This window comes from Actinocorallia sp. API 0066, assembly GCF_020991275.1.
Taxonomy (GTDB): domain Bacteria; phylum Actinomycetota; class Actinomycetes; order Streptosporangiales; family Streptosporangiaceae; genus Actinocorallia.
On the sequence record NZ_JAJLQY010000009.1, the window covers coordinates 170,357 to 284,355 of the forward strand.

The window sequence follows — 113,999 nt, forward strand, 5'->3', positions numbered from 1 at the left end:
GAGAGGAAGGGGGACGCCCTGGGCCTGGGCGGTGTAGGTCGTTCTCGCGTTCGTCGGCTGGGTGGTGTCGGTGGTCCAGGGGGCGGTGAAGCCCAAGTCCTCGATGGGGCGTTGGAGGACGTGGACCAAGAGGCGCTGGTGGTCGGCGCGGGGCCATGGGGGAGTGCTGGACTCCCAGCGGCGGACTTGGCGGGCGCTGATCTCCATGCGGCCTAGGCCGAGTTGGGGGGCGGCTCGGGTGAGCGCGTCGGCGAGTGCCTGTTGTGAGGCGAATCCGGCGTGCTGCCTGGCGGCCTTCAACTTCGTGTTGCCGACTGGACGTGACATGCGGTCCTTCCTCCGGACGTACGGGCCGTTGCTGTCTCGACTGTAGCTGTGCAACGGACTTTCAAAGGACTTACCGGACACAAGCTAGCTCTAAAGGCCGCTAAGTGTCCTCTTTATGGCCTCAAGAGGACCTTTGATGGGCCGTTTGAGTCGTCCACGCTTGGCGCAACGCAGTCGAGCGTGTGGAGGGCTTGATGGGTGAGAAGGACGGGTCCGGCTCCGGGCGCTGCATGGGGTGTGGTGGTCGGGGCTGGAAGTTCGTGTCTTCGCCTGTGGTGCTGATGGCGGTGGCGGTGAGCGGGGATGCCGGGTGGGTTCCCGAGCGTGAGCCGTGCTGCCGGTGTGCTGGGTCCGGCCGTGTGAAGAAGGCGGCTGCGTGATGGGTGCGGGGCCGGCGGCCCTCGGTCTGGTCGGTCGCCCGCGTGGGTGCGGTCGGTCGGGTCGGGTGCGGCCGGTTCCGCCTTCTTCTGCGAAGGAGTGAGCGTGGACCGTGAGGAGAAGACGGCCGTCCTGGCTCGGCTGTGCCGTGTTCTGGCGCGTCCTGGGGTGGAGGTGCAGTTGCGGGATGCGGTGCCGCGGCTCGTGGTGCGGTCCTCGGCTGCTGCCGTCGGGGTCTGGGTCACCGATGGCGGCCTGGTCGCGTGGGGGCCTGAGGGGGGCACCGCGAACCCGGACGAGTTCGAGCGGGTGGCGGACGAGGTGATGGCGCTGCTCGCCGTCGACCGGTCGGGGCAGTGATGGCCGGTCCGGTCGGCCTCGCGGATCTCGCGCGCCTGTCCTTGGCGTTGCGGGCGTCGGGGCTGAAAGCGCAGATCAAAGCGGATCGCGAGACGGCGTTCCTGAAGATCTGGCATCCGCTGCTCGTCGTGGCCGGGGTCTGTGTCGAAGTGCGCATGACGCCCGGACCGGACGGTGAGCCGGAGGCGTGGTTCGGCTTCGGGGATGAGCTGCTCGCCCCGTGCTCGGATCTGGATCGGGCGACGGACGAGATCCTGAGGGCGCTGCGTCCGATCCTGGCGATTGTCGAGGGGCGCACGTGAGCGGCCTGCTTCCCGAGGACGCGCGGTTCGTGTGGCACGCGTACCTGTGCGCGGTGCTGCGGCTCAATGAGCCCTGGGTGGATGCGCCTTTCCTGGCGCCGGCCGAGAGACAGCGTGCATGCGCCCAGGTGACGCAAGCGCGGTTCCAGCTCACGCAGTTGTCCATGGAGCGGGCGGGCGCGTACGCCTCGCCGGTTCCGGCCGGTGACATACGTCCGCTTGAGCGTTAGTGTGCTTGTGCGGACGAGTAGAGAGCGAACGAGAGTCGGTCATGGAGTTCGAGCCTCCGAAGTATGCGCGGGTCGTACGGGGTGTCCAGTCCTGGATCAAGGACGGGGCGTACCGGCCCGGTGACGTGTTGCCGTCGGAAACGCAACTGGTGAAGCAGTTCGCCGTGGGGCGGACGACGGTCGTGCGGGCCTTGCAGATCCTCCAGCAGGACGGGTGGATTCACCGCGAGCATGGGCGTGGGAGCTACGTGCGCGGTGTGCCCGTGGCGGTGGAGGAGGCCCGGCGGCCGGCGCTGACGCTCATCGATCGTCCGGAGTCGGCGAACGGGACGAGGGTGCTGTTCGTCGGCCGTGCCCGCGCCGGTGCGACGGTCGCGCGGCATCTGGACGTCACAGAGGGCGAAGAGGTCGTCTTGCGGCGGTGGGTGGCCGAGCGGGACGGCGTGCCCTCGGAGCTGGCGTCGGTGTGGGTGCCGCTGTCGGTGGCGGAGGGGACGAACCTGGAGGACCCCGGGCCGCTGATGGTCGGGCTCCGTCAGGATGTCTCGGCGTTCAAGTCGATGACGCTGTCCCTCGTCCGGGAGCGGACGAGTGCGCGGGCCGCGAGCTCGGAGGAGGCGGAACTTCTCGGGATCGAGGAGGGGGCGCCGCTGCTCGTCCTGCTGAACGCCTACCTGGCGGACGTCACGGTGGCGCCGTCGCTGCTGGTGGAGCTGGTGCTTCCCGGGGAGCTGCACGAACTGGAGTCGAGCTACGCGCTCCCCTGAACTTGATGTGACTCAGATCACTCAAGCTTAATCACTCGTCCGGACAAGTGCTGGGTATCATGCCGAAGTAAGTTGTCCGGACGAGTGGTCGAGTGATGGAGTGTGAGCATGGCGGTTCAGGGTCCGTTCAAGGTCGCTTTCGGGGACGTGTTCCCGCACGGCGCGTACGTGAAGGGGGGTGTGGAGCCCGTTCGGGACTTCGACAAGTCGACGAAGGAGCACTTCGTCCAGGCGCGGGACAAGGAGACGGGCGAACCGGTCTGGCAGATCGAGGTCATCGACGCGGACCCGGAGTCCAAGGGCTCGCTCAAGGTCAAGATCGTGGCGCCGGTCCAGCCGGTGGTCCCCGAGGCGCCGGCGGGCTTCCCGTTCATCCCGGTCCTGTTCGAGGGGCTGTCGGTGACGCCCTACGTCAACAGCGCGAACAACCGGCTGGCGTACTCGCTCAAGGCCAAGGCGATCAACTCGCCCGTCGTGCGGGCGCGCAAGGACGCGGCCTGATGCCGGGGATCGCGTCGATGGGTCTGCACCTGGGCGAGGACGCCTACGTGCTGTGCCACACCTACCCGGCGCGCGGCCCGATCCTCGCGATCTCGACCGGGGGAGCGGCGCTGACCCTGACGTGCGACGAACGCGACGCGATCGGCACGCGTGAGGTCGAGATCGCGCGGGCGCTGGTCGACGCGGCGCAGCGCTTCCTTTCCGAGGTCGAGCGGCTGGCCTCGGACGACACGGCGGCCGGTGCGGCTGCCTGAGCTGGTCGGGGCGGCTGGAGCTGGAACCTCCGGCCGCCCCTTCGCATGTCCTCCCGATGCAAGGAAAGACAGGTGAAGCGTATGTCGTGGTCCATCCGTAAGAGCCGGCTCGGCGAGAACGTGGCGGTCGAGACCTCCGAGGACCCGTTCCGGCGGCCCCGGTGGGAACCCCCGGTCCTGCACATGCCCATGGGCCTGCTGCTGCTCGTCCAGACCTTCCAGACTCTGTTCTTCGCCGTCCGGCACTGCGTTCCGCTGGGTGTCCTCGGCGGTGCGGCGTGGGTCGTGCATGTCCACGGGTGGCTGCCGGTCGTCCTCGTCGTCATGGCGCTCATTGTCGGCCTGACCGGGTGGGCGCTCGCGGACCGGGCGTCGTTCCTGCGGTGGGTCGGCTGGCCTGCGCTGGCGCGGTGTCGTCGGACGTTCGTCTACGCGCGGCACTGGGAGGCGGTCATGACGATGACCGGGCTGTCCCGCTCCCGCAAGGGCAGGGAGTACCTGCCCACCCTCGTCCGCGTGCGGTGCCGTGCGACCTCGGATCTCGTCCTGGTGAAGATGCTCAAGGGGCAGACCCCGGAGGCATGGGAGAAGTCCGCGGTCGGGCTCGCGCACGGCTTCGGCGCCGTCCTCGTCCGCGTGCGGGCGCACAAGAGGCCCGGCCGCGTCTGGCTGGAGTTCGTCCGCTCCGACGCGCTCAAGACGCCCATCCCGGCCCTCCCGCTCCTGGAGGACGCCACTGAGGTGGACTTGCGCGCGGTCCCGATCGGACGGCAGGAAGACGGCTCCCCGTGGCTCATCCGCCTCCTGGGGACGCACGTGCTCATGGTCGGCGCGACCGGTTCGGGCAAGGGCTCGATCCTGTGGAGCATCGTCCGCGGCGTCCTGGAGCCGATGCGGGCCGGCCTAGTGGAGGTCTGGGCCGTCGATCCCAAGCGGATGGAGCTGTCCTACGGGCGTCCGTTGTTCGAGCGGTACGGGCGGTACTCCAGCGACCCGTCCGGCGGCATGGTCCAGCTTCTGGAGGACGCGGCGGCGGACATGAACGCGCGGGCGGCCAGGTTCGCGGGCAAGACCCGGACGTTCACGCCCTCGGTCGAGCACCCGTTCCGGCTCGTCGTCGTAGACGAGATGGCGTTCCTGACCGCCTACTGTCCCGAACGCGACCTCCGCAAGCGCGCGGAATCTGCCCTCGCCGTCCTGACGACTCAGGGCCGCTCGGTCGGGTACTGCGTCGTCGGCGCCCAGCAGGACGCGCGCAAAGAGGTCAACACGCTCCGGAACCTGTTCCCCGACCGGATCGCGCTCCGCCTGGACGAGGACGAACAGGTGGACATGGTCCTGGGCGATGGCTCCCGCGACCGGGGCGCGTTCGCGGACCAGATCTCCAGCGATCCCGTCATCGGGGCCGGCGTCGCCTTCGTCCGGCTGGAGACCTCGCCCGATCCCGTCCGCGTCCGGGCGGCCTACGTCTCCGATGACGACATCTCCGAGATGGTGGCGCTGGCCGTCCCGCTGCGCCCGATCCCCTTCCGGGAGGCGGCGTGACAGACCCTGTGGCCGCGCCGGTGAAGGTGTATCCGCCTCTCGCGCGTCAGGTCGTCCGGGCCGCTGCGATCGACCACGGCGTCTGCGTCCGGCCCCTCCCGCTGCGCCGTACCGACCTGGAGACCGGCAAGACCGAGATCCGGTACATCCCGTGCGGAAACACCCTCGCCTCCGTCTGCCCGACCTGCGCGGAGCGCAAGCGCCAGTTGCGGGCCGTCCAGTGCCGCCAGGGCTGGCACCTGGAAGAGGAACCGACCATCACCCGCGCGGACCCGGACGAGAACCAGACCCTGTGGGTCCAGCTCCGCGCGGAGGCACAGGCCAAGCGCGACGCGGCCGAACGCGACGGCGGAGACCTCGCCCTGTGGGATGACGTCCTCCTGGCCCTGGACGAGGAACTGGAACGCCTCGGCGCTCGCGGCTCGCTCAAGACCGGAGATCAGGCCGAACGGCGGACCCGCTCGACCCGGCGCCGTCAGGACGCCCCCGACCTCCCGCGGCGACCCGTCTCCTCCCGAACGGTCGGCAAGGTCTACACAGCTCCGGACGGCAAGACGTTCCGGCCGTCGCTGTTCCTCACGCTCACCCTCGACTCCTACGGACGGGTCCACAAGGACGGAACGCCCGTCGACCCGGCCTCGTACGACTACCGGCGGGCCGCGCGGGACGCCCTGCACTTCTCCAAGCTGATCGACCGGTTCGTCCAGAACCTGCGCCGGTTCGTCGGCCATGACGTCCAGTACTTCGCGGCAGTCGAACCCCAACGCCGTCTCGCGCCGCACGTCCACATGGCCGTCCGCGGCACCATCTCCCGCGCCGAACTGCGCCAGGTGGCAGCCGCGACCTACCACCAGGTGTGGTGGCCGTCCGTCGATGAGATCCGCTACCCCGACCCCTCCGGCCTCGTCTGGGACGAGGAGACGGGCAACTACGTCGATGTCGGGACGGGTGAGATCCTGCCCACCTGGGACCAGGCCCTGGACGCCCTCGGTGAAGACGAGGACGCCGAACCCCTCCACGTCGTCACCTTCGGCCGTCAGTTCGACGCACAGGGCGTCATGGCGGGCTCCGCGGACTCCGCGCGCTGCATCGGCTACCTCACCAAGTACCTGACCAAGGGCGTGGCCGAATGCCACGAACCCGACTCCGAACGCGAACGCGCCCACGTCGACCGCCTCACGGACGCCCTCCGCTACGAACCCTGCGCCCCCACCTGCGCGAACTGGCTGCGCTACGGCGTCCAGCCCAAGAACCCCAAACGCGGCCTCACCCCCGGCTTCTGCCGCGGCAAGGCCCACCGCCGCGCCCACCTCGGCTACGGCGGCCGCCGCGTCCTGGTCTCCCGCAAGTGGTCCGGCAAGACCCTCGCCGACCACAAGCAGGACCGGCGCGACTGGGTCCTCGCCCGCCTCGCGGAGGCCGGCATCCCCACCCCCGCCCCCGACGAGACCGGCCGCTACATGTGGGCCTTCGCCCGCCCCGGAGACCCCGACGTGAAACCCCCAGACCACCGCCTTCTGCTCCTCATAGACGAACGCATCCGCCAACAGATCCAGATCCGGCGCGCACAAGAACTCTCGGCAACCGGCGCCGACGAAGGGACCGTCCTGAGCCTGAGAGGGGCCGCGTGAACCCGAGGGAAGACCGCTCCTGGACCGTGGACGAGGTGGCCGCCTTCCTCGGCGTCCCCAAGACGACCCTCTACCAATGGCGCTACCTCGGCATCGGGCCCAAGGCGGCCCGCGTCGGCCGGCACCTGCGCTACCTGCCCTCGGACGTCCTCGACTGGTTCCGCGCACAGCAGGAGGCGGCGTGAGCGTCTCGGACCGCTGGCACACGAGCAAGCCGCGTCGTGTCGACGGCGAACCCGTCGAGCGCTGCCGTGAGCACAAGCAGTACCCCTCGGCGACGCACGGGGAGGGCGACCGCTGGCAAGTCCGCTACCGGGACGAGCACGGCAAGCAGAAGGCGCGGAACTTCCCGCGCAAGGACGGCAAGGACCCTGAGACGTGCGCGGCGGCCTTCGACGCACAGCGCAAGACCGACACCGACCGCGGCGACTGGATCGACCCCCGACGCGGCCGGACCACCCTCGCGGAGTACGCGCCGCTGTGGATGAAGTCCCGGCTCCACAAGCCCAGCACCGCCGAGACGTACGGGCTGCACCTGAGGAACCACATCCTTCCCGGCCTCGGGAAGCTCGGCCTCGCGGCGATCCGTCCGACGACGGTCCAGCAGTGGGTGAAGGACCTGCACGAGGTGAAGAAGCTCGCGCCGCGCACGATCGAAACGATCTACGGGATCTTCGCGAGCGTCCTGCAAGGCGCCGTGCGGGACGAGTACATCCGCAAGTCGCCGTGCGTGGACATCCGGCTCCCCGAAGTCTCGGCAACCGTCGTGCGGCTCCTGACACCCGCACAGGTCGTGGCGCTGTCCGGCGCGCTTCCCAAGCGGTACCGGCTGCTGCCTCTCCTCGGCGCCGCGGCGGGCCTCCGGCAGGGAGAGGCGTTCGGCCTCGCGCGGGATCGGGTGCTGACCGATGAGCGCATGATCAAGATCGATCAGCAGGTCGTGATCACGAACCGCCGGCCCGTGCTCGCCTCGCCGAAGACCCCGACCTCCAAGCGGGAGGTGCCGGGGCCGGACTTCCTCCTGGCCGCCATCGCCCGGCACGTCGAGGACCTCACGCTGGGGGAGGGGGACGTCCTCTGTCTGACCGGCCGCGGGCACCTGCTCCGGCGCGACTACTTCAACGAACGCGTCTGGAAGCCGGCCATAGGCAAGGTCAAGCTCCACGCGGACACGACGTTCCACGACCTGCGGCACACCTTCGCGAGTACCGCGCTCGCGCAAGGCGTCCCGATCTCGGAGGTGTCGCGCTGGCTCGGGCACCGGTCGATCACGACCACCGTGGACCTGTACGGGCACCTCGTGCCGGAGGCCGGCGGGCGGGCGCGGACGGCACTGGACGAGGCGTTCCGGCCCGCGCTCGGGGGTCATGTGCACTGAATGTGCACTGGGGACGGAATCGACAAGATCACACAACGAAGCCCCAGGCTCTGACCTGGGGCTTTGGGCTTGGGGCGGCGGACGAGGCGGCCTGTAAGCCGGGTTCTGTTCTGGAGGGGCGTCGCCGCCTTCTCCTTGGCGGTCATCCATCTTGGGGCGTCGTTGCCGACGTCCTCTAGCGACCTACCCGCGAACATGGGGCGGGCAGCCCTCGTGGCGTTCGCTGTCTGGTCTTGCTCCGGGTGGGGTTTACCTAGCCGCCCGGGTCACCCCGGGCGCTGGTGAGCTCTTACCTCACCGTTTCACCCTTACCCCGTGCCCTGGACGGGCCGAGGCGGTCTGTTCTCTGTGGCACTTTCCCGCGGGTCACCCCGGGTCGGTGTTACCGACCACCCTGCCCTGTGGAGCCCGGACTTTCCTCGGCGAAGGATCCGAAGACCCCCCGACGCGACCGCCCGGCCGGCTCGTCCGCCGTACCCCCACCTTAACCCTTGAACGACCCGACGATCACGCCCCCCGAAACCCACGACAATCACGAGACCAACGACCTCGAAGCCTCCACCCCCATCGGACGGCGCCGCATCGCCCGGGGCTCGAGGTCTTTGGCGGGTGGGCATCGTGGAGAAAAGGGGAGGGCCCGGCCGTGGGGGCCGGGCCCGTTGCTGGGGGTGGAGCGGTCCTTACTTTGCGGCGCTCTTGACGACCGAGTCGGCGGTGGGGCGGTCGGTGGCGGCGGCGAGGGCGAACTCCTGGAAGGGCTGCTCGATGCTGCCCAGGGAGACGGTCTCGCGCTTGAAGAAGAGGGCCAGGGTCCAGTCGGCGATGACGCGGACCTTGCGGTTGAAGGTGGGGACGCGCGACAGGTGGTAGGTGCGGTGCATGAACCAGGCGGCGAAGCCGCGCTGCTTGATGCCGTAGACGTGCGCGACGCCCTTGTGCAGGCCGAGGCCCGCGACCGAGCCGACGTAGGCGTGGCGGTACGGCTTGAGGGCCTTGCCACGGTAGGCGGCGACGATGTTGTCGGCGAGGACCTTGGCCTGGCGGACGGCGTGCTGCGCGTTCGGCGCGCAGGTCTCGTCGCCCTCCTTGGTGAGGTCCGGGATCGCCGCGTTGTCACCCGCGGTGAACGCGCGGACCGTTCCCTCGATCTGGAGGAACTCGTTGCCCTTGACCCGGCCGCGCTCGTCGACGGGCAGGTCGGTCGACTTCGCGACCGGGTTGGCCTTCGCGCCCGCCGTCCACACGAGGGTGTTCGTCGGGAACTTCTCCCCGTCGGAAAGCTCGATGACGTTGTCGACCGCCGAGTTCAGGAAGGTCTTGAGCTTGACCTCGATGCCCCGGCCACGGAGCTGCTCGGCCGTCCACTTGCCGAGCTCGGGGCCGACCTCCGGCAGGATCCGGTCGGCCGCCTCGACCATGACCCAGCGCATGTCGTCGGCGCGCAGGTTCGGGTAGAACTTGATCGCGTCGCGCGCCATGTCCTCCATCTCCGCGAGCGCCTCGACGCCCGCGAAGCCGCCGCCGACGACGACGAAGGTGAGCGCGCGCCTGCGCAGCTCCAGGTCGTCGGTCGACGAGGCGATGTCGAGCTGGCCCAGGACGTGGTTGCGCAGGTGGATGGCCTCACCGATGGTCTTGAAGCCGATGCCGTTCTCGGCGAGGCCTGGGATGGGCAGGGTGCGCGAGACGGACCCGGCGGCCATGACGAGGTAGTCGTAGGTGAGCCGCTTCGGCGGGCCCTCGACGGGCTGGATGATGGCCCAGCGCTCGGCGTGGGAGAGCTCGGTGACGCGCGCGGTGACGATGTTGACCCGGGGCAGGACCCGGCGCAGCGGCACGACCACGTGCCGGGGCGAGAGGTTTCCGGCCGCCGCCTCGGGGAGGAAGGGCTGGTAGGTCATGTACGACTGCGGGTCGACGATCGTGATCTCCACCTCGCCGCGCTTCAGCTCGCTCTTCAGCTTCTTCTGAAGGCGGAGCGCGGTGTAGAGGCCGACGTAGCCACCGCCCACGATGAGAATGTGCGGGGCGTCGGGGTTCGCGTCGGGCCTTCTGGCCATCTCAGGCTCCTAAAGAGGGTGTCACCTTGTGAAGACATTCACAATGTAGCGGACATGTCTGGTCTAGTCCAAGCCCCAACTAAGGAAGATCCGTCAAAATTTCCAACCCGGCAAATGTGGATCGCTCTACAGCCGTGAACTACGCCACAAGTTTCGCAGTCACGAAAATCTGACCGTCCGTCATGACCAACGTCACACGTTCCGTACCCGAAGGTCCGGTGCGGCACTAGGGTTTTGCGGGGACCGCGCGTCGGCGCGCGTGCTCGCGTACGATCTCGACCCGGGAGTGCTGATCACCATGAACAAGACCTCGGGACGGGCCGCGCTGCTCGGCGTTGCCCTGACGTCCCTGATCTCGGGCTGCGGCGTTGTGGGCAGCGGGTCCGACGGCGTCGCGCTGGCGGAGTTCACCGTCAGCAGCCCCGCCTTCACCGACATGAAGGATATCCCCGCGCGCTACGGCTGCGCCGCGTACGGGGGCCAGGGCAAGATCCTGCCGCTGCACTGGTCGGGAGTGCCCGAGGCGAAGGCGTTCGCGGTCGTCGTGGACGACCCGGACGCTCATGGCGGGACGTATATTCACTGGGTACTCGCCAACCTGGACGGCAGGACCGCCGACCTCGTTGAGGGGGTCGTCCCGGACCGTGGCGTGCAGGGCCGCAACTCGGCGGGCGAGGCGTCCTACCTGGCGCCCTGTCCTCCGCAGGGAGAGCGGCACCGCTACCGCTTCACGGTCTACGCGCTCAGCTCGCCCCTTCCCGAGGGTGAGGTGAGCGGTCTGAAGGACTCGCTCCCGGCGATCGCCGAGCGGACTGTCGCGCGCGGCAGGATCACCGGATATTTCGGGCAACAGCCGGAGTCCTGAGAGTTCCGGTACCGGTGGCCAAAACAACGGAGATCGTGTGATGGTAGAGGTCCGCGAACGCGAGGGCCGGGCGACGATGGGGGCCGGGCACTCCGGGCCCTGCGGGCCGACGGAAGCGGGACCGGACCTGTGCGCCGGGCCATGGCACTGGGTGGAGCGATGATTTTCGTTATTGCGGGGCTCGTAGTTCTCGTCGGCCTCGTCGTGGTGCTCGTCGCGCTCGGCATGCGGGCGCAGCGCGAGCGCGATGACGACGACGACTGGATGACCGAGGACCCCAAGCCGCGTCAGGACGGCGAGGACGCCGGCGCGCCGGACCGCAGGGTCGCGGGCGCCCCGCTGTCCGCGCCGACCGCCGGCGCGCCCCGCCGGGGCCGGGCCAAGGCGGGCGAGCGCCTCGCCGACGACGACTACTGGGCGACGATCACCTTCGACAAGCCCAAGTTCCCGTGGCAGAACGGCGAGGGCGGCGGCGACGAGCGCGCGGTCAAGCCGGACCCGCTCGACGCGATGCCGGAGCCGGAGCCCGTACACGCCGCCGCGGCCGCCGACGACCAGTACGAGCAGCCCTACGCCGAGCAGCCCTACGCCGCTGACCAGCAGTACACCGCCGACCAGCAGTACGGCGAGCAGCAGTACCCGGACCAGTACGGCGAGCAGCCTTACGGGGACCAGCAGTACGCCGACCAGCAGTACGCGGCCGACGGTTACGCGGACGGGTACGGCGACGGCTACTACCAGGACCAGAACGACGGCCACGGGTACGACCCGGAGCCCGCGCAGCAGCAGCCCCTGGAGCCGTCGGCCGACTGGCAGAACGAGCCGCTGACCCGGTTCGACCAGCCCGCGGTGCGCGGTTTCGACCAGCCGTACGAGGTGCCGTCCTACGAGCAGCAGCCCGTCACGGCCGCCTACGAGACCCCGTCGTACGAGAAGCCGTCCTACGAGACTCCCTCGTACGAGACACCTTCGTATGAGACGCCGTCCTACGAGACGCCGTCCTATGAGACCCCGTCTTACGAGACTCCCTCGTACGAGACGCCTCGGGTGCCGCAGCCGGATCCGCTCGGCCTGCCCGACCCGTTCGCCAGGCCCGCCGCCGCGGCGCAGCCGCGCGACCCCGAGGCGACCCAGGCGTACCCGGCGGCCCCGCTCGGCGGCCTCGGCTCGTCCGGCACCGGCCCGCTCGGCACGTACGGCGCCCCCGGGACGCGCTCCACGGGCCCCCTGGCGGCCCAGGGCACCGGTCCGCTGTCTCCCGGCCCCGCGAGCCCCACGGGGCCCTCCTCGCGCGCCACGGGCCCGCTGAGCGCCGGGACGCCCCCGCTGGGCTCCGCGAGCCCGCTGAGCCCGCTGGGCGGCACCCCCGCCTACGACCCGCCGTCCTACGGCGCGGCGGCGGATTCCTCCCCGTACTCCGACGGCCCGTCCTACAGCACCCCCACCGAGCCGCCCGCCTACGGCGGCGCGCCTGACCCCGCGAAGAAGTCCTCGACCGACACCGACGGCACCCGCCTGCCGACCGTCGACGAGCTGCTCCAGCGGATCCAGGCCGACCGGCGCAAGTCCGACGCGCCCGCGACGTCCTACACGCCGCCCCCGGCGCTCGACCCCCTGAACGACCCGCTGTCGGCCGACCGTGACTACAGCTCGGGCTGGCCCTCGACGTCCTCCACAAGCCGCACCCCGGATCCGCTCGGCGGCTCCGGCTCGTCCTTCGGCGGCTCGTCCTACACCGGCTCCACCGACTACCCGACGGCCCCGGCCTACGGCGGCGAGCCCAGCGCCCCCCGCTACGACGACCCGCTCAGCGGCTACGGAAGCGGCACGACGGGCTCGGCGGGCGCCTCCGGCGCGGCGGCGGGCTCCGGCTACGGCGGCTCCTCCTACGGCCAGAACGGCACCTCGGACAACGCGGGCCGCTACGGCGACTTCACCGGGAGCAGCTACAGCGGTTCGGCGGGCGACCCCGTCAGCGGCGCCCCCGCCCCGGGCGGCTACTACCCGCAGGAGCAGCAGCCCCCGTTCAGCGCCCCGGTGGAGTACCCCTCGCAGCAGTACCCGACCGCGCAATACGCCGATCAGCCGCGTTCCGCCGAGGAATGGGACGAGTATCGCGACTATCGGCACTGAACCCTGACCGGTGAGTTACCGCCTGTGATTCGATACGTCATGTGACGTTCGAACCACAGAATGTAGTGACGCGATTCATCGCGCCAGGCAGGGACATCCCCGCGTCGTTCGTGGTGTTCCTCGTGGCCATCCCGCTGTCCCTCGGGATCGCGGTGGCCTCGGGGGCGCCCGTGGCGGCCGGACTGATCGCCGCGATCGTGGGCGGGATCGTGGTGGGTCTGCTCGGCGGAGCGCCGCTGCAGGTCAGCGGTCCCGCGGCGGGTCTGACGGTGATCGTCGCCTCGCTGGTGCAGACCTACGGCTGGCAGGCGACGTGCGCCATCACGCTCTGTGCCGGCATCCTCCAGATCGGCCTGGGTGCCAGCAGGGTCGCCAGGACGGCGCTGGCGGTGTCGCCCGCGGTGGTGCACGGGATGCTCGCGGGTATCGGCGTGGTGCTGGTGCTGTCCCAGCTGCACATCGTGCTCGGCGGCAGCCCGCAGCACTCGGCGCTGGCCAACCTGGTCGAGCTGCCACAGCAGATCATCTACAACCACTCGGCCGCGGTGATCATCGGCCTGCTGACGGTGGTCGTCCTCCTGGTCTGGGAGAAGCTCCCGTTCCGCAGGGTGCCCGCGCCGCTCGTCGCGATCGGCTCGGCGACCCTCATCGCCTGGATCGGCGGCCTCGACGTGCCTCGGGTGGACCTGCCCGAGACGCTGTTCGGCGGCTGGCGGCCGCCGTCGGTGCCGGACGCCCCGCTGCCCGACCTGGTCGGCGCGGTCGTCTCGGTGGCGCTGGTGGCCGGGGTGGAGTCGCTGCTGTGCGCGGTGGCGGTGGACCGGATGCGGCCCGTGGGGGTGCCGCGCAGCGACCTCGACCGCGAGCTGATGGGGCAGGGCGCGGGCAACCTCGTCTCGGGCGTGCTGGGCGGTCTGCCGGTCGCGGGCGTGATCGTGCGGTCCACCGCGAACGTGCACGCGGGCGCGCTGACGAAGGGCTCGACGGTCCTGCACGGCCTGTGGGTGCTGGTGCTCGCGCTGTCGTGCGCCGCTCTCATCGAGCAGATCCCGCTGGCCGCTCTCGCCGCGTTGCTTGTGGCGCTCGGCTTGCGGATGCTGGACAGGTCCCACATCCGCAGCCTGCGCAGGCACCGGGAGACGTGGATCTACTGGATCACGCTGGCGGGGGTCGTCGTGCTGGGCCTCGGCGAGGGTGTGCTGCTGGGCATGGCCCTGGGGGCGTGCCTGGCGCTGCGCCGCCTCACCCGGGTGCGGGTGCGCACCGAGCAGCGGGACGGGCGGTGGCACGTCGTCGTCGCCGGGTCCCTGACGTTCCTGGGGGTGCCCCGCCTGAACGCGGCGCTGGCCGACATCCCGCCGGGCGTCCCGGTGGACCTCGACCTCGACGTGGACTTCATGGACAACGCGGCGTTCGACACTATCCATACCTGGCGCCTGTCCCACGAAAGGCAGGGCGGTAAGGTCGATATCGATGAAATTCATGAGTCCTGGTACAAAGACGCCATGACCGGCGAAACGGCTCCCAAGGACAAGTCGTCCGGGAACGTCCGGTGGTGGGCACCCTGGTCGCGCCGCGAGCGCGGCCCGGTGCGCGATCTCGACGACGCCTCGCCCCGCGAGGTACTGCTGGCGGGGGTGCGGGAGTACCACGGGCGGACGGCCCGCCTGGTGCGCCCGATCATGGCCGAGCTGGCCATGGCCCAGACCCCCGACCACCTGTTCATCACCTGCGTCGACTCCAGGGTGGTGCCGAACCTCATCACCTCCAGCGGGCCCGGCGACATCTTCATCGTCCGTAACGTCGGCAACCTCGTGCCCCGCCACGGCGCCCGGGTGCCGGACGACTCGGTGATGGCGACGGTCGAGTACGGCACCTCGGTCCTCGACGTCAAGACGATCACCGTGTGCGGGCACTCCAACTGCGGCGCCATGGCCGGTGTGCTGGCCGGAGGCAGCGAGGTGGAGCACCTTCCGCAGCTCTCGAACTGGCTGCGGCACGCCAACTACAGCCTTGACAGGTTCCTGCACGAACCGGACCACGAGGGCGACGTCAGCCCGCTGGCCCGGCTCTGCCAGATGAACGTGGTCCAGCAGCTCGACAACCTCATGAGCTACCCGTGGCTGAAACGTCGGGTGGACCTCGGGGAGATCGAGCTCGTCGGGATGTACCTGGACCTGGAGACGGCGCAGGTGCACATCCTCGACTCCGAGCAGGGCAGGTTCCTGGCCGTCCCGGAGGAGGTCTCCGACGGCGGGAAGAAGGGCGCGCAGGCCACGGCCTAGCTACGCGGCGCCCCGAGCTTGTGCGGAGTCCCCGGACGGCCCGTCCGGGGACTTCTCCTTGTCCGGGTCCGGCTGCCGGGCGAGGAACGGCGTGATCCACGCGGGCGTGACGGATCCGGCGAAGGCGACGGCCCCGTCGCCGTCCAGGTCGATGATCGCGTAACCGCCCTCCCCGGCCCCGACGGCGACGGTCAGGGTGGCGAGGCCGCCGCGCCGCTGGAAGACGCTCTGGCGCAGTTTCCAGCCGACCACCGCCCGGTGCTCGATGATCTCCTGGTGCCGGATGAGCGAGCCGGAGCGGACCGACAGGAGCCGCCCGTCGGTGGCGTGGCCGAGCTGCCGGTACCTGTCGACGCCGAGCGGCACGCCCAGCGCGGCGGCGGCGAGCGCGAGCCCGGCGAGCCACGGGTGCCCGGTGCCCGCGGCGACCGCCGCGACGGCGAGGGCGGGCGCGACGGCGCGGGTGAGGCGCCGGGTCCGGGCGGCGGGCGGGTGGGGCGTCAGCGGCTCCTTGAACGGCCCCACGGCCTCCGCGACGACGTCGGTGGCGATGTCCCGGGGCGCGGTGGGCAGCAGCCTGCCGCGGTGTCTGGCGTCGCCCAGGCCGGTGATGAGCGCGGTGAGCCGGACGACGCCGAGCGTCCGCTCCAGCGGGTTGTCGCGCAGTTCGACGCCGCCGATCCGGCGCCGCTCCAGGGTGACGCTGCGCCGGGTGAACAGGCCGCGTTCGGCGAGCAGCGAGCCCTGCCCGGCCTCCCCGTTGGGCACGGACCGCAGTTGGAAGTCCCAGTTGAACCAGGCGAAGACCAGCACTGAAAGCAGCGGCAGCGCAAGCACGATCAGGGCGGCGGCCAGCACGCCGAGCAGAGGCGACAGGCCCAGGACGGTGTCGCCCAGGTGGCTGAGGGTGCCGTCGGAGATCAGGCCGACCTCGTTGCTCAGGTTGTAGGCGGTGCCCAGGACGCTTCCGGCGAGCGCGAACGGCGTCAGCAGGTAGGCGCCGCTGAGCGGGGCGTACCAGGACCAGCGGGGCTCGGCGCGCGCGATGATCTCCGGTCCCGCCTCCTCCGGCGCCGCGCCCTCGGCGGCGCCCGTCTCCGCGCGGCGCCGCAGCAGGGCCTCGCGCAGCCGCTCGGCCTCGGCCCGGGTGACGCCGTCCAGCACGCCCTCGTCGCCGCCGGACGCCGCGTCCACGCGCAGCACGGCCAGGCCGAGCAGCCGGTGGGGGAGGCTCGTGCTGATGTCCACGCCGCGCACGCGTTCCAGCGGGATCGACTTCACCGACCGTCCGACGAGCTGGTGGCGCAGTTCGAGCCGGTCCGGGTAGAGCGTGTAGGTGAACGACCACCAACGGACGGCCTGGTGCAGCAGCCCCATCGCCAGGCCCGCGAGGGTGAAGTAGACGGCGACGTTGAAGCCGCTGATGAGCAGCCCGCTGACGGCGACGACGAGCAGCGCGGCGAGCTCCCGCAGCGCCGTCGCCACACAGCTGACAGGGCTGAGCCTGCGCGTGTCCCCCTCCACGGCCGGGCCGTCGCTCATGTGGCGTCGTCCCGGAGGTCGTGGGCGCGGTGCGCGAGCTGGGCGGCGAGGCCCGTCGCGATGCCGACCGGCAGGCCGGTCAGCTCGGACGACCCCTCGTGCGAGGCCGTGCTGATCTTGAGGGTGGCGAGGTCGAGCAGCCGTTCCAGCCAGCTCTGCTCGGCGTCGACGGTCTGGATGCGGCTGACGGGGACGAGCAGCCACTCGCGGTTCAGCCACCCGACCGTCGTGTAGACGACGTCGGCGCTGACCTCCCAGCGGTGCACCCTGTACCGCCACAGGGGGATCACCAGGACGGCGAGGACGCTGAGCGCGCCGACGGCCCAGGGCAGCCAGACCGGCTGGAAGTCCCAGCGGGCGCCGACGGTCCAGCGGGCGAAGCCGTAGGAGACCCCGGTCAGCACGGCGCCGCCGACCAGGAGGTCGGCGGCCCACTTGATCACCGCCCGGCCCGAGACCCGGTGCGCGGGCGGGCGCAGCAGCGAAGTCACGATCTCACCCTATGCGCCCGGAAGACCGTTCCTCCGTCCAGGCCGTCCCCGATCGTGGGGTCAGTCGGGGCGGCGGGCGCCGAACATGATCTCGTCCCAGGACGGCACGCTGGCGCGCCGGTTGCGGGCGGGGCGCTTGCGCGGGCGCGGCTCGGGCTTGGGCGGGGCGGTGGCGGCGGGCACCGGGGCGGGCTGCGGCTTGGGCTTCACCGGCTCGGGCGGCAGGACGGGCTCGGGCTCCGGCGCGGGCGTCCGCACCGGCTCGGCGGCGGCCGGGGCGGGCTGGCGCGGCTCGGGCGCGGGCGGCGCGACGGGCTCGGCGGGCGGCGCGGCCTCGGCCACGGCGGCGGGCTCCCGTGGCGCGGGCGGCGTGACGACGACGGCGGCGGGCTCCGGCTCGGCGGGCGGCGCGGGCGGCGTGACGACGGGCCCCGGAGCGTCCTCAGCGGCCTCAGGACGGTCCGGGGTGAGCGCGGCGGGCCCGGGCTCGGCCGGGGGCGCGGGCGCCTCCTCGGGCGGGCTGGGCGGCGCGGGCGCGGCCGGGGCCGTCGCGTCGAGCAGGGCGCTCAGCGCGTCGAGGTCGGGCACCTCGGCGGCGCGCATCTCGCGTTGGAACCGCTCGGGCGTGAACGGCTCGGGGGACAGCGGCGGGGTCGGCAGCGACGGCAGCGCGTCGTCCAGGTCGGGCCGCTGGCTGAACGGGGCGGGCACCGGGCGGCCGGCGGGCGGGTCGCGGCGCTGGTCGGAGACGATCTTCATGGCGGGACGGCGCAGCGGCGTCACCGTGTCGGCGGGCGGCTCCGGCTCCTCCTCACCGAGGAAGATGAGCCGTGACGCCTCGTCGTCCAGGGCGCGGACCGCGCGGCGGCGCGGGTCGAACTTCCACTCGGCGGCGTGCGGGCGCCCGGCGTCGTAGAAGGACAGCCGGATCTGCCAGGTGTTGTCCTCGCACTTCCAGGCGTCCCAGGTGACCTCTTCCAGGTCGGCGCCGCGCCTGCCGAGGCGTTCCTCGACGAGCTCGCCGAGCGGCGGCCCCGGGGTCGGCTCGCCCGGCGTGCGCACGACGCAGCGCTGCGCCTGCTGCGCCATGTACTCGCGCTCCTGCAGGACCGGGCCCTCGAACCACCGGACGCGCTCCACGGGGATGCCTGCGGACTCGGCGATCTCCTCCGCCGTCTCCCCGGCGCGGATGCGGGCCTGGATCTCCTTGGGGCGCAAAGGGCTCTCCACTTCGATCTCGAACTGACCGAGTCGGGAGAAGTGCCCGCGGACGGCGGCGCGCAGCCGATCGTCCACCGGCAGGGTGAACCGGGTGCCCCGGCCGGCGGTGGCCAGCACGAGGTACGAACCGTCCTCGCTCACCGCCACGAGGCGCAGCTCCTGCATGCGTGTCCTTCCCAGCCTTGTCCCCGGCCCTGACGCCGTCTGGTGTGACGGCGGGCGCATGCGTCCCTTCCCCCGGATTCCCCGCACGGGCTACCGCCCGAGGTTCTCCAAGTGTCCCGTCAAGGACGCACCCGCTGCCAGCACCGTACCCGGCATGTCCGAACATCGTCGCTCCGATTCGTCCGGTGTGCTAGTGCCGACGGGTGTCCGAGTGAGCGGTGTCACCCGGGTCGCGGGGGCAAAGCTGTTCTCCTCCCGCCCGCCAGCATGCCTTGTGCGCGGCCCGCCAGGGGCTGCGCCGCTGGTTTCTTGTGCGTTCCTTTGCCGCGCGGGGCCGTCAGGATCCGAGGACCTGCTCCAGGTAGGCGTTGCGGAAGAGCCGGTCGGGGTCGAGTTCGTCGCGCAGTTCGGCGAAGTCGCCGAAGCGGGGGTAGACGCCGGAGAGGTAGGCGGCGTCGCGGGTGTGCATCTTGCCCCAGTGCGGACGGCCGCCGAACGACGTCAGGATCTCCTCGACGCCCTCGAAGTACGCCCGGTGGTCGTTGCGGTGGTAGACGTGGATGGCGATGAAGGCGGTGCGGCGTCCTTCGGCCATGGACAGCCAGGCGTCCTCGGAGGGCAGGAGGCGGACCTCGATGGGGAAGCTGATCCGCCAGCCGCGCCTGTCGAAGGCGGCGCGGACCTCGCGCAGCGCCTCGGCCAGGTGTTCGCGCGGGATCGCGTACTCCTGCTCCTTGAACCGGACGCTGCGGGAGCTGGTGAACACCTTGTAGGAGGTGTCGGTGAAGGTGCGGGCGCCCAGCAGCTTGGCGGAGATCCCGTTGACGGACGCGATGGTGCCGGGGAACCGCCGGGTGAGGCCCTGGGCGGCGCCGAAGACGGTGTTCGAGAGGAACTCGTCGTCCAGCCACGCCTTGAACCGGGGCAGTGGGTCGCGCGGGCCCTCGACGCGGTTGTTGCGCTTGGTGAGGCAGCCCTCGCTGTGCGGGAACCAGTAGAACTCGAAGTGGTCGTTGGCGGCTTCCAGCTCGTCCAGGCGGGCGAGTACCTCGTCCCAGGTCATCGGTTCCTCCTGGGCGCGCAGGAGGAACGCGGGGACGGTCTGCCAGGTGATCGCGGTGACGACGCCGAGGGCGCCGAGGCCGACGCGGGCGGCGTCGAACAGGTCGGGCCGCTCGGCGCGCGAGCAGGTGACGACGGACCCGTCGGCGAGGACGAGTTCGAGCCCGACGATCTGGGAGGCGAGGCCGGCGTGGTCGCGGCCGGTGCCGTGGGTGCCGGTCTGGCTGGCCCCGGCGATGGTCTGCTCCTGGATGTCGCCCATGTTGGCGAGGGCGAGGCCGTGCTCGTCGAGGAGCTGGTTGAGCCGCCACAGGGGCAGGCCCGCCTCCGCGGTGACGAGGCCGGTGGCGGTGTCGATGGACCGCACCCCGGTCAGCTCGGCCGGGCGCAGCAGGACGCCGTCCGTGAGCGCGACGCCGGTGAACGAGTGGCCGGTGCCGGGCATCCGGACCGCGAGGCCGGCCGAGGCGGCGGCGCGCACGGCGGCGGCGACCTCCTCGGTGGAGCGAGGGGTGACCACACGGGCGGGGACGGACGTGTGGTTGCCCGCCCAGTTGCGCCAGGTTTCCGCAGACATGCGAGGAGGGTAGCCGAGACCGATTATGAATAAAGTTCGCGTTTGATGTCGTTGCCCAACCGTGATGAAACCAGGAGGCCCAGCGTGGCGGCCACCAGCCCCACACCGAGCGCGAAGCCGAACGCCGCGCCCGAGCCGCGCGCGTCGATGAGCGCCCCGGCCGCCGACACACCGCCCGCGACGCCCAGGCCCACCGCGGTGGACGCCCACGTCAGCCCCTCGGTGAGCTGCCGCTCCGGCACCAGGCGCTCCAGCACCTCGTACGCCGGGATGATCGTCGGCGAGATCGCCAGGCCGGAGAAGAAGATCACCACCATCATGAGCGGCAGGCTCTTGATCAGCGCGATCGGCACGAGGCCGAGCGCGAACAGCAGGAGCCCGAGCCGGAAGCGGCGGGCCAGCGGCCACGTCCAGGTCCGCGCCCCGTACCAGAGGCCCGCCACGCCGCTGCCCGCCGCGAAGCACGCGAGCAGGACGCCCGCCAGCGCCTTGTGGCCCTCCTCGTCGGCGAAGGCGATGGCGCTCACCTCGACCGCGCCGAACACCACGCCGAGCAGCAGGAACACCAGCGCCATCCCCGGCATGCCCCGGTAGACCAGGGCGGCCCGGCCGCCGCGCCGGGCGGGGGAGGGCGGCGGCTGGCTACGCCACTGCGCGGCGAACGCCAGGCCGCCCACGAGGGTGAACAGGCCCGCCGCGACGAGCCCGCCGGACGGCGTCACGGCCGTCGCCAGCAGCGTGGCGAGGGTCGGGCCGGTGATGAAGACGATCTCGTCGAGCACCGACTCCAGCGCGAACGCGGTGTGCAACGGCGGCTTGCCGGGCGGCGCCAGCAGATGCGACCAGCGGGCCCGCACCAGCGCCCCCATCGAAGGCGACGTGACGCCCACGAGGATGCCTGCGGGGAACAGCGTCCAGGACGGCGCGCCCAACTCCGCGCACAGGATCAGCGCCGCCATCGCCGCCGCGTTCGCCGTCACCAGCGGGACGAGGACGCGGCGCTGCCCGTGCCGGTCCACCAGCCGGGCGACGAGCGGCGAGACGACCGCGTAGGCCACCTGTGTCGTCGCCGCGACCGCCCCGGCGAGCGCGTACCCGCCGTGCGTCCCGGTGACCATGAGGACGATGCCGATCCCCAGCATCGACATCGCCATCCGGCCCACCAGGCCGGCGGGCACGAACGATCGCGCGCCGGGCTCGGCGAACAGGGCCCGGTACGGATTCGCCATCGAATTCACCCCCGAATCGGCAACCGTACCGGTCGTCCGAAAACGCCGGGGAAGGCGGCTCGCCCGCTAGCCTGGCGCGGTGCGCAGAGATCGGCTGGTGACCACGGCGGCCGCCGTGGCGGTCCTCGCGGTGACCGCCGCCGCCGTGTGGCTCGCCGTCCGCCTGGGCGCCCCCGAGCCCGTCCAGGACGGCCCCGGAGGCGCCGCCGCGCCCCCGGCGACCGGCGCCGACCCGGTGCCCGTGGCGCAGCGTGTGGCGCCGCTCAAGCGGGTCGTCGTGCCGGACGTGCTGGCCATCGTGGCGGCGGGGATCGATCCGGCCAAGGCCAGGCGGATCAGGGCGCTGGGCAAGGTCGCCGACGTCGTCGCGGTGGACGGCGGCGCGGTCACCCTCCAGGGCGAGCGCGTCAACGTGCTCGCCGTGGACCCCTCGGACTTCCGGGCGTGGACCCCGCCCGTCACCGCGCGCACCCAGGGCCTGTGGACGGCTCTGGCGGACGGCAGGTTCGTCGCCTCCTCGGCCCGCGCGAAGGACCTCGGGCTGTCCCTCGGCGCGGCCTACCGGATCACCGGACGGCAGTCGCCCGAGGTCGTCCTGGGCGGCACCGCCCCCCTCGGCCTGCCCGACGTGGACCTCCTGGTGAACGAGGAGACCGGCGCCGCCATGGGGCTCGTCCCGGACGTCGCCCTCCTGGTGAACGCGCCCGGGATGCCGCCCGCGGAACTCGTCGCCAAGGTCAAGACGATCCTGGGCAAGGGCGCCACCGTGGTGAACCTGCACACGTCAGGCAAGGGGAGCACCGCAGGCAACTACCTCGACCTGTACAAGCGCGCCGCGACGACCTGCCCCGGCCTGTCCTGGACGGTGCTCGCCGCGATCGGCCAGGTGGAGAGCGACCACGGGCGCAACGTCGGCCCGTCCAGCGCGGGCGCGCTCGGCCCGATGCAGTTCATGCCCGCCACCTGGAAGAGCTACGGCGTGGACGGGGACGGCGACGGCACCGCCGACATCATGAACCCCTTCGACGCCATCCCCTCGGCGGCCAACTACCTGTGCGCCTCCGGGGCCCAGCGGGACCTCTACAAGGCGGTCTTCGCCTACAACCACGCCGACTGGTACGTCCGCAAGGTGCTCGCCCTCGCGGACGCCTACGCCCGCCAGTTCTCATAGGCTTGCCGGCATGGACGCGCTGCTGCTGGTCTCCTTCGGCGGCCCCGAGGGCCCCGACGACGTCATGCCCTTCCTGGAGAACGTCACGAGGGGCCGGAACGTGCCGCGCGCGCGTCTGGCGGAGGTCGCCGAGCACTACCACCACTTCGGCGGGGTCAGCCCGATCAACGGCCACTGCCGGGCGCTCAAGGCCGAGCTGGAGAGGCTGGTGGACGTCCCCGTCTACTGGGGCAACCGGAACTGGGCGCCGTTCCTCACCGACACCGTCGCCGAGATGGCCGCCGACGGCGTCACCCGTGCCACCGCGTTCGTCACCTCCGCCTACAGCGGCTACTCCTCCTCCGGCCAGTACCAGGAGGACCTCGACCGCGCCGTCGCCGCCGTGCCCGGCGCGCCCGAGATCACCAAGATCCCGCCCTACTGCCTGGAGCCCGGCTTTGTCGGCGCGTTCACCGAGGCGGCGAAGGCGGCGCTGGCGGAACTGCCCGGCGCCCGGCTCGTCTTCACCGCGCACAGTGTCCCGCTGGCCCAGCCCGGACGCCCCGACTACGAGGCCGAACTACACGAGGTCGCGCGCAGGGTGCACGCCGCCAGCGGCGCCCGGGGAGGCTTCGACCTCGTCTACCAGAGCCGCAGCGGGCCGCCCTCCCAGCCGTGGCTGGAGCCCGACGTCCTCGACCACCTCGCCAAGCTCGCCTCCGACGGCACGGACGCCGTGGCGCTGGTGCCCATCGGGTTCGTCTCCGACCACATGGAGGTCCTGTTCGACCTCGACGTGGAGGCCCGCGACCGCGCCGCCGACCTCGGCGTCCGGCTGGTGCGGGCGGCGACGCCGGGCACCGCGCTCGCCCCGCTCGCCCGCGACCTGTACGCGCGGCACGCCAAGCCCTGAAAGGTACCCAGTGACCAGCGACTCTGGTTCAAGCGACTCTGCCACGAGCGACTCCGCATCAAGCGACTACACAGCGCTGCTCGACCTCGCCGTCGCCACCGCCCGGGAGACGGGCCGGATGCTCATCGACAAGCGCCCGGCGGGCGGCCCCGACGTGGTGGCGACCAAGTCCAGCGCCACCGACGTGGTGACCCAGATGGACCAGGCCGCCGAACGGCTCATCCGCGAGCGGATCGGCGCGGCCCGGCCCGGCGACGCGTTCCTCGGCGAGGAGGAGGGCGTGACGAGCGGCACCACCGGCGTGCGCTGGGTGGTGGACCCGATCGACGGCACCGTCAACTACCTGTACGACCTGCCCGACTGGGCGGTGAGCATCGCCGCGGAGGTGGCCGGCCGGCCCGTCGCCGCCGTTGTGGAGGTGCCGCGCCGGGGCTGGACGTTCACCGCGACGCTCGGCGGCGGCGCCCACCTCAACGGCGAGCGGGTGCGCTGCTCGACGGACGTGCCGCTGGGCCGCGCCCTCGTCGCGACCGGCTTCGGGTACGCGCCCGAGCGCCGCGCCGCCCAGGCGCGGGTGCTCGCCGGGGTGCTCCCGAACGTGCGGGACATCCGGCGTAACGGGGCGGCCGCCATCGACCTGTGCATGGTGGCCGCCGGAAGGGTGGACGGCTACTACGAGCGCGGGGTGCAGGCGTGGGACATCGCCGCGGGACGGCTGCTCGTCACCGAGGCGGGGGGAAGGGTGGAAGGGCTGGGGGGCGTCCCCGCGGGGAACGAGCTGACGATCGCCGCCGGTGCCGACCTGTTCGGCCCGCTGCACGATCTGCTGGCGCCGCTCGACCCCGCGAGGGACTAGCGGTCAACGCGTCGGAAGATCGTGGTTGTCGGCGATCCGCCGCAGCTCGTCGATCTCCGACTGCCGGAGATCCGCGAGATAGGTGTCGCCGTCCCTGGTGGCCGCCTGGAGCGAGGCGTAAGCCTCCTTGAGCCGCTGCTGGATGGTCTCGTTGAGCTCGCGCATGGGCATGGTCCTTCCGGGTCAGAACAGCCTTACCCGTGGCCCGGACCGGTCTAAACCTTTACCTCAAGAGAATTTCAGCGCACGACGCCTGGTCGTCGCTTACCGGTCACTTACCGGTCCTGTGGCATAACGGAGAACGTCTTCAGCAGTCGGAAGCAATCGGAAGAGGGGGGTCGCGATGCGGGTACTCGTGGTCGAGGACGAGCGGGTGATGGCCGACGCGATCGCCACGGGCCTGCGCCGCGAGGCGATGGCCGTGGACATCGCCTACGACGGCGCGGGCGCGCTGGAGCGGGCCATGGTCAACGAGTACGACGTCGTCATCCTGGACCGCGACCTGCCCAAGGTGCACGGCGACGAGGTGTGCCGCACCCTCGTCGCGCGCCGCTACGGCGCGCGCATCCTCATGCTGACGGCGGCGGGTGAGCTGGAGGACAAGGTGGCCGGGCTGAACCTCGGCGCCGACGACTACCTCGCCAAACCGTTCGCGTTCAAGGAGCTCATCGCCCGGGTCCGCGCGCTGGGCCGCCGGGTGGCCGCGCCGCTGCCGCCGGTGCTGGCGCGCGCGGGCATCGAACTCGACCCCAACCGGTTCACGGTGACCCGCGAGGGGCGGCCGGTCGAGCTGACCCGCAAGGAGTTCGCCGTCCTTGAGGTCCTCATGGCCGCCGAAGGTGTTGTGGTCAGCTCCGAGCAGCTGCTGGAGAAGGCGTGGGACGAGCACATCGACCCGTTCACCAACGTGGTGCGGGTCACCATGATGACGCTGCGCAAGAAGCTGGGCGACCCGCCCGTGATCGAGACGGTGCCGGGCGTGGGGTACCGGCTGTGACGTCGCCGAAGACCCTCTTCAAGGACCTGCGGCAGCTACCGCGCCGGGTCAGCGTCAGGCTCCGCCTCACCCTGCTGTACGGCGCGCTGTTCTTCTTCGCGGGCTGTCTCCTGATGCTCGTCACGTACGTGTTCGTCGGGCAGTCCTTCAGCGACGTGCTGCCGCCCGGCGAGCAGCTCACCTACCGCGCGCCCGGCGGGTTCCCCACGATCGTCGCCGAGGTGGACGACCTGCGGCAGAACATGCTGGCGCAGCTCGTCAAACGGATGGTGTTCGCGCTCGCCGGGGTCGGCCTGCTCGCGCTCGTGCTCGGTTACATCGTGGCCGACCGGGCGCTCGCGCCGCTGCACGAGATCACCTCGGCGGCGCAGCGCCTGTCGGAGAGCACCCTCCACGAGCGGATCGCGCTGGAGGGCCCCGAGGACGAGATCAAGGAGCTGGCCGACACGTTCGACGCGATGCTGGCGCGGCTCAGCGAGGCGTTCGACTCCCAGCGCCGGTTCGTCGCGAACGCCTCGCACGAGCTGCGCACGCCGCTGGCGATCAACCGGACGCTGCTGGAGGTCGCGCTCACCGACCCGGACGTCTCGCCCGACCTCGTCACCGTCGGCCGGACGCTGCTGGCCACCAACGCCCGGCACGAGCGGCTCATCGAGGGGCTGCTGCTGCTGGCGCGCAGCGAGCGCGAGCTGACGACCCGCAAGTCCGTGGACCTCAGGGAGGTCACCGAGACGGTGCTGGACTCGGTGCGCAAGCGGCCCGACGACGAGCGCGCCGACGTCACCCTGCACACCGAGCTGACGTCCGCCGTGACGGTCGGGGACCCGGTGCTGCTGGAACACCTCGTGCACAACCTCGTGGACAACGCGCTGAAGCACAACGTCGAAGGCGGTGAGGTCTACCTGAGGACCGGCGTGCTCGACGGGTTCGCGGCGGTCCAGGTGGAGAACTCGGGCCAGGCGATCCCCGCCTACGAGATCGACAGGCTCTTCGAACCGTTCCGCAGGCTCCACAACGACAGGATCGAGTCGGCCAAGGGCGCGGGGCTCGGCCTGTCCATCGTCCGCTCGGTGGTGACGGCGCACCGCGGCTCGGTCGTGGCCAGCCCCCGGCCCGGCGGCGGCCTCATCGTCACGGTGCGGCTCCCGTTCCAGCCGCCCCCGCCCGCCACCAAGTGACACGCCCCGAGGCCAGAGAGCACCGCCTCGGGGGCGCTCCCGACGAAGTCGGGACCTGAAAAGCGCCCCCGAGGCCAGTGAGCACAGCTCAGGCCGTCGCGCCGGACTGGCGCTTCAGCTCCCCGATCGCGTTGTGGTCCTGGTCGGCGTCGGCGGCCGACTGGCTGAAGTAGTTCTTGTAGTACATGCCGTCGCCCGAGCCGCCGTTGTTGTCCGGCCGGGGGAACAGCGTGGAGTAGGAGATGGCGTCGCAGTCCGCGCCGGTCTCCACGGTGATCGTCTCCAGGACGACTGTCTTGAAGTTCCACCGGGGCGTCGGGTGCAGGTAGCTGATCGTGCCGCTGCACGTGAACGGCCCGACGCTGTCGCTGGTCGGGTCGTTGGTCGCGGTGATCCTGCCCGTCGTCGCGCCCTCCTCGATGACGATGGTCATCCGGAAGCGCACCGAGGACGGCTTGATCTGGATCACGGGGCCCGTCCACGTCCCGGCGTAGGCGGCGGGGAACCCGCCGCCCGCCGCGGGCGGCTGCGCGGTGGTTCCCGGCCCCGGCGTGGCGGTGCCGGGTCCCGGCTTCGGGCCGTTGTCGCGGACGAGGACGACGACGAGGACCGCGACGAGGACAAGGACGAGCGCCCCGATCGCGGCGAGCGCGATCAGGGCGGAGGAGGCCCCCCGCCGAGGCGGAGGGCCGGGGACGAACGGGGGCGGCGGGCCGGGAGGGCCGCCGTAGGGGGGCTGTCCAGCGGGCGGAGGGTACACGCGCTGTCCTTCGGATGGCGGGGGACTGGGGGTCGAAGCAGCCGCCTACTGGCGGACGAGGGTGCCGATGAAGCTGTAGTCGTTGCGCCCCGCGTCGGCCGCCTCCTGGGTGGAGAAGTTGGTGATGAACATCTCCGTGCCGTTGCTCTTGGGGAAGAACTCGTTGTACGTCACGTCGGGGCACGTCGCGTTGTTCTTCTGGGTGATCTCCTCGCGGGCCACCGACTTCCAGGGGGAGCCGGGGGTGTGGTGCAGGAAGGTCACCGTGCCGGAGCAGGACCAGGTGGAGGTGTCGTCGGGGCCGTTGCTGTACTCGATCTGGCCGGTGGGGGAGCCGTCGGCCAGGGTGACCCTGACGTTGTAGCGCGCGGTCTTCGGCTTCACCTGGGTGACGGTGCCCGTCCAGGTGCCCGCGTAGTCCTCGCAGAAGGCGGTGTCGCCCTCCTGGCCGCAGTCGGGCCTGCTGCCCGTGCTGGTGCTGGGGCTCGACGACGGGATCGGCGGCGGCGGGAGCTCGACGGTGCCGGTCGGGGTCGGCAGCACGACGACCGGGTCCTTCTTGTCCGGCAGCGCGGCGATGCCGATCGCGATGATCAGCACCAGGATGAGCACGACGCCGCCCGCGATCGCGGCGATGAGCCCGCCGTTGGACTTGCGCGGCGGCGCGGTGCCGTAGATCAGCGGGGCGCCCGTCGGGCCCGGCTGCCCGGCGTGGAACGGCGGCTGGGAGTGGCCGAACGGCGGCGGGGTGGGCGGCGCGAACTGCGGCTGGTGCTGGGGCTGGTGCTGCGGCGGGTAGGGCCCCGGCTGCGGCGGCCCCTGCTGGAGGCCGGGCTGGAAGCCCGACTGCTGGAACGGCGGCGGCGTCGGCTGGCCGGGCGGCGGGCCCTGCTGGAACGGCTGGGCGCTGAGCGCGCCCGGCTGCGGCGGGTAGGGCTGCTGGCCGGGGCCGGACGTGGCCGCGTACGGCTGGGCGGGCGAGGCGAACGGCGCGGGGGTGGGCGTGCGGGGCGGCGGCGGTGCGGGTAGCTGGGCCGCGATCCGGGTGCCCTGGTTGAGCAGTTCCTCGCGCCGGCCCGCGGTGTCGGCGGCGGCCGCGGCGCCGGACTGCGGCACCAGCTCCAGCAGCGCCTCCAGGGCGGACGGGCGGTGGCTCGCCTCCTTGGCGAGGCAGCGGCCGATGAGCGGGCGCAGCTCGGGGGGCAGCGCCGACAGGTCGGGCTCCTCGTTGAGGATCCGGTTGATGATCACCGGCAGTGTGTCGGCCTCGAAGGGGGACCGGCCGGTGGCGGCGAACACCATGGTGGCGCCGAACGCGAAGACGTCCACGGCGGCCTGGAGCGGCGCGCCGGTGAGCTGCTCGGGCGCCAGGTAGCCGGGGGTGCCGACGACCATGCCGGTCGCGGTGACCGCGCTCTCCTGGGAGTTGACGGTGCGGGCGATGCCGAAGTCGACGACGCGGGGGCCGTCGGCGGCGATGAGCACGTTGTTGGGTTTGAAGTCGCGGTGGACGATGCCGACCTCGTGGATCGCCGCGAGCGCGGTGAGCATGCCGATCGCCAGCAGCCGCAGCTCCTGCGGCGGGCGCGGCCCGCCGGTGGCGACCAGTTCGTACAGGGACGGACCGTCGATGAACTCGCTGACGACGTAGGGCGTGTCCCCGTCGACGTGCGCCTCGATGATCCGGGCAGTGCAGAACGGCTCGACCTTCTGGGCGGCCGCGACCTCCCGGACGAACCGGGCGCGGGCCTGTGGGTCGGCGTTCATCTGGGCGTGCAGCAGTTTGATCGCGACCAGCTGGCCGTCCTTGGTGCGACCCAGGTAGACGGCGCCCTGCCCGCCCACGCCAAGGCGGCCGATCACCTCGTAGGAACCGAGCGTGGTCGGGTCACCCTGCTCCAGCGGAGCGTTCTTCGCCATGCGACCCCTTCCCAGGTCAGTTCAGTCCTCGCGCGTCTTCAGGCGGCGACGATATCGCGTGAGTCTGACGTTTGAGATCTCTCCGCGGTTCTGGTCTTCGCGTGGTTGCGTGACCTTTGTCGGGGTAAGGGCCCTCGGGAGCCCGGGGACCGGTTTCCCGCCGCCTTCGTGCGCGCTGTCGTTCACCCTTTCCGATGGCCGGAACCTGGGTGTTGTTCGCCACATACGGTGATTCTCGGGGAGTTTTTCCCCGTTGATGGTCACGTCATGACTCATGGATCCGTTCTTCCCAGGTATGATCCCGCCCGCGGTGGCGCGGCCAGCGGGGACGATCCGCGGTCGTCGGCCGTTCTTCCGGGCGGTGGCCGGGCGGGGAGGCGCCCGGGCCGTTGGTTGTTTGTTCGGATCGTGACCGGTGTCACCGGAGTGGTGGTAGCGGCATGTGTGTCAGAAGTCGCAAACCGTGACAGAATTTCCGGCCCGGATCGGGCACAAGAACGGCGTCCCGCGCGTTACTTCCGCGCGACGGGGTGCATATAGAGGAACACGGAGCCGCCGGGTAGGAGCCCGGAGGGCCAAGAGGGGGATGGAGAGAGATGGCAACCGACTACGACAGCCCACGCAAGACCGACGACGATCTCGGTGAGGACAGCCTGCAGGAGCTGCAGGCGCGCCGGACGGACAAGTCGGCGGGCATCATCGACGAGGACCTCGACGCGGGTGAGGTGGCCGAGCTTCCGGGCGCCGACCTCTCGAACGAGGAACTGTCCTTCAAGGTCGTGCCCAAGCAGGCCGACGAGTTCACCTGCAGTAGCTGCTTCCTGGTGCACCACCGCAGCCAGCTCGCCAAGGAGAAGAACGGCGAGCCGGTCTGCACCGAGTGCGCCGCCTGAGCCGGCCGCCGAGCGGCGGCCGGCCGACCCGCGCGAACTGGCTGATCCGGGAGGAGAGGACGGGATGACCAGCGAAGGCGCCCATCCCGTGTCCCCGCAGGGGAGTGACGAACAGGAGATCGGCGAGCTGATCGGCCGTCTGTCCGGCACGGAGGAGCTGGACAAGTCCGAAAGGGGACGGCTCATCGGTCGGCTCGCCCAGTTGCTGGGCGGCAGCGCCAAGGCGGCGGGTGTCAAGGGCCTGGCGGGTGGGAAGTGGCTCGCCGACCTCTTCACCGGCATCGTCCCCCGGATCCCGGTCAGGGATCTGGAGACGCTGCGCGCGCACCATCCGGGCCTCACCCTGGAGGCCCTCGCCGACGACCTGGTGCGCGGCGCGGTGAACCGGACGACGGCGGTGGGGGCGGCGGGAGGCGCGCTCGCGGCCGTGCAGTTCACGGCGCCGCCGCTGCTGCTGACGGCGCCCGCCCAGATCGTCGCCGAGACCCTCGTGGTCGCGGCCATCGAGACCAAGCTCATCGCCGAGCTGCACGAGGTGTACGGGGTCCAGGTGCAGGGCGGCGCCGCGGAACGGACCATGGTGTACGCGGTGGCGTGGGCGCGGCAGCGCGGGGTCAACCCGCTGGAGTCCGGATCGCTCAGCGTCGGGCTCGGCAGCGCGGCCAAGGCGGCGCTGCGCAAACGGATGATGCGGACGCTGGGCCGCCACATGACGACCCTCGGCCCGCTCCTGACCGGGGCGCTGGCGGGCGGGTCGCTCAACCGGGCGGCCACCAAGAAGCTCGCCGAGAAGGTCAGGGACGACCTGAGCCGCTACGGCACCCTGGCGCGCGGCATCGCGCACGAACCGCACCCCGGGCACCACCTGCCGCTGCTGCCGCCGCCCAGCCCCCCGCCGACCTAGGGCACCGCGCCCGCGGGGCGGAGGCGGGGCGGAGGCGGGACGGTGGGCCCGTCCCGCCCCCCGCTCACCGCGGCGCCGAGATCACTCCGGTGGGAGCAGGTGCGCGGGCAGCGTCCCGGTGGTGGCCTGCCACTGCTTGACCGCCAGCCGGGTCACCAGCACCCGGCTGACCTCCATGCCGACCCCGATGAGGACGGCCCAGCCGAGCGCCTCGGCGAGGCTGACGTCCGGGGACTCCGGGCTCACCGGGGGCTTGCGGCCCGTGCCCTTCTGCCAGGCAAGCTCCAGCGACTTGCGCGCGACAAAACCGCCGGCCATCCCTGCGATGCCGGCGAAGACCTTCCAGCCGACGTCGGGCTTCTGCGCCATCGTCGCCCCTTCCTCGCTCCGTGCGGCGCGTCCGCCGCCCCACCGACGCTACCGCGCCACGGCCCCCGCCCCCGCCGTCGAAGGGACGACGCCGGAGGAAAATCCAGGGCTCCGCCTGCCCCCGGTCCCTATCCTTGGCGGATGACCCAGACGCGCAGCACACCCCTGATCCCGGAGAAGGCCACCCTTGACGGCCTGGAGGACAAGTGGGTGGCCGTCTGGGCGCGCGAGGGCGTCTACGCCTTCGACCGGACGCGTGAGCGCGCCGACGTCTACGCGATCGACACGCCGCCGCCGACGGTCAGCGGGTCCCTGCACATCGGGCACGTGTTCTCCTACACGCACACCGACGCCGTCGCGCGGTACCAGCGGATGCGGGGCAGGTCGGTCTTCTACCCGATCGGGTGGGACGACAACGGCCTACCGACCGAGCGGCGGGTGCAGAACCACTTCGGCGTCCGCTGTGACCCGTCGCTGCCCTACGACCCGGCGTATCAGCCGCCCGCCAAGCCGGGCGGGAACCAGGTCCCGGTGAGCCGCCGGAACTTCATCGAGCTGTGCGAGCGGCTCACCGAGGTGGACGAGAAGGCGTTCGAGGAGCTGTGGCGCCGGGTGGGCCTGTCGGTCGACTGGAGCCTGCTCTACACCACGATCGGGGAGCGGGCCAGGGCCGCGTCCCAGCGGGCCTTCCTGCGCAATCTGGCGCGCGGCGAGGCGTACCTGTCGGAGGCGCCGACGCTGTGGGACGTCACGTTCCGCACCGCCGTCGCGCAGGCCGAGCTGGAGAACCGGGAGCAGCCGGGCGCCTTCCACCGGCTCGTGTTCCAGGGGCCGGACGGCCCGGTGCACGTCGAGACGACGCGGCCGGAGCTGCTGCCCGCGTGCGTCGCGCTCGTCGCGCACCCCGACGACGCCAGGTACCGGGCGCTGTTCGGGCGGCACGCGCGCACGCCGCTGTTCGACGTCGAGGTGCCGGTCCTCGCGCACAAGCTGGCCGACCCGGAGAAGGGCTCCGGCCTTGTCATGGTCTGCACCTTCGGCGACACCACCGACGTGGTCTGGTGGCGTGAACTCGACCTGCCGATCCGCGCGGTCGTCGGCAGGGACGGCAGGATCGCGCCGGAGCCGCCCGAGGGCGTCCCCGCGGCCCCGTACGCGGAGCTGGCGGGCCGGACGGCGCACGGCGCGCGGGAGCGCGTCGTGGAGATGCTGCGGGCCACGGGGGAGCTGGACGGCGACCCCAAGCCCGTCACCCGGCCGGTGAGCTTCTACGAGAAGGGAAGCAAGCCGCTGGAGATCGTCACGACGCGGCAGTGGTACCTGCGCAACGGCGGCCGGGACGAGGCGCTGCGCGCGAGGTTCGTCGCGGCGGGCCGGGAGATCTCCTGGCATCCGGAGTACATGCGGGCCAGGTACGAGAACTGGGTCGAGGGGCTGAACGGCGACTGGCTCGTCTCCCGGCAGCGGTTCTTCGGGGTGCCGATCCCCGTCTGGTACCCGCTGGACGAGCACGGCGCGCCGCGCCACGCGACACCGCTCGTCCCGGCGGAATCCGACCTTCCGGTCGATCCCTCGACGGACGTGCCGAAGGGGTACACCGAGGAGCAGCGCGGCGTGCCCGGCGGTTTTATGGCAGACCCGGATATCTTCGACACGTGGGCGACGTCCTCGCTGACCCCGCAGATCGCGGGCGGCTGGATCGACGACCCCGACCTGTTCGGCCGCGTCTTCCCCTTCGACCTCCGGCCGCAGGCCCACGACATCATCCGGACCTGGCTGTTCTCCACCGTGGTGCGCAGCGAGCTGGAGTTCGGGACGCTGCCGTGGACGAACGCCGCGCTGTCCGGCTGGATCCTCGACCCCGACCGCAAGAAGATGTCCAAGTCGCTCGGCAACGTCGTCACGCCGCTCGGCCTGCTCCAGCAGTACGGCTCCGACGCCGTCCGGTACTGGGCCGCCAACGGGCGGCCCGGCACGGACACCGCGTTCGAGACGGCGCAGATCAAGGTCGGCCGCAGGCTCGCCACCAAGATCCTCAACGCCGCCAAGTTTGTTCTGGGGCTGCCCGGCGCGGCCCCCGCCACCGCCGACGCCGCGCTGGAGCCGCTGGACGAGGCGATGCTGGCCGGGCTGGCGGAGGTCGTCGCGGAGGCCACCGAGGCGTTCGAGGGTTACGACTACACGCGCGCCCTGACCGTCACCGAGCGGTTCTTCTGGCGGTTCTGCGACGACTACCTGGAGCTGGTGAAGCAGCGCGCCTACGGCGAGGGCGCGGGCGCGGAGGCGGCGCGGGCGGCCCTGCGCGGCGCGCTCGACGTGCTGCTGCGGCTGTTCGCGCCGTTCCTGCCGTTCGCCACCGAAGAGGTCTGGTCGTGGTGGCGGGACGGCTCGGTGCACCGCGCGGCGTGGCCGGAGCCGGTCGTGGGGGACGGCGACGTCCGGGTGCTCGTCGCGACGGCCGACGCGCTGTCGCAGGTCCGCAAGGCCAAGTCCACGGCCGGGGTGTCGATGCGCGCGGAGGTCGCGGGCGTGGTGCTGCGCGGGCCCGACGCCGGGCTCGTCGCGCTGTCCGACCTGCGGGCGGCGGGCGTCGTGGTGGAGGTGTCCGTCGCGGCGGACGCCGACGGCGAGGGCGTGCGCGCCGACGTCACCCTCGCCTGAGCCGCACAGCCCCTCAGAGGCCCTTGACGAGAGCCTTGGTGAGCGCGGTGAGGCGCTGGCCCGACGTCCGGTAGGACGCGCCCGCCGGGTTGAGCGTGAGCACAACGACGATGTAGCGGTCCCGCGCGCCGACCGTGCCGGTGGTGTGCAGGACCGGACGGCCGAGGCCGAGGTCGGGCCCGGCGGCGGGCAGGGCGGCGGGCAGGGCGCGCGCGCCGTTCCGGCACGCGTAGGGCGGGGTGAGCCCGAACCCGGACCACCCCTGCTTGACGGCGTGCGCGCGCTTCGTCGCCGAGGGCAGGCCCCAGCTCTGGTCGAAGCCGTCGGTCCCGCATCCGGTCGCCTTGGCGAGATGGCCCAGGATCGTCTTCCTGACCTTCGGCGAGGACCTGTCGAGCAGATAGCGGTAGGACGCCGCGACGTCGCCCGCGCTGATCGCCGTGTAACCCCAGAAGCCGGGTTTGTCGGCGGGCGGCGGCGCGGAGTCCTTCAGGCCGATCTCGCGCTTCATCCGGGTGACGATCGCGCCCTTGCCGCCGAGGTTCCAGAAGTACGTCGCCGCCGCGTCGTCGCTGGCGCGCAGCATCTTGGCGAACCGCGCGGCGTGCGCAGGGGCGACCTCGCCCTTGCGCCGCCCCAGGTAGTCCATCGCGATGAGCAGCTTCACGACCGACGCGGACCTGACCGTCTTACGCGCCGCGTTCCTGCTGAGTGTCTTGCCGGTCCGCCTGTCGTAGACCACCCACCGGGCGGATACTCCGGGCGCGACCTTGGGCCGTGCGGGAGGGGCCGGAGCCTTGGCGACGGGGGAGGGCGGCTGGACGTCCGGCTCGGCCCCGGCGGCGGCGCCCTGGGCGTCCGAGGGCACCGCGGGCGGCGCGGCCGCCGGGGCGCCCGCGCAGGCCGTCGCGGCGGCCACCACCAGGGCCAAAGGCGTCGCGAGGAGCGCGCGGCGCACTGACGTGTCGCTCATCTCGGACACCCTAGCGGCGGCGTCCAGGGTGGGGGCCGCCGGAGTTCCCTACGCGGTGGCTTTCGAACGCCGGGTGAACTTCTGCCGTGGTTCGGGGGCCGGGCGCTTTTTCCACCCCGACTTCGTCGGGAGCGCCAGGCCCCGGGCCGGTAGGGTGGCGAGCGCCGTGCCGCGCGGGCGCGGCGACGATCGGGGATGCGGGGTGGACGTTGCGCGCTGACGTCGAGGTGCTGATCAAGCGGCTTGACCCGGGGCTTCCGGTGCCGGGCTACGCCCATCCGGGCGACGCGGGCGCCGACCTGTACGCGGCCGAGGACGTCGTGCTGGAGCCGGGGGAGCGGAGCGTCGTGCCGACCGGCCTGGCGATCGCCCTCCCCGATGGCTTTGCCGCTTTTGTCCATCCGCGTTCCGGTCTGGCGGCTACCCTGGGTGTGACGCTCGTCAACGCGCCGGGCACGGTGGACGCCGGGTACCGGGGCGAGATCAAGGTGACGCTGCTCAACACCGACCTGCGGGAGACGGTCCGCCTGGCGCGCGGGGACCGCATCGCCCAGCTGGTGATCCAGAAGGTGGAGCGCGCCGTCTTCGCCGAGGTCGCCGACCTGCCCGGCTCCGTCCGCGGGGCCGGTGGATTCGGGTCCACCGGCGGTTACGCTCAGCGGGCGCACGCCCAGCGCGCATTCGAATCGAAGGAGTAGGGAAAGTGGCTTTCGGACGTCGTCGTCAGGAGCAGCAGTCGTCGGCGAAGGCCGCCGAGACCGCGCCGGTCGAGGAGGAGTCTTCGCGGGCGCGCACGGCGGGTCCCTGGGACGCGGTCGAGGACACGGCTCCGGAGATGGAGCGGCTCGACTTCGGCGCCCTCCAGGTGCCGATCGGCCCCGGTCTTGAGGTCCAGGTGAACCTGGAGCCCACCGAGGTGGACGGCGAGGGCAACCCCGTCAACGGCAGGATCGTCGCGATCACCGTCATCGCGGGCCAGAGCAGCATGCAGCTGCAGGCGTTCGCCGCGCCCAAGCGCTCGGGCATCTGGGAGGAGCTGCGGCGCGAGCTGGCCGAGGAGATCACCGGCAACGCCGAGGGCCAGGTGCAGGAGGCCGAGGGCCCGTTCGGCACCGAGGTGCGCGCGCTGATCCCCGCGCAGCTCACCCAGGAGATGCTGGAGCAGATGCCCGAGGAGGTCAGGTCGCAGATCCCGCAGGAGATCATCGACCAGGGCTTCGCCTACCAGCCGCTGCGCTTCCTGGGCGTGGACGGCCCCCGCTGGTTCCTGCGCGCGCTCGTCGCGGGCGAGGCGACCGAGAGCGAGGAGGCGTGGCAGCCCCTCGAAGACGTGCTCTCGCAGATCGTCGTGGTCCGCGGCGACCAGCCGATGCCGCCGCGCGAGGCGCTGCCGCTGGTCCTGCCCGCCGAGGCCAAGAACGCGATGGCCCAGGGCGGAGAGGGCGGGGACGGCGACGAGGACGAGAAGGACGACTTCGACCCCTTCACGCCCGGCACCCACATCACCGAGGTCCGCTGACCCGGGGTCCCTGTGACGTCGAAGGCCCGGCCCCTCCCTCGACGGGGAGAGGCCGGGCCTTTCGCTGTGTCCTCAGGGCGCGCCGGTGGAGCGGCGCACGACGAGTTCGGCCGGGAGCACCACCGGTTCGGCGGGACGGCCCTCCAGGACGGCCAGGAGGTGCGTCATGGCCAGTTCGCCCATCCGCTCGGCGGGCAGCCGCACGGTGGTCAGCTCCAGGGCCTCGGCCAGGTAGAGGTCGTCGAAGCCGGTGATCGAGACGTCGCCGGGGACGTCGAGGCCCAGGTGCCGGGCCGCCTTGTGGGCGCCGGCGGCGAGCGTGTCGTCGTCGCAGACCAGGGCGGTCGGGCGGTCGGGCGAGGAGAGCAGCGCCATCGCCGTCTCGAAGCCCGCCGCGATGCTGATCGCGGCCCGGCCGGTGACCAGGCCCGGCACCCGGTCGGCGAGGCCGAGCGCGCGGCTGCGGAACGTCCACACGTTGATGTCGGCCGCGAGGTGGCCGATCCGGGTGTGGCCGAGGCCGCGCAGGTGGCTGACGATGTCGCCGACGGCCGCGGCGACGTCGAAGTTGACGGTGGGCGCGGGGCCCGCCGGGTCGCTGTCCACCATCACCAGGGGGACGGGCCGGCGCATGCCCTCCAGCGAGTGCTCGCCCATCGAGGACGCCAGCATGCCGTCGATGGCCTCCTGCGGGCCGCTGAAGGGCCCGTCGGCCTCCAGGGGCCAGGGGAACACCACGAGGCTGAAACCGTTCTCCACGGCCACCCTGGCGGCTCCGGTGTACACCGCGGCGAAGAACGGCGCGGTGATCGCGGGCACCACGAGCATGATCGTGCGGGTCCGGCCGAGGCGCAGGTTGCGCGCCGCCGGATTGGGCCGGTACCCCAGGCGCTGCGCCGCCTCGCGGACGGTCTGCGCGGTGCTCTCCGACACCCGTCCGGGCCACTTGCCGCTGAGCACCATCGAGACCGTGGACTGGGAGACGCCGGCCGCCGCCGCCACGTCCTTGCTCGTCGGCCGACTGTTAGCTGGCATCACGCCCCTTAGAGTAGATCCGTCGGTGCCTCCCAATACGTATCACTCATTCTAGTGATACGTATAACTGTGCTGTACGGAGAATAATGCGTGTATATCTCGACCTGCTGCGGGCCCCCCACGCCGCGCGGCTCCTCGGGGGCACCCTGCTGGGACGGCTGCCGAACGGCATGGGCGTGCTCGCGATCATGCTCTTCACCCGCGCCGAGGGCGGCAGCTTCGCCCTCGCCGGGCTGCTGGCGGCCGTGCACGGCCTCGCGGCGGGCGTCGGCCAGCCGGTGCTCGGACGCCTCATGGACCGCCTCGGGCAGCCCCGCGTCCTGCTCACCAGCGCCCTCCTGGCGGGCCTCGGGTTTGTGCTCTTCGCGGTGACCGGCATCGGCTCCGTCCCGGCCGCCCTGGCGACGGTCTCGCTCGCCGGGTTCTTCACCCCGCCCCTGGAACCCGGCCTGCGCGCGCTGTGGCCCGACGTCCTCAAGGAACCCGGCCAGGTCCAGGCCGCCTACGCGATGGACGCGGCCACCCAGGAGCTGCTGTTCACCCTTGGACCCGTCCTGGTGATCGCGTCCAAGCTGATCTCCGGGAGCGCGCCCCTGTACGTCTGCGCCCTGCTCGGGCTGGCCGGGACACTCGTCGTCACGCTGTCGCGGCCGTCGCGGGCCTGGCGCGGCAGGCCGTCGGCGGGCGACTGGGTCGGCGCGCTGCGGTCGCCCGGACTCGTCGTGCTGAGCGTCTCGCTGGCGTTCATCGGGCTGAGCCTCGGCGTGTTCAACGTCGGGATGGTCGCCTACGCCGAGGGGGTCGGCGTGAAGGCGGCGGGGGGCTGGCTGATCGCCGTCAACGCGCTCGGCGCGCTCACCGGCGGCCTGGTCTACGGGGCACGGAGCTGGCCGGGCCGTCCCGAACGCCGGATACCGCCGCTGCTGGCCGGGCTGACCCTCGGTTACGCGTTGCTGCTGCTCATGCCCTCGCTGCCCTGGATGGTCGTGCTGTCCTACGTGTCCGGGATCTTCCTCGCGCCGACGCTCGCCTGCGTCTTCGGCCTCGTGGACGGCCTCGCGCCCGAAGGCACCGTCACCGAGGCGTTCGCGTGGATCGTCGCGTTCATGACCGTCGGCGTCTCGGCCGGGTCGGCGCTCGCCGGCAAGGTCCAGGACGAGGCGGGCACGCTCGCCGCCCTGTCCGGCGCCGCCGCGGGCGGGCTCGCCGCCGTCCTGGTGTGTGTCGCGGGCGGCCTTTTCCTCGCCGCCCGTTCCCCTGCCAGGGCATGAGTGCCGTAGCCTCTGAAACATGGACGAAGCGCCCCCCGGGGGGCTGCGCGGATTCCGCCGCCTGGCGTCGAGCAAGGCCGAGATGGAGGCGGAGGAACTGCGGAAGGACACCGGCGCCGAAGGGGCGACACCCATCGCCGCCTGTGCCGAGCGCAGGCGCGCGCACGTCGCGGGTACGCTACGTACGGTGACTCTGCGACCGCGCGGCGGGGCCCCCGCTCTGGAGGCCGAACTCTACGACGGGTCCGACGTGGTGAACCTCGTCTGGCTCGGCCGCCGCCGCATCCCCGGCATCGAACCCGGCCGGAGGCTGACGGCCGAGGGCCTGGTGAGCCTCCAGGACGGCCGCAAGGTCATCTTCAATCCCCGCTACGAACTCCGAGGATCCACGTGACCGACGTGCAGGCCGCCATGAACGCGGACGAGAAGGCGCGGCAGACCGTCGAGGCGGCCGTGCGGGCCCAGCTGGCCAAGGCGCTCGGCGGCGCGCGCGGGATCGTCGAGGGCGCCGTGCCCACGATCCTGTTCACCGTGCTGTGGCTGGTCACGCACGAGCTGAAGCTGTCGCTGGGGATCGCGGTGGGCGCCGCGGTGCTGCTGACCGTCGCCCGGCTCGTGCAGCGGTCCACCGTGCAGTTCGTGTTCAACAGCCTGGTCGGCATCGGGATCGCCGCGTTCTTCGCGCTGCGCACCGGCAGGGCCGAGGACGCGTTCCTGCCCGGCATCATCTACAACGCGTTCTACTCGCTGATCCTCATCGGCTCGATCATCGCGCGCTGGCCCGTCGTCGGGTTCATCATCGGGTCCGTCACCGGCGAGTCCACCGAGTGGCGGCGCGACCCCGCGATCGTGCGGCTGTGCAGCAAGCTGACGTGGCTGCTCGTGCTGCCGTGTGTGGTGCGGGTCGTCGTCCAGTACCCGCTCTACCTGGCCGGGATGGTCGGCTGGCTCGGCACCGCCAAGATCGCGCTCGGCTGGCCGCTGCAGGTCGCCTCGTTCGCGGCGATGATCTGGGTGCTGGCCCGCGGCCGCACACCCCTGACGACGGCGGCCGAGCCCGTCCAGGACGTCCCGGAGGACACGCCCGCTCCGGGGGTGCGGGGGCGGAACGAGGCAGAGGGCGCGCCGGAGGGCGACGAGAGGAAGTGACCGGCGGACGGCCGCCGCGCGGCGGCCGTCCCGACCGGGGGCGGGCCAGGGGTCAGCGGCGGGCCATGGCCGTCATGACGTGGCCCATCAGCGTGATCAGCACCTGGCGTGTCGACTCGCGGGACCGCGCGTCGCAGTTGATCACCGGGATCTCCGGATCGAGGTCCAGCGCGATCCTGATGTCCTCGGGCGTGTAGGGCTTGGCGCCCTCGAAGGTGTTCACCCCGATGATGAACGGCAGTCCGCGCCGCTCGAAGTAGTCGATCGAGGCGAAGCAGTCGGCGAGCCTGCGGGTGTCCACCAGGACGACGGCGCCGAGCGCGCCCTCGGCCAGTTCGTCCCACATGAACCAGAACCTGTCCTGTCCGGGGGTGCCGAACAGGTAGAGCACGAGGCCGGTGCGCAGGGTGATCCTGCCGAAGTCCATGGCGACCGTGGTGGTGGTCTTGCGCTCCACCCCTTCGAGGTCGTCGACGCCGATGCTGCGCTCGGTGAGCTGCTCCTCCGTCCGCAGGGGGCGCATCTCGCTGACCGAGGCGACCATGGTGGTCTTGCCCGCGCCGAACCCTCCCGCCACCAGGATCTTGACGGCGAGCTCGGCCTCAGAGGGCCTGGAGTCCATGAATTACCTCTTCGATGATTCTGGTCGTGGGGAACCGGGCGACCGACGAGGGCCGGCGCACCGTGATCCGACGGTCGTTCAGCAGATCGCCGAGCAGCACCCGCACGACGCCGACGGCGAGGTCGAGGGCCGAGGCCACTTCGGCGACCGTCAGCGGCTGGTGGGCTAGGTCGAGGATCGCCTCGTGTTCAGGGGACAGAAGCAGCGAACCGTACACCGGTTCCGGCGTGCGCACCACGAGTGTCATGAGATCGAGATCGGTCCGGTTGTCGGAGGCCGTCCGGCCGCCCGTCAGCCAGAAGGCGCGGACGACGGGTCCGGCCTCCTCGTCAAGCCACTCGTGACCGCTCACGGCAGGCTCACCGTCCGGGGCTTGGCCGACAGGTGCAGGCCGACCCTCGTCACCAGCATCGCCATCTCGTAGGCGATGACGCCCACGTCGGCGGCGGAGTCGGCGAGCACCGCGAGGCACGCGCCCTGGCCGGCCGCGGTGACGAACAGGAACGCCTCGTCCATCTCCACTATGGTCTGTCTGACCGCGCCGCCCTGGAACTGCTCGCCGGTGCTGCGCGCCAGGCTCTGGAAGCCGGACGCGAGCGCCGCCATGTGCTCGGCGTCGTCCCGCGCGAGCCCCCGCGAGGCGCCCACCACCAGTCCGTCACTGGAAAGGACAACCGCCTGCTTCACCTGGGCGACACTGTCCACCAGGTTGTTCAACAGCCAGTTGAGATCGCCGGGTTCGGTCATGGATGCTCCTCGGTGGGCTGGAGGTGGTCGTCGGCGGAGGTGGCGGACTCCAGGCGGCCGCGTTCCCAGCCGCGCTGCATCGCCGACATCCGCAGCCGGAGATTATCGGGGGAACGTTCGGGGGCGGTCGGGGGGACCGGGGTGGGGGCGTCCTGGGAGGTGGCGGCCACGGGGGCCACCGGGGCCGGGTCCTCGGCGGGGCGGGACTTGCGGCGGCGGCGCGGGAGGCCCAGGTGGTCGCCCAGGTCGAGGTCGGGCTCCGGCGTCTCCGGCGGGGCCGGGAGTGGCGCTGGGGGTTCCGGGAGGGCCGGTTCCTTGGTCATCTCTGGGGTGGCTCCTTCCCGGGGCTCGGTGTGGTGTGCGGGGCTCGTGGTGACGGCCGGGGGGAGGGGCGCGCCGGGAGCGCCCGCCGCCGCCAGGACGCGCTGGGCGGGCGGCGCGGGCACCGGCTCCGGGGTCTCGGGCAGGTCGGTGGAGAGGAGTTCGCGCGGCAGGAACACCACGGCGGTGGTGCCGCCGTAAGGCGAGACCCGCAGGGACACCCGGATGCCGTGCCGCCGCGCCAGCCGTCCCACGACGAACAGGCCGAGCCGCGCGGTGTCGGACAGGGTGAACTCCGGCGGCGCCGACAGCCGCTCGTTGAGCTGCTCGATGATGTCCGGCGGCAGGCCGAGCCCACGGTCCTCGATCTCCAGCACGTAGCCCGCCGCGACGCCCTGGCCCGACACCTCGATGGCGGTGTCCGGCGGCGAGTACTGGACGGCGTTCTCGATGAGGTCGGCCAGCAGGTGGATGGTGTCGGCGACGGCGGGGCCGACGAGCCCGATGCGCGGCATCGGCAGCACCCGGACCCGCGTGTAGTCCTCGACCTCGGACGCGGCGCCGCGCACCACGTCGACGAGCGGGACGGGCGAGCGCCAGCCGCGTCCGGGCGCCTTGCCCGCGAGGATGACCAGGCCCTCGGCGTGCCGCCGCATGCGGGTCGCGAGGTGGTCGAGCTGGAACAGGCGGCCGAGCGTCTCGGGGTCCTCGGCGGCGCGCTCCATCTGGTCCAGCAGGGAGAGCTGCCGGTGCAGGAGCGCCTGGTTGCGGGAGGAGAGGTTGACGAAGATCTCGCGCACGTTCGTCATCGTGGCCGCCTCGTGCATGGCGGCCTCCAGCACCGCGGCGCGGGCAGCGGTGAACGAGCGGAAGATGCGCTCGATCTCGGTGACGCTGAACTGCACGCCCGGCTCGATCGGCGGCTCCTCCACCCGCTGCCCCTTCCGGACCATCTCGGCCATGAGCGGGAGCTGGTCGCGGGTGAAGTCGCCGACGGTGTCGGCGAGCGCGCGGCTCTCCCGGATGAGGCGGCGGGACACCCGCCACGCCGTCACCAGGGAGACGACGATGGCCAGCAGGCCGAGGCCGCCCGCCACGCCGATCTCCAGCAGCACCCCGATCGCGACCTTCTCGGCCCGCCCGGTGACGCCCTGGAGCATCTCCTCCTCAAGTTCGAGGAGACGGCTCTGCACACGTTCGGCGTTGGTGTCCCACGCGGTCTGCGAGACGGGGCCCGTGCCTCGGGTGATGCGGTCCTCGTACTGCTGGAGCCGCTGGTACTCGATGGCGTTGAGGAACGCGTTGTACCTGTCGCGGTCGGCCGGGCGCAGCGTCGGCAGCACGTCGGTGTAGAGGAGGTCGCGGGCGCCGACGGCGCGGGCCACCTCCTTGCGGTCCCACGCGCTCGGCACGCCGGACAGCCGCCCCGCGAGGATCGCGTCCACCCGGGCGAGCTGCTCGCGGGCGATGCCGAGCGACGTCAGGCTCGACACGTCAACGGCGATCTCGACGTCCGGCGGGGAGACCGCGCGGTAGATGGCGAAGCCGCCGTAGACGAGGGAGCCGTAGGAGGTGAGCACCTGCGCGCGGTTGCGCGGCGCGCCGCCGTCCACGACCGAGCGGAGCAGGGTGAGGCCGCCGAGGTCACGCGCGAAGTCGTCGACCGTGGTGCGGATGTCCGCCTCGATCCCGGCGCGCAGGCCGGGGTCGGAGGTGTTGCGCTCGAACACCGAGCGCGCGTCGTCGGTGGCCTGCCGGTGGTCGGCGAGGTCTGCTGCGGTCACCGAGGGCGACCCCGACAGCCGCGCCATGGAGACGAGGCGTTCGCGCTGGAGCGCGGAGATCAGGGTCTGGGTGGGGCGCACGACCTGGCCGTCGAGCGACTGCGCGCGGGCCAGCAGCATGCCGTCGCCCAGCGACTGGAAGGCGGTGAACGCCCACAGCAGCACCAGCGTGGCGAGGGGGACGGCGATGAGCGAGACGATCGCGGATCTGATCGGCTGGCTGCGGGAACGTCGCATGCCCGGCAGTCCTCCGTGGGGTTCCGGCGGGTTCTACAAGCACTTACGGAGAGGGTGAACGGAGCCTACTACGGGGTGATGTAATGCGCTTCCCCATGCATATGGCACAAAGTCAGCACGTTACGGGACTACCCTTGCCCCGTGACCGAACTCCCCGATGTGACTCCCGACTCGCTGCCCACCCGGCGCCGTGCCGGTCGTCGCGGCGGACGACACCGCGGCGGCTCCTTCTCCCTGCCCTCCGATTCGCCCGCGGTGGTGCTGACGGGCGCTCCCCAGCAGGTCATGGACGAGCTGGCCGACTGGATCGAGGGGGCGCACCCCGGCATCCCGGTGCACGCCGGCGCCGACGCGTCCCTCGGTGAGCTCGTCGGCGACCCCGCCGCCGTGGTGGTCCCGCTGCTGCTCGGCCCCGACCCGGCGTTCGAGGCGCCGCTGCGCGAGGGCCTCGCCTCGCTGCCCGTCCTCGTGTCCGAAACCCTGGGCCCGCACCCGCTGCTCGCCGAGGCGCTGCACCTGCGGCTGGCCGAGGCCGGCCTGGCCCGCGCCGACCGCATCCGGATGATGAGCATGGTGACCGCCGCCGACGGCGTCGTCCTCGGCTGCCGCGCCGCCGACGAGGTCGCCGAGATCACCTCGGTCCTGCTCGCCTCACGGCTCGCCGTGCCCGTCGTCGCCGCGCCCCTGCACGACTCCGCCGCGCTCGCCGCCGCCGCCGGCGCGCTGCGCGCCAACGGCGCCCAACGGCCCGCGCTCTCCCCGTTCGTCATCGACGCCGACGCCTCGGAGCTCGCCAAGGCGGCCGCCGACGCGGGCGCCGAACTCGCCGCGCCGCTGGGCGGCCACGCCTCGGTGGCCCAGCTCGCCGTCCTCCGCTACGTGGAGGCCCTGGAAGCGCTCTACACCGAGTGACGACACGTCAGCACCACGGAGCCCCGGCGGCCTGCGGCCACCGGGGCTCCCGCGTGCTCGGGCGCCGCTAGCGCGGGTTGAGGAGGTCGCCCAGCTCGTCCTCGACGTCCTGGCTCGCGACGAACATCAGCTCGTCGCCCGCCTCCAGCGTGTCGTCGGCGGTGGGGACGAGCACCCGCCCCTCGCGCAGGATCGCCACCAGCGCGGTGTCGCGCGGCCAGCTCACCGAGCCGACCGGCTGGCCGTTCAGCGGCGCGTCGTCGGGCAGGGTCAGCTCGACGAGGTTGGCGTCGCCCTGGCGGAACGTCATGAGGCGCACGAGGTCGCCGACGCTCACCGCCTCCTCCACCAGCGCGCTCAACAGGCGCGGCGTGGACACGGCGACGTCCACCCCCCACGAGTCGTTGAACAGCCACTCGTTCTTCGGGTGGTTGATACGGGCCACCACCCTCGGCACCCCGTACTCGGTCTTGGCCAGCAGCGACACCACGAGGTTCACCTTGTCGTCGCCGCTGGAGGCCACCACGACCTGGCAGCGCTCCAACGCCGCGTCGTCCAGCGAGGAGATCTCGCACGCGTCGGCCAGCAGCCACTCCGCGCGCGGCACCATCTCCACCTTGATGGCCTTCGGGTCCTTGTCGATGAGGAGCACCTCGTGCCCGTTCTCCAGCAGCTCCTGCGCGATGGACCTGCCCACCGCGCCCGCCCCGGCGATCGCCACCCGCATGTCAGTCCTCCTCCCGCGCCCGCGCCGCCAGCGTCCGCGTGATCAGCTCCATGTCGGCGGCCTTCGCCATGACGTGCACCACGTCGCCGTCCTGCACCACCGTGTCACCGCTCGGCACGACCGCCTCGCCCATCCGGTTGAGGAACGCGACACGGAAGCCGGGCGCCGCCCTCTCCATGTCCTTGACGCGGGCGCCGATCCACGCCGGGTCGGTCTGCACCTCGGCCAGCTTGACGTCGCCCGTGGGGTCGCGCCACAGCGGCAGCGCGCCGTCCGGGAGCAGGCGGCGCAGCATCTGCTCGGCCGTCCAGCGGACCGTCGCCACCGTCGGGATGCCGAGCCGCTGGTACACCTCGGCGCGGCGGGAGTCGTAGATGCGGGCGACGACGTTCTCGACGCCGAACGTCTCGCGGGCCACCCGGGCGGAGATGATGTTGGAGTTGTCGCCGCTGCTCACCGCGACGAACGCGGACGCCTTCTCGATCTGCGCCTCGACCAGGACGTCGCGGTCGAAGCCCACGCCGATGACCCGGCGGCCCTTGAACGAGCCGCGCAGACGGCGGAAGGCCTCGGGGTTCTGGTCGATGATGGCGACCGAGTGGCCCTTGTCCTCCAGGATATGGGCGAGGGTCGAGCCGACCCTCCCGCATCCCATGATGACGATATGCACGACCCGTCCTGTCTGTGATCTCGGCGCTGGACACGCAGGCTGCTCGGCACAGTATCCACCGTCGTTAGAGTCTGTGCTGTGTCCAAGGTCGCTGACGTCCTGAAGCGCGTCGTGCTGGGGCGTGCCCTGCGCAGTACGCAGGCGCACTACCAACTTCTGCCCAAGCGGATCGCCCTTCCGGTCTTCGCGAGCGACGCGCTGTCGTCGGTCGCCTACGCGCCGCAGGAAATCCTCATCACCCTGGGCATCGCGGGCCTGGCCGGATACGCGTTCACGCCGTGGATCGGCCTCGCCGTCGTGCTGCTGCTGCTCGTCGTCGTCGCCTCGTACCGGCAGAACGTCCGCGCCTACACCAGCGGGGGCGGCGACTTCGACGTCGCCACCGCCAACCTGGGCGCCAACTGGGGCCTGGTGGTGGCCGCCGCGCTGCTCGTCGACTACGTCCTGACGGTCGCCGTGTCGATCTCGGCGGCGGTGGACAACCTGGGCGCGTTCACCCCGCTGATCGGCGAGCACCGGGTGTTCGCGGCCGTCGCTCTCGTCGCGCTGCTCACGGTGCTCAACCTGCGCGGCGTCAAGGAGTCGGGGTTCGCTTTCGCGGTGCCCACGTACCTTTTTGTGTTCGGCGTGTTCACGATGATGGTGTGGGGGTTCTTCCGGCTCGCCAACGGCTCCGAACTCCAGGCCGAGACGGCACGTCTGGAGGTGCACGGCACGGGGGAGAGCCTCGCGGGCCTCGCGATGGTGTTCCTGCTGCTGCGCGCGTTCGCCTCCGGCTGCGCCGCCCTGACGGGGGTGGAGGCCATCAGCAACGGCGTCCCGGCGTTCCGCAAGCCGAAGGGCAAGAACGCCGCCACGACGCTGCTGATGCTGGGCCTGCTCGCCGTCACGATGTTCTTCGGCGTCACCATGCTCGCCCACCTCACCGACGTGAAGTACGCCGACCCGCTGCACGGAAGCCGCCTCGTCGACCCGGAGACGGGCCAGGACGTCTCGACCGGCCAGCACACCGTCATGAGCCAGGTCGCCGAGGCGGTGTTCAGCAACTTCCCGGCGATGTACGTGTTCGTCACGGTGATGACGGCGCTGATCCTCGTGATGGCCGCGAACACCGCCTACAACGGGTTCCCGGTGCTGGCCTCGGTGCTGGCGCAGAACCGGTACCTGCCGCGCCAGCTCCACACCCGGGGCGACAGGCTCGCGTTCTCCAACGGCATCGTGATGCTGGCGGGAGCGGCGGCCCTGCTCATCTACGTGTTCAAGGCCGACGTCACCAGGCTGATCCAGCTGTACATCGTCGGCGTGTTCGTCTCGTTCACGGTCAGCCAGACCGGCATGGTCAGGCACTGGAACCGGCTGCTGCGGACCACGACGGAGCGGGCCGCCAAACGGCAGATGCGCACGTCGCGGCTGATCAACACGGTCGGCCTGGTGATCACCGGCGCGGTGCTGGTGATCGTCGTCGTCACCAAGTTCACGCACGGCGCCTGGATCGTCTGTATCGCGATGCCCGTGCTGTTCCTGCTGATGCGCGGCATCCGGGGGCACTACGACCGTGTCGCCCGGGAACTGGAGCCCGACGACGACACCCCGTACACGCTGCCGTCCCGGACGCACGCGATCGTGCTCGTCTCCAAGATCCACAAGCCGACCCTGCGGGCGCTGGCCTACGCCCGCGCGACCCGGCCGTCCACGCTGGAGGCCGTCAGCGTCGCGGTGGACACCGCCGAGTCCGAGCGCCTGCGCGACGAGTGGGACGCCCTCGACCTGCCCGTCCCGTTGAAGATCCTCGACTCCCCCTACCGCGAGATCACCCGCCCCATCCTGGAGTACGTCAAGAACGTCCGCCGCAAGTCCCCGAGAGACGTCGTAGCCGTCTACATCCCCGAATACGTCGTGGGCCACTGGTGGGAGCACGTCCTCCACAACCACAGCGCCCTCCGCCTCAAGGGCCGCCTCCTCTTCCAACCCGGCGTCATGGTCACCAGCGTCCCCTGGCAACTCGCCTCCTCCGACCGCCTCAAAGCCCGCCCCGACCGCCCCGCCCCCGGCTCCGTCCGTCGGGGGGACGGGGAACGGCGCACTAGAATCGCGGAACGTGACTGAAACGGATCTCCTTGAGCTTGAAGTTGGTGCGGTGGGGCATGGCGGCTTCTGTGTTGCGCGGCATGAGGGGAAGGTTGTTTTTGTTCGGCACGCGTTGCCCGGGGAGTTGGTAAGGGCGCGGGTGACCGAGGAGACGAAGAGTTTTCTGCGGGCCGACGCGGTGGAGATCCTGAAGCCCTCGCCGGACCGGGTGGTGCCGCCGTGTGAGTTCGCGGGGCCCGGACGGTGCGGGGGGTGCGACTGGCAACACGTGGCGCTGCCCGCGCAGCGGGCGCTGAAGGCCGACGTGGTGGCCGAACAGCTGCGGCGGCTCGCCGGGATCGAGTGGCCGGTGCACGTCGAGGAGGTGGCCGTGCCCGTCCTGTACACCGAGGACGGCGAGCCGATCGCCTCCCCGCCCGGCCTCGGCTGGCGCACCCGCGTGCAGTTCGCGGTGGACGGCGACGGCGGCGTCGGCCTGCGCAAACACCGCTCGCACGACCTCGAGTACGTCGACCGGTGCGTCATCGCCCACCCCGGCGTCGAGATGATCGGGATCGAGCGGCACCTGTGGCCCGGCGCGTCCGGCGTCGAGGGTGTGGTGTCGGCGGGCACCGGCGACCGGCTCGTGGTGATCTCCGAGCCGAAGGGCAGGCGCGGCCGCGGCGTCCGGGTGCCGCAGCTCGACGTGCCCGTCCGGGTCGTCAAGCCCGAGCGGCCGGTCCGGCACGCGCACGGGCAGCACGGGCAGCGCGAGCAGCAGGGCCCGCCGCCGCGCAAGGCCGTCGTGCCGTTCGTGCGCGAAGAGGCCGCCGGACGGCTCTGGCAGGTCACCGGCAGCGGGTTCTGGCAGGTGCACCCCGGAGCCGCCGACGCGCTCGTCGGCGCCGTCCTGGGGGCGCTGGAGCCCCAACAGGGGGAGATCGCGCTCGACCTGTTCTGCGGCGTCGGGCTGTTCGCCGGGGCGCTGGGCGAGCGGGTCGGCCGTGACGGGCTCGTCATCGGCGTGGAGAGCGGCGGGCAGGCCGTCCGCGACGCCAAGTTCAACCTCCGCGACCTGCCGCAGGTGAGCGTCGAACAGGGCAAGGTCGAAGAGGTGCTGCCGCTGCTGGAGTTCGGCCGCGGCCAGAGCGCGCGGGCCGGTTCGGCCAGGGCGCAGCCCAAGCGCGGCGCGGTGCAGGGCCACCGGGGCGGCGCGCGGGTGCGCGGCGCCGACATCACCGTGCTGGACCCGCCGCGCGCGGGCGCCGGCGAGAAGGTCGTGGACGCGATCGCCCGGCGCACCAACCGGAAGATCGCCTACGTCTCGTGTGACCCGGCGACGCTGGCCCGCGACCTGAAGTACTTCTCCGCGCGCGGATGGACGCTGGCGACGCTGCGCGCCTTCGACCTGTTCCCGCAGACCGGCCACGTCGAGTGTGTGGCCTCGCTCGTCCGGGGCTAGCAGCGCCCGCCTCCCCCAGGAGTCGCAAGTGAGACGTTTCCCCGAGGGCTTCGTCTGGGGCGCGGCGACCGCCGCCTACCAGATCGAGGGCGCGGTCGCCGAGGACGGCCGCGCGCCGTCCATCTGGGACGGGTTCGGCCCGATCCAGGGCGGCGACACCGCCGACGTCGCGTGCGACCACTACCACCGGTACACCGAGGACGTCGGGCACCTGGCCGACCTGGGGGTCGGCGCCTACCGGTTCTCGGTGTCGTGGCCGCGGGTGCTGCCGGACGGCAAGCCCGAGCCGCGCGGCGTCGACTTCTACTCGCGGTTGGTGGACCTGCTGCTGGAGCGCGGCATCACCCCGGCTGTCACGCTCTACCACTGGGATCTGCCGCGCGCGCTTGAGGAGCAGGGAGGCTGGCTCAACCGGGACACCGCGTACCGGTTCGCGGAGTACGCGCGGGTCGTCGCGGACGCGTTGGGCGACCGGGTGAGCACCTGGATCACCCTGAACGAGCCGTGGTGCGCCGCCTACCTGGGCTACGGGTCGGGGGAGCACGCGCCCGGCCGGACCGGCGGCGGGTTCGCCGCCGCGCACCACCTGGGCCTCGCGCACGGCCTGGCCGCGCCGCTGCTGCCCGGCGACGTCGGCGTCACGCTGAACCCGCACGTCGTGTGGGGTGGGGACGAGGCGGCGGTCCGGCGCGCCGACATGATCGCGAACGGCGTCTTCGAGGGCCCGCTGCTGCGCGGCGCCTACCCCGAGGAGCTGTTCGCGGCGACGGCCCACCTCACCGACTGGTCGTTCGTGCGCGACGGCGACACCAAGGTGATCAACGCCCCGCTGGACTTCCTCGGCGTCAACTACTACTCGGTGACGGTCGTGGAGCCGGGCGGCAAGGGCAAGCCGTCATGGCCGGGCTGCGAGGACCTGAGGTTCTCCTCCGCGCCGGGCGAGCGCACCGACATGGGCTGGACGATCGCTCCCGAGGGACTCACCGAACTGCTGGTGCGGCTGGCGCGGGAGAATCCGGGACTGCCGCTCGTCGTCACCGAGAACGGCGCGGCCTACCCCGAGCCCGTGCACGACGCCCGCCGCGTCGCGTACCTGCACGGCCACCTGGGGGCGGTGCTGGACGCGGTCGAGGCGGGCGCGGACGTGCGCGGCTACTACGTCTGGTCGCTGCTGGACAACTTCGAGTGGACCTTCGGCTTCGGCAAGCGCTTCGGCGTCATCCACGTCGACTACGCCACGCGGGAGCGGACGTGGAAGGACAGCGCGCGCTGGTACCGGTCGGTCGTCGCGGCGGGCGCGCTGCCCTCCTGAGCCCTCAGCGGGCGCGGCGGGTCAGCACTTCTTGCCGCCCGCCTTGCTGTTCCAGGTGCACCCGTCGACGCGCCGGTCGGCGGGGTCGAACAGGTACACGGCGCCCTTGACGTTCGGCAGCACGTGCTTGCGGAAGCCCTGGTACACGTACTTCTTTGTCTTCTTGCCCTCGCCCATGCGCATGGTGACGCTCGCGCCGGGCGCGACCACGACGTTGCGGGCCGGGAAGTAGAAGACGTACTTGGAGTCGGCCAGCCGTGGCTTCTGGCCGATGGTCCACCCTGCCAGGTTGACCTTCTTGCGGCTCTTGTTCGTCACGGTGACGTACTCGCCGTTGACGTTCTTCTTGGTGTCCTTGCCCTTGGCGTCGTACTTCACATAGGTGATCTGCACGTTGGGGGCCGCCTGCGCGGGCGCGGCGGCGAGCGTCGCGAGCGGCAGGGCTACGGCGAGGGCACCGATCAGGGGCGTGCGCATCGGCGGTTCGTCTCCGATCTCGTCCGGGGGAGTCAGCAGACTACTGGCAACGTGACCGAAATGTCGCCATGGGCGCGGGAGATATAAGACATCCGGTCAACAGCGAAGAGGCGGCACGCGGGCGCGCGCCGCCCCTTCCGGGAGCTTGGGCGGGGGTCTTCTCAGGTGGAGAAGAGCATTCCGAAGAGGCTGGGGCCGTGGTGCCTGCGGTGGTGTCCGTGGTGGCCCCAGCCGGGCTGCACGGGCTGGACGACGACCTGCGGGGCCGCCGGGGGAGGGGGTGCCTGGCGCCACTGGCTCTCGATCCGGGCCAGGGTCTCCAGCTCGCCGTAGTCGAGGAAGATCCCCCGACACATCTCGCATTGTTCGATGTGGACCCCGTTACGGTCGAAGGTCCGCATCGTGCCCCGACATTTCGGGCACTGAAGCATGTCCGCCACCTTTCCATCGCGGCTCCGCACCGCGACAGGCGTTCTGCGCAGCTGATTGTGAGGGCACCATACGCCATCAACCTGTACGTGAGCTGCTGATCCGGTCACAAGCGTCGATAAGGGTCGTCTCGTACTCATTGAGCGTCCGTCCCTCATCCACAGCCTTTGAGACGCAGCGCGCGGCCGTTTGGATCGCCAGAGCCTGTGCCGGAATGTCCAATCTTGTCCAGGGGTCGGCGCCGAGGTCCACACCGCCGTGCGTGAGATAAGAGGAAAGGAACCTCCGCCAGACGTCGGGCGGCAGCACCCCGGCCGCGAACAGGCCCGCCGGACGCGCCAGATCCCACACCGGATCGCCCAGTCCGAGGTCGTCCACGTCGATGAGGAGCCACCGCCCGCGATGCCGCACGAGCTGGCCCAGATGGAAGTCGCCGTGCACGACGCACCGGTGCCCGGCCGGCTCCAGCACCTCCGGCAGCGTCGCGTAGGCGCGCAGCACCGATCTGGCCGCAGGCGTGTCGGGGAGCGGACGGGAAAGGATCTCCCGCACCCTCAACGGCGCGCCCTGCACCGGCAGCCCTGACGGCACGGGCAGCGCGTGCAGGGCGGCGAGGATCCTCCCGGCCTCCTCCCAGGGCGCCCCCACGGGGTCGGACGGGTCGACCGGTTCTCCGGCGGGCCAGAGCGACACCGTCCGCCCCGAGACGTCCCGGGGAACCCCCAGCGGGGCCAGGAACAGCTCGGGATGCGCGGCGGCGAAGGAGGCGCGCTCGGCGAGTAGGGTGGAGCCCACGCCGTGCGCCTTGGCCACCACCGCGCCCACCCGGACGACGAGGACGTCGTGGCGCTGGTAGAGCACGATGGCGGTGCCGGCGCCGCCCGAGCCCCCGGCCAGCGCGGCAAGCTCTTCGATCACCGGGTGAGTCAATCACCTCATGCCGCGTGGCGGGAGAACTGGGCAGAATGCGCCTCATCGCGGGAATTTCGCGCTACGTTGAGGAGATCACGCCCTTCGTCCCGTCGGTTGGTGTGACGAGCCTCGCATTGAGTAAGCTCGCTCGAACGAGTGGTCCCAAATCTAGGAGTTGAAGAGACAGTGCCCGGTCCCCACGAGCCGGAGGCGCGCCTCGCGTTCGCGCGCGGCGCCGGACCCTGGCTGGTTCCCGGACTGGTGGGCGCGGCCGGTGCCGTCCTGCTGACCCGGCGGTCACGGTATCGCGTCCCGGTGGCCGCGGTCGCCACGGCGGCGGCGGCCGGCCTGACCTGGTTCTTCCGCGACCCGCCCCGCCACGGCGAGGGCCTGCTGCTGTCGGGGGCCGACGGCGTGGTGCAGAGCATCACCCCGTGGCCGGACGGCCGCACCCGGGTCGCGATCTTCATGAGCCCGCTCGACGTGCACGTCAACCGGGCGCCGATCGCGGGCAAGATCCTGTCGGTCGAGCACGTGCCCGGCGGGCACGTCCCGGCCTTCAACAAGGAGAGCGACCGCAACGAGCGGGTGGTCTGGCGCTTCGACACCGAGATCGGCGAGCTCGAGTGCGTGCAGATCGCCGGCACCGTCGCCCGGCGCATCGTGCCCTACCTGGACGAGGGCGTCACGGTGGAGCAGGGCGAGCGGCTCGGCCTGATCAGGTTCGGGTCGCGCTTCGACACCTACCTCCCGCCCGGAGTCGAGCCAGCGGTGACCGTCGGCCAGAAGACCCGAGCCGGTGAGACGCGCCTTGTCCACGGCTGAGACCGAGTGCGCCACGACCGAGCGACTGTCCCCGGCGGACTTCCTGACGCTCGGCAACGCCCTGTGCGGCATCGCCGCGCTGCGCAGCATCATGGTCCAGGGCGACTTCTCCGGCACGAACAGCCGCCTGTTCGCGGGCGCCGTGCTGCTCATGCTGATCGGCGCGGTCTGCGACCTGTTCGACGGGCGGATGGCCCGGCGCTGGCGCAGCACCCCCTACGGCCCGCACCTGGACAACCTCGCCGACGTGATCACCTTCGGGCTCGTCCCGGCCGCGATGACGCTGGCGTGGGTCGGCTTCGACGACGACTGGGCGATGCCCGCGATGGTCGCCGCCGCCGCGTTCTTCCTGGCGATCGTCGTCCGGCTCGCCCGGTACGTCACGGCGGCGCCGGAACCGGGGATCTTCCGTGGTATGCCCGCGCCGCTGTGCGCGTTCACCGTGGTCTGTGTGATCGTGCTGGAGCCGCCGGTGCCGATGGCGCTCGCCGCGATCGGCTGTGTGGCGCTGCTCGCGGTCAGCCGCCTGCCGTTCCCCAAGCCCACGAGCCGCACCCTCGTCGCCGTCATGGTGGTGTGGGCGGCCTGCGGCGCGGCGTCGGTGGTGGCCTGGGCGGCGGGTCTGCCCGGCGGTGAGACGGGGATGCGCTTCACCGCGGCCTCCGAGCTCTTCGCCGCCTGCATGATCCCGGTGATCATGCTGAAGCTGCGGCACACGACGCGCGACCGGTTCGCGCCGCGCACGACGCGCCGCCGCACCCTGCCGCGCCCCCGGCGGCGGGTGGTCCGGGGGGCCGGTACGTCCCGTCGTGTCCGTCTTCGCCGCTAGTCTGACGTGTCGAGCAGCCCCGGTCCCACCCCGCCGGGGCTTCCTGCTTTTCGGCTGCTTTTTCGGGACCTCGGGCGGAATAGCCGAGTGGTCCGTTCCGCTTCTAAACTTGAGCGTTCAATGATGGCGGGACGAGGAGCACCATGACCACCGCAGCGAAGATGCCGACCCTGTACCTGAGCCACGGCGCGCCGCCGCTCGCCGACGACCCGCGCTGGCCCGGCCAACTCGCCGCCTGGGCGGCCGACCTGCCCAGGCCCGAGGCCGTGCTCATGGTCTCCGCGCACTGGGAGGACGCGCCCCTGGCGATCGGCGCGACCACAACGATCCCGCTCGTCTACGACTTCTGGGGCTTCCCGCAGCACTACTACGAGGTCCAGTACCGGGCGCCGGGCGCGCCCGCGCTGGCCGAGCGGGTGCGCAAGCTGATCAAAGGCGCCCAGGACGTGCCCGACCGGGGCCTCGACCACGGCGCCTACGTGCCGCTCGTGGAGATGTACCCGGAAGCCGACGTGCCCGTCCTGCAGATCTCGATGCCGACCCTCGACCCTGCGGCGCTCTACGAGATCGGCCGGAAGCTCGCGCCGCTGCGGGACGAGGGAGTCCTGATCGTCGGCAGCGGCTTCTTCACCCACAACCTGCGGGGCCTGACCCCCGGCGCGGCCGAGGACCAGGCGCCCGGCTGGTCGAAGGAGTTCGACGCCTGGGGCCGGGAGGCGCTCGCCGCCCACGACGTGGACGGCCTCCTGGACTTCCTGCACAAGGCGCCCGCCGGCCGCCTGGCCCACCCCAGGACCGAGCACTTCGCGCCCCTCTTCGTCACGCTGGGGGCCGCGCAGGACGACCTGGGCGCGCAGCGCACCCCGATCGACGGGTTCTGGATGGGGCTGTCCAAGCGCTCGGTCCAGCTCGGCTGATCGCCCGAGCCCTGGACGTCAGGCGGGGCGCGGCACCGGCCCGGTGGAGCGGCGGACGACGAGCTCCGGCCGGTACAGCAGCTCCGCGCGCGGCACCCGGTTCCCGCCGATCTCGTCCAGGAGCTGGCCCGCCGCCGCGATCGCCATCTCCCGGACGGGCTGCCGGATCGTCGTCAGCGCCGGATCCAGGTACGGGACGAGCGGCGAGTCGTCGAACCCGACGACCGACACGTCGCCCGGCACGGAGAGCCCGCGCTGGCGGGCGGTGCGGATCGCGCCGATCGCCATGATGTCGCTGCCGCAGCAGATCGCCGTGCAGCCCGCGTCCAGCAGCTGCGCGGCGGCGGCCTGCCCGCCCTCGACGGTGAACAGCGACGTCGCGATGAGCTTCTCCGGCTCGGTCTCGCCCAGCCGCGCCTTCATCGCCCGCGCGAACCCCTCGGACTTGCGGATCGACGGGACGAACCTGGCCTGCCCGACCGCCAGCCCGATCCGGGTGTGGCCGAGCGAGACCAGGTGCTCCACCGCCATCTCGATCGAGGCGACGTCGTCGTTGGAGATGAAGGGCGCGTCCACGCCCTCCCGGTACCCGTTGACGAGCACCAGCGGCAGGCCCCGGTCCCGCAGCCGCCGGTAGCGGGTGAGGTCGGACGTGGAGTCGGCGTGCATGCCGCTCACCACGATGATCCCGGCCACGTCCCGCTCCAGCAGCAGCTCGGTGTAGTCGTCCTCGCGGACCCCGCCCGGCGTCTGGGTGCACAGCACCGCCGTGTACCCGGACATGACCAGCGCCGACTCCAGGGTCTGCGCGAACACCGGGAAGACCGGGTTGGTCAGCTCCGGCAGGATCAGCCCGATCAGGCCCGCGCGCTGCTGGCGCAAGCGCGGGGGCCTGTCGTAGCCGAGGACGTCCAGTGCCTCCAGCACCGCCTGCCGGGTGCCGGGGGAGACGCCGGGCCTGCCGTTGAGCACGCGGCTCACGGTCGCCTCGCTGACCCCCGCTTGGGCCGCGATGTCGGCCAGCCGTGTCGCCATGATCCTCAATTTACCGTTCGTCGAGGTCACCGCGCCCGCTCGTCCACCAGACGGCGGCGTCGGCGGGCAGGGTGACGTGTCCGTCTTCGACGGCCAGGGGGACGCTGGAGACGGTGATCCGGCCCGGCACCGCGATCCGCGCGGGCGCCGGGGAGAGGTTCACCGCGGCGCCGAACCCGGGTTCGCGGCGCAGCCGCAGCACCCCGTCCGGCGCGTCCTCCCAGTCGAGCTCACCGTCGCCGAGCGCAGGGTCCTCCCGCCTGACGGACAACGCCCTACGGTACAGGGCCAGCGTGGACTCCGGGTCGGACTCCTGCGCGGCGACCGTGAGCGGCGTCCACGAGGCGGGGATCGGCAGCCACGTGTCGGCGGACGCGCCGAACCCGAACGGCGGGACGTCGCCCGTCCAGGGCAGCGGCACCCGGCAGCCGTCGCGGCCCGCCTCGGCGCCCCGGCCCAGCTGCGGGTCGAGCCGGTACTCCGGCGGCAGGTCCAGGACCTCGGGCAGGCCGAGCTCCTCGCCCTGGTAGACGTACGCGGAACCGGGCAGCGCCAGCATGAGCAGGATCGCCGCCCGTGCCCGGCGCAGCCCGGCCTCCCCGTCCCCGAACCTGGTGACGTGGCGGCGCACGTCGTGGTTGGACAGGACCCAGGTCGTCGGGGCGCCGACCGCCGTCGACGTCGCCAGGGACTCGTCGATCACCGCGCGCTGGGTCGGCGCCGCCCAGTCCGCGCCCAGGTAGTGGAAGTTGAACGCCTGGTGCGCCTCGTCCGGCCTGACGTAGCGGGCCAGCCGCTCCGGGGTGGACGCCCACGCCTCGGCGACGGCGATCCGCTCGCCCGGGTAGGAGTCCAGGAGGGCGCGCCACCTGCGGTGGATGGCGTGCACGCCATCCTGGTCGAAGTAGGGGAGCGGCTCGGTGCCGAGCATCCGTGACTGGTCGGCGTGGCCCACGTCGGGCAGGCCAGCGGGCTTGACCATGCCGTGCGCGACGTCGATCCGGAACCCGTCGACGCCCAGGTCGAGCCAGAACCTGAGGATGTCGTCGAACTCGTCGGCTACCTCCGGGTTGTCCCAGTTCAGGTCGGGCTGTTCGGGCGCGAACAGGTGCAGGTACCACTGGTCGTCCGGGGCCGCGCGGGTCCAGGCGGGGCCGCCGAACACCGACTCCCAGTCGTTCGGCGGCTCGGTGCCGTCCGGGCCACGGCCGTCGCGGAAGTGGTAGCGCGCGCGCTCGGGTGAGCCGGGAGGCGACGCGAGGGCCTCGACGAACCAGGCGTGCCGGTCGGACGTGTGGTTCGGCACCACGTCCACGATGATCCGCAGGCCGAGCCCGTGCGCGTCGGAGATGAGCGCGCGGGCGTCGTCAAGGTCGCCGAACAGGGGATCGACCCTGCGGTAGTCGGCGACGTCGTACCCGAAGTCGGCCATCGGCGAGCGGTAGAACGGCGTCAGCCACACCGCGTCCACGCCGAGTTCGGCGAGGTAGGGCAGGCGCGCCCGGATGCCGGGCAGGTCGCCGATCCCGTCGCCGTTCCCGTCGGCGAAGCTGCGGACGTAGATCTGGTAGATCACCGCGTCCCGCCACCAGCGGGTGGCGACCGTGGATCCCTGCATGTGGGATTCCCCCTCGATACGGTTTCTGATGGTCAGGGCCGGATGGGCCCGGTGGTCACTTGACGCCGCCGGCGGTGAGCCCGGAGACGATCCTGCGCTGGAAGATCAGCACCACCACGACGAGCGGCACCGTCACGACGACGGCGGCGGCCATCTGGGTGCCGAACGGCTGGTCGAAGCCGCGCATGCCGGTGAACTTGGCGATGGCGACCGTCGCGGTCTGCATGGACTTCTCGTTGACCATGCTGAACGCGATGATGAACTCGTTCCACGCCATGAAGAAGACGAGGATCGCGGTGGTGAACACGCCGGGCGCCGCCAGCGGAATGATGATCTTCCGGAACGCCTGGCCGCGCGAGCAGCCGTCCGTCATCGCCGCCTGCTCCAGCTCGAACGGGAGCTGGCGGAAGAAGACGGTCAGGTTCCACACCGCGAGCGGCAGCGCGAACCCGAGGCTCGGCACGATCATCGCCTGGTAGGTGTTGATCCAGTCGATGTCGATGAACAGTTTGAGCAGCGGCACCACCTGCGAGATGCCGGGGAACATCGACGTCGCCACGACCAGGCCGAGCACCGCGTTCTTGAACCTGAAGTCCAGGCGGGCCAGCGTGTAGGCGGTGAAGACGGCGATGGTGAGTGTGAGCAGGGTCGTCATCCCGGCGACGAACAGGCTGTTCAGCAGGGCCCTGACGAACATGTTGTCCGGGTCGAACACCGCGCGCAGGTTCTCGGTGGACCACGGCGACGGCCACGGCGTCGAGTCGAACTGGTCCTTGGGCCTGCGGAAGGCCGACACGACCATCCAGTAGAAGGGCGCGAGGCAGAAGACGATGACGCCCGCGAGGCCCAGGTAGGTGAGGACGCGCTTCACGCGGCTGCCCCCTTCTTGACGGACGCCTTCCGGGCCCTGGCCTCGCCTATGACGTCGGCGCCCGCGATCTTGATGAAGGCGTAGGCGAGGAGCGCGATATAGAGGAACAGGATGGTCGCGTAGGCGGTCGCGACGCCGTATCTGAGGTTGTTGGCCTCGTCCCAGGCGAGCATCGACAGCGTCTCCACCGAGTCCTTGTTGCCGCCGATGAGGACGAACGGCAGGTCGAACATGCGGAGTGTGTCCAGCATCCGGAACAGGACGGCGACGGCGAGGGCCGGTTTGATCAGCGGCAGCGTGATCCGGCGGAACTGCTGCCACGGGCTCGCGCCGTCGACCTTGGCGGCCTCGTAGACGTCCTGCGGGATCATCTGGAGCCCGGCCAGGGCGAGCAGGCCGATGAACGGCGAGGTCTTCCACACCTCGGCGATGATGACCGCGAGTTTGGACTGCCAGCCGTCGGCCGTCCAGAGGATCTCCTGGTTGAGGATGGCGTTGGCGACGCCGTCCGGCTGGAAGATCCAGCGCCACAGGAGGCCGGACATCGCCGTCGGCACCGCCCACGGGACGAGGATGCTGGCCCGGACCAGGCCGCGGCCGCGCAGCGCCTGGTGCATGATCAGCGCCAGGATCACACCGATGATCGTCTCCAGCACGACGGCCGTCGCGGTGAAGAACGTGGTGTTGAAGAACGCGTTCCAGAACGCCGAGCCGCGCTCGCCGGTGAACAGCGCGGTGTAGTTCTCCAGGCCGACGAACCGCTCGCCCTCGATGACGAAGCCGTCGGCGTCCAGGCCCTCGGCCTGGGCGTAGAGGGACTGGCGGATGCCCGCCAGCACGGGGTAGCCGACGACGAGCGCCAGCACGAGGAAGGTCGGGGAAAGCAGCAGGAGGGCGAAGCGGCGGGTGGACTTCGCGTCCTGGCCCTTGCGGGCCGGCTTCGCCGGTGTGTTCACAGGGGGAATCGGGATCGCCATGTCATCTCTCCAGAGCGCCGGGGAGGGAGGGGTGGTCCCTCCCCGGCGGGGTGATCACTGGGTGAGGGTCTCCAGCTTCGTCTGGAGCTCGGCGAGCGCCGCGTCGGTGGTCTTGGAACCGTTCAGGGCGGCGTAGGCGGCCTCCTGGATGGCGGTGGTCACGTCGCCGTACTTGACGACCTTCGGACGTCCCTTGGCGTTCTCGATCGCGGTCTTGAGCGACGGCATGTACGGGAACTTGGCGACGACCTCAGGGTCGTTGTAGAGCGCGGCGACCGAGGGCGCCTTGCCGATGACGATCGCGTTGGCCTTCTGGACCTCGGTGGAGGTCATGTAGTTGAGGAAGTCCAGCGCGGTCGCCTTGTTCTTGGCGAACGCCGAGATGGCGAAGTTGTGGCCGCCGAGGGTGGACACGCCGGGGCCGTTGGAACCGGGCAGCGGCGCGACGTCGAACTTGCCGGCGACCTTCGACTCCTCCTTGTCGCTGGCGGACGCGTACTGGTACGGCCACTGGCGGTGGAAGAGCAGCTTGCCGCCGTTGAAGTCGGCGCGGCCGAGCTCCTCGGTGTAGGTGATGGCCTTCTTGCTGATGTGGCCGTCCTTGAAGGCGTTGACCAGGACGTCGAGTCCGGCCTTGGCCTCGGGGGTGTTGACGGTCGGCTTGCCCTGCTCGTCGACGACCGAGCCGCCCGCCGCGTTGATGGCCTCGGACGCGTTCACGGTGAGGCCCTCGTACTTGTCGAACTGGCCCGCGTAGCAGTCGATGTTCTTGGCCGACGACACCTTCGCCTTGACGGCGTCGCAGGCGGCGAACAGCTCGCTCCAGGTGGTCGGCGCCTTGTCGATGCCGGCCTCGGCGAGGAGGTCCTTGCGGTAGTAGAGCAGGCCCGCGTCGGAGTCGACCGGGACGGCGTAGAGCTTGCCGAGGTACCGGCCGGTGTCGACGGTCGGGGCGAGCAGGTCGCTGATGGGGAGCTGGTCCTCGGGCAGCTCGACGACCCAGCGGTTGGCCGCGAACTCCGCGGTCCACACGACGTCGAGGTTGAGGACGGTGTAGGCGTCGGACTTGACCTGCGCGTTCTGGATCATCTGCTGCCGCTGCTCGTCGGCCTTGTCGGACAGCTCGATGATCCGGACCGGCTCGTCGGGGTGCTTGGAGTTCCAGTCGTCGATCTGCTTCTGCAGGTTGCCGGAGGTGTCCTTGCCGGTGACGAAGGTGATTTCGCCGCGACCTTCGAGGGCCGCCGACTTCTTGTCGCCGTCGCCGCTTTCACTTCCGCCGCCGCAAGCAGCGAGCACCAGGGCGAGGCTGGCGAACACGCCAGCCATGGGGATGCGCCGCACTGTGCTTCCTCCTAGGGGATTTCTCACGATGAGGGGGTATGTGAGGTGGAACAGGTCCCGGACGTTAGTCCAGGCGTTGCAACCATGTAAAGAGTCTTGCAGCAAGATTTCAGAAAGTCGTTGCAAGGCTTGCGACGCTGCCCGGTGATCCACCCGTCGCGACGACCGGATTCGGCCATCCTTCTTACCTCTCCGGAAACACCAAAAAGACCCGTCCCGGAGGAGACGGGTCCTGCTTGCTCGGGGGTTAGAGAGAGGCGTCGATGGCGGCGGGGGCCAGCACGTGGTCGAGGATCATCGTGGCGCAGCCGAGGAGGCCCGCGTCGTCGCCGAGCATGCTGGGCTCGACGCGCAGGCGGCGCGTCGCCATCGCGGCGGCGCGCTGGTAGACGCTCTCGCGCACGCCCGCGATGAGGTTCTTGCCGGAGAGGTCGCCGCCGAGCACCACGATCGCGGGGTTGAGGATGTTGACGGCGGCCGCGACGACGTCGCCGATCCGGCGGCCCGCCTCGCGCAGCACCGCGACCGCCTCAAGGTCGCCCGCGCGGGCCAGCGCGGCCAGCTCCGGAAGGTCCCGGGCACGGCCGCCGAGCTGGGCGAGCAGCGCCGCGCCGCCCGCCACCGTCTCCACACAGCCGACCGTGCCGCAGCCGCACAGCAGCCCGTCGGGGACGGGGATGTGGCCGATCTCCCCGGCGCCGCCGTAAGCGCCGCGCTGGAGGCGGCCGCCGGAGATCACCCCGGCGCCGATCCCGGTGGACGCCTTCACGAACAGCAGGTCCGCGACGTCGTTGCGGACCCGGTGCTCGCCCAGCGCCATGACGTTCACGTCGTTGTCGATGTGCACCGGCACCGGGAACACGTCGCGGACGGCCTTGACGATCCGCTCGTCCTCGTGGGCCGGGCCCGGCAGGGCGATGCCGACCCCTCGGACGGGCCCCGGATCCATCGCCTTCCACAGGTCGATGGCCGTCTCGATGCCCGCGCCGACGTGCACGGGCTCCTTGCGCAGGATGGTTCCGGACAGGTCGCAGACGGCGAGGTGGCCGTGCGTGTGGCCGAGTGAGGCCACCAGGACGGTGCCGCCCGAGCCGTGGAACTCCAGCCGTCCGGCGGGCCTGCCGCCGCTGGACACGCCGGGCAGCTCGACGACGAGCCCCGCCTCGATCAGGTCGGTGACCCGCTGCCCGATGACGGGCCGGGACAGGCCGGTCAGCCGCGCGAGCTCGGCGCGGGTGCGCACCGACTCCTCGCGGATGAGCCGGAGGACCTCCCCGCTCGTGGCCGCCGCTGCTCGAGACATGCCCTCAAGTCAACCACGATCGCCCGGCCGTGTTGAAAAAGATGACCGGTGACTTTTGTCATCTTCTCTACAGAAGTTCCGATGCTTTCCTTGCTAAGGTACTCCCGAGGTTCACGGATCTCGCCCGCCGATCCCGGCGATCCCGCGCCACTCTGTAACGGAGATCTCACCCATGGCAGCCGTCCACCCGGTCATCGACCGTGTCACCGCACGCGTCGCCGAGCGCAGCGCCGCCTCCCGCGCCGCCTACCTCGCGCGCGTGGCGGCGGCGCGGGCCGAGGGCCCGGTCCGGGGCGCGCTGGCGTGCGGGAACCTCGCGCACGGGTTCGCCGCCTGCTCCCCGGAGGAGAAGGAGGCGCTGCGAGCCACCGTCCGGCCCAACGTGGCGATCGTGACGTCCTACAACGACATGCTCTCCGCCCACCAGCCCTTCCGGACCTACCCCGAGCACCTGAAGAAGGCGATCCTGCTCGCGGGCGGCGTCGCGCAGGTCGCGGGCGGCGTCCCGGCCATGTGCGACGGCGTCACCCAGGGCCGCGCGGGCATGGAACTGTCCCTGTTCAGCCGCGACGTGGTGGCGATGTCCGCGGCCATCGCGCTCGCCCACGACATGTTCGACGCGGCGCTGATGCTCGGCGTCTGCGACAAGATCGTGCCGGGGCTCGTCATCGGCGCCCTCTCCTTCGGCCACCTGCCGACGCTGCTCGTGCCCGCCGGGCCGATGCACTCAGGGCTGCCGAACGCCGAGAAGGGCCGCATCCGCAAGCTGTACGCCGTCGGCGAGGTCGGCCGCGACGAGCTGCTCGACGCCGAGGCCGCGTCCTACCACTCACCCGGCACCTGCACCTTCTACGGCACCGCCAACAGCAACCAGATGCTCATGGAGGTCATGGGCCTGCACCTGCCCGGAGCCAGCTTCGTCGCGCCGAACACGCCGCTGCGCGCCGCGCTGACCGCCGAGGCGGGCCGCCGCGCGGTGTCCGGCGAGGTCCCGATGGTCGCCGAGGTGCTGGACGAGCGCGCGTTCGTCAACGGCGTGGTGGCGCTGCTGGCCACCGGCGGGTCCACCAACCACACACTGCACCTGCCCGCGATGGCCGCCGCCGCCGGGATCGAGCTGACCTGGGACGACTTCGCGGAGCTGTCCACGGTCACCCCGCTGCTCACCCGGATCTACCCGAACGGCGGCGCCGACGTGAACCACTTCCACGCGGCCGGAGGCACCGGGTTCCTCATCCGCGAACTGCTCTCGGCGGGACTCCTGCACGGGGACGTCAAGACCGTCGCGGGTGACGGCCTGGGCGGGTACACCCGGATCCCGTCCCTGGACGGCGAAGGCAGGCTCCGGTGGGAGGACGCGCCCGAGGCGTCCGGAGACGACTCCGTGCTGCGTCCCGCGTCCCGTCCCTTCTCCGCCGACGGCGGCCTCCGCATGGTCGAGGGCAACGTCGGACGCGGTGTCGTCAAGGTGTCGGCGGTCGCGCCCGAACACCGCGTGGTGGAGGCGCCCGCGCGGGTGTTCACCACCCAGGAGCAGGTCCTTGACGCGTTCAAGGCGGGCGAGCTGAACCGGGACGTCGTCATCGTGCTCCGCTACCAGGGCCCGAAGGCGACCGGGATGCCCGAACTACACAAGCTGACCCCGCCCATGTCCGTCCTCCAGGACAAGGGCCACAAGGTGGCGTTCGTGACCGACGGCAGGATGTCGGGCGCCTCCGGCGCCGTCCCGGCCGCCATCCACATGACGCCCGAGGCGGCCGCCGGAGGCCCGATCGCGCGGGTCCGCGACGGCGACCTCGTGCGCTTCGACGCCGACAGCGGCAAGCTGGAGATCCTCGCCGACCTCGCCGCGCGCGACCCCGAGGGCGCCGCCCCGACCGCCGCCGAGTGGTCGGGCACCGGCCGCGACCTGTTCGGCGCGTTCCGGGCCGCCGTCGGCCCCGCCGAGAGGGGCGCGTCGGTCTTCTAGAGACTTCCTCGCGGGCCCGGCTCCGATGCGGAGGGGCTGACGGGACGGGCCCGCGAGGAGAACCACTCCCTCAAGGGGCGGGTGCGGCGGAGGGGCCGCTCCCCACCGGGGGGATCCGCGAGGCCGGGCTCGGCGGAGGGGCCCTGCCCGGCCTCGCGGAGGACACCCACGTTCAGCCAAGGAGAGACACCGATGCGCGCCGAAGACCTCATGCACCTCGCCCCGGTGATCCCGGTGGTGGTCCTGGAGGACGCCGACAGCGCCGTGCCCCTGGCGCGCGCGCTCGTCGCGGGCGGCCTGCCCGTCATCGAGGTCACCCTGCGCACCGAGGCGGGCCTGGAGTCGATCCGCCGCATCGCCGACGAGGTCGAGGGTGCCGTCGTGGGGGCGGGCACCGTCACGGGGCCGCAGCACGTCAAGGACTCCATCGCCGCGGGCGCGGAGTTCCTCGTCAGCCCCGGCTGCACCGACATCCTGCGCGCCGCGATGACCTACAGCGGCGTGCCGTTCCTGCCGGGCGTCGCCACCGCCAGTGAGGCGATGTCCCTGCTGGAGCAGGGCGTCACCGCGATGAAGTTCTTCCCGGCGGTGCCCGCCGGAGGCATCCCCTACCTCAAGTCGCTCTACGGGCCGCTGCCGCAGATCACCTTCTGCCCGACCGGCGGCATCACCCTGCAGACCGCGCCGGACTTCCTCGCCCAGCCCAACATCGGCTGTGTCGGCGGCACCTGGTTGACCCCCGCCGACGCCGTCGCGTCCGGCGACTGGGCGCGCGTCGAGAAGCTCGCCGCCGAGGCGGCCGCCCTGCGCGTCTGAGGCTCACACGCCTCCCGTCGCGCTGGCGGACAGGCGTGTGCGGGGACCCCGCCGGACGTTCGACACCGTCCGGCTTTCCGGGTCCCGTCGTGGCGTCCCGCTCCGGGTGGGGGAGCGGGACGCCGCACTCTTTCCCCGCCCGGCTAGTCGCCCGAGCCGGGGACGAGGGCGGACAGGCGTTTGGGGGCGACGAGGCGGTAGCTGTCCTGGAGGAGTTCGGCTATCTCCGTCCAGTCCTGGGGGACGTCCAGGCGCGCGCCCACCCAGCCCTTGGGGCCGACGTAGGGCGGCACGAAGAACCGCTCGGGATCCTCGCCGACGAGGGCCTGTTGGACGCCCTGGGCCGCCTTGAACGTCATGCTCAGGCCGTCCTCGGACGTCATGGTGAAGATCTTGTTCCGGACCCGGAACGTCGGCGCGGTGTGGCCGCCGAACGGCTTCTCCTCCGCCTCCGGCAGGGCCAGGCAGATCGCCCGGACCCTGCCGATCGCGTCCTCGTCGTTCGCTGTTTCCTTCGCCGCTGTTTCCTTGGCCGCTGTTTCCTTCGCCACCGTGGTTCTCCCTCCGTCAGGGGACCATCCTCTCCCGGCCCTCTGACGTTTTCCGGCGCGCGTTGCTCAGCCCCGGTGGCCGCCGTGCCCGCAGCCGCTCCGGCCGCGCAGGATCCGGACGGCGAGGAAGATCAGGCCGCCGATGATCAGCACCCGGCCCGCGATCGCGGCGGCCGCCCAGCCGCCCGCGAAGAACAGGAGCGGGAAGCCGACGAGCAGGAACAGCCACAGCGCGAAGGCCGGCCGGTTCGGCCCGCGCCCGCGCTCACGCGGCCGGTAGCCGGGGGCCTGAGGCACGACGGCCTCCCACGGGTGCGGCCCCGGCAGGTCGTCCAGGACGCCCGCGAGGTCGGCCTGGGTCTTGGCGGCCAGCGCGCGGGTGATCCTGTCGTCGAGTTCCTCGGGCTCCAGGCGGCCTTCGGCGTAGTGGTTCTGCAGCGCCTCGGCGACGGCGTTGCGCTCGGCGTCCCCGATGCGCAGGTGCGCGGCGTTCGGCGCGGACGGCTGGCGGCCCTGGAACGCCGTGTTCATCGCGGCCTGGCTCGCCAGGAGGGCCGCCTTGCGCGCCTCGTGCGCGAGCCGGTGGGCGTTGTGGCGGTCATGGCGGGACATCAGTCCTCCCCGTCGGAGTCGGTGGCGAGGATGCCGTACAGGCGGCGGCGCGTGTCGTTGATGAGGTGGCGCGCCTCGGCGACCTGCGCGGGCGACCCGGCCTGGACGACCTGGAGCAGCGCCTTGCCGAGCTGTGCCGTCTCGGCGAAGACGGCGCCGTAGTCGCCGCCCGGCCGCTCGCTGGACGGCGGCCTGTCCTCCCAGGGCGCCTCGGGCGGGTTCTCGGTGACGTACTCGCGGCCCTCGTCGGTGAGCGCGTAGGTCTTGCGGCCGCCGTCCTCGTCGCTGCGGATGAGGCCCTCGTCGGCGAGCTGCTGTAGGGCGGGGTAGACGGCGCCGGGCGAGGGCTTCCAGGAGCCTTCGGTGCGCTCGGCGACGTCCTGGATGATCTGGTAGCCGTTGCGCGGCCCCTCGGTGAGGAGGACGAGGATCGCGGCGCGCACGTCGCCGCGCTTGGCCTTGGGCGGGGGTGGGCCGAACGGGAAGCCCGGGGGCGGCCCCCAGGACTTGCTCTGCGGGGTGGCCCCCCAGCCGAAGATGAAGTCGGCGGCGGGGCTCCAGCCGTGGCGTCGACCGTGCATACGACGTCCCTTCGGGTCGGTGTTCTCGATATACCTGACGATATATCTAGAACGCTCGCGACAGATCTCCCGTTCCCGTGCTGGCCGGATGCGGCCACGGCTTGGGCTACCCATAGGTAACTTGATGTCAAGACAAATCGTGGATAGCTTGACGTCGAGAGAAAAAGTGACAGAAGTTAGGCCGACCTGAGTTCGGGCGCGCTTCCGGACTAGGGCAGGATTCAAGGGGGAGGATCCGACGCACCGCGCAGCGAAGCCAGGCAGCGAGCCGGTGTCGCCTCCTCAGCGCCCTGGTGGATCGAGGTAAGGCGCGCCTCGGAGAGCCGGCCATCTTGGTCGCAGTTGCCTTACGTAGGAGGAGACGGAAAGTGTCCGCGAACAGCTTCGGCAGCAAGAGCGAGCTGCGGGTAGGCGAGAAGACCTACGAGATTTACCGGCTGGACGCGGTCGAGGGCTCGGCCCGCCTTCCGTACAGCCTCAAGGTCCTCCTGGAGAACCTGCTGCGCACGGAGGACGGCGCGAACATCACCGCCGACCACATCCGCGCGCTGGGCGGCTGGGACCCGAGCGCCCAGCCCGACACCGAGATCCAGTTCACCCCCGCCCGCGTGATCATGCAGGACTTCACCGGCGTGCCCTGTGTGGTGGACCTCGCCACCATGCGCGAGGCCGTGCGCGACCTCGGCGGCGACCCGTCGAAGATCAACCCGCTGGCCCCCGCCGAGATGGTCATCGACCACTCGGTCATCGTGGACAACTACGCGACCTCGCGCGCGTTCGACCTGAACGTCGCCGTCGAGTACGAGCGCAACAACGAGCGCTACCAGTTCCTGCGCTGGGGCCAGACCGCCTTCGACGAGTTCAAGGTGGTGCCGCCCGGCACCGGCATCGTGCACCAGGTGAACATCGAGCACCTGGCCCGCGTCGTGTTCGACCGGGGTGGCGTCGCCTACCCCGACACCTGCGTCGGCACCGACTCGCACACCACGATGGAGAACGGCATCGGCGTCCTGGGCTGGGGCGTCGGCGGCATCGAGGCCGAGGCCGCGATGCTCGGCCAGCCGATCTCGATGCTCATCCCGCGCGTCGTCGGCTTCAAGCTGACCGGCGAGCTGCCCTCCGGCACCACCGCCACCGACCTCGTGCTCACCATCACCGAGATGCTGCGCAAGCACGGCGTCGTCGGCAAGTTCGTCGAGTTCTACGGCGCGGGCGTCGCCGCGCTGCCGCTGGCCAACCGCGCCACCATCGGCAACATGAGCCCCGAGTTCGGCTCCACCTGCGCGATCTTCCCGATCGACGGCGAGACGCTGAAGTACCTGCGCCTCACCGGCCGCTCCGAGGAGCAGGTCGCCCTGGTCGAGGCGTACGCCAAGGAGCAGGGCCTGTGGCTCGACCCCGAGGCCCAGCCGGACTTCTCCGAGCACCTCGAACTCGACCTCGCCACCGTCGTCCCGTCCATCGCCGGGCCGAAGCGCCCGCAGGACCGCATCGAGGTCTCCGGCGCCAAGGACGCCTGGCGCCGTGACGTCCTCAACTACGTCAAGGACGACATCGACGAGGCGGGCATCGAGTCCTTCCCGGCCTCCGACTCCCCGGCCGTCGGCGGCAACGCCAGGCCGCACAAGAAGGTCCAGGTCGCCCTGGCGGACGGCACGTCCTTCGAGATCGACCACGGCGTGGTGACGGTCGCCGCCATCACCTCCTGCACCAACACCTCCAACCCGTACGTCATGATCGGCGCGGGCCTGCTGGCCAAGAAGGCGGTCGAGAAGGGCCTCACCCGCAAGCCGTGGGTGAAGACCTCGATGGCGCCCGGCTCCCAGGTCGTCACCGGCTACTACGAGCGCGCGGGCCTCACCCCGTACCTCGACAAGATCGGCTACAACCTGGTCGGCTACGGCTGCACCACCTGCATCGGCAACACCGGCCCGCTGGAGCCGGAGATCTCCAAGGCGATCAACGACAACGACCTCGCCGTCACCGCCGTGCTGTCCGGCAACCGCAACTTCGAGGGCCGCATCAGCCCCGACGTGAAGATGAACTACCTCGCGTCGCCGCCGCTGGTCATCGCCTACGCGCTCGCGGGCACGATGGACATCGACATCCTCAACGACCCGATCGCCGAGGGCACCGACGGCCCGGTCTACCTCAAGGACATCTGGCCGACTCCGGCCGAGGTCGCCGAGGTCGTGGAGAGCTCCATCTCCCAGGACCTCTTCGTCAAGGACTACGCCGACGTCTTCGCGGGCGACGCGCGCTGGCAGGGCCTCGACATCCCCACCGGCAACACCTTCGAGTGGGACGAGGCGTCCACCTACGTCCGCAAGGCGCCCTACTTCGACGGCATGCCCGAGAACCCCGCGCCGGTCTCGGACATCACCGGCGCCCGCGTCCTGGCCAAGCTGGGCGACTCGGTCACCACCGACCACATCTCGCCCGCCGGCAACATCAAGGTCGGCACGCCCGCCGCGCAGTACCTCCAGGCCAACGGCGTCGCGGTCAAGGACTTCAACTCCTACGGTTCGCGCCGCGGCAACCACGAGGTGATGATCCGCGGCACCTTCGCCAACATCCGGCTGCGCAACCAGCTGCTGGACGGCGTCGAGGGCGGCTACACCCGCGACTTCACCCAGGAGGGCGCCCCGCAGTCGTTCATCTACGACGCGTCCGCCAACTACGTCGCCGCGGGCGTCCCGCTCGTCGTCCTGGCGGGCAAGGAGTACGGCTCCGGCTCGTCCCGCGACTGGGCCGCCAAGGGCACCGCGCTGCTGGGCGTGAAGGCCGTCATCGCCGAGTCCTACGAGCGCATCCACCGCTCGAACCTCATCGGCATGGGCGTCATCCCGCTCCAGTTCCCCGAGGGCCAGAGCGCCGAGTCCCTGGGCCTGACCGGCACCGAGACCTTCGAGATCCTCGGCGTCGAGAAGCTCAACGAGGGCGTCACGCCCAAGACCGTCAAGGTGAAGGCCGACGGCAAGGAGTTCGACGCGGTCGTCCGCATCGACACCCCCGGCGAGGCCGACTACTACCGCCACGGCGGCATCATGCAGTACGTCCTGCGCAGCCTCATCGCGCGTTAGAGCCGAGCACGGCACAGGCACGGGGGAGCCGCCGTCCGGACGTCCGGGCGGCGGCTCACCGCTTGTCAAGGGGGCGTGAGGTCTGGTGTCAGTGCGGTGGGGGACACCGGGTTTTTCCTTGGCCGTAGGGCTTGATTAACTCCGGGGAATCCTCATAATCCGGCTTAAGCCGGATTCGTCGCGGCCCGCGGTCGAGTAAAGATGAGTGTCAGACGACGCCCATGGGAGGGAACCGCATGCAGGCGATCAGCGTGAAGCAGCCGTACGCGTGGGCCGTCGCGAGAGGCCATCGACGGCTGTCGAACCAGGACGAGCCCACGCCCTACCGTGGAACGGTCCTGATCCACGCCGCGATGCGCGTCGACCTCGACTCCCGGGCGCTGCCGCAGGTGCTCGCCGCCGGCTGGGACCCGGCCGACCCGCTGTCCACGCTGGGCGCGGTCATCGCCGTCGCGACCGTCACCGACGTGTGCGAGGCGGGCGTCTCAGGGCCGTGCGCGTGCGGGCCGTGGGCCAAGCGCGGTGACCACCACTGGCTGCTCGACGACATCCGGCCGCTGCGGCGGCCGATCGTCGCGGTCGGCTACCAGGGCGGCCTGTGGACGGCTCAGCCGTCCCTGGTGGCCGAGGTGAGGTCCATGCTCCCGGAACCGCCGCAGTCCCGGGAGCGGCTGCTCATCCCCTGACAGGGGCGCTCACCAGGCGATGGCGGGCGGCAGCAGGCGCTCGTCGGCCTGCTTCCACGCCAGCGGCTCGCCCAGCGGCACGAGCTGCTCCATCTGCTCCAGGAACCACGGCGAGGCCAGCGGGTCCGCCCTGAGCTCCTTGACGCCCGCCCAGTCGCGCCACTGGGTGTCCTCGACCTCGTCCGGGTCGCGGCGCGGCTCGGCGTCCACCGTGGCGCGCACCACCGGGCACCATTCGTGCTCGACGACGCCGTTCATCTCGGCCCGGTAGGTGAACTCCGGCAGGACCAGAGTTATGTCACTGACGGTAAGTCCGAGCTCACTTTTCACGCGGCGCGAGACGGCCTCGCGCAGGCCCTCTCCGGGGGCGGGGTGGCCGCACGCGGAGTTCGTCCACACCGACGGGAAACTGGCCTTGTGGTGGGCCCGCTGGCTGATCAGGACCCTGCCGGAGGCGTCGACGAGGTAGGAGGAGAAGGCCAGATGGAACGGAGTGTTTTGATGGTGACTCTCCGCTTTCGGTGCTGTTCCTATGGCATGTCCTGCTTCGTCCAGAAGTACTATCTTCTCGCCCATATGAAACTTCTACTCCTTGCTCTCCGTGTTCGGCGAAGCGGGATTAAACTCTGGGCAACCATAAGCCGCAGGGGCCCGCCACCGGGAGGCGTTCGGATCGCCGAAAGTCATCAGGGGCCTCGGTTCGCAGAGGAGATGACCCAGCTTGAGCCTGCTTGAGTCGATCAACGGCCCGGACGACCTGAAACGTCTGGACGCCGCTCGCCTCCCCGAACTGCACGCGGAGATCCGGGAGTTCCTCGTCGAGGCCATCTCGAAGACGGGCGGACACCTCGGCCCCAACCTCGGCGTCGTCGAACTGACCGTCGCCCTGCACCGCGTCTTCGACTCGCCCCGTGACCGGATCCTCTTCGACACCGGACACCAGGCGTACGTCCACAAACTCCTCACCGGCCGTAAGGACTTCGACCGCCTCCGGCAGCGGGGCGGCGTGTCAGGGTACCCCTGTCAGGCCGAGTCGGAGCACGACGTCATCGAGAACTCGCACGCCTCCACCGCGCTGTCCTACGCCGACGGCCTGGCCAAGGCGTTCGAGGTGCGCGGCGAGACCGACCGCCACGCGGTCGCGGTCGTCGGCGACGGCGCGCTCACCGGCGGCATGTGCTGGGAGGCCCTCAACAACATCGCGGGCGCCGACCGGCCCGTGATCATCGTCGTCAACGACAACGGCCGCTCCTACTCGCCCACGATCGGCGGCCTCGCCAGCCACCTGGCCGAGCTGCGCGTCACCCAGGGCTACGAGAAGGCCCTGGACCTGGTGAAGAAGACCGTCCCCAGGGTGCCCGTGGCCGGCGAGCTGGCCTACGAGGCGCTGCACGGCATCAAGAAGGGCCTGAAGGACATCCTTCAGCCCCAGGCGATGTTCGAGGACCTCGGCCTCAAGTACGTCGGCCCCATCGACGGCCACGACGAGCAGGCCGTCGAGCGGGCGCTGCGCAAGGCCCGCGACTTCGGCGAGCCGGTCATCGTGCACGTCATCACCCGCAAGGGCGAGGGCTACCGCCCGGCCCTGGAGAACGTCGAGGACCACATGCACGGCGCCGGGTCCTTCGACGTGGAGACGGGCAAGTCCGCGCCCTCGTCCACGCCCGGGTGGACGAAGGTGTTCGCGCGCGAGATGGTCGAGATCGGCGCCGAGCGCCCGGACGTCGTCGCGATCACCGCGGCGATGCTGCACCCCGTCGGCCTCGCCCCGTTCGCCGACGCCCACCCCGACCGCATCTACGACGTCGGCATCGCCGAGCAGCACGCCGCGACCTCGGCCGCGGGCCTGGCGCTGGGCGGGCTGCACCCGGTGGTGGCGATCTACGCCACGTTCCTGAACCGCGCCTTCGACCAGGTGCTCATGGACGTCGCCCTGCACAAGCAGGCCGTCACCTTCGTGCTGGACCGCGCGGGCGTCACCGGCGACGACGGCGCCTCGCACAACGGCATGTGGGACCTGTCGATCCTCCAGCTGGTGCCCGGCATGCACATCGCCGTCCCGCGCGACGGCACCCGCCTGCGCGAGCTGCTGCGGGCCTGCCTGGACATCCACGACGCGCCCTCGGCCATCCGCTTCCCCAAGGGCCCGGTCTTCGCCGACCTGCCCGCCGTCGGCACCCTCGGTTCGATGGACGTGCTCGCGGAGGGCGCCGAAAAGGACGTCCTCGTCGTCGCGGCGGGTTCCATGGCCGCCGTCGGCGTCGACGTGGCCGAGCGCCTCGCGTCCTCCGGCATCGCCGCGACGGTGGTGGACCCCAGGTTCGTCAAGCCGCTCGACCCGGCGCTGGCCGCGGCCGCCGCCGACTACCGGCTCGTCGTGGTGATCGAGGACAACGGCCGCACCGGCGCGGTCGGCGACGCGGTCGCCCGGCTGCTGCGCGACACCGGCGTGGACGTCCCCATCCGCACGTTCGGCATCCCGCAGGAGTTCCTGGACCACGCCAAGCGCGCCGAGATCCTCTCCGAGATCGGCCTCACCGCGCCGGACCTCGCCAAGGAGATCACGGACGCCTACGCGAAGGTGACGGAGAAGCGGACGCTGCGTTCGCGCGTCGCGGGGCGCTGACTTGTTACGGTTCGTGTTCAGGTAAGCGCGAACCGTGATGAGGGGTGCCGGTGGCCACGAGCTTGTTCCGGACGAAGTCCGTCGAGCAGTCCGTCCGAGAGACGCGGGAGCCGGGGCACCGGCTCCGCCGCGATCTGTCGGCGCTCGACCTCGTCGTCTTCGGCGTCGGCGTGATCATCGGCACCGGCATCTTTGTGCTCACCGGCAGGGTCGCCAGGGAGTACGCGGGGCCCGCGGTCGCGATCTCCTTCGCGATCGCCGGGCTCGTGTGCGCCCTGGCGGCGCTCTGCTACGCCGAGTTCGCCTCGACCGTGCCGGTCGCCGGGTCCGCTTACACGTTCTCCTACGCCACCCTGGGCGAACTGCCCGCCTGGATCATCGGCTGGGACCTCATCCTGGAGATGGCCCTGGGCGCCGCCGTCGTCGCCGTCGGCTGGTCGGGGTACTTCAGCTCGCTGCTGTCCACGCTCGGGCTCGACCTGCCGTCGACGTTCGCGGGCGAGGACGCCAGGTTCAACCTGCCCGCGGTGCTCATCGTCGCGCTCGTCACCGCGGTGCTCGTCGCCGGGATCAAGGTGTCCTCGCGGATCAACGGCATCATGGTGCTCGTCAAGGTCGCGGTGGTGCTGCTCGTCATCATCGCGGGCGCCTTCTCGGTCAAGCTCGCGAACTACACGCCGTTCATCCCGCCCGCCGTCCCCACCGAGCAGGTCGAGGGGATCAGGGCGCCGCTGCTCCAGCTCATCTTCGGCATCACGCCCGTCTCGTTCGGCTGGCTCGGCGTGTTCAGCGCCGTCGCGATCGTCTTCTTCGCCTTCATCGGCTTCGACGTCGTCGCGACCACCGCCGAGGAGGCGCACCGGCCGCAGCGCGACCTGCCCATCGGCATCCTCGGCTCGCTCGGCGTCTGCACGCTGCTGTACGTGCTCGTGTCGCTCGTGGTGGTCGGGATGCAGCACTACACCGACCTCAGCGAGTCCGCGCCGCTCGCCGACGCGTTCCGGGCCGTCGGGCAGCCGTTCTTCGCCGGGCTCATCTCGATCGGCGCGATCTTCGGGCTCACCACCGTGGTGCTGATCCTGCTGCTCGGGCAGAGCCGTGTGTTCTTCGCGATGAGCCGGGACCGGCTGCTGCCCGGCTGGCTCTCCGAGGTGCACCCCCGGTTCGGCACGCCCGCCCGCTCGACGATCTTCATGGGCGTGATCGTGGCGCTGCTCGCCGGGTTCATCCCGCTCTCGGCGCTCGCCGAACTGGTGAACATCGGGACGCTCTTCGCGTTCGTCCTCGTCTCGGCCGGGGTCATCGTGCTGCGCAGGACACGGCCGGATCTGCCCCGCTCGTTCCGCGCCCCGCTGGTGCCGCTGCTGCCGATCCTTTCGATCCTCGCCTGTATTTTCGTCATGCTGAACCTGCCCGCTGAGACGTGGATCCGATTTGTTGCCTGGATGCTGCTCGGGGCCGTCATCTACGCGTTCTACGGGCGGCGGCACAGCCGGTTGGCGCGATCCAATGAACCGAACGGTCGTTCAGTGATCTAGCTCACATGGTCGGATGTGAGAAGTCGCATGCAGAATGCCCGGTGTGACCGACTTTGAGGTGACTGACTTTTCTGTCGCGGTCGTCGGCGCCGGTCCCGCCGGCCTCTACGCCGCCGAGGCCCTGGCCAAGGGCGGCGTGCGGGTCGACGTGTTCGACCGGCTGCCCACCCCCTACGGGCTCGTGCGCTACGGCGTCGCCCCCGACCACAAGTCGATCAAGTCCATCGCGCGGTACCTCCAGCGCGTCCTCGAACACCCGGCCGTGCGGTTCTTCGGCTGTGTGGAGCTCGGCACCGACGTCACCCGCGCGGAACTCCTCGCCTGCTACGACGCCGTCCTCTACAGCACCGGCGCCATGGTGGACCGCCGCCTCGACGTCCCCGGCGAGGACCTGCCGGGCTCGGTGGCCGCCACCGACTTCGTCAACTGGTACTGCGGCCACCCCGACGCCGCCGACCACGACTTCGACCTGTCCGTCGAGGAGGTCGCCGTCATCGGCGTCGGGAACGTCGCGGTGGACGTCGCCCGGATCCTCGCCAAGACCGCCGACGAGCTCGCGCAGACCGACATCCCCGTCGCGGTGCTCGACGCGCTGTCGCGCAGCCGGGTCCGGCGCGTCCACCTCGTCGGACGGCGCGGGCCCGCGCAGGCCAAGTTCACCACCAAGGAGGCCCGTGAGCTCGGAGAGCTCCCCGGCGTCTCGGTGCATGTCCGGCCCGCGGACCTGGAGCTGGACCCGGCCAGCGCCGAACTGGAGGCCGGGGACAGGCACGTGCGCGGCAACCTGGCGGCCATGCGCGCCTGGACCGGGCCGCCGGACCCCGCCCGCGACCGCCGCATCGACCTGCGGTTCTGGCGGGCGCCCGTGGAGATCCTCGGGTCGGCGCGGGTCGAGGGGCTGCGGCTGGAGCGCACCGCGCTCGTCGACGGCAGGGTGCGCGGCACCGGCGAGTACGAGGAGCTGCCCGTCGGCATGGTCGTGCGCTCGGTCGGCTACCGCAGCCTCCCCCTGGACGGCGTCCCCTTCGACGAGCGCGCCTCGGTCATCGTGCACGAGAAGGGCAGGATCGCGGACGGCGAGTACACGGCCGGGTGGATCAAGCGCGGCCCGTCGGGCGTGGTGGGCACCAACAAGTCCGACGCGGCCGAGACCGTCGGGGTGCTGCTCTCCGAACTGGGGGGTCGACCGCGGCCCGTCGCGGACATAGAGTCCGTCCTGGCATCAAAAGGAGTCGAATTCGTCACCTATCGGGGCTGGTTGGGTCTGGACGCGGCAGAGATGGCACTGGCAAAGTCTCTGTCACGCGGAGAAAGGGTCAAGTTGGGCACTTGGGACGCGATGCGTGCCGCCTGCCCACCCCGCTGACCAAACGGCGACGCGCTGGACTATCGGGGCACAACTGAACAAAACGCCTTTGACAGGTCGAATCAACCGGTAGGTCGCACCAACGGGAAGTGGTGAAGTATGTCCCTCCTGGACACCAGGTTTCCCGCCATGACGGGCGGACCCCGACTGTGGGGCTTTCCCCCGCCCCAGCAGGTCCCGCAGCTGCGCTGGCTCGGCGCCGACTACTCCGCACTCCTCGTCCGCGACCTGGAACAGGGCCTGCTCAGGCAGGATCCCGGCACCCACGTCATCGCCGTGAAGTGCGAGGGCGAGCCCCGGCTCATCACCGTCGGAGTCGACGCGGCGGGCTACATCCGCGCGCACGACGCGGCGTTCCCGCTGGAGATCCTGCTGTCCGACGGCGGCGGACGCTCCTGGCGGCTGCGCGGCCGCTGGACGTACGCCGGGCGCGATCTCGGCACGGTCCACGCACGGGTCTCCCATTATTGGGAGCTGTTCACGGCGGATCGGGTCTGATATAAGCGATAGTTCGGTCAGCAAGCGAAGTTCGTTCCTTGGATGTCGGCCGTGTTACCGAGGCATCTTTCGGTAAACGACCTACCAACTGGGCGCTTCCTGCGGTTCCCCATTACTTAGCCTGAAACGGTCACCGTTTGACGGAGTGGGGGATTTCGTGGACGCTGCGCAGCTCGCCCGACTGCACGAGGTGCGGCCTTTCCCGGCCGTCTCCATCATCATGCCGACGCACCGCGCCCGGCCGGAGCGGCAGCAGGACCGGATCCGGCTGAAGGTGCTGCTGGACGAGGCACGCCAGCGGCTCACCGAGTACGAACTCGACCACGGCGTCGCCGACGAGGTGATGCGCACCCTGGAGAAGGCCGCCGAACAGGTCGACTTCGAGCGTCCCGCCGACGCGCTCGTGCTGTTCGCCGCCTACGGCGGCGAGAACCACGCGTTCGTGCTGCCGGGCGTCAGCGTCAGCGAACGGGTCATCATCGACGACACGTTCGCCACCCGCGACCTGCTCGCCATGCTGGAACGCACCTGGAAGTACTACGTCCTCGTCGTCTCCGAGGAGCCGACCCGGCTGCTCGCGGGCGAGGGCGAGCGGGTGACCGAGGTGACGAACGCGCTGTTCCCGCTCACCCTCGACGGCACCGTCCCGGAGACCGAGGGCGGCCCGACCCCGCTCAACCGGGTGCGGGACCGCATCCAGGAGGACCGGCGGCAGCAGTTCGTCCGGCAGATCGAGACCAACCTGGGCGAGCTGCTGAAACGCGACGCGCGGCCCGTCATCGCCGTCGGCGTCAACCGGTCGCTGGTGTACCTGCGCGAGTACTCCGCCAACGGCACGCTGAAAGAGGCGCTCATCGGCACCGTCGAGGGCGCCTACGAGAAGGCCACGCCGCCCGAGATCGCCCGGCTCGTCGCGCCCGTGCTGCGCGAGGAGAACGCGCGGATCCGCGAGGAGGCGCTCGCCGAGATCGACGAGGCCAAGTCACGCAAGCGCTTCGCGGGCGGCCTTGAGGAGTGCTGGGAGCTCGCCCACCAGGGGCGGATCGCGCACCTCCTCGTGGAGGACACCTACTTCGCCCCCTCCCGCACGCACGAGGGACGGCTCCAGGTGCTCTCCGAAGGCGGCGCGATCGAGGCGGGCGTCCCGCCCATCCCCGAGGTCGAACTCGGCCACAACCAGGAGGCGACGGACGAGGCGTTCCGCGGCAGGTTCGTCAACGACGCGGTGGACGACCTCATCGAGGCGGTGCTGCGCGCCGACGGCCGCGCCTCGTTCGTCCCCGACGGCTCGCTCGCCGACTACCACCGGGTCGCCGCCACCCTGCGCTACTGACCGCGCGCCACCACCCCACCGGCGCCGGGCAGCGGCAGCGGTGGGGTGGTGCCCTCCGGGCGGCGGCGGGTCGAGTCGCCGGTCGCCCGGAGGGGGATCGGGGCGCGGGGTAACGCGCCGCTGGACGGGGGCGGGGCGGCGTCCAGGGCGGCCAGCTCCGCCTCGGTGAACAGGCGGGAGCGGAGCAGGAAGCGGACGCCCTCGGGCGCCTCCACCGAAAAGCCGCTTCCCCGGCCGGGCACCACGTCCACCGTCAGGTGCGTGTGGCTCCAGTAGGCGTACTGGGCGGCGCTGATCCAGAACGGGACGCCGTCGCCGACCTCGCCGAGCAGCAGATCGGCGGCGCCCACCTGGAACTCGCCGCGCGGGTAGCACATCGGGGAGCTGCCGTCGCAGCAGCCGCCCGACTGGTGGAACATCAGCGGCCCGTGCCGCTCGGCCAGCCGCCGCAGCCAGGCCGCCGCCTCGGCGGTGACCGTGACCCGCTCGACCATCACACCTCCCTCCCGCGCGGCTCCGGACGTCCCTCAGAAGAACCCGAGGCGCTGCGGGGCGTAGCTGACCAGCAGGTTCTTGGTCTGCTGGTAGTGGTCGAGCATCTTCCGGTGGTTCTCCCGCCCGATCCCGGACTGCTTGTACCCGCCGAACGCGGCGTGCGCCGGGTAGGCGTGGTAGCAGTTCGTCCAGACACGGCCCGCCTTGATGGCGCGGCCCAGCCGGTAGGCCGCCGACCCGTCGCGCGTCCACACGCCCGCGCCCAGCCCGTACAGCGTGTCGTTGGCGATCGACAGCGCCTCCTCGGTGGAGTCGAACGTCGTCACCGACACCACGGGGCCGAAGATCTCCTCCTGGAAGATCCGCATGTCGTTGGTGCCCCGGAACACCGTCGGCTCGACGTAGAAGCCGCCCTCCAGACCCTCGACCGTGCGCGGGCCGCCGCCCGCCAGCACCTCGGCGCCCTCGGCGCGGCCGATGTCCAGGTAGGACAGGATCTTCTCGTACTGGTCGTTGCTGGCCTGCGCGCCGACCATCGTCGCCGGGTCCAGCGGATCACCCGTGACGATCGCGCGGGTCCGCTCCAGCGCGCGCTCCATGAACGCGTCGTAGATCGAGCTGTGCACGAGCGCCCGCGACGGGCAGGTGCACACCTCGCCCTGGTTCAGCGCGAACATCACGAACCCCTCGATCGCCTTGTCGAGGAAGTCGTCGTCGGCGGCCATCACGTCCGGCAGGAAGATGTTCGGGCTCTTGCCGCCCAGCTCCAGCGTCACCGGGATGATGTTCTGCGCCGCGTACTGCATGATGAGGCGGCCCGTCGTGGTCTCGCCGGTGAACGCGACCTTCGCCACCCGTGGGCTGGACGCCAGCGGCTTGCCCGCCTCCACCCCGAACCCGTTGACGACGTTGACGACGCCGGGCGGCAGCAGGTCGGCGACCAGCTCCATCAGCAGCAGGATCGTCACCGGGGTCTGCTCGGCGGGCTTGAGCACCACGCAGTTGCCCGCCGCAAGCGCGGGCGCCAGCTTCCAGGTGGCCATGAGCAGCGGGAAGTTCCACGGGATGATCTGGCCGACCACGCCCAGCGGCTCCTGGAAGTGGTAGGCGACGGTGTCGTCGTCGAGCTGGCTGATGCCGCCCTCCTGGGCGCGGATCACCCCGGCGAAGTACCGGAAGTGGTCCACCGCGAGCGGGAGGTCGGCGGCCAGCGTCTCCCGGACCGGCTTGCCGTTCTCCCACGCCTCGGCCACCGCGAGGTACTCCAGGTTCTCCTCGATCCGGTCGGCGATCCGGTGCAGGACCAGCGCCCGCTCCGCGACGGAGGCGCGGCCCCAGGACTCGGCGGCGGCGTGCGCGGCGTCCAGCGCCGCCTCCACGTCGGCGGCCGTCGAGCGGGCGACCCTGGTGAACACCTGGCCGTCCACCGGGCTGGGGTTCTCGAAGTACCTGCCCTCGACGGGCGGCACCCACTTGCCCCCGATGAAGTTGTCGTACTGCGGCTCGAACCGGACGATCGCCCCGTCCCGACCGGGGTGCGCGTAAGCCATGACGCCCTCCTCGACATCTGTGACGCCGCTCACTGTGCCGGGCCCGCGTTGGCGAAACGTTGGCGCCGCGCCGAGCCCCCGTCAGCGGGCGGCGCGGGCGCGCGAGACGGCGACGGCGTGGCGCGGGTCGGCGGGCGGCAGGAGCGCGATGGCGTGCTCGTGCACGGCGAGGTCGTCGAGGTGGTGGACGCCGTAGGCCAGGGCCGGTTCCGGCCGGGGACACGCCAGCACGGCCTCGCGCAGCGCCACCTCGATGTGCTCGCGCCACGTCAGGACGCCCGGCGCCTCGGAGAACGGCAGCAGCGGGCCGCCGTAGGCGCCCAGGGCCTCATCCAGACGTCCGGCGTCCAGGTGGGCGAGCACCTCGGCCGCGTCACACGACAGCCTCCCGGTGAGCGCGTAGGCGCGGGTGGACAGCGCGCCCGTGAGCGCCCGCCGCAGATGCGACACCTCCGCCCGCAACGTCACCGCGCTCACCCTGCGCTCGCCGTACAGGGCGTCATGCAGCCGCTCCGGAGGCACCGCCCTGCCCTCCAGCGCGAGCAGCGCCAGGATCTCCACCTGGCGCGGCCGCAGCGGCACCGGCGCGCCGTCGCGCAGCAGCCGCGCCCCGCCCAGGCAGCGCAGCCGCCACCCGCCGGACGCCCCGCCGATCCTGCCCTCGATCGCCGCGACCAGGCCCCGGACCGTCGGCAGGCCGAGTGGATGCGACCTGTCCCACGTGGTGGAGATGTCCAGCACGCCCAGCACCGACCCGTCCGGGCCGTGGATCGGCGCGCAGTAGCAGACCCAGCCGTGCAGCGCCTCCACCAGGTGCTCGGCCGAGAACACCGAGCTGGGCGCGCCCGTCTTCAGCGCGAGCGCCAGCGCGTTCGTGCCCATCGACGCCTCGTCCCACCGGCCGCCCTGCGCGAAGTTCACCGCGCCCGCGCGGCGGCTCATCACGGTGCCGCCGCACGTCCACAGGATCGTGCACCGCTCGTCGGTGACCGCCGCCACGAACCCCGCGTCCTCGGCCACCGCGCGCAGCTCGCCCGCCACCGCCTCCACCGGCGCGCGCAGCGGCGAGCGCGCCCAGTCCGCGGACGCGCTCAGCGGCGCGCTGCCCGTGCCCGGATCAACGGCCCCGATCGACCGCCGCCACGACGCGCTGATCTCCGACCGCACCCCCGGCGCCGTCCTGCCCGCCAACCACAACGCCCACTGACGGCGCAGCGCCTCGCGCCGCGCCCGCAGAATCTCGTCCATAAGGCTCGCCTTCGAACCCCGGCCGGGCGCTCCGGACGCCCCGGCTCGCCCTCATGAAAACACGGACGGACGGGCCGTGGACACGGTCTGTCGAGATCTGTGGACAACCGGTGGCGCCTCAGCGGTGCAGCGCCGTCTCCCAGGGGTTGGACTCCGACCAGGGGAGCGCCACGAGGTCGAGCGAGACGACCGGGCCCGGCGGCTCGGGCACCGTGCCCTCGATCTTGAACGCGGCGGTGCCGCCCGCGGGCAGGCCCTGCACAAAGCTCATGTCGCCGCTGATGAGGGTGCCCCTGCCGTCCCGGAACAGCGCGACGAGCGCGACCTCCTCGACCGGCACCGGGTAGGGGTTGCGGATCTCGCCTGTCACCTCACAGGCACCTTCCGGTAGCTCCATCGAGACGTTCTCATAGCCGAACGGCGGGAAGTCCTCCGGCCGCGACGGTGTCGGATACCAGTCGGCGGGACGCGGCGTGATCTCCAGGGTGTGCGGCCTGCTCCCGGTGATCTCCAGCAGGCCCGCCCAGGCGATCCGCGCGCGCGGCGGCAGCGCCGTCAGCACCTGCTCCTCGGTGCCGATGACCTTGCCGTACTCGTCCCGCACGGTGATCTGCACCGTCGGCAGCTCACACCAGTACAGGGTGTTCGGGTTGTGCAGCACCGTCGCCCACCGGATCCAGTACTCGCCCGGCACCCACTCGCTCGCCTCCGACGTCCAGCCCGTCTCGGTGACGGCGAACTGGACCAGATGCCCCGGATCGGCCTCGGCCTCGGGTTCGGGCGCGCGGTGCAGCGGCGCGGGCCGCGCCGACCGGTCGACCGGCGTGACGGGCGCGACCGGTTCGTCCGGCGGCGGAGGCGGCAGCGGCGTGGTGCGTCCGGCGGGATCGCCGGGGATCTCGGGGTGCGCGAGCGGCTGGGCGGGCCACGGCGGCAGCGCCGTCCCGCCGGGCGGCGAGGGCGCGGCGCGCGGCGGGACGGGCGCCTGCGGGGCCTGTGGCGCCTGCGGGGCCGGGAGCCGGGGCTGAGGGCCCGTCAGCGGCTCCGCCGGCTCCGGATGCGACCCGTACGACATCGTGCCGCCCGCGGCCTCCACGGCGGGCGCCGGCGGCCGGGGACGCGGCGGGGGAGCCAGGACGAGCGGCTCGGTCGGGTTCGGCGGCCGGGCCGGACCCAGCGCCGGGGCGCCGGGCCGGATCGGCTGGGCCCGCCCCGGATCGAGCCCGAGCTGGCCGAGCGCCCACCGCACCGCCTGCTCCTCGGGCCCGTGGATCTCCAGCGACGGCGCGAGCCCCGGCCCCTCGGCGAACCTGAACTCGACGCCGTGCAGCTCCCACCCCTCACGGTGGGTCTCCTGCCGTCCCGTGACGCGCAGGCCGAGCCCTTCGAGGATGTCGCGGGCGGCGTCGAAGTCGCTCACCAGGACCTCGCGGACCGTCCGCTGCTCCCGCATGAGCGTGAGGACGTGCCTGTCGCCCTCGGAGTGCAGGCCCGCCCACGAGCCGTCCCGCCCGGCCAGGGCGATCCGCTGGATCAGCCTCCGCGGCCGGTGGCACCGCGCGCCGAGCCCGCGCAGCCGCTCCCGAGCGATCCCGGGGTCGAGATCGAAGTAGCGGACACCGAATCCCACGTCCTCCCCCAGAACTCTCGCGGCGGGCCCCTATCGTGTCGTATACGGACAACGCCATCAATATGCCGCGCCGCCCAGACCTCAACGACCGGCCCTCACCCCGTGGTTCCCGCACCCGGCCCCGCCCGAACGTGACGGCGCGGGCACACCGCCGACGCGGCGCCGGGACAACGAAAAGCGCCCCGCGTCTCACGACACGAGGCGCCTCCCGTTAGCCGGCTCGGTAACCCCCCAGTCCCGGGGCCGGCTGGTCCTGCGGAATACCCCTATCCCACCTGTGCAACGCCCGGAGCCAGGAAACGGTTCCCGTTCCGCACGGAAATTCCGGTCCGGTCCAGGTAGGGCGTGATGCCGCCGAGGTGGAACGGGTAGCCAGCACCGAGGATAAGGCACAGGTCGATGTCCTCGGGCGCGGCGACGACCCCTTCGTCCAGCATGAGACGAATCTCCTCCGCGAGACCGCGCAGCGCCTTGTCCAGCACCTGCTCCTCGGACGCCGGGTTGTCGCCGCCCGCGAAGATCGCGAGGGCCTCCGGGTCGAAGGTGAAGTCCGGAAGGTAGACGCTCTTCTTCCCGGACCTCACGAACTCGCGGAACTTCTCCGACACCGGGAACCGCTCCGGGAACGCCTCGTGCAGCGTCTCGTTGACGTGCAGGGCGATCGCCGGGCCGACCAGGCCCAGCAGCACGAACGGGCTCATCGGCAGGCCCAGCGGCTGCGCGGCGCGCTCGGCGGCCTCCACCGGGGTGCCCTGCTGCACCGAGTCGATGATCTCGGCGAGCAGGCGCAGCAGGATCCGGTTGACGACGAACGCGGGCGCGTCCTTCACCAGCACGCAGGACTTCTTGAGCTGCTTGCCGACCTGGAAGGCGGTGGCCAGCGTCACGTCGTCGGTCTTGTCGGCGCGCACGATCTCCAGCAGCGGCAGGACCGCGACCGGGTTGAAGAAGTGGAAGCCCACGACCCGCTCGGGGTGCTTGAGCTTCTCGGCCATCGCCGTCACCGAGAGGGACGAGGTGTTGGTGGCCAGCACGCACTCCGGCGAGACCACGGCCTCGACCTCGGCGAACACCTTCTGCTTGACCGACAGCTCCTCGAAGACGGCCTCGATCACGAGGTCGGCGTCGGCGAAGGCGTCCTTGGTGAGCGAGCCGGAGATCAGCCGCTTCAGGCGGGCCGCCTTGTCGGCGTTCACCCTGCCCTTGGCCTGGAGCTTGTCGACCTCGCCGTGCGCGTAGGCGACGCCCTTGTCCAGCCGGTCCTGGTCGAGGTCCGTCAGCACGACGGGCACGCTCAGGCGCTGGGCGAACAGCAGGGCGAGCTGCCCGGCCATCAGGCCCGCGCCGACGACGCCGACCTTGGTGACCTTGCGGGCCAGCGACTTGTCCGGCGCGCCCGCGGGCTTCTTGGCCCGCTTCTGCACCAGGTCGAACGCGTACAGGCCGGCCCGCAGCTCGTCGGACAGGATGAGGTCGGCGAGCGCCTCGTCCTCGGCCGCGAAGCCCTCGTCACGGGTGCGGGTGCGCGCCTCGCGGACGAGGTCCAGCGCCCGGACGTAAGCGGGGGCCGCGCCATGCAGCTTGCCCTCCAGGACGAACCCGGCCAGGTTGACCGCGTCCTCCCACGCCTTGCCCTTGTCCACCTCGGGCCGCTCGACCTTGACCTCGCCGGTCAGCACACGGGCCGTCCAGGTGAGGGACTCCTCGAGGAAGTCGGCGGCGTCGAAGATCGCGTCCGCGATGCCCAGGTCGAAGACCTGCTGGCCCTTGAGGATGCGGTTGTTGGCCAGCGGGTTCTCGATGATGACCTTGAGCGCCTTCTCCGCGCCGATGAGGTTCGGCAGGAGGTAGGTGCCGCCCCAGCCCGGCACGAGGCCGAGGAACGTCTCCGGGAGGGAGAACGCCGGGACGCCGCGCGAGACCGTGCGGTAGGCGGCGTGCAGGCCGGCCTCGACGCCGCCGCCCATGGCCGCGCCGTTGTAGTACGCGAAGGTCGGCACGTCCAGCTCGCCCAGACGGCGGAACACGGCGTGGCCCAGCTTGCCGATCTCCAGGGCGGCGTCGCGCTCCTTGATGAGCGGGATGCCCTTGAGGTCGGCGCCTACGGCGAAGATGAAGGGCTTGCCGGTGAGGCCGACGGCCACGATGTCGTCGCGGGAGGCGACGGAGTCGATGGCCTCGTTGAGCGCGGTCAGGCCGCCGGGGCCGAAGGTGTTCGGCTTGGTGTGGTCGAAGCCGTTGTCCAGCGTGATCAGGGCGAGCTTGCCCGCGCCGAACGGCAGGTCCACGTCACGGACGAGGGCGTTGGTGACGACCTCGTCGGCGAAGATTTCGGCGATGCTCACTTGGCACCCTCCCAGTTCACGTTCTCCCAGAGGACGGTGCCGCCCATGCCCATGCCGACGCACATCGTGGTGAGGCCGTAGCGGACCTCGGGGTGCTCCGCGAACTCACGCGAGAGCTGCGTCATCAGCCGGACGCCGGAGGAGGCGAGCGGGTGGCCGAGGGCGATCGCGCCGCCCCACGGGTTGACGCGCGGGTCGTCCTCGGCGATGCCGAAGTGGTCGAGGAACGCGAGCACCTGCACGGCGAACGCCTCGTTGATCTCGAACAGGCCGATGTCGTCGACCGTGATGCCGTTGCGGGCGAGCAGCTTCTCGGTGGCCGGGACCGGGCCGATGCCCATGACCTCGGGCTCCACCCCGGCGAAGGAGTAGTCCACGAGGCGCATCCGGCCCTTGAGGCCGAGTTCCTCAGCGACGTCCTCGGCGACGAGCAGGCACGCGGTGGCACCGTCGTTCAGGCCCGCGGCGTTGCCCGCGGTGACGTTGCCGGCGACGCGGAACGGCGTCTTCAGGCCGGCGAGGTCCTCCAGCTTGGTGCCGGGGCGCGGCGGCTCGTCGGCGGTGGCCAGGCCCCAGCCCTTGGTGGCGGAGCGGATGGCGGTCGGCACGAGGTCGGGCTGGATCTTGCCGTCGGCGTACGCGGCGGCGAGCTTGGCCTGGGAGCGGACGGCGTAGGCGTCGGCCCGCTCCTTGGTGATCTGGGGGAACCTGTCGTGGAGGTTCTCGGCGGTGAGGCCCATGACGAGCGCGGAGTCGTCGACGAGGCGGTCGGTCAGGAAGCGGGGGTTCGGGTCGACGCCCTCGCCCATCGGGTGGCGGCCCATGTGCTCGACGCCGCCCGCGATGACCACGTCGTAGGCGCCGAACGCGATACCGGACGCGGTGGTGGTGACGGCCGTCATGGCGCCCGCGCACATGCGGTCGATGGCGAAGCCGGGGACGGACTTGGGCAGCCCGGCCAGGACGGCGGCGGACCGGCCGATGGTCAGGCCCTGGTCTCCGGTCTGGGTGGTGGCGGCGATGGACACCTCGTCCACCTTCTCCGGCGGCAGTCCGGGGTTGCGCCGGATGAGCTCCCGGATGGCGCGCACGACCAGGTCGTCGGCGCGGGTCTCGGCGTAAAGGCCCTTGGGGCCTGCCTTGCCGAACGGCGTGCGTACGCCGTCGACGAACACGACATCACGTGCGGTGCGAGGCACGATCAGGTCTCCCTCTGCGCTCAGTGTGCGGACGCCGACGGGCGGTCCCTGGGCACCTACTCGCCGGTAACACGGATTCTACTCGTCAGTAACCACTGACGGCGGCCCGGCCCGCCCGCCGGCTTGGTACTTTCTGCCACTTGTCGTATCCGCCCTGTCTCGTTAGCGTTTGTACGAGTCGCCGGTGGAGGTTGCCGTGGTGCATGCGAGGCCCGCGTACCGGCCAGGTCTGCGGCGCCGGCTGGCGCACACCCTCGACCACTTTCATGTCCTCGTCTCCGGCGCGCTACGCCTCACCCGCCCCCTCGCCTGCCTGCGCGGCATCGGCGAACTCCAGACCTGGGGGACGACCCTCGGCGGGCTCACCAAGGCCGCCGCCGCCGTCCAGCCGCGCAAGACGGCGGTGATCGACGACACCGGCACCCTCACCTACGCCGAGCTGGACCGCCGCACGGACGCGCTGTGCGCCGCGCTGCCGCTCTCCGGACCCCGGCCGAGGGTCGCGGTACTGTGCCGCAACCACCGGGGCCTCGTGGAGATCCTGGTGGCCTCCGCGAAGCGCGGCGCCGAGACCGTCCTGCTCAACACCGGCTTCGGGCCCGGACAGCTCCGCTCCGTCCTGGAGGAGCTGCGGCCCGACATCGTCGTCGCCGACGCCGAGTTCGCCCCGCTCCTGGAGGGCTGCCCGCCCCGGCTCGCGCCCGTCGTCGTCTGGGCCGGACCCGACGCGCGCGGCAGCACCCTCGACGCCCTCATCGCCCGGCCCCCGCGCACGCTCGTCGTCCCGCCGCCCACCGACGGCAGGACCATCATGCTCAGCTCGGGCACCAGCGGCCGACCCAAGGGCGCCCGGCGCAGGCCCCGGCCCGGCCTCGGCCCGCTCGCCTCGATGCTCTCCAGGCTGCCGCTGCGCTCCCGGCACACCTTCCTCATCGACGCGCCCGTCTTCCACACCTGGGGCCTGGCCGCCCTCCAGATCGGGCTCGCGCTGCGCTGCACCGTCGTGCTGCACCGGCGCTTCGACCCGTCCCTCACCCTCGGCGAGATCGAGAAGTACCCGCGCATCGCCCACTTCGCCGTCCCCGTCATGCTGCAGCGCATCCTGGAACTGCCCGTGGACGTCAGGGACGCCTACGACAGCCGCAACCTCCGCCTCACCGCCCTGAGCGGCTCCGCCCTGCCCGGCGACCTCGCGCACCGCTTCATGGACTACTACGGCGACAGGCTCTACAACGTGTACGGATCGACCGAGGCGAGCTGGGTGAGCGTCGCCCGTCCCAAGGACCTCCGGATCAACCCCGCCACCGCCGGACGGCCTCCGCGCGGCACCTCCGTCCGCATCCTGGACGCCGAAGGCAGGCCCGTGCCCCGCGCCACCATCGGACGGATCTTCGCGGCCAACGAGAACGTCTTCGAGGGATACACCGGAGGCGACCCCACCGAAGTCCGCGACGGGCTGCTCTCGACGGGCGACCTCGGACACCTGGACTCCCTCGGCCTCCTCTACGTGGACGGCAGGGAGGACGGCATGGTCGTCTCCGGAGGCGAGAACGTCGTACCGCGCGACGTGGAGGACGTCCTGGCACGGCTTCCGGAGGTGCGGGAGGTGGCCGTCCGTGGGGTGCCCGACGCGGAGTACGGGCAGCGGCTCGCCGCCTACGTCGTGCTGCGGCCCGGCGCGGAGCTGACCGAACGCGAGGTCCGCGAGCACGTGCGGTCGCGGGTGGCGCGGTTCGCGGTGCCGCGCGACGTGGTGTTCGTCGGCGAGCTGCCGCGCAACGCCACCGGCAAGATCGTCTACCGGTGGCTGGACGGGCTCGGCTCCGGCCACACCCGGACGCCCGAGGGCAGGGTGCGGTTCTGGTCGCCCGATCCGTCCGGCTTCGACCTGGCCGCCGCGCCCACCGAGGTCGAACCCGACCTGCCGGGACCCGCGCCCGCCTGATCTGGCTGCGCTGAAATCTGACGGCGCCGGAACCTGACCATGTTCGGTCATATAACGGTAAAGGCATAGTAACTCTCCGGTATTACCGTTGTTCCCGCCCGGGGATCCACACCGGGTCGAACGAGGGTCGGAGGACGTGTCATGGTGTTCGGCAGGATCGGCGGACTCGTCTCCGCGGCGGCACAGGCCCCGCTCGCCCTGGCCCGCAGCGGGCTGCTCACCCCCGGCTCGCCGGCCGCCACCGTCCGGCAGGTCGCCGCGCGCGCCCGCTGGGGCGACACGCTCGCCGGGCGCACCATCGCCGGCGCCGTCCGCGACCCCGACCGGCCCGCCCTCGTCGACGAGACAGGCGCCGTGACATACGCCGAACTCGACGAGCGCACCAACAGGCTCGCCCGCGCCCTCGCACCCACCCCGAACGTCGCGCTCCTGGCCCGCGACCACCGGGCGTCCGCCGAGATCCTCATCGCGCTCAGCAAGCTCGGCGTGACGCCGCTGGTGCTCGACACCGGGCAGGCGACGTCCGGGCTTCTCGCGGGCCTGCACGGCGTCGACGCGGTTGTCGCGGACGCGGAGTTCGCCGCGCTGCTCGCCGCCGTGCCGCGCCCGGTGCGGCGGCTCGTCACCGAGGAGGTGCGGCCCCTGCGCGACGCCAGGCCGCTCACCCCGACCCGGCGCGGACGCACCGACGGACGCGAGCGGCTGACCGCCGTGCTCTCCCGGATCCCGCTGCGCGTCCACGAGACGGCGCTCCTGGGCGTCCCGCTCGCGCACCGGTGGGGGAGGGCCTCCCTGCACCTCGCGCTGTCGTTGCGTTCCACCGTCGTGCTGACGCGGCGCTTCGACGCGTCCGGGGTGCTGTCCGCCGTCGACAGGCACTCCTGCACGACGCTGCTGACGGCGCCCGCCATGCTCGACGCGCTCCTGGGCGTCGATCCGGCGCTCGCCGCGACGTTCGACCTCTCCTCGCTCCGGGTGACCGCCACCCACGGCGGCACCCTCACGCCCGAGATCGCCACCGCCTTCATGGACCGCTACGGCGAGATCCTCTACACCGTTTACGGCGACGCCCTTACGATCGCGACCCCTACAGAGCTACTGGAGCGTCCCGGTACCGCAGGCCGCCCCACGCCGGGGACACGGCTGGAGATCCTGCGCGAGGACGGCCGTCGCGCCCTGCCCGGCATGCCGGGCCGCATCCACGCCGACTCCAGCCCCACCCAGGCCGTCGGCCACTTCGACCCCGAAGGCCGCCTGTTCGTCCCGCCCGTCCCCGACGAACTCGTCTTCTCCGACGGCGAGCCGGTGGCGCCGAGCGAGCTGCAACGCCACCTCGCCGCCCACCCGGAGGTCACCGCCGCCGCCGTCACCGCCCTGCCCGACCCCGTCCGGGGCCGCCGCCTCACCGCCTACATCGTCGCCCGCGCCTCCCTGGACGCCGACGCCGTCCGCACCTGGCTCCGCCACCGCTTCACCGCGCGGGCCATCCCCGAGATCCACCTCGTGGACACCCTCCCCGCCCACTGACCCGGGGTCAGCGTTCGTCGGCGGGCGGGGCCTCGGGCGTGTCCTTCTTGTGGCCCATGACGGTGGCCGAGTGCGCCCTCGCGGTCGGGTCGCGGCGGATCTTGAGGAGGCTGGCGACCGTCGTCACCGTGAGGACCACAACGATGACGCCGAGGGACGCCTGGGTGCTGATCTCCGGCGCGGCCGGCCAGATGCCGTGCGCCCAGTGCAGGACGAGCTTCACGCCGATGAACGCGAGGATGATCGCCAGCCCGGTGGCCAGGTAGACGAGCCGGTCCAGCAGGCCCGTCACGAGGAAGTACAGGGCGCGCAGGCCCAGCAGCGCGAACGCGTTGGCGACGAAGACGATGTACGCCTGCTCGGTGATGCCGAAGATCGCCGGGATCGAGTCGAGCGCGAACAGCAGGTCGGTGCCGCCGATGGCCAGCAGCACGAGGAACAGCGGCGTGACGGCGCGCTCGCCCCCGACCCGCGTGGTGAGCCTGCCCTCGTCGTACTCCTCCGTCACCGTGAACAGGCGGCGCGAGGTGCGCACGAGGAGGTTGTCGGCGACGTCCGGGTCCTCGTTGCGGTGCCGGTAGACCTGCAAGGCCGTCCACAGAAGCAGCGCGCCGAAGATGAGGAACATGAAGGAGAACATCGACAGGAGCGTCGCCCCGACCGCGATGAAGATGGCGCGCATCACCAGCGCGAGGAGGATCCCTATCGTCAGGACCTTCTGCTGGTACTCACGCGGGACGGCGAACGTCGACATGATGATGACGAAGACGAACAGGTTGTCTATCGACAGGCTCTTCTCGACGATGTAGCCGGTGAAGTACTCACCTCCGTACCCCCACCCGTGCTGCCACCCGAGGAACAGCCCGAACACCACAGCCACCGCGATGTAGAACACCGACCACGCCGTCGCCTCCCGGAACCCCACCGCGTGCGGCCGAAGCGCCCCCACCGCCAGATCCACCGCAAAGAGCACGGCGATGACCCCGAGGGTCACCCCCCACCCCAACGCCGTGACCTCCACTGACCCGCCACCTCTCCTCACCCGTACCTACGCCGTTCCCCCCTCAACGCCGCCCCACCCCACCCGGTTCCCCCTCCTTTCCCCTGTCCTCCTCCCGCCGCGCGGCGGCACGACCCCCGAGACGGCATGCGGCGCCCCCACGTCAAGCGTCCACCCCACCCCCGCCGGAAGCCCGCCCAGCAGATCCCGCCCGGTCGAGGCCAACCAGGGCCCCGGCCCGACCGCCCGCGCCAGCGTCCCGAGCGAACTGAACAGCGCGACCTCACCCCCGGTCACGCGCACCCCGGGCCGCTCCGTCGCCGGGCAGTACAGCACGGCGTCCGTCAACGCCGCCCAGACGCCCTCCCGGGCCCGCGCCGCCTCCACCAGCCGCACCATCGGCTTCCGCAACACGGAGACCGCGACGACCCGCTCCACCCCCGCCAGATACAGCACCGCCTCCTCAGGCAGCACCGCCACCAACACATGCCCCGACATCCGCCCCCACCCCACCGCCCCCGGCGGGACCACTCCGGGCACCTCCGCCCACGGCCCAAACACCGGCACCACAAGCCCCCCACCCCACTCGACCCCCCGAGGCACCCCCCTCCCATCCACCCCCACCCGATACTCCACCCCCAAAACCCACGCCACCTCCTCCACCTCCACCCTCCTCACCCACCCACCCGCACCGCGTGCCCCTGCCCCCGATCCAACACCACCCCCCGCCCCACCACCTCAACCCCCGAAACCACCCGAAAGCCCACCTCCCCCAGCTCCGCCCACAACCCCACCCGCGAGGAGAACACCACCCCACCCACCCCCTCAGGCACAAACACCACCCCTCCCACGACGGCCTCCAGCACCCCAGATCCACGCCGAGCCGCCCGAAGTATCCCGAACGCCACATCTTTCAAATCTCGCCCCACCAGCAAAGGACCCCGCCCGTTCACGAACACCATCCTGTCGGTGTCGACGGTCTTGGCGAGGTGCTCGGGGGTGATGTCCGCCCAAGCCGTGAATCCCGGCCACTCGGAGGGTTCGAGCGGGGGGACGCGGCGGGTCGCCGCGGGTGTCCACACCGCGTCGCCGACCGGGGACACGACGGGCGTGCCGTCCTCGCGCACCGCGACACGTAGCTCAGGAGCGTCGGCGATGTCAGCGATGAGCGCGGCACGGCGGGCGCGCAGCGCGGCGAGCCGTGCCGTCCAGGCGCGCGCGGACTCCGACACGTCGCGACCGGCGTCCTCGGGACGGACGAGCGCCTCGTACGCGCGCAGGAGGCCGGCCTTGGCCCGGTCGGGGCGGTATCTGACGCCGTTGTCGCCCGGATAGCGCCTGCGGTGGTCGTAACCGCGCAGCCGGATGTCCTCGGGAACGCCATCGGGGAAGGCCCGGCAGTAGCTGAGGAACGTGCTGAAGGGATCGCCGCCGCCGGGGTCGTGGTCGGGGTTGTAGGTCTCCCTCAGGAACGCGCAGGACGCACAGAGGTTCTCCGGATACGTGATGAGTCCCGGCAACGGCGTCATCTCCCCTTGAAGTGCTGGTCGATGAAAGACCCTACGGCGGTCGCGATCGGTCTCGGGTCGGGACTCAGCCGCCATTCGGCGAACGCTTCGGCGAGCATCTCCGCGCCGTTGTGGGCCCCGTAGCCGGACAACTCCGTCCTGACCTTCATCTGTCCATGCGGAATGGACGGATTGAACCCGTCGGGATCGACGTGTACACCTACCTCCCGCAGCTCACGCGCCAGCTGATGCCGGAGCACGGGATCGGCCATGATGCGCTCTCCCAGCAGATGCCCGAACTCGTGGACCAGCGTCGCCCGGGCCGTGAGGCCCTCGGGCACAGAGGACCAGCCCGACTCGTGTGACTGCTGTGCGCGCATATCGGTGACGGCCTTGTCGCCGAACTTGTGCTGGAGCAGATAGATCCCACGCGGAAACCCACCCTGCGGGGCCAGGAGGGTGGCTCCCTGAAGGTTCTCACCCGCATGGGGAACCGCGGCGCGCCATCCGTCCAGGCTGACCACCTTGATGGCATCGATGTCTTTGAGCACGCCAGGGTAGTCGTCAGCCAGGTTCTCCAGGGCGCGGGCGAACGCTGCCGCGTTGCCCGGGTCGACCGGGTGGGATCGGAAGTCGACGACGACGCCGAAGCGCTCGGCCACCTGTTGCGCCGCCCGCTCGGCGGCCGCGAGCGCGGGTGAGACGGCGGCGGGCGGCACCACCACGTCCGGCGCGGCCCCCATCGGCACGTCCGACACCTTCGGGTTGTCGGGGGCGTCCGGCGTTCTCGGGTCCTGGGGATCCAGCCCTGCCGGGGAACCGTGGCCGTCGGGGGCCTGGGGATCGGGGGGCCGGGGGTGGTGGGGGGAGGTTCGGGCGAAGCGGGTGGCGGTCTGGCCCAGGCGGGTGGCGGCGTTCGCGGGGGCGCCGGTGCCGAAGGTGGCGACGGTGAGGACGATGCCGGGGACCGCCTCGCCGAAGGCGCGGACCGGGTCGGTCAGCCAGAGGTCCCAGTTGACCATGGCCTTGGCGAAACCGACCGGGTCCTCGCGCCCGGCCCACAGCCCCTGGAGCATGCCGACGGGTGTGCGTGCCAGCCACTCCCTGTGGTCCAGCATCGCGTACGGGAGCGCCGTCACCGGGTTCGTGGCGAGCGCGAGCAGGCCGAGTTCCTTGGTGCCGTGTGCCAGGCCCGGCAGGTAGTGGCGCACGTAGAGGTCGACGGCCTTGGCCGTGGGCGACTCCGCCCTGTCGTCCGGCTCGCCTCCGGTGGGAGAGGGCGCGGCGAAGGCTGGCGCGTCGCCGAGGGCGATGAGCGCGAAGCGGCGCCGCCGGAGGTCGCCCGCCTGCGCCCCGACCCACGCGCCCGCCGTCCGCACCCGGGCGCCGGGCGCGGCGTCGAGCCCGAGCCCGGTCAGCAGCCCGGCGAGTTCCCTTCCCGCGTCGTCCCAGGCCGGGCCGGCCGCGTCGAGTTCGGCGATGAGCCGGTCGAGCAGGCCGGGATCACCGGAGCGCACCGCGTCGCCGGACCTCGGCGCGGTGCGGGGCGGCGCCCCGAGCGAGGGTTCGGTGACCCCCGCGGCCTGCGGACCCGCGAGCGCGCGCACCCTGTCGAACGCCTCGGCGAGCGCGTTCCGCACCACCCGGTACCTGTCGGTGAGACCGGTGCCGAGCCGGTCGGCGACCGGTCCGACGAGGGCGCCGTCCGTGAGCAGCCGGGCCGGACGGTCGAGGGCGCGGACGTAGCGGTCGGCGAGGGTCCGGATGCGGCGCAGAGCACCGTCGATCTCCTCCGGGGTCGGCACGGGCCCCCTCCGCGTCGGCCTGCCATCGGCACTCGTCAGCTTGCGCGGACCACGCTTGTCGATCTCCCCGCGGCAGGTCAAACCGCCGCCGATCGGGCTAACGCGAACCCCCACGTGACGTGCCTCGGGCATGGGTGAGGTGGCCGTATCAGGCCAGGTGGTGCGGGGTGGGGAGGCGGGAACGTCTGGATGGTCCGTGGTGTCACTGTGGGGGCCGGATGAGGACAAATTCGACGGGATCGGCGGTCATTCACCATGATCGTACGGTTCGTATCGCTTGAGGGACGGGGTCGGGGACATGAGTGCGCTGCTGGACGGGGATCCGGGGCAGCTGGGCGGCTACTGGCTCGCGGGGCGGCTGGGCGCCGGCGGACAGGGCGTCGTGTACGAGGGCTACGACGTGCGGGGCAACCGGGTCGCCGTCAAGGCACTGCACGCCGAGTACGTGTCGGAGGGGGACAGGTCGCTGCTGCGCCGTGAGGTGGAGGCGCTGCGACGCGTCGCCTCGTTCTGCACGGCGAAGGTCATCGAGGCCGACCTCGACCATGTGCCTCCGTTCGTCGTCAGTGAGTTCGTGCCGGGGCCGACCCTGCAGGACCGGGTGGACCGGGACGGCGCGTACGCGCCCGAGGAGCTGCACCGGCTCGCGATCGGCATCGCGACGGCGCTGTCGGCGATCCACCAGGCCGGGGTGATCCACCGCGACCTGAAGCCCGCCAACGTGCTGCTCGGCCCGGACGGGCCCCGCGTCATCGACTTCGGCATCGCCAAGACCCAGGAGATGTCGCGCAGCGCCACCGGCCAGCTCAAGGGCACCCCGCGCTGGATGGCCCCCGAGCTGTTCCGCGGTGAGCGGGCCACCGAGGCCGCCGACGTGTGGGCGTGGGGCACCATCGTGCTGTTCGCCGCCGCGGGCCGGCCGCCGTTCGACGGCGAGAGCCTGCCGTCGCTCATGCACCAGGTGCTCAACCACCAGCCTGAGACCGACGTGCTCACCGAGCCGCTGCGCTCCCTCGTCGAGGCGTCGCTCGCGCACGACCCGACCCGGCGGCCCGCGTCCCGCCAGATCCTCGGCAGGCTGCTCGGGATGGACGCGCCGCTGGAGGAGGGCGAGCGGGTCGCCGCCGACGTGCCCGCGCCGCGCGCGCCCGTGCCGTCCCTCACCGACATGGCGGAGAACGCCTACTCCCGGCTCGACCCGGTGGCCCGGCAGGCGGCGCCGCGTGTCCTGCTGCGCATGGTGAACACCCGGCCGGACGCCCGCGACACCGTGCGACGGGTGCCGTTGCGCGAACTCGGCGAGGAGACCGACGGGCAGACCCTCGAACGCGTCCTCGTCGCGTTCGGCGAGGCGGGGCTGATCCGCGGCGACGGTCAGTCCGTCGTGCTGAGCACGCCCGCCCTGCTGCGCGCCTGGCCCAGGATGCGGGACTGGGTGTCGGCCGAGTGGGAGGGCCTCGAAGTCCACCACGCGCTCGCCGACGCCGCCCGCTTCTGGGACGAGCACGGCCGCAAGGACGGCGACCTCTACCAGGGCAGCACCCTGGACGGCGCCCTCACCTGGGCCGCGACCGGCCGCCGGCTGCTCACCCTGAACACCCTGGAACGCGCCTTCCTCGACGAGGCGGTCAAGCTCACCCAGCGCCGCTCCCGCACCCGCACCCTGATGATGGCGGCCCTCTCCTTCCTGCTCGTCGTGGCGCTGGGCGCGGCCACCCTCGCCGCCGTGCAGAGCCGCGACCTGCGCGCCACCAACACCCTCGTCTCGCAGCAGCGCGACACGGCGCTGGGCACCCAGATCGCCGCGCTCGCCGTCGGCATGCGGCGGATCGACCCCGCCACCGCGGCCCGCCTCGCGATCGCCGCCGCCGACCTCGACGACTCCGGCGTCGACGTCCGCAGCGCCCTCGTCACCCTCTTCCACCAGGCCGAACGCGACGTCTACCAGCCCGAAGGCACCACGGGCATGTGGAACGTCGCCTCCGACGCCCGCGCCCGCAGGCTCGTCTACGGCGACGGCAACGAACTGAAGGTCGTGGACGGAGAGAAGCTGACGGTCCTGCGCACCATGACCTTCGAGGGCGAGCCCGTCTCCGCCCTCACCATCAGCGACGACGGCTCCACCGCCGCCGTCGTGGAGAACAACGGCGTCGTCCGGCTCTGGAACCTGGAGAACGGCACCGCCGCCGAACGCTCCTTCAACGTCTCGGCGCCCGGCGTCGTGCTGAGCCCCAAAGGCCGCTACGTGGTGGGCCAGGTGCAGCAGCGGAGCGTCGTCTGGGACGCCCAGACCGGGCAGGAGATGGTGAAGCTCCCTTATCGGCTTCCCCGGCTGGCCTTCTCCGGCAACGAGACGGTGCTGGTCTCGGTGGACCGGGAGAAGAACAGGCTTGACTGGTACGACCTCACCAAGAAGGAGAAGGTGAAGGCCCCCACCCTCACCAAGGGCAAGGAGAACATCACCTCGGTGGCCTTCAGCGAGGACAACAAGTGGTTCGCCCTGCGCCAGGGCGAGACCGTGACCCTGGTGGACCCCAAGGAGTTCAGGCCGCGCACCTACTCCGGCGCGAAGGAGAACCCGAACACGACGTTCTCCAACCTCTCCTTCAGCCCGGACGGCAAGTACTTCGCCTTCGACAACACCGTCTGGACGACGGAGGGTTTCGACAACGACCCCCTCTTCACGTATCCGATGCAGCTGTGCGGCCTCCAGCGCTTCCGTGCCGACGGCCGCTCCCTGGCCTGCGTCGACGCCTTCAACGCGCTGAACATCATCGACCTGCGCGCGGTCATGGACACCGTGAAGCTGAACCCGCACCCGGTGCCGGACGCCGACTTCAGCGCCGACGGCTCGACCCTGGTGATCGAGTCGATGAACGACGTGCAGATCTGGGACCCGGCCACCCGCGAGCTGCGCCGGTCGCTGCCGGTCAAGCCGGAGGCGAGCAACGACTACCACCTGTCCGACGACGGCTCGTTGCTCGCGATCGCCTACGACAGCGGCACCGTCGACATCTGGGACACCGCCTCGGGCGCCAGGCGCACCACGCTCACCATCGGCCACGATATGGACGCCGCGAACCCGGACATGGCGTTCAGCCCCGACAACAAGCTCTTCGCCTTCACGATGTTCGACCAGGGCGGCGGCGCGCTCGCCCAGATCTGGGACGTCAACCTGGCCCGGATGACGGGACAGAACTTCGGCACCAAGCCGGAGGTGCCGGGCTTCCAGAACATGTTCACCGAGACCGAACTCGTCTTCCTGGATGGCGGCGGGAAGCTCGCCGCGGGCAACGACCTGGGAATCCTGGAGGTGCCCTCGGCCCGTACCCTCGTCCCGCCCGCGAACCAGGGGCCGACCTCGATCCGCGCGTACAGCTCCGGGCTCGACCTGCTGGCGACGTTCTCCTCCGACCGCGTCGAGTTCTACGACGCGGGCTCGCAGCGGCTCGCCTCGACCCTCCACACCGGCGCGCAGGGGGGCTCCGGCCCGGCCGCCTTCTCGCGCGGCGACGGCGCCGTGCTCGCCACCGGCGACTCCGCCGGGAACATCAGGCTGTGGGCGGTGCCGCAGCGGCGCGAGTTCGGCGTCCCGCTCACCGGAAGGCTCCGCCCTCTGGCGTCCGCCAAGAACGTCAGCGGCGTGGTGTTCTCGCCGGACGGCAGCTCGGTGTTCAGCGTCACCGACGACGGCGGCTTCCGCGCCCACCTGATCGACCCCGCGAAGATCAAGCAGGAGCTCTGCACCACCTACGGCCCGCTCTCGCGCGAGGACTGGAAGCGCTACATCCCCGACCTGCCCTACCGCGACGCCTGCTGACCGCCCGCCCCGGGACGCCCGCGCACCCACCCGCGCGGGCGTCCCGCGAACCTTCGCGAGCCCCGCCCGGAACCGTCCCAAGACCGACCCGAGCGCCGTGCGGACGCCGCGGGGAGCCGGGCCAGTCGCGCGGACGCTGTGCGGAACCGGGCCGAGCGCCGTGCGGGCGTTGTGGCGAAGCGGGTCAAAGGTGGTGGAGGAGGGGCGAGAAGAAGCGTCGGGCGCGCGGGGCTGTGCCGTCGGCCGTTGACGTGAGGGGCGCGGCGAACCGGCCGCGTGTGCCGCGCTCGGCGGCGCTGTGTTGTTCCATGCCGACGACACTAACCCGCGCCGGTGACATTCCGGCGCGGCCGGTGACGATCTGTGGATAACTTCGGCGGCGGCGGCCGGGTCAGGTGAGTTCGCCCTTGGTTTCCAGGCGGGTCCAGGCTTTGGCGACGGGGACGGAGACGAGGGCCGCCTGCCAGGGGCGGGCGCCGAGGCGGCGGAGGTCGGCGCGGATCGCCTCGGGCGTCGGCTCCTCGGGCGGGGACCAGCACAGGCGGCGCACGAAGTCGGGCTGGACGAGGTTCTCGCTCGGCAGGTTGTGCGCGTCGGCGAGCGCCGCGACGACGGTGCGCGCGGCGGACAGGCGGGCGGCGGCCTCGGGGTCGCGTTCGGCCCAGCGGTGCGCGGGCGGCGGGCCGTCGCCCGGCAGGTTCTGCTCGGGCAGCGCCGACTCCGGCAACTGCCTGCCCTTGGCGATCGAGCGCAGCCACTGCGTCGTGTAGCGGCGCGCGTTGCGGCCCTTGACGGCGGCGATCGTGAACAGCTCGGCCATGGTGCGCGGCTGCGCGACGGCCATGTCGATGATCGCGGTGTCCGGCAGCACCCGGCCCGGCGAGAGGTCGAGCTCGCGGGCGATCTGCTCGCGCGTCTCCCACACCTCACGGACGACGGCGAGGGCCCGCCGGTTGCGCACCCGGTGGATGCCCGAGGTGCGGCGCCACGGGTCGGTCCGCGGCTGTCTGGGCGGGGCCGCCGCGATCGCCTCGAACTCCTGGAGCGCCCAGTCCAGCTTGCCCGCCTCGACGAGTTCGGCGTGCAGCGCGTCCCGCAGCTCGACCAGCAGCTCGACGTCCAGCGCCGCGTACCGCAGCCAGTCGGTGGGCAGCGGCCGGGTCGACCAGTCCGCCGCCGAGTGGCCCTTCTCCAGGCTGTACCCGAGGACGGTCTCGACCATCGCGCCCAGGCCGACCCGCGGGTAGCCGAGGAGCCGTCCGGCGAGTTCGGTGTCGAAGAGCCTGCGCGGCACGATGCCGACCTCGGCGAGGCACGGAAGGTCCTGGTTGGCGGCGTGCAGCACCATCTCGGTGTCGCCGATCGCCCGGTTCAGGTCGTTCAGGTTCGGGCAGGCGACCGGGTCGATCAGCGCGGTGCCCGCGCCCCTGCGGCGCAGCTGCACGAGGTAGGCGCGCTGCCCGTAGCGGTAGCCGGAGGCACGCTCGGCGTCCACGGCGACCGGGCCCGAGCCCTCGGCGAACGCGGCGACGACCTGGTCCAGGCCCGTGTCGTCGGCGACGACGGGCGGGATGCCCTCACGCGGCTCCAGCAGCGGCGACGACGCCGCACCGCCCGCTTCCCCACCTGCTTCCACTCAGCTACCGTACGTCCTTCAGATCGCGGACCCCGCGCGGGGGGAGCCCGGCCGCCATGCACATCACCTCGGTCCAGGCGCGGACGTGCGCGCGCAGATCCGTCCCGGCGGGTGACCATGATGCCCTGAGTTCCAGTTCCGTGGTGGCCGGTTCGTCCTCCTTGCCCCCGAAGCTCTCGCTGACCGCACGGGTGATCGTGCCCGATTCGGCGGCGTAACCGGCCTCGTCCAGGGCTTCGGTGAGCCAGCTCCACGCGACGCTGCCGATCAGGGGGTCGTCGGCTATCTCCGGTTCCAGTTCCGCCCGGACGTAGGCGACGAGCCTGTACTCGCCGTCCCAGCCGGGCCTGCCTTCGGGGTCGTGCAGCAGGATGAGCCTTCCGACGGCCAGTTCGGCGTCGTCACGCACGACGGAGGCGGCGACCGCCGCCGAGAAGGGCGCGAGCCGCTGGGGGGCGGGCATCTCCTCGAACTCGAGTTCCGGGCGTTCCGGATCGCCCGAGAGCGCCTCGGTGAGGGTGTCCAGCGCCTCCCGGTAGCCGGGTGCCGCGTGCGGGGGTGTCATCTGCCGAGAGTAGATCTCTGGCCGAGTAGGGCGCGGGGTTGCCACGCCGACACGGCTACGCGTGGTGATGCGGGGGGTTGGAGGCACCGGCGGACCTCTGCTCGTCCGTGAGCTGATCGCTCGTTTGCGATGTTGATAATTGACGAAAATGCCAGCGAGTTCGGCGATCTTGTGGGATATCGGGCGGCGTGTCCCGAAAATCTCGTTGGGGTTTCCGGCCGGGGCGCGCCGAACCGCACCCCGGGGCGCCGCCGCCCCGCGCGCGTGGGACCATCGGTACATGCCCGCTGAAGACCCGGTGTTCCTCCGTGCCTGCCGCCGCGAGCCGGTGCCCCACACGCCCGTGTGGTTCATGCGCCAGGCGGGGCGCTCCCTGCCCGAGTACCTGCGGCTGCGCGAGGGCATCCCGATGCTGGACGCCTGCGCCGACCCCGAGCTGATCGTGGAGATCACGCTCCAGCCGGTCCGCAGGTACAGCATCGACGCCGCGATCTTCTTCAGCGACATCGTGGTGCCGCTCAAGGCCATCGGCATCGACCTCGACATCAAGCCCGGCGTCGGCCCCGTCATCGCCGACCCGATCCGGGACAAGGACGCCGTCTCCCGGCTGCGTCCGCTGTCTCCCGACGACATCCCCTACGTCACCGAGGCCGTCAGCGGCCTTGTGGGGGAGTTGGGCGACATCCCCCTGATCGGCTTCGCGGGTGCGCCGTTCACGCTGGCGTCCTACCTGATCGAGGGCGGGCCGTCGAAGAACCACGACCGGACCAAGGCCCTCATGTACGGGCAGCCCGACATCTGGCACAGCCTCATGGCGGCCCTGACGGAGATCACGATCGGCTTCCTGCGCACCCAGGTCGCGGCGGGCGCCAGGGCGGTCCAGCTCTTCGACAGCTGGGTCGGCGCGGTGGCCCCGGAGGACTACCGGCGCTACGTCATGCCCTACAGCGAGCGGATCTTCGCGGCGATGACCGACGTGCCGCGCATCCACTTCGGCGTCGGGACGGGCGAGCTGCTCGGCCTCCTCGGCCAGGCGGGCGCGGACGTCGTCGGCGTGGACTGGCGGGTCACCCTGGACGAGGCGGCCCGGCGCGTCGGCCCCGGCAAGGCGCTCCAGGGCAACCTCGACCCCGCGCTCCTGCTCGCGCCGTGGGAGGTCGTCGAACCGCGCGCGCGCAAGGTGCTGGAGCAGGGAAAGGCCGCCGAAGGCCACATCTTCAACCTCGGCCACGGCGTCCTGCCTTCGACCGACCCGGACCAGCTCGCCCGTCTCGCCGACCTGGTGCACTCCGCCTCCGCGCGCTGAACGAGCCGAACGGGCTGAACAAGGCGGGATGAGAGCTTTCTCATCCGCATCCGGTTCCTCCGGTCCGCCGGTCTGCCTACCTTGGGCGCATGAGATCGCGCGGCCCCCTGCTCGCCGTGGCGGGGGCCGTGCTCCTCGCCGTCGGCGCGGTCTGGGCGTTCGTGCTCGCCGCGCGGGCCGACGAGCCGCGGCTCGGCCCCGAGGTCGTCGTCACCGCGACGCCCCAGCCGACCCCCACGGCCACGCCTGAGCCCTCCCGGGAGACGGCCGACCCCGTCAGCCCCGCGCCGCCCCGACAGGCCGACGACGACTCGTACGGCGGCTCCGGCGACGACGACGATGACGACGACGATGACGATGATGACGATGATGACGACGACGATGACTGAGCGGGTCCGGTGAGCGCCCGCGCGCGCATCGTCGGCTGGGTCCTGCTGGTCGTCGCGCTCGCGCTCGCCGTCGCGGGCTCGGCCACGTGGTCGCTGCTGGTGAACCGGCTCGACGACAGGGTCAGCGCGGAGCTCACCAACGAGGCGGAGAAGCTGCGCGCCTTCGCCCGCAACGCGGGTCCGGTGACCGACGTGCGGACCCTCCTCACCGACTACCTCGCCGCGACGGCGCCGGACCGCCACGAGACGTACTTCACCGTTGTGGACGGCAAGGCGGACAAGGTCAGCGCCCAGTCGCCGGAGGCCAGGCTGGACACCGACGACGAGCTCGTGGCCCGTGCCGCGGCGGCGCGGCGGCCGGAGTCGGGGTGGGCGCGGAGCAGCGCAGGGAAGGTGCGCTACCTGGTGATGCCGGTACGGGTCACCGGGGACGAGCGCAGGGGAGCCCTCGTGGTCGGCATCTTCTATGACAGGCAGCGCGAGGAGATCACCGACGCGATGCGCTCGCTCACGCTGACCTCGGTGCTCGCCGTCGCCGTCGCGGGCGCCGCCGCCTGGCTCGTGGCGGGACGGGTGCTCGCGCCGGTCCGGCTCGTGCGCACCACCGCCGAGCGGATCAGCGACTCCGCCGACCTCAGCCGCCGCCTCACCGTGCCGGGCGACGACGACATCTCCGCCCTCGCCGGGACGTTCAACCGCATGCTGGACAGGCTGGAGCGGGCCTTCGCGACCCAGCGCGAGTTCCTCGACGACGCGGGCCACGAGCTGCGCACGCCGCTCACGGTCGTCCGGGGCCATCTGGAGGTGATGGGCGAGGAGGACCGTGAAGAGACCGTCGCCCTCGTCCTTGACGAGCTGGAGCGGATGAACCGGATCGTTGACGACCTGCTTCTCCTGGCCCGCTCCGAACAGCCCGGGTTCCTCGACCTGGGAGAGGTCGCTGTCGCGGAGTTGACGGTTGACGTCCTGGCGAAGGTCAGGACGCTCGCCGACCGCAGGTGGAGGCTGGACGAGGTGGCGGACACCCACGTCATCGCCGATGGGCAGCGGCTCACCCAGGCGCTCGTCCAGTTCGTCGCCAACGCGGTACGGCACACCGAGGACGGCGGGCTCGTGGCGCTCGGCTCCGCTGTGCGCGACGGCCGACTCGAACTGTGGGTCCGCGACGACGGCCCCGGCGTGCCGCCCGACCAGCGCGACCGGATCTTCGACCGGTTCGTGCACGGCGCGCAGACCGGCACCGGGCTCGGCCTCGCCATCGTCACCCGGATCGCCGCCGCGCACGGCGGGCGGGCCGAGGTCCGCGACGCGCCGGGCGGCGGCGCCGTCTTCCTCATCACCCTTCCGGCACACGAAACGGGCACACCTGGTGAACCGCATACTGATCGCTGAGGACGAGGGACGGATCGCCTCCTTCCTGGACAAGGGGCTACGGCGGCACGGTTTTGTCACGACGGTCGTCGAAGACGGGGTGAGCGCTTACGAGTCCGCGCTTACCGGGCAGTTCGACCTCCTCGTCCTTGACCTGGGGCTGCCTGGGCGCGACGGCCTTACCGTGCTCCGGATGCTGCGAGACGCGAGGGTGACCCTTCCCGTCGTCATCCTCACCGCGCGCGGGGGCGTCGCCGACACCGTCGTCGGGCTGGAGAGCGGGGCCGACGACTACCTCGCCAAACCCTTCGCGTTCGAGGAGCTGCTCGCCCGGATCCGGCTGAGGCTGCGGCCCGAGCGGGCGCCGGAGGCGACCGTGCTGACGGTCGGCGACCTCGTGCTCGACCTGCGGACCCGCCGTGCGCGCGCGGCCGGACGCACCGTGGAGCTGTCGAGCAGGGAGTTCGCCCTCGCCGAGTTCCTCTGCCGCCACCCCGACCAGGTGCTCACCCGCGAGCAACTCCTCAGCCACGTGTGGGGCTTCGACTTCGATCCCGGCTCCAACGTCGTCGACGTGTACATCAGGTACCTGCGGCGCAAGCTCGGCGCGTCCCGCATCGAGACGATCCGGGGCACCGGCTACCGGCTGCGCCCCGTCGCCGCGGAAGGGCCCGCCTAGAGGCGTCCCGGCTGATGAGAGGGCTCTCATCGCCGCCTCATGGCCGCTCCACCGGCCGCCCGGAGGCTGGAGCCAGCCCGGAAGGACCGGGCGGCACGAACCGGGAAGGCCACCGTGACCCTTCTGCTGCAACGGGTGCTCCTCGCCCTGGCGCTCGCCTTCGGACTGACGTCCCTCGGCGCCGTCCTGCCCCCCTCCGCCTCGCCGCTCCCGTCGCTCACCTCCACCGCCGCCTACGCGGACGACGACGATGACGATGACGACGACCGCGACGATGACGACGACGATGACGACCGCGACGACGATGACGATGACGACCGGGACGACAAGCCCAAGTCCACCGGCCCCGGCAACGGATCGTCGAACCCCGCGCCGTCCAACGCGGGCCCCGGCAAGAGCGGCGGCGTGACCCAGCGCGACGACGACGATGACGACGATGACGACGACGATGACGACGGCGGCCAGGGCGACGACGACCGGGACGACCGGGACGACGACAGCAAGGTCCCCGTGGGCGGGGTCGACACGGGCGCGGGCGGCACCGCGGACTTCGGCTTCACCAGCGCTGGCGTCCTGATCCCGCTCGGCGTCACCCTCAGCCTCGCCGCGGGCGCGGCCGTCCTCTTCCTCCGCCGCTTCACCGGAACCAACTGACCCATGCACCACACCCGTGAGGGACGAAGCGGCCGCCCGAGCGCGGCCGCTTCCGCCGTCCCGCCCCCCGACATGCCCGCCGCCGCGCCTGACGAGCCCGCTGAGCCGTCCCGATCCCAGTCCGGGTATCGGAAGGCCGGAACGGTGGCGGCGGGCCTCAGCCTGCTCCTGGCAGCCGCCTGTGCGTCGGCTCCGGCCCCGCCCGAGCCGAGCGAACAGTCCGCCTCGTCCAGCCCGGCGACCAAGCCGGAAAAGCCCTCCGAGCGGCCGCGCGCGGTGGGTGACCCGGTGCGGCTGCGCATCCCGGCGGTGGGCCTGTCCACCGAGATCATCCCGCTCCGGCTGGACGGGAAAGGCAAGCTCATCGCCCCGAAGCGCTTCGACGTCGTGGGCTGGCACCGCGCGGGCCCGGAGCCGGGCGAGCGGGGCACCGCCGTCGTGGCGGGCCACGTGGACTCCCGCTCGGGCCCTGCCGTCTTCTACCGCCTGTCCGACCTGGCCCCCGGCACCCGCGTGCACGTCGACACCGACCGAGGCCAGACGTTCACGTTCACCGTCACCCGCCTGGAGCGCCACCCCAAGAGCGACGTCCCCGACTCCGTCTACCGCCCGTCCCGCACCCCGGAGCTCCGCCTCATCACCTGCGGCGGCTCCTTCGACCAGACCCGCCGCTCCTACCGCGACAACATCATCGTGCACGCCACCCTCGCCCGCTGACCCGGTCAGTCGACGGAGACGGCGTCCAGGGAGCGGAGGAGGTGGCTGAGGACCTTGACGCAGGCGGCGAGGTCGCCTTCGGTGAGGTCTCCTCCGACACCGCCCAGCACGGTGTGCTCCCGCGCGATGAGGGCGGCGATGAGGGAGTGCCCGGCGGGGGTGAGCCGGACGAGGGCCGAACGCCGGTGCGCCGGGTTGGGGGTGAACTCCACGAGGCCGCGGGCGGCCGCCTCGTTGGCCATGCGCTGCACGAACTGGCGGCTGATGGCCTGCTGGCGGCTCATCCGGGGCACGGTCAGGGGGCCGTGCTCCAGGAGCATCACCAGGACGGCGCGGAGCCCGACGGACAGGCCCTCGCCCGGCACGTCGTCCTCGACCCTGCGGTGGGCGCGCCGGTAGAGCGGCCCCACGAGGTCGAAGACCTCGGCGAGGCGGGGGGCGAGTTCCGCGGGCGGCAGCACGCGGTCGTTCTCGTTCATGCCTCCATGATGACACCCCGGTTGTCATCTGGACGGAAAGATGACACCTTGGTTGTCATGAAGGAGCTGTTCTGGACCGACACAGGCACCACCACGGGCACGGGCCGTCCGCTCGTCCTCCTGCACGGCGGATTCCTCGACCACACCCAGTGGGACGACCAGGTCCCCCTCTTCTCCGCGCGCCACCGCGTCATCGCCCCTGACGCCAGGGGCCACGGCCGATCGGAGAACGCGACGGCCCCGTTCCGCCACGTCGACGACCTCGCCGCCCTGCTACGCCACCTCAAAACAGGACCGGCCGTTCTGGTGGGCGTGTCCATGGGCGCGAGCACGGCGGTGGACCTCGCCCTGGAGTACCCGGACCTGGTGGCGGCCCTCGTGGTGAGCGGCGCAGGCACCAGCGAGCCCTACTTCACCGACCCTTGGACGCTCGGCGTGTGGGGCGAGTGGACGGCGGCGATGTCCCGCGGCGACCTGGACGGCTCCGTCGCGGCCTTCCTGCGGTTCGCGGCGGGCCCCCACCGTGCGCTGGACGACGTGGACCCCGGAGTGGTGCGAAGGCTGCGCGCCATGGCCACCCGCACGATGTCCAAGCACACCGCCGACGAGGGCGACCCGCTCGTGCCGGTCACCGACACGTGGGCGCGGGCGGCGGGAATCACCGTGCCGCTGCTGTCCGTGCGCGGCGCGCTGGACTCGCCCGACCACCTCGGCATGGCCGACCGCCTCGTCCAGACGGTCCAGATCGGCCGCTCGGCCACACTCGACGGCGCCGCGCACTACCCCGACCTGGAGCGCCCCGAGGGCTTCCACGGCCTCGTCAGCGGCTTCCTGGACGGCCTGTGACGCAGTGCCCGCGCCGTCAGGCCGAGCGGGTGGTGATCGAGTGGAGCGCGCCCTTGCCGATCAGGCGGTCGAGGGCCTGCTCGGTGGCGGAGTCGGCGGGCAGGTGGACGAGCAGCCGCTCGTCCTCGGTGGCCATCTGCTCGACCTGGAAGCGCAGCGGGCCCGCCTCAGGGTGCCGGACGGTCTCCGTGAACGCGCCGGGCATCGCGATCGGGGCGGGCTCGAACCGCTGGGTGAAGGCGGCGCCCGCGAGCACGGCGAGTTCCTCGGCCAGGGCGCCCAGATGGTGGTCGCTCGGCCCCGAGGAGACCCGGACGGCGGCGATGTGCGCGTCGGCCCGCTCGTCCCAGTTCGGGTAGGCGGCGCGGGCGCGCGGGTCGGTGAACACCCAGCGCAGCAGGTTCGGCCGCTCGCCTTCGAGGATCCCGAGCGGCCCCGCGTAACGCGCGTACGCGTCGGTGTGGGCGAGCACGTCGCTGAGCCGGTTGAGCAGCACCGCGGGCACCGGCTCCAGGGCGCGCAGCACCCCGATCAGCGAGGACCGCACCTCGAGGACGGGCGGGTCGGTCGCCGCGCACGGCGCCGGATCGCCGCTGGCGGACTTCGCCGCGTAGCGCAGGTAGGCGCGCTCGTCACGGGACAGGCGGAGCGCGTCCGCCAGCGCGCCGAGCACCTGCGGCGACGGGTTGCGGTCGCGGCCCTGCTCCAGCCGGGTCAGGTACTCCACGCTGATGCCCGCCAGCGTCGCCAGTTCCGAGCGCCGCAGGCCCGGCGTGCGGCGCCGCGCCCCCACGGGCAGCCCGACGTCCTCGGGACGCAGGGCCTCCCTCCGCTGGCGCAGGAATCCACCCAGGTCGTTGTCGGCCATGCGTCGAATCTACTGCGACACGCCCGATGGATCGTGGCCCCACGGGGGCCAGCCTTGCGGCGGCCCGTCTTGACACGGTCTCCCTCTCCTGCTCCGCGCACGGCACGCTGGCCCCATGACGACAGAAACGCCTCTCAAGCTCGCCGTGATCACCGCCAGCGTCCGGGAGGGCCGGTTCGGCCCCTCGGTCACCGAGTGGTTCACCGCGCACGCCAACGGCGCCTTCGAGGTGGACGTGATCGACGTCGCCGAGCACGGCGACCTTCCGCTGGCCTTCCCCGCCAAGGGGGTCGAGCCGCCCGCGGAGATCGTGGCGGCCGTCGGCCGGATCACGCCACGGCTGGAGGCCGCCGACGCCTTTGTGGTGGTCACACCCGAGTACAACCACAGCTACCCCGCCTCCTTGAAGAACCTCGTGGACTGGCACTTCACCCAGTGGCAGGCCAAGCCGGTCGGCTTTGTGTCCTACGGGGGCGTGTCCGGCGGCCTGCGCGCCGTCGAGCACCTGCGCGGGGTCTTCGCCGAGCTGCACGCGGTCACCGTCAGGGACCAGGTCTCCTTCGCGTTCTACTGGGAGACGTGGGGTGAGAACGGCCCGCAGGACGCGGAAGCCGCCGACACCGCCGCCAAGCAGCTGCTCTCCCAGCTCGACTGGTGGGGCCGCGCCCTGCGGGAGGCCAGGGAGCGCCGCCCCTACGCCGCGTAAGGCAGATCGCCAAGGGGCGATGGTCCCTGACGGCTGACTGTGATCTCACACCGTGAGACGGCCTGGGCACGCCGCCCCTTCTGCCATGGTGGAGGGGTGGACACGAGGCATGTGGTGGTGGTCGGCGGGGGGATCGCCGGGCTGGGCGCGGCCTGGCACCTGAGCCGCGCGGGGCTGCGCGTGACGGTCCTGGAGGGAAGCCCGCGCGTCGGGGGCAAGCTCAGGGTCAGCGAGCTCGCGGGGGTCGCCCTGGACGAGGGCGCGGAGTCGATGCTGGCCCGCCGCCCCGAAGGGCTGGGGCTCGTCTCCGCCCTCGGCGCGGACGACCTGCTGCGCCATCCCGGCACCACCTCCTCGTCGATCTACAGCCACGGGGGCCTCAAGCCGTTCCCCGCGGGGCAGATCATGGGAGTGCCGTCCGACCTGGCGGCGCTCGCGCGATCCGGAGTACTGGACGCGGCGGGCGTCGCCAGGGCTGCCCTCGACCTCGCGCGGCGCCCCACCCCGCGCGGGTCCGACATCTCCGTCGCCGACTTCGTGGGCGACAGGATGGGCCGTGAGGTCGTCGACCGTCTTGTCGAGCCGCTTCTGGGCGGCGTCTACGCGGGCCGCGCGGAGCTGCTGTCTTTCGAAGCCACCCTTCCGCAGCTCGCCCACGCGACGCGGGGGGAACGCTCCCTCATCCAGGCGGCCAAGGCCGTCCACGAGTCTGCCCCCAAGACGGACGCGCCTGTCTTCGCCACCCTGCGCGACGGCATGGGCTCGCTGCCCCTCCTGCTCGCGGACGCCCTCACGAAGGACGGCGTGGAGATCAGGACCGGCGCCGTGGCCCAGGAACTGCGCCGCACCCCGGACGGGTGGAGGGTCGTCCTCGGCCCCAAGACCGCCCCCGAGGCCGTGGAAGCCGACGCGGTGGTCCTCGCCGTGCCCGCCGCCCCCGCCGCGCGTCTGCTGGCCCATGACGTCCCCGCCGCCTCCGCCGAGCTGGCGGCCGTCGAGTACGCGAGCATGGCGATCATCAGCCTCGCCTACCGTCCCACCGCCTTCCCCGAGCCGCTCAAGGGCTCCGGCTACCTTGTGCCGCCCGTCGAGCGCCGCAGGGTGAAGGCCGTGACGTTCAGCTCGGTTAAGTGGCCTTCGATCGCGGAGAAGGACCCCGGCCTCGTGCTCGTCAGGGCGTCGATCGGAAGGTTCGGAGAGGAGACGACGCTCCAGCGCGACGACGCCGAGCTGAAAGCCGACGCGATGGCTGAGCTCGCCGACACCTGCGCCGTGGGGGAGCTGCCCGTCGACACGCGCGTCACGCGGTGGGGGGGCGGGCTCCCGCAGTACAACGTGGGGCACCTGGACAGGGTCGCCCGCGCCAGGGCAGCCGTGGCGGGACACCCCCGGCTCGCCGTCTGCGGCGCGGCCTACGATGGGGTCGGCGTCCCCGCCTGCCTCGCGACCGCCAAGGCGGCGGCCGTCCGCATCATCGATCAGCTGAGGGAAGTGCAACCGTGACCGACAAGCCGAAGGCCCGCGACCTCAACCAGGTGATCCGCTACACCCTGTGGTCGGTGTTCAAGGCGGACGGCCTGCCCGAAGGCGACCGCTCCGCCGTCGCCACCGAGGTGCAGGACCTGCTGGACGGCTACGCGGCCAAGGACGTCACGACCCGCGGCCTGTACGACGTGGGGGGGCTGCGCGCCGACGCCGACTACATGTTCTGGTGGCACGCGCCCAGCAGCGACGACCTCCAGGAGGTCTACCACCGGTTCCGCCGCACCGAGCTGGGCCGCGCCTCCACGCCCGTCTGGTCGAACATGGCGCTGCACCGGCCCGCCGAGTTCAACAAGAGCCACATCCCGGCCTTCCTCGCCGACGAGGAGGCGCGCGCTTACGTCTGCGTGTACCCGTTCGTCCGCTCCTACGAGTGGTACCTCCTGCCGGACGCCGAGCGCCGCCAGATGCTCGCCGAGCACGGCAAGATGGCGCGCGGCTACGCCGACGTGCGCGCCAACACCGTCTCCAGCTTCGCGCTCGGCGACTACGAGTGGATGCTCGCCTTCGAGGCCGACGAACTCCACCGGATCGTGGACCTCATGCGTCACCTCCGCGCCTCCGAGGCCCGCCGCCACGTGCGCGAGGAGGTCCCGTTCTACACCGGCCGCCGCAAGACCGTCACCGAGCTCGTCACCGACCTCCCCTGACGGCCCGCCCTACGGTCCGCCGGAGAGCGGCGGCCGGCGCCCTCTCCGGCGGCGCTCACCATACGTGGCCGCGCCGCGCGCACTCGGCGTGGACCTGCGGCCCGAGCGACGCCCCTTCGTAGGCGCAGACCGCCCGCTCGTCACGCACCCGGTACCCGTTGACGAAGCACCGCATCCCCGTCGGCGTCCTGAGGCTCAGCACGGCGCACGTGGCCTTGGTGGCGTCCTCGGGGTTCGGGGGCTTCGGGGGCTTGGGCGCCGACGGCGGATCGACGTTCCGCACGACGTCGTCCGCCTGACTGCGGAAGGCCGGGCAGCCGCCGCAGGTCAGCGCAAGCAGCGCCACCGCACAGACCATGCGGATCTGCAACGCCATGGATCTCCACCTCCGCTTCGATCGACCTCATCGAACACGGCGACGGCCCGCAGGACTCCCTCAGATGACGGATACCGCCGGATCTGCCCCGTGGTCGGTCGGGCTCAGTTCGGGGCGGCGACGTTGAAGAGGACGGCCGTGGTCTGGGTCCTGTTGACGAGGTAGTAGCCGCCGGGTGGGGTGCCGGGCGGGATCCGCAGGTCGAGGAGGGCGGTGCCGTCGGCAGCGCCGACGACCTCCAGGGCGGAATGGAAGGGACGTGTGATGGTGCTGTTCTCGGTGAGAGCCGGGCCGTACAGGTAGAAGGGCGTGGGCGCGTCGGGGGAGAGGCCGCCGAAGGCGAGGGTGATCGCTCCTCCGGGCGCCAGCGGGGCTCCCTGGCCCTGATCCTCCAGCACCGTGCTGACCAGGGGTGTGTCCGCCCTGACGATGTGGACCTCGCGCACGGCCGTACGCCCGTCCTGGGTGGCGGTGACGGTGTAGGAGCCCTTCGCGTCTCCGGGTAGGAAGCTCATGGTGAACTTGTCGCGCCGGGTCTCCTTCGCCGAATGCAGGCTGTCCGGAGGCAGGACGCGGTTCTCCACGACGGCGCCGTCCGGGCCCTTCAGCGTGACCGCCACCTCCTTGTCGGGGTCCGCGCCGAGCGCGCACAGGCTCTCGTGCGAGGGGATGGGCAGCCGGATCGGCTGCGTCGGGTCGGGGACGTCGGCCGGGTCGAGCCAGGAGTAGGTGGGCGCCTCGGTCTCCCAGGGCGTCCGGAGGGAGAACTCCGTGTGTTCGAGGCAGTAGTCGGGCCCGCCGCCCACGGAGCCGCTCAGCTGCTCGTCAAGGCCCGCGGGACGTTGCGCGGGGTCCGGGTCCTTCAGGACCGCCTCCTGGTGCGGCACGCCGCCCGTGGTGCGCACCGGGGGCTCCGCCCGCGGCGGGCGGTCGGTGTCGGAGCAGGCAGCGCCCGCGAGGAGCGCGACGAGGACCAGGGCGAGCCGGACTGGGGAAGGCGCGGAGCGCATACGGTCCTCTCCTGCGTCGAGGCGTTCGTCTGTTTAAGGTAGTCCAGGGGCGTCCGACCGATACGGGAAACGCGGGGTGGCGGTGGCGGCCGACGACGGGACGAGCGACGACACCGCAGGGCGGGACACCGAAGCAGACCGTGAGCAGCCGCGTGAAGAGCCCGCCCGTGAGCCGGAGGCCGACGAGCCGCCCGAGCGCCGGGGCGCGCTGAGGTTCCTGGGCACGTGGGCGGCCAAGGCGGTCGGCCTGTTCGTGGTGGTGCTGGGGGTGGCGTCGGGTCTGGTCGGGCTTTCCGGGGATTTCCCCGACTTCTGGCGGTCGCTCCCGTTCGTCGATCCGCCGCCGCTCGCCGGGGACGTGAACATCGTCGTCGCCCCGCTGGCCCTCGACACGCCGCAGCCGACCGACCGGGACGAGCGGACCGCCCGGCGGTTCGGCGAGGCGCTGCTGGCGATGGCCGAGGACGAGCTGGCGCGCCCGGCCCGGGTCGCGGTCGGCGCCGCCGCCGACGGCGGGGTGCGGGTGTACCGCACGGAGGCGGGGCGCGCGGAGCGGCTGCGCGCCGACCTCGCGTCCCGCTCCGGCCACATCGCGATCTCCGCGACGCTGCTGCCGGGCCCCGTCGACAGGCTCCGCGTCGAGGTCTACCTCGACCGGTTCGGTCTCGGCGAGGCGTATCAGCTGGGCGGCCTCCAGCGCCTGTCTTCGGCGGAGTTCACGGACGTGTCGGCGAACCCCGTAGCGCGCGGCCGGGCCCGCGCCTTCCTGCTGGACCGGGCCCGCCTGTACGCGCGGCTCCTCATCGCGGTCAACCAGTACGCGCTGGGCGACGCCGCTGATCTCGCCCGCAGCGTCACGACGATGCGCGCGCTCCTGCCACGGCTGACCGAACCCGCCGAGCGTGCTTTTGCGCTGCTGCTGATCGGCAACGCCGAGGCGCGCGCGGGCCACCGGGCCAAGGCCGAACGCGCTTACCGCGACGCGCTCGCCGCCGACCCGGGTTCGGTGCGGGCCAGGCTCGGCCTTGCCGAACTCGCCTATCTGAAGGCCGGAGGCGTCTTCGAGGGGCGCGTGTGCACGCGCGGCACCGCCCGGCTGGCGGAGCTGCGCGCGTTGGAACGCCGCTACGCCGAGCTGGCCGGGGACATCCCGTCCGGCGACCCGCAGGACCTCCGGCCGCGGGCGGAGTTCGCGCTCGCCCGCACCCGGCTGTGCCTGCTGCTCGCGCGCGGCAAGGCCCCGCTCGGACAGATCGAGCGGGGCCTGCTGACCGCCGCCGCGAGCTGGGAGAACGACACCCGCAAGACCTGGCTGCGCACCATCACAGCCGAGTCCTACGCCCTGCTGGCCGAGATCAGGCTGCTCGCCTTCACCGACCGCGAGCCCGACCCGGCCGCCGCGGCCCGCTACTTCGCGGCGGCGGCGCGCACCGCCCCCGACACCGCGCGCCGCACCGCCTACGAGAACCGCCGCCGCGACGTCTCCCGCTCCCTCCCGAGCCCTGGGGGCCCCGCCTAGCGATCGGCGTCAGGTGCGGCGTAGGCGGGCGAGGATGGGGCGTTTGCGGCCGTGGACGAGACGACCCGCGCCGCGGCCGACCAGGAGATAGGCGAGGAGGACGCCGACGCTGTTGAGGATGATGTCGTCGACGTCGAAGGTGCGGCCGCTGATGGCGAAGTGCTGCACCAGTTCGATGCCGAATGACAGGACGCCTCCGATGATGAGGAGGCGGAGCGGCCCGCGCAGACGTGAGGAGAGGACGGGGAGGAGCACGCCCATGGGGGAGAGGAGTAGGAGGTTGCCTCCGATGGCGATGGCCGCCTCCCGGACGCTTGGACGGTCCAAGTAGAACCGGAGGGTTTTGCCTGGTTCGCTGTTGCCGATCGCCCATCCGTTGGGGTCGGGCACAGGGGTCAGGGTGAACCTGAACGCCCAGTAGCCGAAGAACGCGAGGGCGGCCAGGGCCACCGTCCACGTCAGGAATCTGAGGGTCCGCCGGAACCAGCCGCGCTTGGCCCGTCCGGCGGCCTTTGTCGTCTCGCCCGTCGTCTCGCCGCTCACCCGCCCGCCTCCCGCAGGCGCTCATTCCCCCAAGTCCGTGCACTATTCAGGCAACGGGACGGTCAAGAAGTGTCCGGGCCCGGTCAAGGCGGGCCCGGGTGGGCGCGTCACGCCTCTTCGAGGCGCAGGGAGACGCTGTTGATGCAGTACCTGTCGTCGGTAG

General features: G+C 71.8%; 106 protein-coding genes, 1 other RNA gene and 1 pseudogene (2 of these 108 running past the window's edge). 56 read left to right on the top strand and 52 right to left on the bottom strand.

Annotated elements, in window-relative coordinates:
- A protein-coding gene (locus LO762_RS22490) for a transcriptional regulator (protein ID WP_230617841.1) crosses the window boundary here: on the bottom strand, positions 1-327 show its 5' portion. It extends 939 nt beyond the left edge of the window; the window shows 327 of its 1,266 coding nt (coding positions 1-327); the start codon lies at positions 325-327; its stop codon lies beyond the left edge, outside the window.
- A gap of 483 nt (positions 328-810) precedes the next feature.
- Between LO762_RS22490 and LO762_RS22495 the strand changes: the two genes are divergently transcribed.
- The 10 genes from LO762_RS22495 (at position 811) to LO762_RS22540 (ending at position 7,673) form a co-directional block, all read left to right on the top strand.
- The gene (locus LO762_RS22495; protein ID WP_230617842.1) at positions 811-1,065 is read left to right on the top strand and encodes a hypothetical protein; all 255 of its coding nucleotides are present in this window, start codon (positions 811-813) and stop codon (positions 1,063-1,065) included.
- Positions 1,065-1,367 (top strand): hypothetical protein, encoded by a 303-nt coding sequence (locus LO762_RS22500; RefSeq protein ID WP_230617843.1) that lies wholly within the window; start codon positions 1,065-1,067, stop codon positions 1,365-1,367. Before LO762_RS22495 ends, LO762_RS22500 begins: the two co-directional genes overlap by 1 nt.
- Positions 1,364-1,597: a hypothetical protein gene (locus LO762_RS22505; protein WP_230617844.1), complete on the top strand. Its 234-nt coding sequence runs from the start codon at positions 1,364-1,366 to the stop codon at positions 1,595-1,597. The genes LO762_RS22500 and LO762_RS22505 overlap by 4 nt, the downstream gene beginning before the upstream one ends.
- Positions 1,598-1,638: 41 nt before the next feature.
- Entirely contained in the window at positions 1,639-2,364 is a 726-nt protein-coding gene (locus LO762_RS22510; protein WP_230617845.1) for a GntR family transcriptional regulator, read from the top strand.
- Between the two features lie 108 nt (positions 2,365-2,472).
- Complete coding sequence (locus LO762_RS22515; RefSeq protein WP_230617846.1) at positions 2,473-2,865, top strand: plasmid replication, integration and excision activator; 393 nt, start codon at positions 2,473-2,475, stop codon at positions 2,863-2,865.
- Positions 2,865-3,119: a hypothetical protein gene (locus tag LO762_RS22520; RefSeq protein ID WP_230617847.1), complete on the top strand. Its 255-nt coding sequence runs from the start codon at positions 2,865-2,867 to the stop codon at positions 3,117-3,119. The genes LO762_RS22515 and LO762_RS22520 overlap by 1 nt, the downstream gene beginning before the upstream one ends.
- Positions 3,120-3,200: 81 nt before the next feature.
- Positions 3,201-4,664 (top strand): FtsK/SpoIIIE domain-containing protein, encoded by a 1,464-nt coding sequence (locus tag LO762_RS22525; RefSeq protein ID WP_230618008.1) that lies wholly within the window; start codon positions 3,201-3,203, stop codon positions 4,662-4,664.
- Entirely contained in the window at positions 4,661-6,295 is a 1,635-nt protein-coding gene (locus LO762_RS22530) for a replication initiator (RefSeq protein WP_230617848.1), read from the top strand. The genes LO762_RS22525 and LO762_RS22530 overlap by 4 nt, the downstream gene beginning before the upstream one ends.
- On the top strand, positions 6,292-6,480 hold the full coding sequence (locus tag LO762_RS22535; RefSeq protein ID WP_230617849.1) for an AlpA family transcriptional regulator: 189 nt from the start codon (positions 6,292-6,294) through the stop codon (positions 6,478-6,480). Before LO762_RS22530 ends, LO762_RS22535 begins: the two co-directional genes overlap by 4 nt.
- Complete coding sequence (locus LO762_RS22540) at positions 6,477-7,673, top strand: site-specific integrase (protein ID WP_230617850.1); 1,197 nt, start codon at positions 6,477-6,479, stop codon at positions 7,671-7,673. The genes LO762_RS22535 and LO762_RS22540 overlap by 4 nt, the downstream gene beginning before the upstream one ends.
- A gap of 78 nt (positions 7,674-7,751) precedes the next feature.
- On the opposite strand, the gene rnpB is transcribed toward LO762_RS22540, so the two are convergent.
- Positions 7,752-8,140: RNase P RNA component class A (rnpB, locus tag LO762_RS22545), an RNA gene on the bottom strand.
- A gap of 213 nt (positions 8,141-8,353) precedes the next feature.
- Positions 8,354-9,733, bottom strand: a complete 1,380-nt coding sequence (locus LO762_RS22550; RefSeq protein ID WP_230617851.1) for an NAD(P)/FAD-dependent oxidoreductase — start codon at positions 9,731-9,733, stop codon at positions 8,354-8,356.
- Positions 9,734-9,992: 259 nt separating this feature from the next.
- Between LO762_RS22550 and LO762_RS22555 the strand changes: the two genes are divergently transcribed.
- The 3 genes from LO762_RS22555 to LO762_RS22565 all read left to right on the top strand — a co-directional run bounded on the left by LO762_RS22555 (position 9,993) and on the right by LO762_RS22565 (position 15,016).
- On the top strand, positions 9,993-10,598 hold the full coding sequence (locus LO762_RS22555) for a YbhB/YbcL family Raf kinase inhibitor-like protein (protein WP_230617852.1): 606 nt from the start codon (positions 9,993-9,995) through the stop codon (positions 10,596-10,598).
- A 159-nt stretch (positions 10,599-10,757) separates the two neighbouring features.
- Positions 10,758-12,731 carry a hypothetical protein gene (locus tag LO762_RS22560; RefSeq protein ID WP_230617853.1) on the top strand — a complete coding sequence of 658 codons (1,974 nt, stop codon included), beginning with the start codon at positions 10,758-10,760 and terminating at the stop codon, positions 12,729-12,731.
- A gap of 65 nt (positions 12,732-12,796) precedes the next feature.
- A complete protein-coding gene (locus LO762_RS22565) occupies positions 12,797-15,016 on the top strand; it encodes a SulP family inorganic anion transporter (protein WP_230617854.1) in 2,220 nt (739 codons plus the stop codon).
- Here LO762_RS22565 and LO762_RS22570 read toward each other — a convergent pair whose 3' ends face one another.
- From LO762_RS22570 to LO762_RS22590, 5 genes are all read right to left on the bottom strand, one after another.
- Entirely contained in the window at positions 15,017-16,558 is a 1,542-nt protein-coding gene (locus LO762_RS22570; protein ID WP_230617855.1) for a PH domain-containing protein, read from the bottom strand.
- Positions 16,555-17,049 carry a PH domain-containing protein gene (locus LO762_RS22575; protein WP_230617856.1) on the bottom strand — a complete coding sequence of 165 codons (495 nt, stop codon included), beginning with the start codon at positions 17,047-17,049 and terminating at the stop codon, positions 16,555-16,557. The genes LO762_RS22570 and LO762_RS22575 overlap by 4 nt, the downstream gene beginning before the upstream one ends.
- Before the next feature lie 60 nt (positions 17,050-17,109).
- The gene (gene sepH, locus LO762_RS22580) at positions 17,110-18,435 is read right to left on the bottom strand and encodes a septation protein SepH (RefSeq protein WP_230617857.1); all 1,326 of its coding nucleotides are present in this window, start codon (positions 18,433-18,435) and stop codon (positions 17,110-17,112) included.
- Positions 18,436-18,772: 337 nt separating this feature from the next.
- A complete protein-coding gene (locus LO762_RS22585) occupies positions 18,773-20,074 on the bottom strand; it encodes a D-arabinono-1,4-lactone oxidase (RefSeq protein WP_230617858.1) in 1,302 nt (433 codons plus the stop codon).
- A 23-nt stretch (positions 20,075-20,097) separates the two neighbouring features.
- Positions 20,098-21,303 carry an MFS transporter gene (locus LO762_RS22590; protein WP_230617859.1) on the bottom strand — a complete coding sequence of 402 codons (1,206 nt, stop codon included), beginning with the start codon at positions 21,301-21,303 and terminating at the stop codon, positions 20,098-20,100.
- Between the two features lie 79 nt (positions 21,304-21,382).
- Here LO762_RS22590 and LO762_RS22595 point away from each other — a divergent pair, with 79 nt between their 5' ends.
- Genes LO762_RS22595 through LO762_RS22605 form a run of 3 tightly spaced genes read left to right on the top strand, consistent with a single transcriptional unit; the run spans position 21,383 to position 24,222 of the window.
- Positions 21,383-22,474 (top strand): lytic transglycosylase domain-containing protein, encoded by a 1,092-nt coding sequence (locus LO762_RS22595; RefSeq protein WP_230617860.1) that lies wholly within the window; start codon positions 21,383-21,385, stop codon positions 22,472-22,474.
- Between the two features lie 10 nt (positions 22,475-22,484).
- A complete protein-coding gene (hemH, locus tag LO762_RS22600) occupies positions 22,485-23,366 on the top strand; it encodes a ferrochelatase (protein ID WP_230617861.1) in 882 nt (293 codons plus the stop codon).
- 10 nt (positions 23,367-23,376) lie between these two features.
- A complete protein-coding gene (locus LO762_RS22605; RefSeq protein ID WP_374201588.1) occupies positions 23,377-24,222 on the top strand; it encodes an inositol monophosphatase family protein in 846 nt (281 codons plus the stop codon).
- A 3-nt stretch (positions 24,223-24,225) separates the two neighbouring features.
- On the opposite strand, the gene LO762_RS22610 is transcribed toward LO762_RS22605, so the two are convergent.
- Entirely contained in the window at positions 24,226-24,387 is a 162-nt protein-coding gene (locus tag LO762_RS22610) for a hypothetical protein (RefSeq protein ID WP_230617862.1), read from the bottom strand.
- A 178-nt stretch (positions 24,388-24,565) separates the two neighbouring features.
- Here LO762_RS22610 and LO762_RS22615 point away from each other — a divergent pair, with 178 nt between their 5' ends.
- On the top strand, positions 24,566-25,219 hold the full coding sequence (locus LO762_RS22615; protein ID WP_230617863.1) for a response regulator transcription factor: 654 nt from the start codon (positions 24,566-24,568) through the stop codon (positions 25,217-25,219).
- On the top strand, positions 25,216-26,397 hold the full coding sequence (locus LO762_RS22620; RefSeq protein ID WP_230617864.1) for a cell wall metabolism sensor histidine kinase WalK: 1,182 nt from the start codon (positions 25,216-25,218) through the stop codon (positions 26,395-26,397). Before LO762_RS22615 ends, LO762_RS22620 begins: the two co-directional genes overlap by 4 nt.
- Before the next feature lie 88 nt (positions 26,398-26,485).
- Here the strand turns inward: LO762_RS22620 and LO762_RS22625 are convergent, their stop codons facing one another.
- Together LO762_RS22625 and LO762_RS22630 are read right to left on the bottom strand one after the other, a co-directional pair.
- The gene (locus LO762_RS22625) at positions 26,486-27,157 is read right to left on the bottom strand and encodes a hypothetical protein (protein ID WP_230617865.1); all 672 of its coding nucleotides are present in this window, start codon (positions 27,155-27,157) and stop codon (positions 26,486-26,488) included.
- 45 nt (positions 27,158-27,202) lie between these two features.
- Positions 27,203-29,077 (bottom strand): serine/threonine-protein kinase, encoded by a 1,875-nt coding sequence (locus tag LO762_RS22630; protein ID WP_230617866.1) that lies wholly within the window; start codon positions 29,075-29,077, stop codon positions 27,203-27,205.
- A 596-nt stretch (positions 29,078-29,673) separates the two neighbouring features.
- Here LO762_RS22630 and LO762_RS22635 point away from each other — a divergent pair.
- Positions 29,674-29,970 carry a DUF4193 domain-containing protein gene (locus LO762_RS22635; RefSeq protein WP_123668390.1) on the top strand — a complete coding sequence of 99 codons (297 nt, stop codon included), beginning with the start codon at positions 29,674-29,676 and terminating at the stop codon, positions 29,968-29,970.
- 64 nt (positions 29,971-30,034) lie between these two features.
- The gene (locus LO762_RS22640) at positions 30,035-30,874 is read left to right on the top strand and encodes a hypothetical protein (protein ID WP_230617867.1); all 840 of its coding nucleotides are present in this window, start codon (positions 30,035-30,037) and stop codon (positions 30,872-30,874) included.
- 81 nt (positions 30,875-30,955) lie between these two features.
- Here LO762_RS22640 and LO762_RS22645 read toward each other — a convergent pair whose 3' ends face one another.
- Entirely contained in the window at positions 30,956-31,243 is a 288-nt protein-coding gene (locus tag LO762_RS22645; protein WP_230617868.1) for a DUF4235 domain-containing protein, read from the bottom strand.
- 141 nt (positions 31,244-31,384) lie between these two features.
- Between LO762_RS22645 and valS the strand changes: the two genes are divergently transcribed.
- A complete protein-coding gene (valS, locus tag LO762_RS22650) occupies positions 31,385-33,904 on the top strand; it encodes a valine--tRNA ligase (protein WP_230617869.1) in 2,520 nt (839 codons plus the stop codon).
- Between the two features lie 13 nt (positions 33,905-33,917).
- Here the strand turns inward: valS and LO762_RS22655 are convergent, their stop codons facing one another.
- Positions 33,918-34,877, bottom strand: a complete 960-nt coding sequence (locus LO762_RS22655; protein WP_230617870.1) for a hypothetical protein — start codon at positions 34,875-34,877, stop codon at positions 33,918-33,920.
- 209 nt (positions 34,878-35,086) lie between these two features.
- Between LO762_RS22655 and dut the strand changes: the two genes are divergently transcribed.
- Positions 35,087-35,575, top strand: coding sequence for a dUTP diphosphatase (gene dut / locus LO762_RS22660; RefSeq protein WP_230617871.1), 489 nt, complete (start codon positions 35,087-35,089; stop codon positions 35,573-35,575).
- A 5-nt stretch (positions 35,576-35,580) separates the two neighbouring features.
- Positions 35,581-36,396, top strand: coding sequence for a DUF3710 domain-containing protein (locus tag LO762_RS22665; protein WP_230617872.1), 816 nt, complete (start codon positions 35,581-35,583; stop codon positions 36,394-36,396).
- A 72-nt stretch (positions 36,397-36,468) separates the two neighbouring features.
- Here the strand turns inward: LO762_RS22665 and LO762_RS22670 are convergent, their stop codons facing one another.
- A complete protein-coding gene (locus tag LO762_RS22670; RefSeq protein WP_230617873.1) occupies positions 36,469-37,431 on the bottom strand; it encodes a LacI family DNA-binding transcriptional regulator in 963 nt (320 codons plus the stop codon).
- 86 nt (positions 37,432-37,517) lie between these two features.
- Here LO762_RS22670 and LO762_RS22675 point away from each other — a divergent pair, with 86 nt between their 5' ends.
- Genes LO762_RS22675 through LO762_RS22685 form a run of 3 tightly spaced genes read left to right on the top strand, consistent with a single transcriptional unit; the run spans position 37,518 to position 39,851 of the window.
- Complete coding sequence (locus tag LO762_RS22675; RefSeq protein WP_230617874.1) at positions 37,518-38,702, top strand: MFS transporter; 1,185 nt, start codon at positions 37,518-37,520, stop codon at positions 38,700-38,702.
- 19 nt (positions 38,703-38,721) lie between these two features.
- Entirely contained in the window at positions 38,722-39,096 is a 375-nt protein-coding gene (locus LO762_RS22680; RefSeq protein WP_230617875.1) for an OB-fold nucleic acid binding domain-containing protein, read from the top strand.
- 17 nt (positions 39,097-39,113) lie between these two features.
- Positions 39,114-39,851, top strand: a complete 738-nt coding sequence (locus LO762_RS22685) for a DUF3159 domain-containing protein (RefSeq protein WP_230618010.1) — start codon at positions 39,114-39,116, stop codon at positions 39,849-39,851.
- A 52-nt stretch (positions 39,852-39,903) separates the two neighbouring features.
- On the opposite strand, the gene LO762_RS22690 is transcribed toward LO762_RS22685, so the two are convergent.
- The 4 genes from LO762_RS22690 to LO762_RS33175 are packed head-to-tail and all read right to left on the bottom strand — an operon-like array spanning position 39,904 to position 43,562.
- Complete coding sequence (locus tag LO762_RS22690; RefSeq protein ID WP_230617876.1) at positions 39,904-40,473, bottom strand: ATP/GTP-binding protein; 570 nt, start codon at positions 40,471-40,473, stop codon at positions 39,904-39,906.
- On the bottom strand, positions 40,454-40,825 hold the full coding sequence (locus LO762_RS22695; protein WP_230617877.1) for a DUF742 domain-containing protein: 372 nt from the start codon (positions 40,823-40,825) through the stop codon (positions 40,454-40,456). The genes LO762_RS22690 and LO762_RS22695 overlap by 20 nt, the downstream gene beginning before the upstream one ends.
- The gene (locus LO762_RS22700) at positions 40,822-41,220 is read right to left on the bottom strand and encodes a roadblock/LC7 domain-containing protein (RefSeq protein WP_230617878.1); all 399 of its coding nucleotides are present in this window, start codon (positions 41,218-41,220) and stop codon (positions 40,822-40,824) included. Before LO762_RS22700 ends, LO762_RS22695 begins: the two co-directional genes overlap by 4 nt.
- A complete protein-coding gene (locus LO762_RS33175; RefSeq protein WP_304523689.1) occupies positions 41,217-43,562 on the bottom strand; it encodes a sensor histidine kinase in 2,346 nt (781 codons plus the stop codon). The genes LO762_RS22700 and LO762_RS33175 overlap by 4 nt, the downstream gene beginning before the upstream one ends.
- Positions 43,563-43,703: 141 nt before the next feature.
- On the opposite strand from LO762_RS33175, the gene LO762_RS22720 reads away from it, so the two are divergent.
- On the top strand, positions 43,704-44,474 hold the full coding sequence (locus tag LO762_RS22720) for a sirohydrochlorin chelatase (protein WP_230617879.1): 771 nt from the start codon (positions 43,704-43,706) through the stop codon (positions 44,472-44,474).
- Positions 44,475-44,541: 67 nt separating this feature from the next.
- Here the strand turns inward: LO762_RS22720 and LO762_RS22725 are convergent, their stop codons facing one another.
- On the bottom strand, positions 44,542-45,201 hold the full coding sequence (locus tag LO762_RS22725; RefSeq protein WP_230617880.1) for a TrkA family potassium uptake protein: 660 nt from the start codon (positions 45,199-45,201) through the stop codon (positions 44,542-44,544).
- Between the two features lies 1 nt (position 45,202).
- Positions 45,203-45,871: a TrkA family potassium uptake protein gene (locus LO762_RS22730; protein WP_230617881.1), complete on the bottom strand. Its 669-nt coding sequence runs from the start codon at positions 45,869-45,871 to the stop codon at positions 45,203-45,205.
- A gap of 78 nt (positions 45,872-45,949) precedes the next feature.
- On the opposite strand from LO762_RS22730, the gene LO762_RS22735 reads away from it, so the two are divergent.
- From LO762_RS22735 to LO762_RS22745, 3 genes are read left to right on the top strand one after another with little or no spacing between them, the layout of a single operon-like run.
- A complete protein-coding gene (locus LO762_RS22735; RefSeq protein WP_230617882.1) occupies positions 45,950-47,977 on the top strand; it encodes an APC family permease in 2,028 nt (675 codons plus the stop codon).
- On the top strand, positions 47,970-49,400 hold the full coding sequence (locus LO762_RS22740) for a class I SAM-dependent RNA methyltransferase (protein WP_230617883.1): 1,431 nt from the start codon (positions 47,970-47,972) through the stop codon (positions 49,398-49,400). Before LO762_RS22735 ends, LO762_RS22740 begins: the two co-directional genes overlap by 8 nt.
- A 28-nt stretch (positions 49,401-49,428) precedes the next feature.
- A complete protein-coding gene (locus LO762_RS22745) occupies positions 49,429-50,712 on the top strand; it encodes a GH1 family beta-glucosidase (protein ID WP_230617884.1) in 1,284 nt (427 codons plus the stop codon).
- Between the two features lie 21 nt (positions 50,713-50,733).
- Here the strand turns inward: LO762_RS22745 and LO762_RS22750 are convergent, their stop codons facing one another.
- The 3 genes from LO762_RS22750 to LO762_RS22760 all read right to left on the bottom strand — a co-directional run bounded on the left by LO762_RS22750 (position 50,734) and on the right by LO762_RS22760 (position 52,536).
- A complete protein-coding gene (locus tag LO762_RS22750; RefSeq protein WP_230617885.1) occupies positions 50,734-51,189 on the bottom strand; it encodes a lamin tail domain-containing protein in 456 nt (151 codons plus the stop codon).
- A gap of 161 nt (positions 51,190-51,350) precedes the next feature.
- A complete protein-coding gene (locus LO762_RS33630) occupies positions 51,351-51,776 on the bottom strand; it encodes a zf-TFIIB domain-containing protein (protein WP_308104360.1) in 426 nt (141 codons plus the stop codon).
- Positions 51,697-52,536 carry a phosphotransferase family protein gene (locus LO762_RS22760; RefSeq protein ID WP_230617887.1) on the bottom strand — a complete coding sequence of 280 codons (840 nt, stop codon included), beginning with the start codon at positions 52,534-52,536 and terminating at the stop codon, positions 51,697-51,699. The genes LO762_RS33630 and LO762_RS22760 overlap by 80 nt, the downstream gene beginning before the upstream one ends.
- A gap of 180 nt (positions 52,537-52,716) precedes the next feature.
- On the opposite strand from LO762_RS22760, the gene LO762_RS22765 reads away from it, so the two are divergent.
- The 3 genes from LO762_RS22765 to LO762_RS22775 all read left to right on the top strand — a co-directional run bounded on the left by LO762_RS22765 (position 52,717) and on the right by LO762_RS22775 (position 55,101).
- Positions 52,717-53,355, top strand: coding sequence for a phosphatidylserine decarboxylase (locus LO762_RS22765; RefSeq protein ID WP_230617888.1), 639 nt, complete (start codon positions 52,717-52,719; stop codon positions 53,353-53,355).
- On the top strand, positions 53,342-54,184 hold the full coding sequence (locus LO762_RS22770) for a phosphatidylcholine/phosphatidylserine synthase (RefSeq protein ID WP_230617889.1): 843 nt from the start codon (positions 53,342-53,344) through the stop codon (positions 54,182-54,184). Before LO762_RS22765 ends, LO762_RS22770 begins: the two co-directional genes overlap by 14 nt.
- Before the next feature lie 143 nt (positions 54,185-54,327).
- Positions 54,328-55,101, top strand: a complete 774-nt coding sequence (locus LO762_RS22775; protein ID WP_230617890.1) for a dioxygenase — start codon at positions 54,328-54,330, stop codon at positions 55,099-55,101.
- Between the two features lie 18 nt (positions 55,102-55,119).
- On the opposite strand, the gene LO762_RS22780 is transcribed toward LO762_RS22775, so the two are convergent.
- The 6 genes from LO762_RS22780 to LO762_RS22805 form a co-directional block, all read right to left on the bottom strand.
- The gene (locus LO762_RS22780) at positions 55,120-56,136 is read right to left on the bottom strand and encodes a LacI family DNA-binding transcriptional regulator (protein WP_230617891.1); all 1,017 of its coding nucleotides are present in this window, start codon (positions 56,134-56,136) and stop codon (positions 55,120-55,122) included.
- 10 nt (positions 56,137-56,146) lie between these two features.
- A complete protein-coding gene (locus tag LO762_RS22785) occupies positions 56,147-57,754 on the bottom strand; it encodes a glycoside hydrolase family 13 protein (protein ID WP_230617892.1) in 1,608 nt (535 codons plus the stop codon).
- 55 nt (positions 57,755-57,809) lie between these two features.
- Positions 57,810-58,625 (bottom strand): carbohydrate ABC transporter permease, encoded by an 816-nt coding sequence (locus tag LO762_RS22790; RefSeq protein WP_230617893.1) that lies wholly within the window; start codon positions 58,623-58,625, stop codon positions 57,810-57,812.
- Complete coding sequence (locus LO762_RS22795) at positions 58,622-59,602, bottom strand: carbohydrate ABC transporter permease (protein WP_230617894.1); 981 nt, start codon at positions 59,600-59,602, stop codon at positions 58,622-58,624. The genes LO762_RS22790 and LO762_RS22795 overlap by 4 nt, the downstream gene beginning before the upstream one ends.
- A 54-nt stretch (positions 59,603-59,656) precedes the next feature.
- Entirely contained in the window at positions 59,657-60,946 is a 1,290-nt protein-coding gene (locus tag LO762_RS22800; protein ID WP_230617895.1) for an ABC transporter substrate-binding protein, read from the bottom strand.
- Between the two features lie 247 nt (positions 60,947-61,193).
- On the bottom strand, positions 61,194-62,249 hold the full coding sequence (locus LO762_RS22805) for an ROK family transcriptional regulator (RefSeq protein WP_230617896.1): 1,056 nt from the start codon (positions 62,247-62,249) through the stop codon (positions 61,194-61,196).
- A 172-nt stretch (positions 62,250-62,421) separates the two neighbouring features.
- Here LO762_RS22805 and edd point away from each other — a divergent pair, with 172 nt between their 5' ends.
- Both edd and eda read left to right on the top strand, forming a co-directional pair.
- On the top strand, positions 62,422-64,218 hold the full coding sequence (edd, locus tag LO762_RS22810; RefSeq protein ID WP_230617897.1) for a phosphogluconate dehydratase: 1,797 nt from the start codon (positions 62,422-62,424) through the stop codon (positions 64,216-64,218).
- 192 nt (positions 64,219-64,410) lie between these two features.
- Positions 64,411-65,034, top strand: coding sequence for a bifunctional 4-hydroxy-2-oxoglutarate aldolase/2-dehydro-3-deoxy-phosphogluconate aldolase (eda, locus tag LO762_RS22815; RefSeq protein ID WP_230617898.1), 624 nt, complete (start codon positions 64,411-64,413; stop codon positions 65,032-65,034).
- Positions 65,035-65,177: 143 nt separating this feature from the next.
- On the opposite strand, the gene LO762_RS22820 is transcribed toward eda, so the two are convergent.
- The 3 genes from LO762_RS22820 to LO762_RS22830 all read right to left on the bottom strand — a co-directional run bounded on the left by LO762_RS22820 (position 65,178) and on the right by LO762_RS22830 (position 66,778).
- The gene (locus LO762_RS22820; RefSeq protein ID WP_230617899.1) at positions 65,178-65,585 is read right to left on the bottom strand and encodes an MmcQ/YjbR family DNA-binding protein; all 408 of its coding nucleotides are present in this window, start codon (positions 65,583-65,585) and stop codon (positions 65,178-65,180) included.
- 66 nt (positions 65,586-65,651) lie between these two features.
- On the bottom strand, positions 65,652-66,197 hold the full coding sequence (locus LO762_RS22825; RefSeq protein ID WP_230617900.1) for a DUF1707 domain-containing protein: 546 nt from the start codon (positions 66,195-66,197) through the stop codon (positions 65,652-65,654).
- A complete protein-coding gene (locus LO762_RS22830) occupies positions 66,197-66,778 on the bottom strand; it encodes a PadR family transcriptional regulator (protein WP_230617901.1) in 582 nt (193 codons plus the stop codon). The genes LO762_RS22825 and LO762_RS22830 overlap by 1 nt, the downstream gene beginning before the upstream one ends.
- Before the next feature lie 368 nt (positions 66,779-67,146).
- Here LO762_RS22830 and acnA point away from each other — a divergent pair, with 368 nt between their 5' ends.
- Together acnA and LO762_RS22840 are read left to right on the top strand one after the other, a co-directional pair.
- The gene (gene acnA, locus LO762_RS22835) at positions 67,147-69,861 is read left to right on the top strand and encodes an aconitate hydratase AcnA (RefSeq protein WP_230617902.1); all 2,715 of its coding nucleotides are present in this window, start codon (positions 67,147-67,149) and stop codon (positions 69,859-69,861) included.
- A gap of 236 nt (positions 69,862-70,097) precedes the next feature.
- Entirely contained in the window at positions 70,098-70,547 is a 450-nt protein-coding gene (locus tag LO762_RS22840; protein ID WP_230617903.1) for a hypothetical protein, read from the top strand.
- 9 nt (positions 70,548-70,556) lie between these two features.
- On the opposite strand, the gene idi is transcribed toward LO762_RS22840, so the two are convergent.
- Positions 70,557-71,123 carry an isopentenyl-diphosphate Delta-isomerase gene (gene idi, locus LO762_RS22845; RefSeq protein WP_230617904.1) on the bottom strand — a complete coding sequence of 189 codons (567 nt, stop codon included), beginning with the start codon at positions 71,121-71,123 and terminating at the stop codon, positions 70,557-70,559.
- Between the two features lie 145 nt (positions 71,124-71,268).
- On the opposite strand from idi, the gene dxs reads away from it, so the two are divergent.
- The 5 genes from dxs to LO762_RS22870 all read left to right on the top strand — a co-directional run bounded on the left by dxs (position 71,269) and on the right by LO762_RS22870 (position 77,908).
- On the top strand, positions 71,269-73,173 hold the full coding sequence (gene dxs / locus LO762_RS22850) for a 1-deoxy-D-xylulose-5-phosphate synthase (protein ID WP_230617905.1): 1,905 nt from the start codon (positions 71,269-71,271) through the stop codon (positions 73,171-73,173).
- A 44-nt stretch (positions 73,174-73,217) separates the two neighbouring features.
- Positions 73,218-74,711, top strand: coding sequence for an amino acid permease (locus LO762_RS22855; protein ID WP_308104367.1), 1,494 nt, complete (start codon positions 73,218-73,220; stop codon positions 74,709-74,711).
- A gap of 43 nt (positions 74,712-74,754) precedes the next feature.
- A complete protein-coding gene (locus LO762_RS22860; RefSeq protein ID WP_230617907.1) occupies positions 74,755-76,077 on the top strand; it encodes an FAD-dependent oxidoreductase in 1,323 nt (440 codons plus the stop codon).
- A gap of 129 nt (positions 76,078-76,206) precedes the next feature.
- The gene (locus LO762_RS22865) at positions 76,207-76,575 is read left to right on the top strand and encodes a hypothetical protein (protein WP_230617908.1); all 369 of its coding nucleotides are present in this window, start codon (positions 76,207-76,209) and stop codon (positions 76,573-76,575) included.
- A 157-nt stretch (positions 76,576-76,732) separates the two neighbouring features.
- On the top strand, positions 76,733-77,908 hold the full coding sequence (locus tag LO762_RS22870) for a hypothetical protein (protein ID WP_230617909.1): 1,176 nt from the start codon (positions 76,733-76,735) through the stop codon (positions 77,906-77,908).
- A 140-nt stretch (positions 77,909-78,048) separates the two neighbouring features.
- Here the strand turns inward: LO762_RS22870 and LO762_RS22875 are convergent.
- The 6 genes and pseudogenes from LO762_RS22875 to LO762_RS22900 all read right to left on the bottom strand — a co-directional run.
- Positions 78,049-78,402, bottom strand: a pseudogene (locus tag LO762_RS22875) (DUF779 domain-containing protein); the annotation flags it as partial.
- 33 nt (positions 78,403-78,435) lie between these two features.
- Positions 78,436-79,953 (bottom strand): aldehyde dehydrogenase family protein, encoded by a 1,518-nt coding sequence (locus LO762_RS22880; protein ID WP_230617910.1) that lies wholly within the window; start codon positions 79,951-79,953, stop codon positions 78,436-78,438.
- 81 nt (positions 79,954-80,034) lie between these two features.
- Positions 80,035-81,201, bottom strand: coding sequence for a helix-turn-helix domain-containing protein (locus LO762_RS22885; RefSeq protein ID WP_230617911.1), 1,167 nt, complete (start codon positions 81,199-81,201; stop codon positions 80,035-80,037).
- Between the two features lie 118 nt (positions 81,202-81,319).
- Positions 81,320-82,831 (bottom strand): hypothetical protein, encoded by a 1,512-nt coding sequence (locus LO762_RS22890; RefSeq protein ID WP_230617912.1) that lies wholly within the window; start codon positions 82,829-82,831, stop codon positions 81,320-81,322.
- A gap of 266 nt (positions 82,832-83,097) precedes the next feature.
- The gene (locus tag LO762_RS22895; RefSeq protein WP_230617913.1) at positions 83,098-85,176 is read right to left on the bottom strand and encodes a 3-hydroxyacyl-CoA dehydrogenase NAD-binding domain-containing protein; all 2,079 of its coding nucleotides are present in this window, start codon (positions 85,174-85,176) and stop codon (positions 83,098-83,100) included.
- Positions 85,173-86,375, bottom strand: coding sequence for a thiolase family protein (locus tag LO762_RS22900; RefSeq protein WP_230617914.1), 1,203 nt, complete (start codon positions 86,373-86,375; stop codon positions 85,173-85,175). Before LO762_RS22900 ends, LO762_RS22895 begins: the two co-directional genes overlap by 4 nt.
- A 196-nt stretch (positions 86,376-86,571) precedes the next feature.
- On the opposite strand from LO762_RS22900, the gene LO762_RS22905 reads away from it, so the two are divergent.
- The gene (locus LO762_RS22905; RefSeq protein ID WP_230617915.1) at positions 86,572-88,320 is read left to right on the top strand and encodes an AMP-binding protein; all 1,749 of its coding nucleotides are present in this window, start codon (positions 86,572-86,574) and stop codon (positions 88,318-88,320) included.
- Between the two features lie 141 nt (positions 88,321-88,461).
- A complete protein-coding gene (locus LO762_RS22910; protein WP_230617916.1) occupies positions 88,462-89,847 on the top strand; it encodes an AMP-binding protein in 1,386 nt (461 codons plus the stop codon).
- Between the two features lie 7 nt (positions 89,848-89,854).
- On the opposite strand, the gene LO762_RS22915 is transcribed toward LO762_RS22910, so the two are convergent.
- The 4 genes from LO762_RS22915 to LO762_RS22935 form a co-directional block, all read right to left on the bottom strand.
- Positions 89,855-90,889, bottom strand: a complete 1,035-nt coding sequence (locus tag LO762_RS22915; RefSeq protein ID WP_308104371.1) for a TerC family protein — start codon at positions 90,887-90,889, stop codon at positions 89,855-89,857.
- A 6-nt stretch (positions 90,890-90,895) separates the two neighbouring features.
- Positions 90,896-91,345: a hypothetical protein gene (locus tag LO762_RS22920; RefSeq protein WP_230618011.1), complete on the bottom strand. Its 450-nt coding sequence runs from the start codon at positions 91,343-91,345 to the stop codon at positions 90,896-90,898.
- Positions 91,346-91,521: 176 nt separating this feature from the next.
- Positions 91,522-92,376 (bottom strand): hypothetical protein, encoded by an 855-nt coding sequence (locus LO762_RS22930; RefSeq protein ID WP_230618012.1) that lies wholly within the window; start codon positions 92,374-92,376, stop codon positions 91,522-91,524.
- Positions 92,373-94,160: a hypothetical protein gene (locus LO762_RS22935; RefSeq protein ID WP_230617918.1), complete on the bottom strand. Its 1,788-nt coding sequence runs from the start codon at positions 94,158-94,160 to the stop codon at positions 92,373-92,375. Before LO762_RS22935 ends, LO762_RS22930 begins: the two co-directional genes overlap by 4 nt.
- Before the next feature lie 298 nt (positions 94,161-94,458).
- Here LO762_RS22935 and LO762_RS22940 point away from each other — a divergent pair, with 298 nt between their 5' ends.
- Positions 94,459-97,980 (top strand): serine/threonine-protein kinase, encoded by a 3,522-nt coding sequence (locus LO762_RS22940; RefSeq protein WP_230617919.1) that lies wholly within the window; start codon positions 94,459-94,461, stop codon positions 97,978-97,980.
- A gap of 184 nt (positions 97,981-98,164) precedes the next feature.
- Here LO762_RS22940 and LO762_RS32755 read toward each other — a convergent pair whose 3' ends face one another.
- From LO762_RS32755 to LO762_RS22950, 3 genes are all read right to left on the bottom strand, one after another.
- The gene (locus tag LO762_RS32755; RefSeq protein ID WP_255687694.1) at positions 98,165-98,290 is read right to left on the bottom strand and encodes a hypothetical protein; all 126 of its coding nucleotides are present in this window, start codon (positions 98,288-98,290) and stop codon (positions 98,165-98,167) included.
- An 81-nt stretch (positions 98,291-98,371) separates the two neighbouring features.
- Positions 98,372-99,616 (bottom strand): ribonuclease D, encoded by a 1,245-nt coding sequence (locus LO762_RS22945; RefSeq protein WP_230617920.1) that lies wholly within the window; start codon positions 99,614-99,616, stop codon positions 98,372-98,374.
- A 4-nt stretch (positions 99,617-99,620) separates the two neighbouring features.
- Positions 99,621-100,181, bottom strand: a complete 561-nt coding sequence (locus LO762_RS22950; protein WP_230617921.1) for a DUF3000 domain-containing protein — start codon at positions 100,179-100,181, stop codon at positions 99,621-99,623.
- Between the two features lie 280 nt (positions 100,182-100,461).
- Here LO762_RS22950 and hemE point away from each other — a divergent pair, with 280 nt between their 5' ends.
- The 6 genes from hemE to LO762_RS22980 all read left to right on the top strand — a co-directional run bounded on the left by hemE (position 100,462) and on the right by LO762_RS22980 (position 105,297).
- Positions 100,462-101,487, top strand: a complete 1,026-nt coding sequence (hemE, locus tag LO762_RS22955) for a uroporphyrinogen decarboxylase (protein WP_230617922.1) — start codon at positions 100,462-100,464, stop codon at positions 101,485-101,487.
- Between the two features lie 89 nt (positions 101,488-101,576).
- Positions 101,577-101,876 carry a hypothetical protein gene (locus LO762_RS22960; RefSeq protein ID WP_230617923.1) on the top strand — a complete coding sequence of 100 codons (300 nt, stop codon included), beginning with the start codon at positions 101,577-101,579 and terminating at the stop codon, positions 101,874-101,876.
- Positions 101,877-101,885: 9 nt separating this feature from the next.
- Positions 101,886-103,268, top strand: coding sequence for a cell wall metabolism sensor histidine kinase WalK (locus LO762_RS33635; protein WP_230617924.1), 1,383 nt, complete (start codon positions 101,886-101,888; stop codon positions 103,266-103,268).
- The gene (locus LO762_RS22970) at positions 103,246-103,926 is read left to right on the top strand and encodes a response regulator transcription factor (protein WP_230617925.1); all 681 of its coding nucleotides are present in this window, start codon (positions 103,246-103,248) and stop codon (positions 103,924-103,926) included. Before LO762_RS33635 ends, LO762_RS22970 begins: the two co-directional genes overlap by 23 nt.
- 114 nt (positions 103,927-104,040) lie before the next feature.
- Positions 104,041-104,580, top strand: a complete 540-nt coding sequence (locus LO762_RS22975; RefSeq protein ID WP_230617926.1) for a hypothetical protein — start codon at positions 104,041-104,043, stop codon at positions 104,578-104,580.
- A 3-nt stretch (positions 104,581-104,583) separates the two neighbouring features.
- On the top strand, positions 104,584-105,297 hold the full coding sequence (locus tag LO762_RS22980) for a class F sortase (RefSeq protein WP_230617927.1): 714 nt from the start codon (positions 104,584-104,586) through the stop codon (positions 105,295-105,297).
- 5 nt (positions 105,298-105,302) lie between these two features.
- Here the strand turns inward: LO762_RS22980 and LO762_RS22985 are convergent, their stop codons facing one another.
- Positions 105,303-105,776, bottom strand: coding sequence for a MarR family winged helix-turn-helix transcriptional regulator (locus LO762_RS22985; RefSeq protein WP_230617928.1), 474 nt, complete (start codon positions 105,774-105,776; stop codon positions 105,303-105,305).
- Between the two features lie 57 nt (positions 105,777-105,833).
- Here LO762_RS22985 and LO762_RS22990 point away from each other — a divergent pair, with 57 nt between their 5' ends.
- Positions 105,834-106,622 carry an alpha/beta fold hydrolase gene (locus LO762_RS22990; RefSeq protein ID WP_230617929.1) on the top strand — a complete coding sequence of 263 codons (789 nt, stop codon included), beginning with the start codon at positions 105,834-105,836 and terminating at the stop codon, positions 106,620-106,622.
- Positions 106,623-106,638: 16 nt separating this feature from the next.
- Here the strand turns inward: LO762_RS22990 and LO762_RS22995 are convergent, their stop codons facing one another.
- A complete protein-coding gene (locus tag LO762_RS22995) occupies positions 106,639-107,490 on the bottom strand; it encodes a helix-turn-helix domain-containing protein (RefSeq protein WP_230617930.1) in 852 nt (283 codons plus the stop codon).
- Positions 107,491-107,605: 115 nt separating this feature from the next.
- Between LO762_RS22995 and LO762_RS23000 the strand changes: the two genes are divergently transcribed.
- The 3 genes from LO762_RS23000 (at position 107,606) to hemQ (ending at position 110,388) form a co-directional block, all read left to right on the top strand.
- Positions 107,606-108,196 carry an NADPH-dependent FMN reductase gene (locus LO762_RS23000; protein WP_230617931.1) on the top strand — a complete coding sequence of 197 codons (591 nt, stop codon included), beginning with the start codon at positions 107,606-107,608 and terminating at the stop codon, positions 108,194-108,196.
- Between the two features lie 96 nt (positions 108,197-108,292).
- Positions 108,293-109,699 (top strand): protoporphyrinogen oxidase, encoded by a 1,407-nt coding sequence (gene hemG, locus LO762_RS23005; protein WP_230617932.1) that lies wholly within the window; start codon positions 108,293-108,295, stop codon positions 109,697-109,699.
- Complete coding sequence (gene hemQ, locus LO762_RS23010; RefSeq protein ID WP_230617933.1) at positions 109,696-110,388, top strand: hydrogen peroxide-dependent heme synthase; 693 nt, start codon at positions 109,696-109,698, stop codon at positions 110,386-110,388. Before hemG ends, hemQ begins: the two co-directional genes overlap by 4 nt.
- A 55-nt stretch (positions 110,389-110,443) precedes the next feature.
- Here hemQ and LO762_RS23015 read toward each other — a convergent pair whose 3' ends face one another.
- Positions 110,444-110,764 carry a hypothetical protein gene (locus LO762_RS23015; protein WP_230617934.1) on the bottom strand — a complete coding sequence of 107 codons (321 nt, stop codon included), beginning with the start codon at positions 110,762-110,764 and terminating at the stop codon, positions 110,444-110,446.
- A 104-nt stretch (positions 110,765-110,868) separates the two neighbouring features.
- Positions 110,869-111,774, bottom strand: coding sequence for a hypothetical protein (locus LO762_RS23020; protein WP_230617935.1), 906 nt, complete (start codon positions 111,772-111,774; stop codon positions 110,869-110,871).
- 76 nt (positions 111,775-111,850) lie between these two features.
- On the opposite strand from LO762_RS23020, the gene LO762_RS33640 reads away from it, so the two are divergent.
- Positions 111,851-113,293, top strand: a complete 1,443-nt coding sequence (locus LO762_RS33640; protein WP_230617936.1) for a tetratricopeptide repeat protein — start codon at positions 111,851-111,853, stop codon at positions 113,291-113,293.
- Between the two features lie 9 nt (positions 113,294-113,302).
- Here the strand turns inward: LO762_RS33640 and LO762_RS23030 are convergent, their stop codons facing one another.
- Both LO762_RS23030 and msrB read right to left on the bottom strand, forming a co-directional pair.
- Positions 113,303-113,836, bottom strand: coding sequence for a VanZ family protein (locus LO762_RS23030; RefSeq protein WP_230617937.1), 534 nt, complete (start codon positions 113,834-113,836; stop codon positions 113,303-113,305).
- Between the two features lie 107 nt (positions 113,837-113,943).
- Positions 113,944-113,999, bottom strand: the 3' portion of a protein-coding gene (gene msrB / locus LO762_RS23035; protein WP_230617938.1) for a peptide-methionine (R)-S-oxide reductase MsrB. Its footprint extends 343 nt past the window's final position; only the last 56 of its 399 coding nucleotides appear in the window; its start codon lies off the right edge, out of view; its stop codon occupies positions 113,944-113,946.

Excerpts from the sequence above, each read along its gene's own strand:
- LO762_RS22980 (WP_230617927.1), top strand. The coding sequence starts at position 104,584 with ATGCACCACACCCGTGAGGGACGAAGCGGCCGCCCGAGCGCGGCCGCT.
- LO762_RS22520 (WP_230617847.1), top strand. The coding sequence starts at position 2,865 with ATGCCGGGGATCGCGTCGATGGGTCTGCACCTGGGCGAGGACGCCTAC.
- LO762_RS32755 (WP_255687694.1), bottom strand. The coding sequence starts at position 98,290 with ATGGAACAACACAGCGCCGCCGAGCGCGGCACACGCGGCCGGTTCGCC.
- LO762_RS33175 (WP_304523689.1), bottom strand. The coding sequence starts at position 43,562 with ATGCGACGTTCCCGCAGCCAGCCGATCAGATCCGCGATCGTCTCGCTC.
- LO762_RS22785 (WP_230617892.1), bottom strand. The coding sequence starts at position 57,754 with ATGCAGGGATCCACGGTCGCCACCCGCTGGTGGCGGGACGCGGTGATC.
- hemE (WP_230617922.1), top strand. The coding sequence starts at position 100,462 with ATGCCCGCTGAAGACCCGGTGTTCCTCCGTGCCTGCCGCCGCGAGCCG.
- LO762_RS22685 (WP_230618010.1), top strand. The coding sequence starts at position 39,114 with ATGAACGCGGACGAGAAGGCGCGGCAGACCGTCGAGGCGGCCGTGCGG.
- LO762_RS22590 (WP_230617859.1), bottom strand. The coding sequence starts at position 21,303 with ATGGCGAATCCGTACCGGGCCCTGTTCGCCGAGCCCGGCGCGCGATCG.
- LO762_RS22795 (WP_230617894.1), bottom strand. The coding sequence starts at position 59,602 with ATGGCGATCCCGATTCCCCCTGTGAACACACCGGCGAAGCCGGCCCGC.
- LO762_RS22775 (WP_230617890.1), top strand. The coding sequence starts at position 54,328 with ATGACCACCGCAGCGAAGATGCCGACCCTGTACCTGAGCCACGGCGCG.
- LO762_RS22990 (WP_230617929.1), top strand. The coding sequence starts at position 105,834 with ATGAAGGAGCTGTTCTGGACCGACACAGGCACCACCACGGGCACGGGC.
- eda (WP_230617898.1), top strand. The coding sequence starts at position 64,411 with ATGCGCGCCGAAGACCTCATGCACCTCGCCCCGGTGATCCCGGTGGTG.
- LO762_RS23020 (WP_230617935.1), bottom strand. The coding sequence starts at position 111,774 with ATGCGCTCCGCGCCTTCCCCAGTCCGGCTCGCCCTGGTCCTCGTCGCG.
- LO762_RS22610 (WP_230617862.1), bottom strand. The coding sequence starts at position 24,387 with ATGCGCGAGCTCAACGAGACCATCCAGCAGCGGCTCAAGGAGGCTTAC.
- LO762_RS22880 (WP_230617910.1), bottom strand. The coding sequence starts at position 79,953 with ATGGCTTACGCGCACCCCGGTCGGGACGGGGCGATCGTCCGGTTCGAG.
- LO762_RS22640 (WP_230617867.1), top strand. The coding sequence starts at position 30,035 with ATGACCAGCGAAGGCGCCCATCCCGTGTCCCCGCAGGGGAGTGACGAA.
- LO762_RS22560 (WP_230617853.1), top strand. The coding sequence starts at position 10,758 with ATGATTTTCGTTATTGCGGGGCTCGTAGTTCTCGTCGGCCTCGTCGTG.
- sepH (WP_230617857.1), bottom strand. The coding sequence starts at position 18,435 with ATGCAGGAGCTGCGCCTCGTGGCGGTGAGCGAGGACGGTTCGTACCTC.
- LO762_RS22670 (WP_230617873.1), bottom strand. The coding sequence starts at position 37,431 with ATGCCAGCTAACAGTCGGCCGACGAGCAAGGACGTGGCGGCGGCGGCC.
- LO762_RS22635 (WP_123668390.1), top strand. The coding sequence starts at position 29,674 with ATGGCAACCGACTACGACAGCCCACGCAAGACCGACGACGATCTCGGT.
- LO762_RS33630 (WP_308104360.1), bottom strand. The coding sequence starts at position 51,776 with ATGAGGGACGGACGCTCAATGAGTACGAGACGACCCTTATCGACGCTT.
- LO762_RS22655 (WP_230617870.1), bottom strand. The coding sequence starts at position 34,877 with ATGAGCGACACGTCAGTGCGCCGCGCGCTCCTCGCGACGCCTTTGGCC.
- LO762_RS22515 (WP_230617846.1), top strand. The coding sequence starts at position 2,473 with ATGGCGGTTCAGGGTCCGTTCAAGGTCGCTTTCGGGGACGTGTTCCCG.
- LO762_RS22960 (WP_230617923.1), top strand. The coding sequence starts at position 101,577 with ATGAGATCGCGCGGCCCCCTGCTCGCCGTGGCGGGGGCCGTGCTCCTC.
- LO762_RS22930 (WP_230618012.1), bottom strand. The coding sequence starts at position 92,376 with ATGACGCCGTTGCCGGGACTCATCACGTATCCGGAGAACCTCTGTGCG.
- LO762_RS22940 (WP_230617919.1), top strand. The coding sequence starts at position 94,459 with ATGAGTGCGCTGCTGGACGGGGATCCGGGGCAGCTGGGCGGCTACTGG.
- LO762_RS22950 (WP_230617921.1), bottom strand. The coding sequence starts at position 100,181 with ATGACACCCCCGCACGCGGCACCCGGCTACCGGGAGGCGCTGGACACC.
- LO762_RS22510 (WP_230617845.1), top strand. The coding sequence starts at position 1,639 with ATGGAGTTCGAGCCTCCGAAGTATGCGCGGGTCGTACGGGGTGTCCAG.
- LO762_RS22985 (WP_230617928.1), bottom strand. The coding sequence starts at position 105,776 with ATGAACGAGAACGACCGCGTGCTGCCGCCCGCGGAACTCGCCCCCCGC.
- LO762_RS22920 (WP_230618011.1), bottom strand. The coding sequence starts at position 91,345 with ATGTCGGGGCATGTGTTGGTGGCGGTGCTGCCTGAGGAGGCGGTGCTG.
- LO762_RS22825 (WP_230617900.1), bottom strand. The coding sequence starts at position 66,197 with ATGTCCCGCCATGACCGCCACAACGCCCACCGGCTCGCGCACGAGGCG.
- LO762_RS22550 (WP_230617851.1), bottom strand. The coding sequence starts at position 9,733 with ATGGCCAGAAGGCCCGACGCGAACCCCGACGCCCCGCACATTCTCATC.
- LO762_RS22750 (WP_230617885.1), bottom strand. The coding sequence starts at position 51,189 with ATGCGCACGCCCCTGATCGGTGCCCTCGCCGTAGCCCTGCCGCTCGCG.
- LO762_RS22830 (WP_230617901.1), bottom strand. The coding sequence starts at position 66,778 with ATGCACGGTCGACGCCACGGCTGGAGCCCCGCCGCCGACTTCATCTTC.
- LO762_RS22725 (WP_230617880.1), bottom strand. The coding sequence starts at position 45,201 with ATGCGGGTGGCGATCGCCGGGGCGGGCGCGGTGGGCAGGTCCATCGCG.
- LO762_RS22690 (WP_230617876.1), bottom strand. The coding sequence starts at position 40,473 with ATGGACTCCAGGCCCTCTGAGGCCGAGCTCGCCGTCAAGATCCTGGTG.
- LO762_RS22910 (WP_230617916.1), top strand. The coding sequence starts at position 88,462 with ATGGTGTTCGGCAGGATCGGCGGACTCGTCTCCGCGGCGGCACAGGCC.
- LO762_RS22585 (WP_230617858.1), bottom strand. The coding sequence starts at position 20,074 with ATGTCTGCGGAAACCTGGCGCAACTGGGCGGGCAACCACACGTCCGTC.
- LO762_RS22500 (WP_230617843.1), top strand. The coding sequence starts at position 1,065 with ATGGCCGGTCCGGTCGGCCTCGCGGATCTCGCGCGCCTGTCCTTGGCG.
- LO762_RS22865 (WP_230617908.1), top strand. The coding sequence starts at position 76,207 with ATGACGGGCGGACCCCGACTGTGGGGCTTTCCCCCGCCCCAGCAGGTC.
- LO762_RS22615 (WP_230617863.1), top strand. The coding sequence starts at position 24,566 with ATGCGGGTACTCGTGGTCGAGGACGAGCGGGTGATGGCCGACGCGATC.
- LO762_RS22630 (WP_230617866.1), bottom strand. The coding sequence starts at position 29,077 with ATGGCGAAGAACGCTCCGCTGGAGCAGGGTGACCCGACCACGCTCGGT.
- LO762_RS23015 (WP_230617934.1), bottom strand. The coding sequence starts at position 110,764 with ATGGCGTTGCAGATCCGCATGGTCTGTGCGGTGGCGCTGCTTGCGCTG.
- LO762_RS22995 (WP_230617930.1), bottom strand. The coding sequence starts at position 107,490 with ATGGCCGACAACGACCTGGGTGGATTCCTGCGCCAGCGGAGGGAGGCC.
- LO762_RS22675 (WP_230617874.1), top strand. The coding sequence starts at position 37,518 with ATGCGTGTATATCTCGACCTGCTGCGGGCCCCCCACGCCGCGCGGCTC.
- LO762_RS22700 (WP_230617878.1), bottom strand. The coding sequence starts at position 41,220 with ATGACCGAACCCGGCGATCTCAACTGGCTGTTGAACAACCTGGTGGAC.
- LO762_RS22570 (WP_230617855.1), bottom strand. The coding sequence starts at position 16,558 with ATGAGCGACGGCCCGGCCGTGGAGGGGGACACGCGCAGGCTCAGCCCT.
- LO762_RS22840 (WP_230617903.1), top strand. The coding sequence starts at position 70,098 with ATGCAGGCGATCAGCGTGAAGCAGCCGTACGCGTGGGCCGTCGCGAGA.
- hemH (WP_230617861.1), top strand. The coding sequence starts at position 22,485 with ATGGACGCGCTGCTGCTGGTCTCCTTCGGCGGCCCCGAGGGCCCCGAC.
- LO762_RS22885 (WP_230617911.1), bottom strand. The coding sequence starts at position 81,201 with ATGGACGAGATTCTGCGGGCGCGGCGCGAGGCGCTGCGCCGTCAGTGG.
- idi (WP_230617904.1), bottom strand. The coding sequence starts at position 71,123 with ATGGGCGAGAAGATAGTACTTCTGGACGAAGCAGGACATGCCATAGGA.
- valS (WP_230617869.1), top strand. The coding sequence starts at position 31,385 with ATGACCCAGACGCGCAGCACACCCCTGATCCCGGAGAAGGCCACCCTT.
- LO762_RS23000 (WP_230617931.1), top strand. The coding sequence starts at position 107,606 with ATGACGACAGAAACGCCTCTCAAGCTCGCCGTGATCACCGCCAGCGTC.
- LO762_RS22525 (WP_230618008.1), top strand. The coding sequence starts at position 3,201 with ATGTCGTGGTCCATCCGTAAGAGCCGGCTCGGCGAGAACGTGGCGGTC.
- LO762_RS22645 (WP_230617868.1), bottom strand. The coding sequence starts at position 31,243 with ATGGCGCAGAAGCCCGACGTCGGCTGGAAGGTCTTCGCCGGCATCGCA.
- LO762_RS22805 (WP_230617896.1), bottom strand. The coding sequence starts at position 62,249 with ATGTCTCGAGCAGCGGCGGCCACGAGCGGGGAGGTCCTCCGGCTCATC.
- LO762_RS22680 (WP_230617875.1), top strand. The coding sequence starts at position 38,722 with ATGGACGAAGCGCCCCCCGGGGGGCTGCGCGGATTCCGCCGCCTGGCG.
- LO762_RS22780 (WP_230617891.1), bottom strand. The coding sequence starts at position 56,136 with ATGGCGACACGGCTGGCCGACATCGCGGCCCAAGCGGGGGTCAGCGAG.
- edd (WP_230617897.1), top strand. The coding sequence starts at position 62,422 with ATGGCAGCCGTCCACCCGGTCATCGACCGTGTCACCGCACGCGTCGCC.